This is a genomic window from Pseudogemmobacter sp. W21_MBD1_M6 (assembly GCF_052119585.1).
Taxonomy (GTDB): Bacteria; Pseudomonadota; Alphaproteobacteria; order Rhodobacterales; family Rhodobacteraceae; genus JBGQOJ01.
Window position 1 is genome coordinate 226,636 of record NZ_JBGQOJ010000001.1, and the last position, 113,346, is coordinate 339,981.

Annotated in this window: 109 protein-coding genes and 1 tRNA gene (2 of these 110 cut by a window edge); 67 read left to right on the forward strand and 43 right to left on the reverse strand. The window is 61.5% G+C overall.

Annotation, left to right across the window (positions count from 1 at the left end; genetic code table 11):
* From ACEN2R_RS00920 to ACEN2R_RS00930, 3 genes are all read right to left on the reverse strand, one after another.
* Nucleotides 1-1,248, reverse strand: partial view of a GcvT family protein gene (locus ACEN2R_RS00920; protein ID WP_442038275.1) — the 5' portion only. Its footprint begins 1,245 nt before the window's first position; only the first 1,248 of its 2,493 coding nucleotides appear in the window; its start codon is at nt 1,246-1,248; its stop codon lies beyond the left edge, outside the window.
* Nucleotides 1,249-1,372: 124 nt separating this feature from the next.
* Nucleotides 1,373-2,143 carry an alpha/beta hydrolase gene (locus tag ACEN2R_RS00925; RefSeq protein WP_442038277.1) on the reverse strand — a complete coding sequence of 257 codons (771 nt, stop codon included), beginning with the start codon at nt 2,141-2,143 and terminating at the stop codon, nt 1,373-1,375.
* Between the two features lie 53 nt (nt 2,144-2,196).
* Complete coding sequence (locus ACEN2R_RS00930) at nt 2,197-3,183, reverse strand: 2-hydroxyacid dehydrogenase (protein ID WP_442038279.1); 987 nt, start codon at nt 3,181-3,183, stop codon at nt 2,197-2,199.
* A 148-nt stretch (nt 3,184-3,331) separates the two neighbouring features.
* On the opposite strand from ACEN2R_RS00930, the gene ACEN2R_RS00935 reads away from it, so the two are divergent.
* Together ACEN2R_RS00935 and ACEN2R_RS00940 are read left to right on the forward strand one after the other, a co-directional pair.
* Nucleotides 3,332-3,832, forward strand: coding sequence for an SH3 domain-containing protein (locus ACEN2R_RS00935; RefSeq protein ID WP_442038281.1), 501 nt, complete (start codon nt 3,332-3,334; stop codon nt 3,830-3,832).
* A 61-nt stretch (nt 3,833-3,893) separates the two neighbouring features.
* Nucleotides 3,894-4,772 carry a cation diffusion facilitator family transporter gene (locus tag ACEN2R_RS00940; RefSeq protein WP_442038283.1) on the forward strand — a complete coding sequence of 293 codons (879 nt, stop codon included), beginning with the start codon at nt 3,894-3,896 and terminating at the stop codon, nt 4,770-4,772.
* Between the two features lie 84 nt (nt 4,773-4,856).
* Here the strand turns inward: ACEN2R_RS00940 and ACEN2R_RS00945 are convergent, their stop codons facing one another.
* The 6 genes from ACEN2R_RS00945 to ACEN2R_RS00970 all read right to left on the reverse strand — a co-directional run bounded on the left by ACEN2R_RS00945 (nt 4,857) and on the right by ACEN2R_RS00970 (nt 11,508).
* Nucleotides 4,857-6,884, reverse strand: coding sequence for a M3 family metallopeptidase (locus tag ACEN2R_RS00945; protein ID WP_442038285.1), 2,028 nt, complete (start codon nt 6,882-6,884; stop codon nt 4,857-4,859).
* 96 nt (nt 6,885-6,980) lie between these two features.
* The gene (locus ACEN2R_RS00950) at nt 6,981-8,018 is read right to left on the reverse strand and encodes a HesA/MoeB/ThiF family protein (RefSeq protein WP_442038287.1); all 1,038 of its coding nucleotides are present in this window, start codon (nt 8,016-8,018) and stop codon (nt 6,981-6,983) included.
* Nucleotides 8,018-8,488: a dUTP diphosphatase gene (gene dut, locus ACEN2R_RS00955; protein ID WP_442038289.1), complete on the reverse strand. Its 471-nt coding sequence runs from the start codon at nt 8,486-8,488 to the stop codon at nt 8,018-8,020. The genes ACEN2R_RS00950 and dut overlap by 1 nt, the downstream gene beginning before the upstream one ends.
* A 52-nt stretch (nt 8,489-8,540) precedes the next feature.
* A complete protein-coding gene (gene coaBC, locus ACEN2R_RS00960; protein WP_442038291.1) occupies nt 8,541-9,740 on the reverse strand; it encodes a bifunctional phosphopantothenoylcysteine decarboxylase/phosphopantothenate--cysteine ligase CoaBC in 1,200 nt (399 codons plus the stop codon).
* Nucleotides 9,741-9,814: 74 nt separating this feature from the next.
* Complete coding sequence (locus ACEN2R_RS00965) at nt 9,815-10,633, reverse strand: ChaN family lipoprotein (RefSeq protein WP_442038293.1); 819 nt, start codon at nt 10,631-10,633, stop codon at nt 9,815-9,817.
* Nucleotides 10,630-11,508 (reverse strand): RNA polymerase factor sigma-32, encoded by an 879-nt coding sequence (locus ACEN2R_RS00970; RefSeq protein ID WP_442038295.1) that lies wholly within the window; start codon nt 11,506-11,508, stop codon nt 10,630-10,632. Before ACEN2R_RS00970 ends, ACEN2R_RS00965 begins: the two co-directional genes overlap by 4 nt.
* 99 nt (nt 11,509-11,607) lie before the next feature.
* On the opposite strand from ACEN2R_RS00970, the gene cobU reads away from it, so the two are divergent.
* The 3 genes from cobU (at nt 11,608) to ACEN2R_RS00985 (ending at nt 14,303) form a co-directional block, all read left to right on the forward strand.
* Nucleotides 11,608-12,141, forward strand: a complete 534-nt coding sequence (gene cobU / locus ACEN2R_RS00975; protein ID WP_442038297.1) for a bifunctional adenosylcobinamide kinase/adenosylcobinamide-phosphate guanylyltransferase — start codon at nt 11,608-11,610, stop codon at nt 12,139-12,141.
* A complete protein-coding gene (locus tag ACEN2R_RS00980) occupies nt 12,138-12,713 on the forward strand; it encodes a histidine phosphatase family protein (protein ID WP_442038299.1) in 576 nt (191 codons plus the stop codon). Before cobU ends, ACEN2R_RS00980 begins: the two co-directional genes overlap by 4 nt.
* A gap of 81 nt (nt 12,714-12,794) precedes the next feature.
* Entirely contained in the window at nt 12,795-14,303 is a 1,509-nt protein-coding gene (locus ACEN2R_RS00985) for a YifB family Mg chelatase-like AAA ATPase (RefSeq protein WP_442038301.1), read from the forward strand.
* Here ACEN2R_RS00985 and gshB read toward each other — a convergent pair.
* The 3 genes from gshB to rsmI form a co-directional block, all read right to left on the reverse strand.
* Nucleotides 14,300-15,241, reverse strand: coding sequence for a glutathione synthase (gene gshB / locus ACEN2R_RS00990; RefSeq protein WP_442038303.1), 942 nt, complete (start codon nt 15,239-15,241; stop codon nt 14,300-14,302). The two genes, ACEN2R_RS00985 and gshB, sit on opposite strands and share 4 nt — an antisense overlap.
* A 63-nt stretch (nt 15,242-15,304) precedes the next feature.
* Nucleotides 15,305-15,658, reverse strand: a complete 354-nt coding sequence (locus ACEN2R_RS00995; RefSeq protein WP_442038305.1) for a YraN family protein — start codon at nt 15,656-15,658, stop codon at nt 15,305-15,307.
* Entirely contained in the window at nt 15,655-16,515 is an 861-nt protein-coding gene (gene rsmI, locus ACEN2R_RS01000; RefSeq protein WP_442038307.1) for a 16S rRNA (cytidine(1402)-2'-O)-methyltransferase, read from the reverse strand. Before rsmI ends, ACEN2R_RS00995 begins: the two co-directional genes overlap by 4 nt.
* A gap of 92 nt (nt 16,516-16,607) precedes the next feature.
* On the opposite strand from rsmI, the gene ACEN2R_RS01005 reads away from it, so the two are divergent.
* The 3 genes from ACEN2R_RS01005 to murJ are packed head-to-tail and all read left to right on the forward strand — an operon-like array spanning nt 16,608 to nt 22,169.
* Entirely contained in the window at nt 16,608-17,807 is a 1,200-nt protein-coding gene (locus tag ACEN2R_RS01005) for a penicillin-binding protein activator (RefSeq protein WP_442038309.1), read from the forward strand.
* Nucleotides 17,767-20,586, forward strand: a complete 2,820-nt coding sequence (locus ACEN2R_RS01010; protein ID WP_442038311.1) for a [protein-PII] uridylyltransferase — start codon at nt 17,767-17,769, stop codon at nt 20,584-20,586. The genes ACEN2R_RS01005 and ACEN2R_RS01010 overlap by 41 nt, the downstream gene beginning before the upstream one ends.
* Nucleotides 20,583-22,169, forward strand: a complete 1,587-nt coding sequence (gene murJ / locus ACEN2R_RS01015; protein WP_442038313.1) for a murein biosynthesis integral membrane protein MurJ — start codon at nt 20,583-20,585, stop codon at nt 22,167-22,169. The genes ACEN2R_RS01010 and murJ overlap by 4 nt, the downstream gene beginning before the upstream one ends.
* Nucleotides 22,170-22,307: 138 nt before the next feature.
* Here murJ and ACEN2R_RS01020 read toward each other — a convergent pair whose 3' ends face one another.
* Entirely contained in the window at nt 22,308-22,994 is a 687-nt protein-coding gene (locus ACEN2R_RS01020) for a rhomboid family intramembrane serine protease (protein ID WP_442038315.1), read from the reverse strand.
* Between the two features lie 80 nt (nt 22,995-23,074).
* Between ACEN2R_RS01020 and trpS the strand changes: the two genes are divergently transcribed.
* From trpS to ACEN2R_RS01090, 14 genes are all read left to right on the forward strand, one after another.
* Complete coding sequence (gene trpS, locus ACEN2R_RS01025) at nt 23,075-24,097, forward strand: tryptophan--tRNA ligase (protein ID WP_442038317.1); 1,023 nt, start codon at nt 23,075-23,077, stop codon at nt 24,095-24,097.
* 105 nt (nt 24,098-24,202) lie between these two features.
* A complete protein-coding gene (locus tag ACEN2R_RS01030; protein WP_442038319.1) occupies nt 24,203-24,691 on the forward strand; it encodes a VOC family protein in 489 nt (162 codons plus the stop codon).
* Nucleotides 24,692-24,899: 208 nt separating this feature from the next.
* Nucleotides 24,900-25,763, forward strand: coding sequence for a branched-chain amino acid aminotransferase (locus ACEN2R_RS01035; RefSeq protein ID WP_442038321.1), 864 nt, complete (start codon nt 24,900-24,902; stop codon nt 25,761-25,763).
* 78 nt (nt 25,764-25,841) lie between these two features.
* Nucleotides 25,842-26,297 (forward strand): universal stress protein, encoded by a 456-nt coding sequence (locus tag ACEN2R_RS01040; RefSeq protein WP_442038323.1) that lies wholly within the window; start codon nt 25,842-25,844, stop codon nt 26,295-26,297.
* Nucleotides 26,298-26,501: 204 nt separating this feature from the next.
* Nucleotides 26,502-27,062 carry a NifU family protein gene (locus tag ACEN2R_RS01045; RefSeq protein ID WP_442038324.1) on the forward strand — a complete coding sequence of 187 codons (561 nt, stop codon included), beginning with the start codon at nt 26,502-26,504 and terminating at the stop codon, nt 27,060-27,062.
* Entirely contained in the window at nt 27,052-27,699 is a 648-nt protein-coding gene (gene tsaB / locus ACEN2R_RS01050; protein WP_442038328.1) for a tRNA (adenosine(37)-N6)-threonylcarbamoyltransferase complex dimerization subunit type 1 TsaB, read from the forward strand. Before ACEN2R_RS01045 ends, tsaB begins: the two co-directional genes overlap by 11 nt.
* On the forward strand, nt 27,696-28,127 hold the full coding sequence (locus ACEN2R_RS01055) for a GNAT family N-acetyltransferase (protein ID WP_442038330.1): 432 nt from the start codon (nt 27,696-27,698) through the stop codon (nt 28,125-28,127). Before tsaB ends, ACEN2R_RS01055 begins: the two co-directional genes overlap by 4 nt.
* 182 nt (nt 28,128-28,309) lie before the next feature.
* Complete coding sequence (locus ACEN2R_RS01060) at nt 28,310-29,305, forward strand: BMP family lipoprotein (RefSeq protein WP_442038332.1); 996 nt, start codon at nt 28,310-28,312, stop codon at nt 29,303-29,305.
* Between the two features lie 11 nt (nt 29,306-29,316).
* On the forward strand, nt 29,317-30,882 hold the full coding sequence (locus tag ACEN2R_RS01065) for an ABC transporter ATP-binding protein (RefSeq protein ID WP_442038334.1): 1,566 nt from the start codon (nt 29,317-29,319) through the stop codon (nt 30,880-30,882).
* Nucleotide 30,883: 1 nt separating this feature from the next.
* The gene (locus tag ACEN2R_RS01070) at nt 30,884-31,981 is read left to right on the forward strand and encodes an ABC transporter permease (RefSeq protein WP_442038336.1); all 1,098 of its coding nucleotides are present in this window, start codon (nt 30,884-30,886) and stop codon (nt 31,979-31,981) included.
* The gene (locus ACEN2R_RS01075) at nt 31,981-32,946 is read left to right on the forward strand and encodes an ABC transporter permease (protein ID WP_442038338.1); all 966 of its coding nucleotides are present in this window, start codon (nt 31,981-31,983) and stop codon (nt 32,944-32,946) included. Before ACEN2R_RS01070 ends, ACEN2R_RS01075 begins: the two co-directional genes overlap by 1 nt.
* Nucleotides 32,930-33,736 (forward strand): purine-nucleoside phosphorylase, encoded by an 807-nt coding sequence (locus ACEN2R_RS01080; RefSeq protein WP_442038340.1) that lies wholly within the window; start codon nt 32,930-32,932, stop codon nt 33,734-33,736. Before ACEN2R_RS01075 ends, ACEN2R_RS01080 begins: the two co-directional genes overlap by 17 nt.
* Before the next feature lie 129 nt (nt 33,737-33,865).
* Nucleotides 33,866-34,783 carry a sulfite exporter TauE/SafE family protein gene (locus ACEN2R_RS01085; RefSeq protein WP_442038342.1) on the forward strand — a complete coding sequence of 306 codons (918 nt, stop codon included), beginning with the start codon at nt 33,866-33,868 and terminating at the stop codon, nt 34,781-34,783.
* On the forward strand, nt 34,780-35,535 hold the full coding sequence (locus ACEN2R_RS01090; protein ID WP_442038344.1) for a TIGR02186 family protein: 756 nt from the start codon (nt 34,780-34,782) through the stop codon (nt 35,533-35,535). Before ACEN2R_RS01085 ends, ACEN2R_RS01090 begins: the two co-directional genes overlap by 4 nt.
* Before the next feature lie 46 nt (nt 35,536-35,581).
* Here ACEN2R_RS01090 and ACEN2R_RS01095 read toward each other — a convergent pair whose 3' ends face one another.
* Nucleotides 35,582-37,669, reverse strand: coding sequence for a methylmalonyl-CoA mutase family protein (locus tag ACEN2R_RS01095; RefSeq protein WP_442038346.1), 2,088 nt, complete (start codon nt 37,667-37,669; stop codon nt 35,582-35,584).
* A gap of 82 nt (nt 37,670-37,751) precedes the next feature.
* On the opposite strand from ACEN2R_RS01095, the gene ACEN2R_RS01100 reads away from it, so the two are divergent.
* The 9 genes from ACEN2R_RS01100 to ACEN2R_RS01140 all read left to right on the forward strand — a co-directional run bounded on the left by ACEN2R_RS01100 (nt 37,752) and on the right by ACEN2R_RS01140 (nt 46,537).
* On the forward strand, nt 37,752-39,173 hold the full coding sequence (locus tag ACEN2R_RS01100; protein ID WP_442038348.1) for a 1-acyl-sn-glycerol-3-phosphate acyltransferase: 1,422 nt from the start codon (nt 37,752-37,754) through the stop codon (nt 39,171-39,173).
* 120 nt (nt 39,174-39,293) lie between these two features.
* Nucleotides 39,294-40,577, forward strand: coding sequence for a crotonyl-CoA carboxylase/reductase (ccrA, locus tag ACEN2R_RS01105; protein ID WP_442038350.1), 1,284 nt, complete (start codon nt 39,294-39,296; stop codon nt 40,575-40,577).
* Nucleotides 40,578-40,799: 222 nt separating this feature from the next.
* The gene (locus tag ACEN2R_RS01110) at nt 40,800-41,015 is read left to right on the forward strand and encodes a hypothetical protein (RefSeq protein WP_442038352.1); all 216 of its coding nucleotides are present in this window, start codon (nt 40,800-40,802) and stop codon (nt 41,013-41,015) included.
* Nucleotides 40,993-41,673, forward strand: a complete 681-nt coding sequence (locus tag ACEN2R_RS01115; protein ID WP_442039455.1) for a helix-turn-helix transcriptional regulator — start codon at nt 40,993-40,995, stop codon at nt 41,671-41,673. Before ACEN2R_RS01110 ends, ACEN2R_RS01115 begins: the two co-directional genes overlap by 23 nt.
* A 105-nt stretch (nt 41,674-41,778) precedes the next feature.
* Nucleotides 41,779-42,411, forward strand: a complete 633-nt coding sequence (locus ACEN2R_RS01120; protein WP_442038354.1) for an acyl-homoserine-lactone synthase — start codon at nt 41,779-41,781, stop codon at nt 42,409-42,411.
* Between the two features lie 41 nt (nt 42,412-42,452).
* A complete protein-coding gene (locus ACEN2R_RS01125) occupies nt 42,453-43,985 on the forward strand; it encodes an ATP-dependent DNA helicase (RefSeq protein ID WP_442038356.1) in 1,533 nt (510 codons plus the stop codon).
* On the forward strand, nt 43,982-44,719 hold the full coding sequence (locus ACEN2R_RS01130; RefSeq protein ID WP_442038358.1) for an SDR family oxidoreductase: 738 nt from the start codon (nt 43,982-43,984) through the stop codon (nt 44,717-44,719). Before ACEN2R_RS01125 ends, ACEN2R_RS01130 begins: the two co-directional genes overlap by 4 nt.
* 137 nt (nt 44,720-44,856) lie before the next feature.
* Complete coding sequence (gene deoD, locus ACEN2R_RS01135; protein ID WP_442038360.1) at nt 44,857-45,561, forward strand: purine-nucleoside phosphorylase; 705 nt, start codon at nt 44,857-44,859, stop codon at nt 45,559-45,561.
* Nucleotides 45,554-46,537: an aldo/keto reductase gene (locus ACEN2R_RS01140; protein WP_442038361.1), complete on the forward strand. Its 984-nt coding sequence runs from the start codon at nt 45,554-45,556 to the stop codon at nt 46,535-46,537. The genes deoD and ACEN2R_RS01140 overlap by 8 nt, the downstream gene beginning before the upstream one ends.
* 87 nt (nt 46,538-46,624) lie before the next feature.
* On the opposite strand, the gene ACEN2R_RS01145 is transcribed toward ACEN2R_RS01140, so the two are convergent.
* From ACEN2R_RS01145 to ACEN2R_RS01190, 10 genes are all read right to left on the reverse strand, one after another.
* On the reverse strand, nt 46,625-46,831 hold the full coding sequence (locus ACEN2R_RS01145) for a hypothetical protein (protein WP_442038363.1): 207 nt from the start codon (nt 46,829-46,831) through the stop codon (nt 46,625-46,627).
* Nucleotides 46,832-46,915: 84 nt separating this feature from the next.
* Nucleotides 46,916-47,695, reverse strand: coding sequence for a succinate dehydrogenase iron-sulfur subunit (locus ACEN2R_RS01150; RefSeq protein WP_442038365.1), 780 nt, complete (start codon nt 47,693-47,695; stop codon nt 46,916-46,918).
* A gap of 10 nt (nt 47,696-47,705) precedes the next feature.
* Nucleotides 47,706-48,026, reverse strand: a complete 321-nt coding sequence (locus ACEN2R_RS01155) for a succinate dehydrogenase (protein WP_442038367.1) — start codon at nt 48,024-48,026, stop codon at nt 47,706-47,708.
* The gene (gene sdhA, locus ACEN2R_RS01160) at nt 48,026-49,831 is read right to left on the reverse strand and encodes a succinate dehydrogenase flavoprotein subunit (protein ID WP_442038368.1); all 1,806 of its coding nucleotides are present in this window, start codon (nt 49,829-49,831) and stop codon (nt 48,026-48,028) included. Before sdhA ends, ACEN2R_RS01155 begins: the two co-directional genes overlap by 1 nt.
* 20 nt (nt 49,832-49,851) lie before the next feature.
* Nucleotides 49,852-50,223, reverse strand: a complete 372-nt coding sequence (gene sdhD / locus ACEN2R_RS01165) for a succinate dehydrogenase, hydrophobic membrane anchor protein (RefSeq protein ID WP_442038370.1) — start codon at nt 50,221-50,223, stop codon at nt 49,852-49,854.
* Between the two features lie 11 nt (nt 50,224-50,234).
* Complete coding sequence (gene sdhC, locus ACEN2R_RS01170; protein ID WP_442038372.1) at nt 50,235-50,618, reverse strand: succinate dehydrogenase, cytochrome b556 subunit; 384 nt, start codon at nt 50,616-50,618, stop codon at nt 50,235-50,237.
* A gap of 175 nt (nt 50,619-50,793) precedes the next feature.
* Nucleotides 50,794-51,825, reverse strand: coding sequence for a MaoC family dehydratase (locus ACEN2R_RS01175; RefSeq protein ID WP_442038374.1), 1,032 nt, complete (start codon nt 51,823-51,825; stop codon nt 50,794-50,796).
* On the reverse strand, nt 51,822-52,025 hold the full coding sequence (locus ACEN2R_RS01180; RefSeq protein WP_442038376.1) for a DUF1737 domain-containing protein: 204 nt from the start codon (nt 52,023-52,025) through the stop codon (nt 51,822-51,824). The genes ACEN2R_RS01175 and ACEN2R_RS01180 overlap by 4 nt, the downstream gene beginning before the upstream one ends.
* Before the next feature lies 1 nt (nt 52,026).
* A complete protein-coding gene (locus ACEN2R_RS01185) occupies nt 52,027-52,584 on the reverse strand; it encodes an NnrU family protein (protein WP_442038378.1) in 558 nt (185 codons plus the stop codon).
* Nucleotides 52,581-53,459 (reverse strand): HpcH/HpaI aldolase/citrate lyase family protein, encoded by an 879-nt coding sequence (locus ACEN2R_RS01190; RefSeq protein ID WP_442038380.1) that lies wholly within the window; start codon nt 53,457-53,459, stop codon nt 52,581-52,583. Before ACEN2R_RS01190 ends, ACEN2R_RS01185 begins: the two co-directional genes overlap by 4 nt.
* A gap of 217 nt (nt 53,460-53,676) precedes the next feature.
* Here ACEN2R_RS01190 and ACEN2R_RS01195 point away from each other — a divergent pair, with 217 nt between their 5' ends.
* Entirely contained in the window at nt 53,677-53,997 is a 321-nt protein-coding gene (locus tag ACEN2R_RS01195) for a hypothetical protein (protein ID WP_442038382.1), read from the forward strand.
* Here ACEN2R_RS01195 and ACEN2R_RS01200 read toward each other — a convergent pair.
* Nucleotides 53,994-54,746, reverse strand: a complete 753-nt coding sequence (locus ACEN2R_RS01200) for a sulfite exporter TauE/SafE family protein (protein ID WP_442038384.1) — start codon at nt 54,744-54,746, stop codon at nt 53,994-53,996. The genes ACEN2R_RS01195 and ACEN2R_RS01200 overlap by 4 nt on opposite strands.
* Nucleotides 54,747-54,910: 164 nt before the next feature.
* On the opposite strand from ACEN2R_RS01200, the gene mdh reads away from it, so the two are divergent.
* From mdh to lpdA, 8 genes are all read left to right on the forward strand, one after another.
* On the forward strand, nt 54,911-55,873 hold the full coding sequence (gene mdh / locus ACEN2R_RS01205; protein ID WP_442038386.1) for a malate dehydrogenase: 963 nt from the start codon (nt 54,911-54,913) through the stop codon (nt 55,871-55,873).
* 375 nt (nt 55,874-56,248) lie between these two features.
* Nucleotides 56,249-57,442 (forward strand): ADP-forming succinate--CoA ligase subunit beta, encoded by a 1,194-nt coding sequence (gene sucC, locus ACEN2R_RS01210; protein ID WP_442038388.1) that lies wholly within the window; start codon nt 56,249-56,251, stop codon nt 57,440-57,442.
* Nucleotides 57,443-57,446: 4 nt separating this feature from the next.
* Nucleotides 57,447-58,328 (forward strand): succinate--CoA ligase subunit alpha, encoded by an 882-nt coding sequence (gene sucD, locus ACEN2R_RS01215; RefSeq protein WP_442038390.1) that lies wholly within the window; start codon nt 57,447-57,449, stop codon nt 58,326-58,328.
* Nucleotides 58,329-58,332: 4 nt separating this feature from the next.
* Complete coding sequence (locus ACEN2R_RS01220) at nt 58,333-58,851, forward strand: DUF805 domain-containing protein (RefSeq protein ID WP_442038392.1); 519 nt, start codon at nt 58,333-58,335, stop codon at nt 58,849-58,851.
* Nucleotides 58,848-61,802 carry a 2-oxoglutarate dehydrogenase E1 component gene (locus ACEN2R_RS01225; RefSeq protein WP_442038394.1) on the forward strand — a complete coding sequence of 985 codons (2,955 nt, stop codon included), beginning with the start codon at nt 58,848-58,850 and terminating at the stop codon, nt 61,800-61,802. The genes ACEN2R_RS01220 and ACEN2R_RS01225 overlap by 4 nt, the downstream gene beginning before the upstream one ends.
* Nucleotides 61,803-61,807: 5 nt before the next feature.
* A complete protein-coding gene (gene odhB / locus ACEN2R_RS01230; RefSeq protein WP_442038396.1) occupies nt 61,808-63,298 on the forward strand; it encodes a 2-oxoglutarate dehydrogenase complex dihydrolipoyllysine-residue succinyltransferase in 1,491 nt (496 codons plus the stop codon).
* Between the two features lie 77 nt (nt 63,299-63,375).
* Entirely contained in the window at nt 63,376-63,771 is a 396-nt protein-coding gene (locus ACEN2R_RS01235) for an MAPEG family protein (protein ID WP_442038398.1), read from the forward strand.
* A 73-nt stretch (nt 63,772-63,844) separates the two neighbouring features.
* Nucleotides 63,845-65,233: a dihydrolipoyl dehydrogenase gene (gene lpdA / locus ACEN2R_RS01240; protein WP_442038400.1), complete on the forward strand. Its 1,389-nt coding sequence runs from the start codon at nt 63,845-63,847 to the stop codon at nt 65,231-65,233.
* Between the two features lie 80 nt (nt 65,234-65,313).
* Here the strand turns inward: lpdA and ACEN2R_RS01245 are convergent, their stop codons facing one another.
* A complete protein-coding gene (locus ACEN2R_RS01245) occupies nt 65,314-65,964 on the reverse strand; it encodes a GntR family transcriptional regulator (RefSeq protein ID WP_442038402.1) in 651 nt (216 codons plus the stop codon).
* 33 nt (nt 65,965-65,997) lie between these two features.
* Nucleotides 65,998-66,690: a M48 family metallopeptidase gene (locus ACEN2R_RS01250; protein ID WP_442038404.1), complete on the reverse strand. Its 693-nt coding sequence runs from the start codon at nt 66,688-66,690 to the stop codon at nt 65,998-66,000.
* Between the two features lie 169 nt (nt 66,691-66,859).
* Between ACEN2R_RS01250 and ACEN2R_RS01255 the strand changes: the two genes are divergently transcribed.
* The 3 genes from ACEN2R_RS01255 to ACEN2R_RS01265 all read left to right on the forward strand — a co-directional run bounded on the left by ACEN2R_RS01255 (nt 66,860) and on the right by ACEN2R_RS01265 (nt 68,786).
* Nucleotides 66,860-67,192 (forward strand): FYDLN acid domain-containing protein, encoded by a 333-nt coding sequence (locus ACEN2R_RS01255; RefSeq protein ID WP_442038406.1) that lies wholly within the window; start codon nt 66,860-66,862, stop codon nt 67,190-67,192.
* A gap of 94 nt (nt 67,193-67,286) precedes the next feature.
* Nucleotides 67,287-67,362 (forward strand) — tRNA-Ala (locus ACEN2R_RS01260).
* Nucleotides 67,363-67,454: 92 nt separating this feature from the next.
* Nucleotides 67,455-68,786 carry a cytochrome-c peroxidase gene (locus ACEN2R_RS01265; RefSeq protein WP_442038408.1) on the forward strand — a complete coding sequence of 444 codons (1,332 nt, stop codon included), beginning with the start codon at nt 67,455-67,457 and terminating at the stop codon, nt 68,784-68,786.
* Here the strand turns inward: ACEN2R_RS01265 and ACEN2R_RS01270 are convergent, their stop codons facing one another.
* Both ACEN2R_RS01270 and ACEN2R_RS01275 read right to left on the reverse strand, forming a co-directional pair.
* Nucleotides 68,787-70,319 (reverse strand): CRTAC1 family protein, encoded by a 1,533-nt coding sequence (locus ACEN2R_RS01270; RefSeq protein ID WP_442038410.1) that lies wholly within the window; start codon nt 70,317-70,319, stop codon nt 68,787-68,789.
* The gene (locus tag ACEN2R_RS01275) at nt 70,316-71,590 is read right to left on the reverse strand and encodes an ROK family protein (RefSeq protein WP_442039457.1); all 1,275 of its coding nucleotides are present in this window, start codon (nt 71,588-71,590) and stop codon (nt 70,316-70,318) included. Before ACEN2R_RS01275 ends, ACEN2R_RS01270 begins: the two co-directional genes overlap by 4 nt.
* A 230-nt stretch (nt 71,591-71,820) precedes the next feature.
* On the opposite strand from ACEN2R_RS01275, the gene ACEN2R_RS01280 reads away from it, so the two are divergent.
* From ACEN2R_RS01280 to xylA, 5 genes are all read left to right on the forward strand, one after another.
* Entirely contained in the window at nt 71,821-72,846 is a 1,026-nt protein-coding gene (locus ACEN2R_RS01280; RefSeq protein ID WP_442038412.1) for a substrate-binding domain-containing protein, read from the forward strand.
* Nucleotides 72,847-73,004: 158 nt separating this feature from the next.
* The gene (locus tag ACEN2R_RS01285) at nt 73,005-74,333 is read left to right on the forward strand and encodes a sugar ABC transporter permease (RefSeq protein ID WP_442038414.1); all 1,329 of its coding nucleotides are present in this window, start codon (nt 73,005-73,007) and stop codon (nt 74,331-74,333) included.
* A gap of 11 nt (nt 74,334-74,344) precedes the next feature.
* The gene (locus ACEN2R_RS01290; RefSeq protein ID WP_442038416.1) at nt 74,345-75,103 is read left to right on the forward strand and encodes an ATP-binding cassette domain-containing protein; all 759 of its coding nucleotides are present in this window, start codon (nt 74,345-74,347) and stop codon (nt 75,101-75,103) included.
* Nucleotides 75,103-76,542, forward strand: coding sequence for a xylulokinase (gene xylB, locus ACEN2R_RS01295; RefSeq protein ID WP_442038418.1), 1,440 nt, complete (start codon nt 75,103-75,105; stop codon nt 76,540-76,542). Before ACEN2R_RS01290 ends, xylB begins: the two co-directional genes overlap by 1 nt.
* On the forward strand, nt 76,539-77,837 hold the full coding sequence (gene xylA, locus ACEN2R_RS01300; RefSeq protein WP_442038420.1) for a xylose isomerase: 1,299 nt from the start codon (nt 76,539-76,541) through the stop codon (nt 77,835-77,837). The genes xylB and xylA overlap by 4 nt, the downstream gene beginning before the upstream one ends.
* 81 nt (nt 77,838-77,918) lie before the next feature.
* Here xylA and ACEN2R_RS01305 read toward each other — a convergent pair whose 3' ends face one another.
* Together ACEN2R_RS01305 and ACEN2R_RS01310 are read right to left on the reverse strand one after the other, a co-directional pair.
* Nucleotides 77,919-80,453, reverse strand: a complete 2,535-nt coding sequence (locus ACEN2R_RS01305) for an ABC transporter permease (RefSeq protein ID WP_442038422.1) — start codon at nt 80,451-80,453, stop codon at nt 77,919-77,921.
* Complete coding sequence (locus ACEN2R_RS01310) at nt 80,450-81,145, reverse strand: ABC transporter ATP-binding protein (RefSeq protein ID WP_442038424.1); 696 nt, start codon at nt 81,143-81,145, stop codon at nt 80,450-80,452. Before ACEN2R_RS01310 ends, ACEN2R_RS01305 begins: the two co-directional genes overlap by 4 nt.
* On the opposite strand from ACEN2R_RS01310, the gene ACEN2R_RS01315 reads away from it, so the two are divergent.
* Both ACEN2R_RS01315 and ACEN2R_RS01320 read left to right on the forward strand, forming a co-directional pair.
* On the forward strand, nt 81,144-81,836 hold the full coding sequence (locus ACEN2R_RS01315; RefSeq protein ID WP_442038426.1) for an arylesterase: 693 nt from the start codon (nt 81,144-81,146) through the stop codon (nt 81,834-81,836). The two genes, ACEN2R_RS01310 and ACEN2R_RS01315, sit on opposite strands and share 2 nt — an antisense overlap.
* Before the next feature lie 81 nt (nt 81,837-81,917).
* The gene (locus tag ACEN2R_RS01320; RefSeq protein ID WP_442038428.1) at nt 81,918-82,256 is read left to right on the forward strand and encodes a hypothetical protein; all 339 of its coding nucleotides are present in this window, start codon (nt 81,918-81,920) and stop codon (nt 82,254-82,256) included.
* On the opposite strand, the gene rpe is transcribed toward ACEN2R_RS01320, so the two are convergent.
* On the reverse strand, nt 82,253-82,936 hold the full coding sequence (gene rpe, locus ACEN2R_RS01325) for a ribulose-phosphate 3-epimerase (RefSeq protein ID WP_442038430.1): 684 nt from the start codon (nt 82,934-82,936) through the stop codon (nt 82,253-82,255). The two genes, ACEN2R_RS01320 and rpe, sit on opposite strands and share 4 nt — an antisense overlap.
* A gap of 142 nt (nt 82,937-83,078) precedes the next feature.
* On the opposite strand from rpe, the gene ACEN2R_RS01330 reads away from it, so the two are divergent.
* The 3 genes from ACEN2R_RS01330 to ACEN2R_RS01340 are packed head-to-tail and all read left to right on the forward strand — an operon-like array spanning nt 83,079 to nt 87,353.
* Nucleotides 83,079-83,924 (forward strand): AraC family transcriptional regulator, encoded by an 846-nt coding sequence (locus ACEN2R_RS01330; protein ID WP_442038432.1) that lies wholly within the window; start codon nt 83,079-83,081, stop codon nt 83,922-83,924.
* Nucleotides 83,925-83,969: 45 nt separating this feature from the next.
* Complete coding sequence (gene deoC, locus ACEN2R_RS01335) at nt 83,970-85,001, forward strand: deoxyribose-phosphate aldolase (protein ID WP_442038434.1); 1,032 nt, start codon at nt 83,970-83,972, stop codon at nt 84,999-85,001.
* Between the two features lie 3 nt (nt 85,002-85,004).
* A complete protein-coding gene (locus tag ACEN2R_RS01340) occupies nt 85,005-87,353 on the forward strand; it encodes an aldehyde dehydrogenase family protein (RefSeq protein WP_442038436.1) in 2,349 nt (782 codons plus the stop codon).
* Nucleotides 87,354-87,455: 102 nt separating this feature from the next.
* Here ACEN2R_RS01340 and ACEN2R_RS01345 read toward each other — a convergent pair whose 3' ends face one another.
* From ACEN2R_RS01345 to ACEN2R_RS01370, 6 genes are all read right to left on the reverse strand, one after another.
* Nucleotides 87,456-88,106, reverse strand: coding sequence for a DUF1523 family protein (locus ACEN2R_RS01345; RefSeq protein WP_442038438.1), 651 nt, complete (start codon nt 88,104-88,106; stop codon nt 87,456-87,458).
* Nucleotides 88,107-88,116: 10 nt separating this feature from the next.
* Nucleotides 88,117-88,383: a hypothetical protein gene (locus tag ACEN2R_RS01350; RefSeq protein ID WP_442038440.1), complete on the reverse strand. Its 267-nt coding sequence runs from the start codon at nt 88,381-88,383 to the stop codon at nt 88,117-88,119.
* Nucleotides 88,380-89,717 carry a DUF6638 family protein gene (locus ACEN2R_RS01355; RefSeq protein ID WP_442038442.1) on the reverse strand — a complete coding sequence of 446 codons (1,338 nt, stop codon included), beginning with the start codon at nt 89,715-89,717 and terminating at the stop codon, nt 88,380-88,382. Before ACEN2R_RS01355 ends, ACEN2R_RS01350 begins: the two co-directional genes overlap by 4 nt.
* Complete coding sequence (locus ACEN2R_RS01360; protein WP_442038444.1) at nt 89,714-91,654, reverse strand: ATP-binding protein; 1,941 nt, start codon at nt 91,652-91,654, stop codon at nt 89,714-89,716. The genes ACEN2R_RS01355 and ACEN2R_RS01360 overlap by 4 nt, the downstream gene beginning before the upstream one ends.
* A 75-nt stretch (nt 91,655-91,729) precedes the next feature.
* Complete coding sequence (locus tag ACEN2R_RS01365) at nt 91,730-92,845, reverse strand: hypothetical protein (RefSeq protein WP_442038446.1); 1,116 nt, start codon at nt 92,843-92,845, stop codon at nt 91,730-91,732.
* Complete coding sequence (locus ACEN2R_RS01370; protein ID WP_442038448.1) at nt 92,846-93,922, reverse strand: hypothetical protein; 1,077 nt, start codon at nt 93,920-93,922, stop codon at nt 92,846-92,848. It lies immediately after the preceding gene.
* A 129-nt stretch (nt 93,923-94,051) separates the two neighbouring features.
* Between ACEN2R_RS01370 and ACEN2R_RS01375 the strand changes: the two genes are divergently transcribed.
* On the forward strand, nt 94,052-95,344 hold the full coding sequence (locus ACEN2R_RS01375) for an acetylornithine deacetylase/succinyl-diaminopimelate desuccinylase family protein (RefSeq protein WP_442038450.1): 1,293 nt from the start codon (nt 94,052-94,054) through the stop codon (nt 95,342-95,344).
* Here the strand turns inward: ACEN2R_RS01375 and panC are convergent.
* Both panC and panB read right to left on the reverse strand, forming a co-directional pair.
* Entirely contained in the window at nt 95,341-96,192 is an 852-nt protein-coding gene (gene panC, locus ACEN2R_RS01380) for a pantoate--beta-alanine ligase (RefSeq protein ID WP_442038452.1), read from the reverse strand. The genes ACEN2R_RS01375 and panC overlap by 4 nt on opposite strands.
* Nucleotides 96,189-97,025 carry a 3-methyl-2-oxobutanoate hydroxymethyltransferase gene (gene panB / locus ACEN2R_RS01385; RefSeq protein WP_442038453.1) on the reverse strand — a complete coding sequence of 279 codons (837 nt, stop codon included), beginning with the start codon at nt 97,023-97,025 and terminating at the stop codon, nt 96,189-96,191. The genes panC and panB overlap by 4 nt, the downstream gene beginning before the upstream one ends.
* A 172-nt stretch (nt 97,026-97,197) precedes the next feature.
* Between panB and ACEN2R_RS01390 the strand changes: the two genes are divergently transcribed.
* Together ACEN2R_RS01390 and ACEN2R_RS01395 are read left to right on the forward strand one after the other, a co-directional pair.
* Nucleotides 97,198-98,670 (forward strand): ABC transporter substrate-binding protein, encoded by a 1,473-nt coding sequence (locus tag ACEN2R_RS01390; protein ID WP_442038455.1) that lies wholly within the window; start codon nt 97,198-97,200, stop codon nt 98,668-98,670.
* Nucleotides 98,671-98,766: 96 nt separating this feature from the next.
* Nucleotides 98,767-99,021 (forward strand): GlsB/YeaQ/YmgE family stress response membrane protein, encoded by a 255-nt coding sequence (locus ACEN2R_RS01395; protein WP_442038457.1) that lies wholly within the window; start codon nt 98,767-98,769, stop codon nt 99,019-99,021.
* 77 nt (nt 99,022-99,098) lie between these two features.
* Here the strand turns inward: ACEN2R_RS01395 and ACEN2R_RS01400 are convergent, their stop codons facing one another.
* Nucleotides 99,099-100,313: an aminopeptidase P family protein gene (locus ACEN2R_RS01400; RefSeq protein ID WP_442038459.1), complete on the reverse strand. Its 1,215-nt coding sequence runs from the start codon at nt 100,311-100,313 to the stop codon at nt 99,099-99,101.
* A 208-nt stretch (nt 100,314-100,521) separates the two neighbouring features.
* On the opposite strand from ACEN2R_RS01400, the gene ACEN2R_RS01405 reads away from it, so the two are divergent.
* The 8 genes from ACEN2R_RS01405 to ACEN2R_RS01440 are packed head-to-tail and all read left to right on the forward strand — an operon-like array spanning nt 100,522 to nt 107,967.
* Nucleotides 100,522-101,469 carry an ABC transporter permease gene (locus ACEN2R_RS01405; protein ID WP_442038461.1) on the forward strand — a complete coding sequence of 316 codons (948 nt, stop codon included), beginning with the start codon at nt 100,522-100,524 and terminating at the stop codon, nt 101,467-101,469.
* Nucleotides 101,466-102,287, forward strand: a complete 822-nt coding sequence (locus ACEN2R_RS01410; protein WP_442038463.1) for an ABC transporter permease — start codon at nt 101,466-101,468, stop codon at nt 102,285-102,287. Before ACEN2R_RS01405 ends, ACEN2R_RS01410 begins: the two co-directional genes overlap by 4 nt.
* Nucleotides 102,284-103,849 carry an ABC transporter ATP-binding protein gene (locus ACEN2R_RS01415; RefSeq protein WP_442038465.1) on the forward strand — a complete coding sequence of 522 codons (1,566 nt, stop codon included), beginning with the start codon at nt 102,284-102,286 and terminating at the stop codon, nt 103,847-103,849. The genes ACEN2R_RS01410 and ACEN2R_RS01415 overlap by 4 nt, the downstream gene beginning before the upstream one ends.
* Entirely contained in the window at nt 103,827-105,278 is a 1,452-nt protein-coding gene (locus tag ACEN2R_RS01420) for an aldehyde dehydrogenase family protein (RefSeq protein WP_442038467.1), read from the forward strand. The genes ACEN2R_RS01415 and ACEN2R_RS01420 overlap by 23 nt, the downstream gene beginning before the upstream one ends.
* Nucleotides 105,268-105,807 (forward strand): GNAT family N-acetyltransferase, encoded by a 540-nt coding sequence (locus ACEN2R_RS01425; protein ID WP_442038469.1) that lies wholly within the window; start codon nt 105,268-105,270, stop codon nt 105,805-105,807. The genes ACEN2R_RS01420 and ACEN2R_RS01425 overlap by 11 nt, the downstream gene beginning before the upstream one ends.
* Nucleotides 105,804-106,544: a glucose 1-dehydrogenase gene (locus ACEN2R_RS01430; protein ID WP_442038471.1), complete on the forward strand. Its 741-nt coding sequence runs from the start codon at nt 105,804-105,806 to the stop codon at nt 106,542-106,544. Before ACEN2R_RS01425 ends, ACEN2R_RS01430 begins: the two co-directional genes overlap by 4 nt.
* The gene (locus ACEN2R_RS01435; protein ID WP_442038473.1) at nt 106,541-106,975 is read left to right on the forward strand and encodes a hypothetical protein; all 435 of its coding nucleotides are present in this window, start codon (nt 106,541-106,543) and stop codon (nt 106,973-106,975) included. Before ACEN2R_RS01430 ends, ACEN2R_RS01435 begins: the two co-directional genes overlap by 4 nt.
* Nucleotides 106,975-107,967: a P1 family peptidase gene (locus tag ACEN2R_RS01440; protein WP_442039459.1), complete on the forward strand. Its 993-nt coding sequence runs from the start codon at nt 106,975-106,977 to the stop codon at nt 107,965-107,967. Before ACEN2R_RS01435 ends, ACEN2R_RS01440 begins: the two co-directional genes overlap by 1 nt.
* Here ACEN2R_RS01440 and ACEN2R_RS01445 read toward each other — a convergent pair.
* A complete protein-coding gene (locus ACEN2R_RS01445; protein WP_442038475.1) occupies nt 107,964-108,749 on the reverse strand; it encodes an alpha/beta hydrolase in 786 nt (261 codons plus the stop codon). The genes ACEN2R_RS01440 and ACEN2R_RS01445 overlap by 4 nt on opposite strands.
* An 88-nt stretch (nt 108,750-108,837) precedes the next feature.
* Here ACEN2R_RS01445 and ACEN2R_RS01450 point away from each other — a divergent pair, with 88 nt between their 5' ends.
* The 3 genes from ACEN2R_RS01450 to ACEN2R_RS01460 all read left to right on the forward strand — a co-directional run bounded on the left by ACEN2R_RS01450 (nt 108,838) and on the right by ACEN2R_RS01460 (nt 112,870).
* Nucleotides 108,838-110,316 carry an NAD-dependent succinate-semialdehyde dehydrogenase gene (locus tag ACEN2R_RS01450; protein WP_442038477.1) on the forward strand — a complete coding sequence of 493 codons (1,479 nt, stop codon included), beginning with the start codon at nt 108,838-108,840 and terminating at the stop codon, nt 110,314-110,316.
* 137 nt (nt 110,317-110,453) lie between these two features.
* Nucleotides 110,454-110,993 (forward strand): RNA polymerase sigma factor, encoded by a 540-nt coding sequence (locus tag ACEN2R_RS01455; protein WP_442038479.1) that lies wholly within the window; start codon nt 110,454-110,456, stop codon nt 110,991-110,993.
* Complete coding sequence (locus ACEN2R_RS01460; RefSeq protein WP_442038481.1) at nt 110,990-112,870, forward strand: vWA domain-containing protein; 1,881 nt, start codon at nt 110,990-110,992, stop codon at nt 112,868-112,870. The genes ACEN2R_RS01455 and ACEN2R_RS01460 overlap by 4 nt, the downstream gene beginning before the upstream one ends.
* Before the next feature lie 50 nt (nt 112,871-112,920).
* Here ACEN2R_RS01460 and ACEN2R_RS01465 read toward each other — a convergent pair whose 3' ends face one another.
* Nucleotides 112,921-113,346, reverse strand: the 3' portion of a protein-coding gene (locus ACEN2R_RS01465) for an Hsp20 family protein (protein ID WP_442038483.1). It continues 48 nt past the right edge of the window; 426 of the gene's 474 nt are visible here — the last part of the coding sequence; its start codon lies beyond the right edge, outside the window — the gene reads right to left on this strand; the stop codon is at nt 112,921-112,923.

The following is a 113,346-nucleotide window of genomic DNA, read 5'->3' on the forward strand; positions in this document are numbered from 1 at the left end:
TTCGTAGCATTCTTCGTTCTTGCGGGCCGCAAATTCGGTCGTCATCCAATTGCCGTAGCGCTTGGGGTCAAGCGAGGCCATGTCGATCTCCGCCTCGCCGTTGACCATCATCTGCGCCAGGTAATAGCCCGTGCCGCCCGCCGCTGTGATCCCGAACGAGAACCCCTCGGCCAGCCACATATTGCGCAATCCGGGGGCCGGACCGACCAGCGGGTTGCCATCGGGGGTGTAGCAGATCGGGCCATTGAAATCGTCCTTCAGGCCCGACTCCTCGCACGATGGAATCCGGTGGATCATCGCGGCGTACTGGTCCTCGATCCGGTCCAGATCCAGCTGGAACAGGTCGGCGCGGAAACTGTCGGGCACACCGTATTCGAACCGCGCAGGCGCGTGCTTCTCGTAGACGCCCAAAATCCAGCCGCCCCGCTCCTCGCGCACATAGGATTGCGCATCGGCATCGCGGATCACCGGATGCTCGGGGTGGGTTTTGCGGAACTCGACCAATGCGGGGTCTTGATCCATCACGATGAACTGGTGCTCTACCGGGATCGCGGGAATTTTGATGCCCAGCATTCTGGCGGTGCGCTGCGCATGGTTGCCCGTGGCGGTCACAACATGTTCTGCCTGAACGACGACCTGCTCGTCCGACGGGACAAGGTTGCCGCCCTTTTCGATCATCTTGGTGCAGGTCACATTCCAATGGCTGCCCGTCCACTCGTAGCCATCGACCTGCCATTTTCGTTCGATGATAACCCCGCGCTGCCGTGCGCCCTTGGCCATGGCCTGCGTCACGTCGGCAGGATTTATATAACCGTCAGAGGTGTGATAGATCGCGCCCTTCAGGTCGTCGGTGTTGATCAACGGCCACCGCTCTTTGATCTGCGCGGGCGTCAGCCATTCGAAGGGCACGCCGCAGGTCTCTGCCGTGGTGGCATAGACCATGTATTCATCCATCCGCTCTTTCGTCTGGGCCATCCGCAGGTTGCCGACAACCGCGAATCCGGCGTTCAGACCCGTTTCCGCCTCCAGGCTTTTGTAGAACTCGACCGAGTATTTATGGATATGTGTGGTGGCAAAGGACATGTTGAACAACGGCAGCAGACCTGCCGCATGCCATGTCGACCCCGACGTCAGCTCATCCCGTTCCATCAGCATGACATCGTCCCATCCGGCACGGGCCAGATGATAGGCGATTGATGTGCCAATGGCGCCGCCGCCGACGACCAGAGCTTTGACGTGGGTTTTCATAGGGTATCGTCCTTGACCGAGTGGATATGGCTGCAATTAAGCACAAATCAGTCGAAACAAGCATGTGCCGCCGACTAAAAGCGCGTCAAAACCGACCCGCCGCGCGGTTGTCCATGGCAGCGGTTCACGACTCGGGGAGGGCGTGGTGGGTTTTCAGGAACTCCCAGAAAATCATGCGCCGGGACACGGCATCCGCACCGGGCAATCCCTTTGGCGACCGATAGAGATAGGTGCCATGCGCATGCCTGTCGATAAACAAGAACCGGGTCGGGGCGGATCTGGTCCGGCACGCCTGCTCTGCGGCGATGGCCGACCCTGCATCCACCTTGGTGTCGGTCCGCCCATGGGCCCACAGCAATGCCGGCCCGCGGGTCATGTCGCAGATCGCGAGGTTTGCCAAAGACCCCGACAGAATAACCACGGCAGACAAGGGCGGGCGCGTTATGCCAAGGGCGGGGGCAAGAAAGGCAATGTTCGCGGCAAGTATCCCCCCGGCAGAGACCCCGAATATCATCAGGTTCCGGGTATTGAGGCCATGCGCCGCACCGTGCGATGCGATCCAGTCCAGCGCTGCCAGACCATCCTCTGTCGCGGTATGGGCCGCCCTTCCGATAAACCTGATCGGCAGGTTGTACTCCGCTGGCGTCTCGGCTCTTAGCTTTTTGGTTTTGCCGGCAAAGGGATAGGTCAGATGCCCCAGATGGCGCTTTAGCCGGTATTGCGCGGACACCACCGCAAACCCCTGCGCCAGAAGCTCTGCCGTGTAGGCCTGCGCCATCGACGGATCACCGTTCAGAAAGCCGCCCGGATGCAGATACAGAACCGTCCCGATCGGCGCGTCTGCCTTGGGCAGATAAATGTCCAGCACAAGCGGCATCAGGCCATTGTCGGTCATTGCCTCGCGATAAATTACGCGCTGCCCGTCCGAACCTACCGGTTGCAAACTGGTCATAGCATGGACGGGACCACAAGATCGGGTGGCCTGTGGCCGTCGGCAAAGGTCTTGATATTGATCAACACCTTCTCGCCCATTTCAGCCCGCCCCTCGACTGTGGCCGACCCCATATGCGGCAACAGCACCACATTGCGCAATTCACGCAGGCGCGGATTGATTTCCGCGCCGTGTTCGAACACGTCAAGCCCCGCCCCGGCGATCTCTCCGGCGCGTAGCATCCGTGTCAGCGCGTTCTCGTCGATCACTTCGCCGCGCGAGGTGTTCACGATCACCGCCGAAGGCTTCATCAGCTTCAATCGCCGGGCATTCATCAAATGGAATGTCGAAGGCGTGTGCGGACAATTGATCGAGATCACATCCATCCGACTGACCATCTGGTCAAGGCTTTCCCAATAGGTCGCCTCCAGCGCGTCCTCTATATCTGCGTGCAGCCGCTTTCGGTTGTTGTAGTGAATCTGCATGCCAAAGGCGCGCGCGCGCCGCGCCACGGCCTGACCGATCCGCCCCATGCCAAGAATGCCCAACCGCCGCCCACCGACACGCCCGCCCAACAGCGCCGTGGGGGCCCAGCCGGCCCAATTGCCCGATTGCATCAGCGCCAGACCCTCGGGGATACGCCGCGTGACCGCAAGGATCAGCGCCAGCGTCATGTCAGCCGTGTCTTCGGTCACGACACCGGGTGTGTTGGACACAAGTATGCCCCGCTGACGCGCCGTCTGCACGTCGATGTGGTCAACACCCGCGCCGTAGTTCGCGATCAGCTTCAGCTTGTCGCCCGCCTGTGCGATCATACCCGCATCAATCGTGTCCGTCACCGTCGGCACCAGAACGTCCGATCGCTTCATCGCGGCGACCAGTTCGTCTTTGGACAACGGTGTGTCCTCGTCGCGCAACTCGACGTCGAAAAGTTCTTTCATCCGCGTTTCGACGACCTCGGGCAACCGTCGCGTCACGACAACAGTTAGACGCTTATCTGGCATGTCCCATCTCCCTTTTCTTTCCTTCGCGGCCCTTACATGCCAAAGTGGCGGATAGCGGGACGCGGCACAAGTGGGCGGCGTGAAAAGCATCAAAAAAACAGGGCCTTCGGGTCGGGGCACAGACAGACAAATGTCGGGCGGATCGAACATGACGCGCGTTTCGGATATTTTAGGCGGTGCCATTCTGGCGATTGCGATGGCAAGCGGTGCGATGGCGCAGGACAAAGGACAGGTGACGAACCTGCCCATCCCGCGCTATGTGTCGATGAAGGCCAGCGAAGGCAACGTGCGGCGCGGACCCAGCCTGTCACACCGCATCGACTGGGTGTTCAAACATAAGGATCTGCCGCTGCAAATCACGGCAGAATATGGCCACTGGCGACGCGTCATGGACCGTGACGGTGCCGGGGGCTGGGTGCATTACTCGCTTTTGTCCGGGGTCAGAACGGTCATCGTCGACGAGAATATGCTGGCGCTACGGGCAAAACCAGACAATCAGGCCGGAGTGAATGCCACAGCAGAGGCGGGCGTGATTGCGCGACTTGGCCAATGCCTTGTCGATTGGTGCCGCATCACCGCCGGCGGCGAAAGCGGCTGGGTCCGGAAAACGGCAATCTGGGGCGTCGACCCTGACGAGATCAGGGAATAGACGGCTTGCCCGATCCATTCGAAACGGGCCGAACCTCCATCTTTTGCAAAGGCAGGTCGACATGAGCGTGACAGGGTCCATCAAACTGAACATCTCTGCCGGTCTGGCATCGGTTTTTGTCGCGCTGACACTGGTGTTGCTGAAACTCTGGGCCTTGGGGCAAACCGGATCTCTTTCCGTCGCGGCAAGCCTGACCGATTCCTCGCTGGACCTTATGGTGTCGCTCGTGGCGTTTGTCGCCATCCTGTATGCCGCGCGCCCCGCAGACGAGGACCACGCCTTTGGCCATTCCTCCGTCGAAGATCTGGCAGCCCTGGGCCAATCCGTCTTTATCGCGGCATCCGGCTGCGTGATCGCATGGGCGGCGGTCGCACGGCTTTTGTCACCCACCCCGTCCCGCTTGACGTCCGAAGGCTCTGGCATGGCAATCATGGGGGCCTCTGTCGCGCTGACCATAGCGCTTGTCCTCTGGCAGCGCCACGTCGCGACGCGCACGGGCAGCCGGGTGGTCCGCGCCGACAGCCTGCATTATATGGGCGACCTTCTGCCCAATGTCGGCGCGATCCTGTCGCTTTGGGCCTCCAGCCGTTTTGGCCTGACCCAGATCGACAACATTGTGGCGCTTGGTGCGGCTTCGATCCTGATCTTCGGGTCCGCCCGCATCTTCCTGGCCGCATGGCACGCCCTGATGGACCGCGCCGCCGATCCGGCCCTGATCGAAGGGATCGCCGAGATCACCCGCAACTGGCCCGAAGTGCGGGGCTTTCACGACCTCAAAACCCGCACCGCCGGTGCCGTTGTCTTTGTGAACCTTCACATCGAACTAGATGGCGATCAAACCCTGCAACAGGCCCACGCCATCGGCGCTAGCCTGCGCCGCGCGATCTTGAAGGCCTATCCTCAGACAGATGTGATCATCCACAAGGATGTCGCGCGCTAATTCCGCTTCTTTGTTCTCTAAATATCCTCGCCGAAGGCCAGAAAACTTTTTTGCCTTCGGCGAGGAATTTTTCAGAACAAAGAATTATGCAGCAGTCGGAAACCCGCGGCCTTTCAGCAAGGCCCCGACCCCGGGCAAACGCCCACGAAACCCTGTGTATAGTGCTTCTGCATCCTGCGACCCACCGGCCGACAGGATGAACGTCTCAAGTCTTTTCGCCGTTTCAGGGTCAAAGGGGTCCCCTTTTTCCTCGAACGCGGCGAAAGCGTCGGCATCCATGACCTCGGACCACATGTAGCTGTAATAGCCGCTGGAATAGCCGTCGCCAGAGAAAACATGTGCGAAATGCGGGGTCGCGTGGCGCATGCGGATCGCGTGGGGCATTCCAAGGGCTGCAAGCACCTCTTCCTGCCGCACCATTGGATCGGCAGGGGCCGCCGCCTCGTGGAACGCCAGATCGACCAACGCACTGGCGACATATTCGACCGTGGAAAAGCCCATGTCATAGGTTTGCGCCGCCAGCAAACGATCCAGCATATCCTGCGGCATCGGTGCGCCGGTTGTCGCGTGGGTCGCGTATTTCGCCAGCACCTCTGGCACTTCCAGCCAGTGCTCGAACAACTGGCTGGGCAGTTCGACAAAATCGCGGGCGACGGATGTGCCGGAAATGCTCTCGTATGTCACCTCCGACAGCATCTGGTGCAACGCATGACCAAATTCGTGGAACAAGGTTCGTGCATCATCATAGGACAGCAAGGCAGGCACCCCTTTGCCAGGTTTCGCAAAATTGCACACATTATGCACGATGGGACGCGTATCGCCCCCCAGCGTCTTCTGGCTGCGGATGGTAGAGCACCACGCGCCGGACCGCTTTGATCCACGCGCGAAATAGTCGCCGATGAACACCGCCATATGCCGGTCGCCGCGCATGACCTCCCAGGCGCGGGCGTCCGCATGATACAGGGCAACGTCAAGCGGTTTGAACGTCAGACCGAACAGCCGCCCCGCGCAATCGAAGGCTGCCTCGATCATCCGGTCGAGTTGCAAGTAGGGTTTCAGTGCCGCCTCGTCCAGATCATGTTCGGCCCTGCGGCGCTGTTCCGAATAATACCGCCAGTCCCAGGGTTCCAGCGTGGCGTTCACGCCGTCGCGGTGCATCATTGCCTCCAGCACCAGTGCGTCGGCGTCCGCCTGCGCCTTGGCGGGCGCCCAGACCGCCATCAATAGCGCGCGCACGGCGGCAGGGGTCTTGGCCATTTCCGTTTCCAGCTTGTAATCGGCAAAGCTGGCATACCCTAGCAACCTGGCCCGCTCATCGCGCAGTGCCAGAATTTCGGCGGCGACGGCCCGGTTGTCTGTCTCGCCGCCATTCTCGCCCCGGGCGCACCACGCCTCATAGGCTTTTTCCCGCAGATCGCGGCGGGCCGAGAATTGCAGGAACGGCACGATCAGCGACCGCGACAGCGTCACCACCGGCCCTTTCGCGCCCTTTTCCTCGCCTGCGGCGCGCGCAGAGGCGACAACAAACTCCGGCAACCCGCCCACATCGGCCTCGGTCAGGTCCATGAACCAGTTTCGCTCGTCCGCCAGCAGATTTTGGGTAAACTGCGTTCCCAGCACGGCAAGTCGCTCTTTCACTGCGGACAGTCGGTCGCGGGCGTCGCCTTTCAGTTGCGCTCCCGAACGCACGAAAGACCGGCGCGACAGCGTCAGAACGCGTATCTGCTCCTCTGTCAGGCCCAGCGTGTCGCGGGTCTGCCACAGGGTGTCGATCCGCTGGAACAGCGCCTCGTTCATCGTGATTTCGGACCCGTAGGCGGCAAGGACCGGCGAAAAACTGCGCTGCAATGACTCGCGCACAGGGTTACTATCGCTGCCGGCCAGGGTGTAGAACACCGACAGCACACGGCCCAATGCCTCGTCCGCCAGTTCAAGCGCCTCGATCGTATTCGCGAAAGTCGGGGCCTCGGACGCATTGGCAATTGCCATGACATTCGCGCGCGCCTCGGCCATCGCGGCCTCCATCGCAGGCTTGAAATCGTCGTCTTTGATGGCGGCAAATGGGGGCAGGGCGAACTGGCTGTTCCAGTCGGCAAGCAGCGGGTTGGTCATATGGGGCGCTCCGTTCTTGGGTTGCATCGAACGTAGTGCGCCCGCCCGCCATGCACCAGTGCAGATCACGGCGGTTTATGCATCCAACCCCAGGGATCAGCCCTTGCCGCAGACAGGGCAATCAGCGCGGGGTTTCAGCGCAATTTTACGACTTTCCCCGTAAAGCGCATCGTAAATCAGCATTTGCCCGGTCAAACCGACACCCGCACCGGTAATTTCCTTCACCGCCTCGACCGCCATCATCGCCCCCACCACGCCGGGCAACGGGCCTGCGACCCCCGCCTCGGCACAGCTCGGGGCCAGACCTGCGGCGGGCGCTTTCGGGAAAATGCATTGATAACAGGGGCCGCCGCGCGCGGGATCATAGGTGCTGATCTGCCCCTCCCACTGGGTCAACGCCCCTGCGATCAGCGGCTTGCCCAGCTTGGCCGCCACACGGTTCACCAGATAGCGCGTGTCGAAATTATCGGTGCCGTCAAGAATCAGATCGTAGTCTGCAAACAACGCCTCGATGATGTCCTTTGTCAGACGGCGGTTGTAGGGGCGCACGTGAACATAGGGGTTCAGCGCCTGCATTGCCCGTTCGGCAGAGTGCACCTTGGGCATACCCAAACCCGCGTCCTGATGGATGATCTGGCGTTGCAGGTTCGTCGCCTCGACCACATCGTCATCAATCACGCCGATGGTGCCAACCCCCGCCGCAGCCAGATACATCAACACCGGAGAGCCAAGCCCCCCCGCCCCGATCACCAGAACCCGGGCGTTTTTCAACGCCTTCTGACCAGAGCCGCCGATTTCGCGCAGCATGATGTGGCGGGTGTAACGCTCGATCTCGGTGCTGCCAAAGGTGCCGGTGGCAACCACAGGAGCATCTTTCGCCAGAACCTTGCCCCGCAGCCGAACAAGCCCAAGCCGATAGATATGAACCAGCGCCGCGATCCCGCCCAACATCAACCAAGGGGCCGCAGTTTCACCCGTAGCCATCCGCAGCCCGTTGCCATCCGGCAAAACAACGTGGCCCACCAGAACAGTGACATAAAGCAACGCGATCATCGTCCAACGCGCATTTTTCGGGGTCTTCATGACAACGCCAAGGCCCCAGATGCCACCCGCAAGCAGCAGAACCAACAGCATCAGTTGCGCCCCGTCGACCCGAAACCACCCGCGCCGCGCGCCGTCTCGTCCAGAACCTCGACCACCTGAAACTGTGCCTGAACCACAGGGGCCACGATGATCTGCGCAATCCGGTCACCATGCCGGACCGTATAGGGCTCTGCCCCGAGGTTCACCAACACCACCCCCAACGGCCCGCGATAATCGCTGTCGATCGTCCCCGGAGTATTGGGCAAGGTGATTCCGTGCGTCAACGCCAGCCCGGACCTTGGCCGGATCTGCATCTCGAACCCACGCGGAATTTCCACGCGAAACCCGGTTGGCACAATCTGCCGTTCCATGGGCGCAAGCGTCACGCCTTTGTCCCGCACATCAACAGGCAGGTTCGCACGAATGTCAGCCCCCGCCGCGCCTTCGGTTTCATAGGCGGGCAAGACCACGTCACGGTCGGCGCCCTCTTCCCACAGCACTTTCAACACAGGGGTTGTCATGCGCACTCTTCCTTTCTCAATTCTGAAAATATCCTCGCCGAAGGCATGAAAGTCATCCCGCCAAGGTCCGCGCAATACAGGTGGACAGCTTCTGCGCGACCTGATCCTTCGACATGCGCGGCCAGTCCTCTGCGCCGGCCTTCGAAATCACTGTCACCGCGTTCTCGGTTCCGCCCATGATCCCCGTCGCAGGCGATACGTCGTTCGCTACAATCCAGTCACAACCTTTGCGCAGCCGCTTTGCCGTCGCATGGGCGATGACATCGTCGGTTTCCGCAGCAAACCCCACAACCAACGCCGGCCGGCCCTGCGTCATCTGCGACACTGTCGCCAGAATGTCCGGGTTTTCCGCAAAGTCCAGCCTGGGCAAGGTGCCGGAACCGTCTTTCTTCATTTTGGATGCGGCCTCTGTTGCCACCCGCCAATCCGCCACCGCTGCGGCAAACACCGCCGCATCTGCGGGCAGCGCATTCTGAACGGCCTCCAGCATCTGCCGCGCCGTCTGGACCCTGACCACCTTGACGCCCAAGGGTGGCGGCACATCGGCGGGACCGGTGATAAAAGTCACCGTCGCGCCCAGTGCCGACAAAGCGCGGGCCAGCGCCGTGCCTTGTGCGCCGCTCGACCGATTGGCGATATAGCGCACCGGATCAATCGGCTCATGCGTCGGACCGGATGTCACCAGCACATGCTTGCCCCGCAGCGGCCCGTCCATCAGCGCCGCCTCTGTCGCCGCCACGATCTCCAACGGCTCTGCCATGCGGCCCGGCCCGTATTCACCACAGGCCATATCGCCCTCGTTCGGCCCGACAAACAAAATACAGTCGCCCTTCAGGGTTGCGATGTTGCGCTGTGTCGCGGCGTGTTCCCACATCCGCACATTCATCGCGGGCGCGATCAACACCCGTTTGTCCGTCGCCAAAAGCAGCGTCGACGCCAGATCATTTGCAAGCCCGCCGGCCATTTTCGCCATCAGATCGGCGGTCGCGGGCGCAACCACAACCAGATCGGCAGAGCGGCTCAACTCGATATGCCCCATTTCCGCCTCGTCTGTCAGATCGAACAGGTGGCGATAGACCTTTTGCGCCGAAAGGGCCGCAACCGACAGCGGCGTTACAAATTCTTCGGCCGACTTGGTCAGCACCGGCGTAACCACGGCGCCGTTTTCCCGAAGGCGGCGGATCAGATCCAGCGATTTGAACGCCGAAATACCGCCGCCGATGATCAGAAGAATACGTTTGCCTGCCAGCATGATCTGCATCCCAATAAGTTCGCCCCGACCCTATGGGCATTCAGTCCCGCAGGCAAGATTGGCACGAACCGCGTTCAGGTCTTTGTCGAGAACCCCGCGCAGGGATCCTCGCGCGGGACAGGCGGCGTGACGATCCAGAAATCATAGGCCGCATCCGCATCCGGCGGGCTTTCCATCTGCCCGATCGACAGAACCGTCACATCCGGCGCGGCAAGGGCAAGCACGGCGGGAACACCCCAATCCTTGCGGGCGTGGCCCGACCCGGTGATCACCGCAACCGGCCCGCCGGTATCCTTCATCGCCTGCACAACTGCGCGGGCAAGGGCGGCGTCACGCAGGCGCTGCGCCTCGACCATACCGCCCAGAATATCGGGGGGAAGGGCGTTGCAATGCGCCTCCATCTGCTCGGCTTCGCGGGTGGCTTGCTGGTCTTCGGGCAAGGGCATGTCCAACCCGTAGAGCGGCGCAAGTGGCCCGAAAACCGCCATGGCTCCGCCCCTGACGGCCTGACGCACCGCGTCTCGCGGAAGGTCACCGCCATAAATCACAGCCTTTGGCGCGGCGGCGAAGATCGGGTAGTAGTGTGCGAAATCCGGCCAGCCGCTGTTGTCCCACCCCAACGCCTCGCGCAATGCCGCCTGAGACCGGCGCGCGACAGGCGTTGCCTGCACCGCCTGAGCGGGGTCCAGCATCTCGAACACAAGGGCCTTGGGGGCAACCGCAGCCACCGCGATTGCCTGATTGACGTGGTGCTGCGGGTTGTCGTGAATCTCGCCCAAAATGACCACATCCGCAGGCGGCAGGTTTATCAGGCCATCCGCACCGATCTGTTCTGCCGTGGCTGTCGTGACCCAAGCAATCAGGACAGCCGCAATTGTGAACGCATGTTTCATGCGATGAATGCAAGCACCTCCCGGGACTGGTTTTCAAGGTTTTTCCGCATTTTTCCGAACGCCGCCGCCTCTAGCTGGCGCACGCGCTCTTTCGACAGGCCCAATTCGTCACCAAGACTTTCCAGTGTGCGCGGGTCATCCCGCAGCTTTCGTTCGCGCACGATGAACCGCTCTCGGTCATTCAGACTGTGCAGGGCCGCAAGCAGCCAGTCGCGCAGGGCGGCAGTGTCGTGGCTGTGTTCCACAATCTCGGCTGCCTGCACGCCATCATCCACAAGCGCATCTATCCACTCGCGCCCCTCGTCCTCTGCCGATTGGGTGGCGTTCAGCGAATAGTCCGATCCGGCCAGACGCCCTTCCATCATTTCGACATCGTGCAGGGGAACGCCCACTTCGGTCGCGATCATCTGACGCAACTGGTGCTGATCCAGACGCTCTCCACGGCCATTTGCCTCGCGCTCCAGCCGCGCCTGAACCCGCTTCAAATTGAAAAACAGCGATTTCTGGCTGGATGTCGACCCGGTCCGCACCATCGACCAGTTGCGCATCACGTAGTCCTGGATCGACGCCTTTATCCACCAGACCGCATAAGTCGAAAAGCGCACCCCGCGATCGGGGTCGAATTTGTCAGCCGCCTTCATCAGTCCAAGGCTGGCCTCCTGTATCAGGTCGTTCATCGGCGCGCCGTAACGCCGAAACTTCGAGGCCATGGAAATCGCAAGTCGCATGTAGGCGGTGATCAGACGGTGCAACGCCGCTTCGTCCCGCTGATCGCGCCATGCGTAGGCCAACTTCAGTTCGGTTTCGGCATCCAGCATTTCCGCCTTCATTGCACGGCGGGAAAATGTTTTGTCTGCATATTCGTCGAGCGCCATTTTCGAAACTCCCAGGCGTTATGCCAATTTTGCTTCAATGTCCGTTTTGATATGTTTACGAAGTAGAAACGTGATCGGATCACAGAAAGTTTCGCTGTTATGTTGCCAAAGTTAACTTTTGTTCTAGGGGGCGCCAGCTCCGGCAAGTCCGGTCTGGCAGAGCGGCTTGTCGTCAAAAGCGGTCTGGAAAAGATCTATCTCGCGACCGCGCAGGCCTTTGACGACGAGATGCGGGCAAAGATTGCGGCGCATCTGGTGCAGCGCGGCGCAGGCTGGCGCACCACAGAGGCCCCGCTGGATGTGCAACCCGCACTGGCAGGCGCTGGCGCGCGCGACATCGTTCTTCTGGATTGCGCGACCTTCTGGCTGAGCAACCACATTCTGGCCGAAACCGATCTGGACGCGGAACAAGACCGCCTTTTGCACGCGATCGCCGCCTGCCCCGCCCGTGTCGTTGTGGTGTCGAACGAGGTCGGCGCGGGTATCGTGCCCGAGAACAAACTGGCGCGGCGGTTCCGCGTCGCACAAGGCGGGCTGAACCAGCGCATCGCCCAAAGGGCCGATCTGGTCGTGACCGTCATGGCGGGGCTGCCGCTGGTCTTGAAAGGCACCCTGCCCGGCGGAGCCATATGACCACGATCTGGTGGGTGCGCCACGGCCCGACCCACGCAAGGACGATGGTTGGATGGACGGATCTGCCCGCCGATCTATCCGATACCGGTCGCCTGTCAAGACTGGAGGCATTCTTGCCCGACGCGGCGGTTGTCGTGTCATCCGACCTGCGCCGCGCGGTCGCAACCGCCGATGCCATTCAGGGGGACCGCCTGCGCCTTCCCCATCTGGCGAGCCTTCGGGAAATCCATTTTGGGGCTTGGGAAAACAAGACCTTCGCCGAGGTGGAGGCGCAGGATGCCGCCCTGATCCGCGCCTATTGGGACAGCCCCGGTGACATCCGCCCGCCACAGGGCGAAAGCTGGAACGACATCGCCCTGCGGGTAAAGGCGGCAGTCGATGACCTGATCGCACAAGGCCATGACCACATTATCGCGGTTGCCCACTTCGGGGTCATCCTGACACAGGTGCAGCGCGCGCTGGGGCTGACCGCCTATAAAACCTTGTCCCACAAGATCGACAACCTGTCTGTGACCGAAATTCGGTTTTCCACAGGTCGCTGGGACGCGGGCCCGATCAACCGGCTTGTGTAAGACGCCGTCCCGCCCGAGATTTACCATTCGTAAACCACTTTTGCGTTAACTCTTTACAATAGAGGCAATGCGGGGACGATCATGGTAGCGCGCGCCTATACGGTCGCCTTCGAAGGGGTAGAAGCGCGCCTTGTCGAGGTGCAATGCGCCATCAGCCCGGGTTTGCCCGCCTTCGCCATTGTCGGCCTGCCCGACAAGGCCGTGTCAGAGGCGCGCGACCGTGTCAGGGCCGCAATGACCGCCATGAGCATCGCCCTGCCGTCCAAGCGGATCACGATCAACCTGTCGCCTGCCGACCTTCCGAAAGAGGGCTCGCATTTCGATCTGCCTATCGCCCTTGCGCTATTGGCCGCGCTTGAGATAGTGCCGCGCGACGCCGCCGAAAACACTGTGGCGCTCGGGGAGCTGTCGCTTGACGGCACGCTTGTTCCGGTTATCGGCGCCCTGCCCGCCGCCATGGCCGCAGCTGCGGAAAACCGGACACTGCTGTGCCCGAAAGCCTGCGGAGCAGAGGCCGCCTGGGTCGGTGCAACGCAGGTCATCGCCCCCGCCACGCTGGCCGAGGTCGTGCGGCATTTCACCGGGCAGCATGTTTTGCCCCCTGCCGAACCGGGCGAAGTATCGAGCCCCCCGTTTGCCCGCGATCTGCGCGATGTGAAGGGACAGGAACGCGCGAAGCGGGCGCTGGAAATCGCTGCGGCGGGTCGGCATCACGTGCTGATGATCGGCTCTCCCGGCTCTGGAAAGTCCATGCTGGCCGCGCGCCTGCCCGGCATCATGCCCCCCCTTTCCGCGATCGAGGCGTTGGAAACCTCGATGATCCACTCGTTGTCGGGGCTGCTGAACGAAGGCGGCATTTCCCGCAACCGCCCCTTTCGCGAACCGCATCACACCGCCTCGATGGCGGCGATTGTGGGCGGAGGGCGCGGGGCCAAACCGGGTGAGATTTCGCTGGCGCACAATGGGGTTTTGTTTATGGACGAATTTCCCGAATTCCCCCGCGCCGTTCTGGAAACCCTGCGCCAACCGATAGAGACAGGAACCGTCGTCGTCGCACGGGCAAACGCCCATATCCGTTATCCCTGCCGGTTTATGCTGGTGGCGGCCGCGAACCCCTGCAAATGCGGATATATGACCGATCCCGCCCGCGCCTGCGCCCGTGTCCCGCTGTGCGGAGAGGATTATCTGGGCCGGATATCCGGCCCCTTGATGGATCGCTTCGACCTGCGGATAGAGGTTCCACCCGTCGCCTACACCGATCTGGACCTGCCCGAATCCGGCGATAGTTCCGGTGTGGTGGCTGCCCGCGTGGCAGACGCGCGCGCGGTGCAGACGCTCCGATTTGCGGACCGGCCCGATATGCGGGTCAATGCGGATGCCGAAGGCGCGGTGCTTGACCAGATCGCAACGCCGGATGCAGAAGGTCGGGCGCTGCTGTTGAAAGTCGCCGAACGGTTCGGCCTTTCGGCGCGCGGCTATCACAGGGTGTTGCGGGTCGCGCGAACAATTGCTGACCTCGACGGCAGCGCTTCGGTGCGGCACCCGCATGTGGCAGAGGCGGTGGGTTACCGCCTCGCCACAAGCGATTAGGCGCGCTTTGCTTCGATCACATGCCAGATTTTTTCGGCGATATTGACGCCATCAAACCGCTCGAGTTCCTGAATGCCGGTGGGCGAGGTCACATTGATCTCTGTCAGATAGTCGCCGATCACGTCGATCCCGACAAAGATCTGCCCCTTTTCACGCAGCGTGGGCCCGATTGCCTCGCAAATCTCCAGATCCCGCGCCGTCAGGCCAACCTTTTCCGGGCGTCCGCCAACATGCATGTTCGACCGCGTTTCTCCGGTGGCAGGCACCCTGTTGATTGCGCCTACAGGCTCGCCATTTACAAGGATGACGCGCTTGTCACCATTTGACACATCGGGCAGGAACTTTTGCACAATCAACGGTTCTTGACTTAACCCGGTAAACATCTCGTGCAACGACGCAAGATTGCGGTCGCTCGGGTCAAGCCTGAACACACCCGCGCCACCATTCCCGTAAAGCGGCTTCAGGATTATGTCGCCGTGTTCCGCCTTGAAGTTGCGGATCGTCTGAAGGTCGCGCGCGATTGTCGTTGGCGGAATAAGGTCGGGAAACTGAAGCACCAAAAGCTTTTCAGGATAGTTCCGCACCCAAAAGGGATCATTCACCACAAGGGTCTTCGGATGGATCATGTCCAGAAGATGCGTCGTCGTAATATACCCCATGTCGAACGGTGGGTCTTGCCGGAGCCAGACCACATCCCAGTCGCCAAGGTCGACTTCCTGTTCCGTCCCAAGCGTAAAATGGTCGCCCTTGACGCGCCGCACCTCCAATGGCCATCCCCGTGCGGTAATCCGCCCGTTCTGGAAGGCAAGTTTGTCCGGAGTGTAATAGAACAACGTGTGCCCGCGCTGCTGCGCTTCCTCGGCGATGCGGAACGTGCTGTCCGCGTCAATATTGATCGGACCAATCGGGTCCATCTGGAATGCAACTTTAAGCGACATCTGGCGGCCTCCGTTTCAGACGTCCCTTACATGACCCAGAGACGGCAGCGGTGCAATGCCTGCCTATTGTCCGAACGCGTTTTCCAGTATTTCGATCTTGCCGATAGCATCGACAAGAGCCACGTCAAACCGCAAATCGGTGTCTTGTCCCATAGGCTCTCCTGCGATGAACTCGGAGGCGGATGCATAGATCCTGTCCATTTGACGACGCGACACTCTTTCGGCGGCCCGGGCAATGCTTTTGCTTTTCTTTACCTCGATGAACACAACGGTATTCCCGTCGCGCGCGATCAGGTCGATTTCTCCGCCCGATCCACGCCAGCGACGCCCGGCAATCGGACATCCGCGCCGCGCATAGTGGTCAGCGACAGAAATTTCTGCATTCAAACCGGCATGGTAGCCGACAGATCCGCTCATTTGTTCTTCTCCATATCAAGTGCTGCCTGATAAACTTTGCGCCTTGGTATATCTAACGCCTCTGACACCGCTGCCACAGCATCTTTGAGGGACAGGGTTAACAGAGCATCACGAAGTGCTGTTTCCAGACTTTCGCCGGTGTCCGCCACGATACGCAACCGATCAACCAGCACAACCACTTCGCCTTTCACCGTGCGATCCGAAAAGGCATCAACCAGTTCCGACAAAGTTCCGCGAACAACCTCCTCGAACTTCTTTGTCAGTTCCCTGCACACCGCCGCCTCTCGTCCACCTCCGAACACTTGCACACTATCGCCTAATAATTTCTGAACGCGTTTAGGAGATTCATAAAACACAAGCGTGCCGGGAATATCTGCCAGTTCCCTCAAAAAAGTTTTCCGCGCTCCGCTTGCTGGCGGCGCAAAACCCGCAAAGAAGAACCGGTCTGTCGGCAAACCCGCAATCGTCAGCGCAGCAATCATCGCAGATGGCCCGGGCGCCGATGTCACCGGATATCCTGCGTCGATGGCCGCCCGCGCCAGCGCGTACCCCGGGTCCGCGACAAGCGGCGTTCCGGCCTCGGACGCATAGGCAACCGATTTTCCCTCTGCCAGATAGTGCAGCAATCGCGGACGAACCGCCGCGCCATTGTGGTCGTGGTAGGCAATCACCGGTCGCGTCCCAAGGGGAATGCCATGGATTTCCATCAAATGTTTGGCGGTACGGGTGTCCTCCGCCGCGATCACATCCGCCGATGCCAGCGTATCCAGCGCCCGCAGCGTGATGTCTCTTGCGGTCCCGATCGGGGTCGCGACAAAGTACAGACCGGCGGGCAATTGCTTGGTTTCATGATTCATGACTCGACCCGCCCTTTTTGACGTTTATTATGAAGATTGAAGCGCTCAGGCCTTTTAGCCACATATCAGCGCACGAGGGAGTTAAATTTGTCATGTTTTCCTATTTGAATACGACCCGCGTTCCGCGCATCCGACAGGTGGCCAGCCGGTTGACTGTTGTTTTATCAATGGTCTGGCTCGCCGCATGCGAGCCTGTGGCCATAGGCACAGGCAATAACGGCGGCCCGACCATCAACACCAGAGACGCCGTTCCGGTCGCCCTGCTTATACCTGGCGGGTCAAGCGACGCCGGCGATGCGATTCTGGCGAAAAGCCTGGAGAACGCGGCGCGGCTGGCCATATCGGATCTGGACGGAGTTCGAATAGATCTGCGCGTCTACAACACCGGATCGTCTGCGGCTGAGGCGGCTCAGGTCGCGACCCTTGCCGTGAATGATGGGGCCAAAATCCTGCTTGGGCCGGTTTTTGCCGAAGCCGCGAATGCGGTCGCTGTCGCTGTTGCGAACCGCAATGTGAACGTTCTGTCGTTTTCGAACAACACCTCGATCGCCGGGGGCAACCTGTTCGTTCTGGGAAATACCTTCGCGAACACGGCCAATCGTCTGGTCCAGTATTCGGCCAGACAGGGACGCGATAATATCCTCGTCGTTCAGGGAAGTAATGCCGCAGAACAGATCGGCGGACAGGCGATCCAACAAGCCATCGCCAATAGCAATGCAACGCTTGCCGGTGTCGAAAGCTATGAATTCTCGCAGGAAGGTGTGGTCAATGCCGTTCCCCGCATCGCCGCCCGCGTCAAGTCCAGCGGTGCCAATGCGCTGTTTTTCACCGCAGACAGTGCCGGGGCCCTGCCTTTGTTTGCACAGCTCCTTCCGGAAAATCGGGTTGATCCGAGCGTCATAAAATATATCGGCCTGACCCGTTGGGATATTCCCGCCGCCACCTTGGCCTTGCCCGGGGTTCAGGGCGGTTGGTTCGCCCTGCCCGACCCCAATATGACCACACAATTCAACGCGCGTTATAGCGCCACCTACGGGTCGTCTCCGCACCCGATCGCGGGCCTTGCCTATGATGGCATCGCCGCGATTGGCGCATTGGTCAAGGCGGGCAAGGCCAATGCGTTGACAACAGCCGCCCTGACCCAAGGGTCCGGCTTTGTCGGTGTGAATGGTATCTTCCGTTTGCGTCCCGACGGGTCTAATGAGCGGGGAATGGCGGTCGCCCAGATCCGCAATAATCAGGTTGTAGTCATTGACCCTGCCCCAAGAAGTTTCGGTGGCGCCGGTTTCTAGTCCGGTCCAATCCCTGAACACCCGCCGCACGCCGGACAACATGATTTGTCCGGCGTGCGATTTGTTCGACCATGCCGCAGTGTCTGCCCGCATCGAGGCGGATATTGCGAAAACCTCGGATGCGCGGGAAATTCGTGCGGTCGCGGTACAGCACCTCGGGCTTGCCCGCAGCGCCGGAACCGAGGCCATCGAGGCGGCCTTTGCCAAAGACCCCGCAAACGCGCGTCCGACGGTGCGCGCCTATGCCTACCTGACTGACTGCATTGTCGAAATGGCGCTGGATGTCGCGTTGCGTCACCTGCACCCCCTGCCCAGCCCGACCAGCGGTGAAAAGATCGCGCTGATTGCCGTGGGTGGCTATGGGCGGGCGGAAATGGCGCCTTATTCCGATGTCGATCTGCTGTTTCTGACTCCCTACAAGATCACCCCCTGGGCCGAGAGCGTGATCGAATCCATGCTCTACATCCTGTGGGATCTGCGCCTGAAAGTCGGGCATGCAAGCCGGACGATCAAGGACTCGATCCGGCTGGCAAAAGAGGATTACACAATCCGCACAGCCCTGCTGGAGCACCGCTATCTGGGCGGCGACCGCACATTGGCTGTGGAACTGCATGACCGGCTTTGGTCCGAGCTGTTCAACACCACCGGCGCTGAATTCATCGAGGCAAAACTGGCCGAACGCGCGACGCGGCACAAAAAACAGGGCGGCCAGCGTTACGTCGTTGAACCGAACGTCAAAGAAGGCAAGGGCGGCCTGCGCGACCTTCAATCGCTGTTCTGGATCGCCAAGTATCTGCACCGCGTCGAAACCGTTGCCGAACTGGTGCGCCTGGGGGTGTTCACGCAGGACGAATTCAACAGCTTCGACAAGGCCGAGACCTTCCTTTGGGCCGTCCGCTGTCATCTGCACCTGATCTCCAACCGGGCGATGGACCAGCTGAACTTTGACCTTCAGGTCGAAGTGGCAGAGCGGATGGGATACAAGGACCACAGCGGCAGGCGGGCGGTCGAGCATTTCATGCAGGACTATTTCCGTCACGCCACCCGAGTGGGCGAGTTGACCCGCATCTTCCTGACCTCACTCGAAGCGATCCACGCCAAGAAAGAGCCGATGCTGATCGGCCTGTTCCGCAGGCGCCGCAAGGTCAAGGACGGGTATATCGTCGAACAAGGTCGCCTGAACGTGGCAGACCCGAAAAGCTGGCTGTCGGACAACCTGAACCAACTGCGGATTTTTGAGGAAGCCCTGCGCACCGGTCTGCTGCTGCACCCCGATGCCATGCGCCTTCTGGCGGCGAACCAGCACCTGATCGACGACGAAATGCGGTCCAACAAAGAGGCCGTGCGGATTTTCACCGATCTGCTGTTGAAAAAGGGCAACCCCGAACGCGCCCTTCGCCGGATGAACGAGCTGGGCATTCTGGGCGCGTTCCTGCCCGAATTCGAGCCGATCGTCGCGATGATGCAGTTCAATATGTATCACCATTACACCGTCGACGAACACATCATCCAGTGCATCTCGACCCTTGCGCAGATCGAGCGCGAAGAGCTGATCGAGGAACTGCCCATTGCCTCGCGTATTCTGCATGACGGCGTGAACCGCAAAGTCCTGTATGTCGCGCTACTGCTGCACGACATCGGCAAGGGCCGCCCCGAGGACCACTCTGTTCTGGGGGCACAGATCGCGCGCAAGGTCTGCCCGCGGCTTGGCCTTAAGCCAGAGGAATGCGACACAGTGGAATGGCTGGTGCGCTATCACTTGCTGATGTCCGATATGGCGCAAAAACGCGACATCGCCGACCCCCGCACCGTGCGCGATTTCGCCAAGGCGGTGAAAACCCGCAAGCGGCTGGACCTTTTGACGGTTCTGACCGTCTGCGATATTCGCGGCGTCGGCCCCGGTACATGGAACAACTGGAAGGCCATGTTGCTGCGCAGTCTTTATAACGAGACCGCATCGGCGCTGGAAACCGGGTTGGAAGACCTGAACCGCAGCGCCCGCGAGACCGAGGCAAAGCGTGATCTGCGCGAGGCGCTGGCCGATTGGGACAAGAAGGATCTGCGGGTCGAAACGGCGCGGCATTATGGCCCCTACTGGCAAGGCCTGCCGACCAGTTCCCATGTGATTTTCGCCAAGCTGCTGCGCGACATCAAGGACAATGAAATCCGCGTCGATCTGAAACCCGACATAGACCGCGATGCCACCCGCGCGTGCTTTGCGCTGGCTGATCACCCCGGAATATTTTCGCGGCTGGCAGGGGCGCTTGCGCTTGTCGGTGCCAACGTTGTCGACGCACGGACCTACACCTCGAAGGACGGGTATGCCACGGCGGTGTTCTGGATTCAGGATGCCGACGGATCGCCCTATGAAACCGCGCGCCTACCCCGCCTTCGGTCGATGATCGACAAGACGCTGAAGGGCGAAGTGGTGCCCCGCGAGGCCCTGAAAGACCGCGACAAGCTGAAGAAACGTGAGCGCGCCTTTCGTGTGCCCACCTCGATCACCTTCGACAATGAAGGATCTGAAATCTACACCATCATCGAGGTGGACACCCGCGACCGCCCCGGCCTGCTGTTCGATCTGACACGCACGCTGGCCAATGCGAACGTCTACATCGCAAGCGCCGTCATCGCGACATTCGGCGCGCAGGCCGTCGATACCTTCTATGTCAAAGACATGTTCGGGCTGAAATTTCACAGCGAGAGCAAACAGAAAGCCTTGGAAAAACGCCTGCGCGACGCGATCGAGCAGGCCGCCGAAAGGGCACAAGAGGAATGAAACCGATACGGCTCGTCTCCGGCTTCTTGACCGTCGGGGCATGGACCCTTGCCAGCCGCCTGCTTGGCTTTGTCCGCGACATCCTGATTGCCAGCTACCTTGGCTCGGGCCCGATCGCCGAGGCGTTTCTGGTGGCATTTTCACTGCCCAACATGTTCCGCCGCTTCTTTGCCGAAGGCGCGTTCAACATGGCCTTCATCCCGATGTTCTCGAAAAAGCTCGAGGGCGGCGAGGATGCCAAAGGGTTTGCGCAGGATGCCTTTGCGGGGATGCTGCTGATCCTGACGGTCTTTACCGTGATCGGCATCATCTTCATGCCCTATCTGGTGTGGATGATGGCCAGCGGTTTTGCCGGGGACGAACGGTTCGATCTGGCGGTGGAATACGGGCGCATCGCCTTTCCCTATATCCTGTTCATCTCGCTTGGCGCGCTGGTCTCGGGTATCCTGAACGCCAATGGCCGGTTTCTTGCCGCAGCGGCGGCCCCGGTCCTGCTGAACGTCGTGTTTATAATCGGTGTGCTGGTCGGGGCCGCCTTGGGGCGCCCGTCGTCCGACATGCTGGGCGTCGCGATGGATCACGCGCTTGGGCTGAAGATCGGCGATACACTGGCATTTTCAGTCCCCATAGGCGGCATCGCGCAGCTTGCGCTGGTCTGGTGGGCGGCATCGCGTGCCGGGTTCCGCATGACACTGCGCCGTCCACGCATGACGCCCGAACTGAGGCGTCTGGCGATGATCGCAGCCCCCGCCGCGCTGGCGGGCGGCGTTGTCCAGGTCAACCTGTTGATCGGGCGTCAGGTCGCCAGCTTTTTCGACGGCGCAATTGCATGGCTCAACTATGCCGACCGCCTGTACCAGCTGCCACTGGGCGTCGTCGGCATTGCAATCGGCGTGGTCTTGTTGCCGGATCTGTCCCGCCGGCTGCGCGCGGGCGATACCGAGGGGGGGCGCGACGCATTCAACCGTGCGTCGGAACTGTCGCTGGCATTGACCATTCCCGCCGCCGTCGCGTTGATGGTGATCCCTGTTCCGCTGATCTCTGTCCTGTTCGAGCGCGGACGCTTCGGCCCCGACGATACGGCGGCCACCGCAGCCGCGCTTGCGATCTATGGCTTCGGCCTGCCCGCCTTCGTCTTACAAAAAGCACTGCAGCCGTTGTTTTTTGCACGCGAAAACACCAAGGCACCGTTCTATTTCGCGCTTGTGTCTCTGGCGGTAAACGCAGGGCTCGCCATCGGTCTGGCCCCGGTTATCGGCTACCTTGCCGCCGCCCTTGGCACGACACTGGCCTCTTGGGCGATGGTGGGTCTGCTCTGGCGCGGATCGCGGGATATGGGAGAGGCTGCGACGCTGGACGACCGCTTCAAGCGCCGGATCATGCGGATTATAGTATCGTCGGCCCTGATGGGCGCGTGCCTGTTCGCGGCAACACTTGCGCTTGGGCCGCTTCTGGCGGGCAGTGGGTGGCGCTATTTTGCACTTTTTGCGCTGATCCTGGTCGGCATGATCAGCTACGGTCTTTTCGGTCAGTTGACCGGGGCGTTCCGCCTGTCGGAATTCCGCCGCGCCTTCAAACGGTAAGGCATCCAAAGGGCGCACGCGCCGCGTGCGATTGTTTTGTCTCACGCCCTTCGGGCGCTCTGGGTGCGCTTCGCGCGAGGATATTTGAACCAAGAAGAACCTGTATGTTCTTCTCGGTCCAAATACTCAATCCCTGTCTTAGTTGCCCCGCACTTTCGCCAGAACATGGGTCCACCCCCCCGGACTGACCACAAAAGACAGAACAAATCCGGTGGCAAAGCCCGCCAGATCGGCGACCCATGTGTGGTCTCCGCCGAACAACAACGCAAAGATCAGCTGTATCCCCAGAAGGAACCCGATCAGCACGAAGGCACGGTTGCGGTTTTCGCCCAGCGCACCAAGCTTCATCCACATCAGGAAGGTGAAGGCCCCGATCAGGCCGTAGACTGCCGGATATCCGCCGACGAGCGGTCGCGGGTCGCCGGTCAGCAGGCCATACGCCAGCGCACCGCCAATCGCCGCGCCAAAGAAGACGGTCAGCACCGCCCAGGCGCGGAACACCTCGCCCACCATCTTGCCAAGCGCCAGAAGGAACACGACCACCATGATGGCGTGGGTCGCGTTATAGTGGACAAAGGGATAGGTTATGAGCCGCATCAGATGCTCCGGCGGAAATCGCCCGTTTTGCATCATCCAGTCAAATACGGTGTTCAGAAAGGCGTAATCCTGCATTGCCGTCAGGCGCCAGCCCACGGCCCCCGGACCGCCGATCAGTCCATTCGCACCAAGGCTGAGAACCGCTTCGATCCCGCCCATCACCATCACAAGGGCGACGATAACCGGAGGCAGCGGATTCAGCGGGGATTCGATCTTTGGCTCTTGCATGCAGGGTGTTCCCTTGGTTGACGGCATTGTCCCCCAGCGATAACCCTGCGGGACATATAAATCCAGACGGAGTAGGCATTATGACCGAGGTGGTCCACACACCCCGCGTTTTTTCAGGCATCCAGCCATCGGGAGGTTTGACCCTTGGCAATTATCTGGGCGCGATCAAGCGCTTCGTGACGATGCAGGAAACCGGCATCGAGACGATCTATTGCATGGTTGATTTGCACGCCATCACCGTCTGGCAAGACCCCGCCAACCTTGCCCGCGCCACCCGCGAGCTGTGCGCCGGGTTCATCGCAAGCGGTATCGACCCCGAGAAATCCATTTTGTTCAACCAAAGTCAGGTGCCCGAACATGCGCAGCTGGGCTGGATTTTCAACTGTGTCGCCCGCATGGGGTGGATGAACCGGATGACACAGTTCAAGGACAAGGCTGGCAAGAACGCAGAGGCGGTGTCGGTTGGGCTGTTCAGCTATCCGACGCTGATGGCGGCCGACATCCTGATCTATCATTCGACCCATGTTCCGGTCGGCGAAGACCAGAAGCAGCACATCGAGCTGACACGTGACATTGCCACCAAGTTCAACAATGACTACGGCGTCGACTTTTTCCCGATCACAGAGCCGGTGATCGAGGGGGCGGCGACGCGTGTCATGTCCCTGCGCGACGGGTCCAGGAAGATGTCGAAATCCGATCCGTCGGATGCCAGCCGCATCAATATGACCGATGACGCCGACACCATTGCCAAGAAGATCCGCAAGGCCAAAACCGACCCAGACGCCCTGCCGTCCGAGGCGGCAGGTCTGGCGGACCGGCCAGAGGCGCGGAACCTTGTGAACATCTATGCGGCCCTGGCCGATATGACAGTGGATCAGGTTCTGGCCGAGGCCGGCGGCAAACAATTCGGCGCATTCAAGCCGATGCTTGCCGATCTGGCGGTGGCGAAACTTTCGCCGATTTCGACGGAAATGGCCCGCCTGATGCAGGACACGGCCGAGATAGACCGCATCCTTGGTCGCGGAGCCGACCGGGCACAGGCCATCGCGGCCCCAATTCTGGCCAAGACCTATGACATCGTCGGAATGGTGCGATCGCGCTGATTCACGGCCAGAATTGTTCAAAAACACACATAAGGCCTGCGAAAGCGGGCCTTTTGTTTGTCGGGAACGGGCGTATCTTGGTTGCACTCATCTGGAGAACGCACAATGTCCTATATCGCTCCTGCCGGCACGCGTGTCGGCCACATCCACCTCAGGGTTTCCGATCTAGCACGCGCCATCGCCTTTTATGAAGGCGTGCTGGGGTTTGAGGTTCAAATGCACTACGGTCAGGGCGCCGCGTTCCTTGGGGCGGGCGGCTATCACCACCATATCGGGCTGAACACCTGGGAAAGCCTAGGGGCGACACCTCCGCCTCCGGGGCACACCGGCCTTTACCATTCGGCATTCCTGTATCCTGATCGCCCGGCTTTGGCGCGCGTTCTGCAATCAGTTCTGGATGCCGGGATTCAGTTGGACGGGGCCGCCGACCATGGTGTGTCAGAGGCCGTCTATTTGCGCGACCCTGACAACAACGGGGTAGAGCTTTATTGCGACCGGCCAAAGGCATTGTGGCCATTGGATGCGGCGGGCGCGTTGAGGATGGTAAATGAGCCGCTTGATATTCCGGGATTACTGGCCGAACTGAACGCCTGACGACATAAAACCGTCATCCGACAGGCTTAGCCTGCTGACCGAAGGGTTTGGCACGGATAGGCCGGAACCCCTGGCGGATGCCCTCGGGGTCACCCCTCCCCTTTCCCGCCATCGCCCCCGGCAACCCCATGCCGGGGGCGACATTTGGGTCTGGACGCCTGACCTTTATTCCCGATAGGGTTGCCCGAAAGACCAAAGGGAGGACGACATGGCAACCGGAACCAACATTCGCACCTATTTCGAAGGCGCCTGGCACAACGCAGATCTTCCGGTGATGCGCGCCGCCGATCACGGATCATGGCTGGGGACGACCGTGTTCGATGGCGCACGCTATTTCGAGGGCATCGCACCCGACCTGATGGCCCATTGCGAGCGGGTCAACCGCTCTGCCAGCGCCCTTATGATCACGCCGACGGTCAGCGCCGCGGATATGTTCGCCATCGTCTGGGAGGGTTTGCGCGCCTACCCCAAGACATCCGCCGTCTACATCCGGCCGATGTACTGGGCGCTGGAGGGTGACGAACTGGGCATCGTACCCCGCCCCGGGCAGACCGGATTCGCCATATGTCTGGAGGAAATCCCGATGGCCCCCGCAACCAGCGCCACGACGCTGACCACCACGCGGTTCCGGCGTCCGGTCATGGAAGATGCGGTGGTCAACGCCAAGGCCGGCTGTCTTTATCCCAACAACGCCCGCATGTTGACAGAGGCGCGATCCAAAGGCTTCGGCAATGCGCTGGTCGCGGATGCGCTGGGGAATGTCGCGGAAACAGCGACAGCCAATGCGTTCATGATCAAGGATGGAGAGGTCTTTACCCCGGTTCCGAACGGAACCTTTCTGGCCGGGATCACCCGCGCCCGACATATTGCCAATCTGGCGGCAGATGGCATCAAGGTGTATGAGACGGTCCTGAGCTTTGACGATTTCAGGGCAGCGGACGAGGTATTCCTGTCCGGGAACATGATGAAGGTAACAGCCGTCAAGGAATTCGACGGCACGATCTATCAACAAGGCCCGATGACCCGCCGCATTCGAGAGCTGTACTGGGATTGGGCCCATAGCGCAGCCTGACCTTTTGGCCTGCGCGGGAGCAGTTGCGCGAACCTTCCGCCTGCGCCATGATGAGCGCCGGATAACCGGAGATCCCCGATGCGTAAGTTCCTAGTGGTTCTGGATGACAGCCGCGAATGCCTGAATGCGATGCGCTTTGCTGCTATGCGCGCCTCGAACACCGGGGGCGGCGTTGCAATTCTGGCCGTGATCCCGCCGGACGAGTTCAACCACTGGATCGGCGTCGGCGACATCATGCGCGAAGAGGCCCGTGAACGGATCGAGGCCCATTTCGAGGTCTTCGCGAAATGGATGCGCGACAAGCAGGGCGTCGATCCGGAACTGGTGATCCGCGAAGGCGATGCGGTACCCGAGATCATCGCGCAGATCACGGACGATCAGGAGATCGGCGTTCTGGTTCTGGGGGCGGGGATCGGCAACAAGGGCCCCGGCCCGCTGGTGACACAACTGACCAAGAACGCCGGTACGTTGCCAATTCCGATTACAATTGTGCCTGGAGAGATGTCAAAAGAACGCCTGGAGGCGATCACCTGAGCCAAAGGACACGCCTGTGGCGCGATTCCTTTTTCTCCGGCGCTGACGCGCCGTCGGGTTTTGCGCTACGCGCGTGAGTATTTATCACCGAGAAGAATGATACATGAGTGTGCGGGATAAGGCCAACGGCCCGTTTAGAACCGTTCCAAACCTTGACACGCGGGGCTGTCAGGACCATATCGGAACGGCAAACGGAGGCGCGTCATGTTTATCCAAACTGAATCCACACCAAACCCAGCGACCCTGAAATTTTTGCCCGGACAGACCGTTCTGGATGCTGGCACAGCCGACTTTCCAAGTGCGGATGCAGCAGTATCATCGCCTTTGGCGGCGCGGATTTTCAAGGTGGACGGCGTTGCGGCTGTGTTCTTCGGCAATGACTTTGTTACCGTCACCAAGGACGAAGCGACAGAGTGGGACCATATCAAACCCGCACTGCTTGGCGCGATCATGGAACATTACCAGTCGGGCAACCCTGTAATCGAAGGCGAGGCGAAAGCCTCTGGTCATGCGGATCATGACGGGCCCGACAGTGCAATTGTCAGCCAGATCAAGGAACTTCTGGATACGCGCGTCCGCCCTGCCGTGGCGCAGGACGGCGGCGACATCACGTTCCACGGCTTTGACCGCGGCATCGTCTATCTGCATATGCAGGGAGCATGCGCGGGCTGTCCTTCGTCCACTCTGACGCTGAAAATGGGAATCGAGAACCTGCTGCGGCATTACATCCCCGAGGTGATCGAGGTGCGGCCCGTTGCCGCCTGAAACCTATGTTCTGGGCTTTGACACATCGGCCGCGCATTGCGCGGCCGCTTTGTTGAAGGACGGCAGTCTGGTTGCGTCCTGCGTCGAAGAGATGTCCAAGGGGCAGGCCGAACGTCTTATGCCCCTGCTTGAGGACGTGTTGGCCGACGCAGGTATCGGCTGGGCGGATCTTGCCGCGATTGGCGTTGGGACGGGCCCCGGCAATTTCACCGGCATCCGCATTTCGGTGTCTGCCGCGCGCGGGCTTGCGCTTTCGCTTGGGGTGCCTGCGGTCGGCGTCTCTGTGTTCGACGCGCTTGCCCTGGATTTGCCGCAGCCGGTCATGGCGTCCGTCGATGCGCGCCGTGGGCAGGTCTATGCCCAACGGATCGGCGGGGCCGGGGTATCTGCCCCCGAAACCGCTCTGACCAGCGCGTTTCAGGGCCAGCCCCCTGCCACCTGCGTCGGCCATGACAGTGCGGCCCTTGCGACCGCGATCGGCGGGACCGGTGTGCCGCCCTTGTTTCCACTGGCCGAGGCGATTGCGCGCCTTGCCCACCTTCGGTTTGCCACGGAAACGAAACGCCCCGCGCCGTTGTATATCCGCGACGCGGATGCGGCACCGCCCCGAGACCCAGCCCCCGTTCTTCTGCCATGACAGAGGCGCTTTGCGCCGCGCGCATGGCCGCGCTTCATGCGCTTTGTTTTGAGACCCCGCGCCCATGGTCAAAGACGGAATTCGCGTCGCTTTTGACGGGGCCGGGTGTTTTCACCGTCGGGGACGAGCACGCGCTTGCAATGGGGCGCGAAGTGGCGGGCGAAGTGGAGCTTTTGACACTGGCGGTTCACCCTGCGGCCCGCGGCAAAGGGTTGGGTCGCATCACCCTTGACGCCTTTGAAAGGGTTGCGATGACACTGGGTGCCGACACTGCCTTTCTGGAAGTTGCGGCGAACAACCCTGTGGCCATTTCGCTTTATACCAGCGCCGGTTACCGCGAATCCGGTCGGCGGCGGGGCTATTACCTTCCGGCGTCCGGCGTGGCGATTGATGCACTGGTGCTGAAGAAGCTTTTGAAAGCAACCTGACTTTACGTCATTCTGCCATTCCTTGGGCAGAACCGCCAAGTTCGAACATAAGGCGACAAATTCCTATTGACCCTGTTGGGGTGCTGCGGCCTTATTTGGCGATGATCGTTTCATGATCTGCTTGCTTACGGGATGATGTGCGCAAAAGGCGGACGCCCCTAACACCGAACGGGAGAAACTTTATGACCCTGATGCAGAAACTACTGGGCGCTGCCGCAACCCTTGCGCTGTCCGCAACATGTGCCATGGCAGAGCCTGGCCTGATCATTGATCTGGGTGGAAAATTCGACAAATCCTTTAACGAGGCCGCGTTCAACGGCGCAAAGCGTTGGGTCGAAGAGACCGGCGGCACCTATAAGGAGACCGAGCTTCAGTCAGAAGCGCAGCGCGAGCAGTCGATGCGCCGGATGGCCGAAAGCGGCGCGAACCCCGTTGTTGTTCTGGGCTTCATGAACGCCTCGACGCTAGAGCAGGTCGCCCCGGATTACCCCGACACAAAGTTCACCATCGTTGATATGGTCGTTGACCAGCCGAACGTGCAGTCGGTCGTATTCTCTGAACACGAGGGGTCTTTCCTAGTCGGCATGATCGCCGGCATGGCGTCGAAGACTGGCACGGTCGGCTTTATCGGCGGCATGGATGTTCCGCTGATCCGTAAGTTCGCTTGCGGCTATGTGCAGGGCGTCAAGGCTGCCAACCCCGATGCCAAGGTCATCCAGAACATGACGGGCACAACGCCCGAGGCCTGGAATGACCCTGTGAAGGGCGGCGAGTTGACCAAAGCGCAGATCAGCCAGGGCGCCGATGTGGTTTATGCAGCAGCCGGCGGCACCGGCGTGGGTGTTTTGCAGGCGGCGGCCGATGCGGGCATCTATTCGGTCGGCGTGGATAGCAACCAGAACTTCATGCACCCCGGTTCGGTTCTGACCTCGATGATGAAACGTGTGGACAATGCCGTTTACACCGCCTTCAAGACCGGCCTCGACGGGTCGTTCCAGACCGGCATCCAGGTCATGGACCTGAAATCCGAAGGCGTCGGCTATGCGGTTGACGAGTTCAACAAGGATCTGATCACCCCGGAAATCACAACCGCTGTCGAAGCTGCAAAAGCCAGCATCATTTCGGGCGAGACGGTTGTTCACGACTATATGTCGGACGATTCCTGCCCGGTCATGTAAGGGCACAGGAAATGGGGACCAACCCTGAAACGGGGCGGCAGGCAACTGCCGCCCCAGCCATAGAGCTTCGCGGTATTTCGAAGGCCTTCGGGGCCGTGCAGGCGAACAAGGACATCTCGATGTCGGTCGCCCGCGGAACCATCCATGGCATCGTTGGTGAAAACGGCGCCGGAAAATCGACGTTGATGTCGATCCTTTACGGGTTTTACAAAGCCGACGCAGGCGAGATTTACATCAGCGGCCAGAAGACCGCGATCCCCGACAGTCAGGCGGCGATCCGCGCGGGCATCGGGATGGTGCACCAGCACTTCAAACTGGTCGAGAATTTTACGGTTCTGGAAAACGTCGTTCTGGGGGCCGAAGACGGGGCGTTTCTGCGCCCGTCCCTTGCCAAGGCGCGAAAGTTGCTGGCGCAATTGGCCGAGGAATACGAACTGGAAGTCGATCCAGATGCGCTGATCGAGGATCTGGGCGTTGGGCACCAGCAGCGCGTTGAAATCCTGAAGGCGCTGTACCGTCAGGCCGACATATTGATTCTGGACGAACCCACCGGCGTTCTGACCCCCGCCGAGGCGGACCACCTGTTCCGCATCCTGCGCAACCTGCGGGCCGAGGGGAAAACCATCGTCCTGATCACCCATAAACTGCGCGAGATCATGGATGTGACGGATACCGTCAGCGTCATGCGGCGCGGAGAGATGACCGCGACGGTGAAAACCGCCGATACCTCTCCCGCCAATCTGGCAGAACTGATGGTGGGGCGCAAAGTCTTGCTGCGTGTTGAAAAAACCACAGCCACGCCCGGCGCTGTGGTGCTGGACGTCGAGAACCTGCGCGTCATCGACGACAAGAAGGTCGAGCGCCTGAAGGGCATATCGCTTCGGGTGCGGGCCGGTGAAATCCTTGGCATCGCAGGGGTTGCGGGCAATGGTCAGTCCGACCTGCTGGAGGTTCTGGGCGGCATTTCCGACGGCACCGGCATCGTGCGGATCAACGGTCAGGAAATCGACATCTCGGGCAAGCATTCGGACGCCCGAACGCGCCGCGCCCGTGGCATCGCCCATGTGCCGGAGGACCGTCAGCACCTTGGTCTGATCATGGATTTCAGCGCCTGGGAAAACGTCGCCTTCGGCTATCACGATGATCCCGCCTATCAGAAGAACGCGCTGGTCATGGACAATACCGCAATCCGCGCGGATACGGTCGGCAAGATGGAACGCTTCGATGTGCGACCGCCTGACCCGCGTCTTGCGGCCAAGAATTTCTCGGGGGGAAACCAGCAAAAGATCGTTCTGGCACGCGAGATAGAGCGCAACCCGGACCTGTTGCTGATCGGCCAGCCGACGCGCGGCGTCGACATCGGCGCGATCGAATTCATCCACCAACAAATTGTCGCGCTGCGCGATCAGGGCAAGGCGATCCTTTTGGTCAGTGTCGAGCTGGAAGAGATCCTGTCGCTGTCAGACCGCATCGCCGTGATGTTCGACGGGCACCTGATGGGCGAACGCCTACCGTCGGAAACGGACGAAAAAGAACTGGGCCTGATGATGGCCGGCATGAGCGGAAAGGCCACCTGACATGGATAAAATGCCGAAGTGGGCCGATATCCTGCTGATCCCGCTGATCAACCTGTTTCTGGCGCTTGCGGTCTCGGGGCTTGTGGTTCTGTATATCGGGGAAAATCCGATCACGGCCATGGGCATCATGCTGAAGGGGGCCATGGGGTCCAGCTATGGCTGGGGCTATACACTGTATTACGCCACCAACTTTATCTTCACCGGGCTTGCGGTTTCGGTCGCCTTTCACGCGCGGCTTTTCAACATCGGCGGCGAGGGGCAGGCTTATATCGGCGGCCTTGGCGTGGCGCTGGTTTGCTTGTCGGTCGATTGGCCGCATTGGACCCTGGCGCTGCCTGCCGCCATCGCGGGCGGAGCGCTGTTCGGCGCGGCGTGGGCCGCGATCCCCGCCTATCTACAGGCGCGGCGCGGCAGCCATATCGTGATCACCACGATCATGTTCAACTTTATCGCGTCGGCAATCATGGTCTATCTGCTGGTCGAGGTGCTGAAGGTGCGCGGCAGCATGTCACCTGAAACCGCACGGTTTCCCAGCGGGGCCTTTTTGCCATCGGCCTATGATATGTTCGGCTGGATCGGCATTCCCTTCGCCAAATCCGCGCCCCTGAACATCGCATTCTTTCTGGCGATCCTGTGTTGCTACCTTGTGTGGGTGCTGATCTGGCGCACGCGCCTTGGCTATGCCATCCGCGCCTATGGCCATTCCGAGGATGCCGCGGTTTACGCCGGCATCTCGCCGTTCAAAATCACCATGATCGCGATGCTGATTTCTGGTGCGCTGTCCGGCCTGATGGGCATCAATGCAGTGATGGGAGAAGCAGAGCGCCTGGTCCTGAACAACGTGCAGGGGGCGGGGTTTGTCGGCATCGCCGTGGCGCTGATGGGCCGCTCGCATCCCTTCGGGGTGTTCCTTGCCGCGCTGTTGTTCGGCGTTCTGTATCAGGGCGGCGCAGAGCTGGAATTCGAGATGCCAGCCGTCAGCCGCGAGATGATCCTGGTCATTCAGGCGCTGGTGATCCTGTTCACGGGCGCATTGGACAATATGGTGCGGTTGCCGGTTGAAAAGATGTTCCTGAAACTGCGAAAAGGGGCCGCGTGATGGATTTTCTGACGCTGATCCAGATCCTTGACGCCACCTTGCGCGCCTCGACCCCGATCCTGCTGGCCTGTCTTGCCGGGCTTTTTTCCGAACGCGCCGGTATTTTCGACATCGGGCTAGAGGGCAAGATGCTGGCTGCGGCGTTCTTTTCTGCCGCCTTTGCCGCGCTCTACGGCAATGTCTGGATCGGCCTTCTGGCGGGCATCGCCGCGTCCATGGCGCTGGCGCTGATCCACGGCATCGCGTCGATCACATTCCGGGGCAATCAGCTGATTTCCGGCGTGGCGATCAATTTTCTGGCGGCGGGTCTGACCGTTTTGATCGGGGACACATGGTTCAATCTGGGGGGGCGCACGCCACAGCTTGACGGGCCCGCGCGGTTCCAAAGCGTCACCCTGCCCTTTGCCGATGCGTTGCAGGGCGTGCCGGTTTTCGGGCCGTTCTATGCCGATGTCCTGTCGGGCCACACGGTCCTTGTCTATGTCGGTCTTATGGCGGTGCCAGTCACCTGGTATGTCTTGTTTCGCACCCGGTTCGGCCTGCGCCTGCGCGCTGTGGGTGAAAACCCGGCGGCGGTTGATACGGCAGGAATTTCCGTTATCCGCCTGCGCTACTCTGCCGTGATCATCGCGGGGCTTTTATGCGGGATCGCAGGCGCTTATCTGTCCACCGGACTTGCCGCCGGTTTCGTAAAAGAGATGACCGCAGGCCGCGGGTTCATCGCGCTTGCCGCGTTGATCTTTGCCAAATGGCGGCCGTGGTATGCGCTGTCCGCCTGTCTTTTGTTCGGCCTGCTGGATGCCCTTGGCAACCGGTTCCAGACCCTTTCGATTGGCGGCTTCATCATCCCAAACCAGTTCATGCAGGCGCTGCCCTATATCCTGACTGTCGTTATCCTTGCCGGATTTGTCGGCAAGGCCATCCCCCCCCGCGCCGGAGGCCAACCCTATGTCAAAGAACGCTAAGACCCTTGGCGACCGGATTCGTGCTAAGGCGGGCGATGCACCTGTGCGGCTTGGCCTGATCCTTGGTTCCGGTCTGAGTCATCTGACAGAGGCGGTTGACGGCGTGTCCATCGACTATGCCGACCTTGACGGGTTTCCGCATTCCGGCGTGTCGGGCCACAACCCCAAACTGGTGATCGGTATGCTGGAAGGGGTGCGCGTTGCCGTATTCGGCGGGCGGGCGCATTACTACGAAAGCGGGCGCGGCGACGCGATGCGCCTTCCGCTGGAGGTGCTGAAAGAGCTTGGCGCCGACAGCCTGATCGTGACCAATGCCGCCGGCTCCATGCGCAGCGACATTCCACCGGGCGAACTGATGCTTTTGTCAGACCATATCAACTTTTCCGGGCTTAACCCGCTGATCGGCGAACCCACCGATGCGCGGTTTGTGCCCATGACCGCGGCCCACGACCCGATGATCCGCGCCGCACTGAAAAAGGCCGCAAGGGCGGTTGGCGTCACGTTGAATGACGGCGTATATGCGTGGTATTCCGGCCCCTCGTTCGAAACCCCTGCGGAAATTCGCGCCATACGCATTCTGGGTGCCGATGCGGTCGGCATGTCCACCGTACCCGAGATCATTCTGGCACGGTTCCTTGGGCTGAGGGTCGCGGCCATATCCGCGATCACCAATATGGCGGCGGGAATGAGCGATGAAAACATCAGCCACGAACACACAAAGGCCATGGCCCCGATCGGCGCGGAAAAGCTTGAAAAGACGCTGAGGCAGTATTTACGTGATCTAGACTAGTTATTTGCGCCAATCGGTCTGGACGTTTCCCTGCGAAGTATCGCACTGTTGGTCCATGAGACCCCCCGCAGAGTCTCCCGCAGAGTCTTCTGTAAAGGTGACAAAACCCATTCGTGCCGTAGGCCAGCAATGCAAATTTATCTGCCCATAGCCGAAGTCTCTGTAAACGCATTCCTTTTGTTGGGATTGGGCGGAATAGTTGGCGTGCTGTCGGGTATGTTCGGCGTCGGCGGCGGGTTTCTGATGACGCCGCTGTTGTTCTTTATCGGCATCCCGCCGGCCGTGGCTGTGGCCACCGGGGCGACGCAGATCGTTGCCTCGTCGTTTTCCGGCGTGCTGGCCCATTTCAAACGCAGAACGGTCGATCTTCGGATGGGGCTGGTGCTTTTGGGGGGTGGTCTGGTCGGGGCGGCCCTGGGGGTGCAACTGTTCAACGCGCTTCGCAAAATCGGGCAGGTCGACCTGTTGGTTACGCTGTTCTACGTCGTGTTTCTGGGGGGCATCGGCGCGCTGATGCTCGTCGAAAGCGTGAATGCCCTGCGCAAGGCGAAACGCGGCGGCCCGACAAAACCGCGCCGATCTCGCAACCTTGTGCATACGATGCCGCTCAAGATGCGGTTCCGGATTTCGGGCCTTTATATCTCTGTCATCCCGCCGCTGCTGATCGGCCTTCTGGTCGGTGTGCTGGCCGCAATCATGGGCGTGGGCGGCGGGTTCATCATGGTGCCCGCGATGATCTACCTTCTGGGGATGCCCACCAAGGTGGTTATTGGCACCTCGTTGTTCCAGATCATCTTTGTCACGGCCTTCACAACGCTGCTGCATGCCACAACCAACTTTACCGTCGATCTGCCGCTGGCACTGTTCCTGCTGATCGGCGGGGTGGTAGGTGCGCAAATCGGGACGCGGCTTGCCAGCAAGATGAAAGCCGAACAACTGCGCATCCTTCTGGCCCTGCTTGTGCTTGCGGTCTGTTTCAAGCTGGCGCTGGATCTGCTGATCGAACCCGCAGAACTTTATTCCATCGGGAAGGTCGCGACCCTATGATCCGGCTTGTCGTCTTTCTATTGCTAGCCGCCCTGCCCCTCCGGGCGGAACAGGTCGTGGCAAGCCTTAGCCAGGATCGCGTGTCGATCAACGCGAATTTCGATGGTTCGGAAATTCTGGTCTTTGGGGCCGTAAAACGGGAAATGCCGATCCCCGCAGGCTCTCCGCTAGAGGTGATCATCACCCTGTCCGGCCCGCATCAGGCCGTGACAATGCGCCGTAAATCGCGGGTGGCCGGGATCTGGGTGAATACCGATTCAGTCGAGATCGACGCAGCCCCCGGCTTTTACTCTGTGTCAACCACCGCGCCCCTTGCGCAGGTCCTTAGCAACACCGAGGATTTGCGCTATAAGATCAGCATCCCCCGTGCGATCAGATCCGTGGGCGCGCCCGAAACAATTGCCAATGCGGAAACCTTCACAGATGCGCTGATCCGGGTGCGCAAGGCGTCCAGCCTGTATCAGCTGAATGAAAGCGCTGTTCTGCTGAAGGACGAGACCCTGTTTCAGACAAGCGTGATCCTACCTGCGAACCTGATCGAGGGCGATTATACCACCCGTATCTACCTGACGCGCGACGGTGCCGTCGTGAATGCCTATTCGACAGTGATCGGCGTGCACAAGGTCGGGCTGGAACGCTGGCTCTACCGACTTGCCCATGATCACGCGCTGCCTTACGGGCTTTTGTCGCTTGCAATCGCCATAGGCGCGGGCTGGGGGGCCTCTGCGATTTTCCGCTATATCAAAGGATAATCCCGCGACACTCCATGAACGGCGGGGGGCAGGTGCGGTGGGCGTCCTATTCCGCCGCGATCCCGGCACTGTCTACCAGCGCCACAATGTCATGCATGATACGGTTAAGCTCGAAATCCTTCGGCGTATAGACACGGGCAACGCCCATCGCGCGCAGCCGGGTGGCATCGTCTTCGGGGATGATCCCGCCGACAACCACGGGAATCTCGCCCATGCCCGCATCGCGCATCCGCTCCATCAATTCGGCGATCAGCGGGATGTGGCTGCCTGACAGGATCGACAGGCCGACCACATGGGCACGGTCCTTCTTCGCGGCGTTCACGATTTCCTCGGGCGTCAGGCGGATGCCATCATAGGTGATATCCATGCCGCAATCCCGCGCACGCGCCGCGATTTGTTCCGCACCGTTGGAATGGCCATCAAGCCCCGGTTTGCCGACAAGAAATTTTAACGGGCGGCCCAATCTGGCGGCCAGCGCCGAGACCTCGGCCCGGATCTCGTCCAGCCCTTCGGTGCGGTTCGACGGGTTCTTGGACACGCCCGTGGGGGCACGGTATTGACCAAAGACCTCGCGCACGACATTGCCCCATTCGCCCGTGGTGGCCCCCGCCTTTGCCGCAGCGATAGAGGCGGGCATGATATTCGCGCCCGATTTCGCCGCCGCCCTCAAGCTGTGAAGCGCGGATGCCACGGCGGCGTTATCGCGCGCGGCGCGCCATGCGGTCAGCCGGTCGATCTGGTCTTGTTCCGCGTCCTTGTCGGCGACCATGATTGATCCGTCACCAGAGGTCAGCGGGCTTTCTGCCGCCTCCATCCAGCGGTTCACGCCGACAACTGTGGTTTCGCGGGTTTCGATCTTGCCGATGCGGCGTGCGTTGCTTTCGACCAGACGAGATTTCATGTATTCGATCGCGGCCACGGCGCCGCCCATCCCGTCAATCGTCGCCAGTTCCTCTCTTGCGCCTTTCTTCAGCGCCTCGACCTTGCGGTCGATCGCGGGGTTCCCGTCGAACAGGTCGTCGTATTCCAGAAGGTCGGTTTCATAGGCAAGGATCTGTTGCATCCTCAGCGACCATTGCTGGTCCCATGGGCGCGGCAGGCCAAGCGCCTCGTTCCAGGCGGGCAGTTGCACGGCGCGGGCGCGGGCGTTTTTCGACAGGGTGACGGCCAGCATCTCGATCAGGATACGGTAGACGTTGTTCTCCGGTTGCTGTTCGGTCAGACCAAGGCTGTTGACCTGCACACCATAGCGGAACCGGCGGTATTTGGCGTCCTCGACCCCGTAACGGTCGCGGCAGATTTCATCCCAAAGATCGACAAAAGCGCGCATTTTGCACAGCTCTGTCACAAAGCGGATGCCGGCGTTCACAAAGAACGAGATCCGCCCGACCATCTCGGGGAAGTTTTTGGCGGGCACTTTGCCCTTCAGGTCGTCCAGAACGGCGGTGGCCGTCGCAAGCGCAAAGGCCAACTCTTCCTCGGGCGTCGCGCCGGCCTCTTGCAGGTGGTAGGAACAGATGTTCATCGGGTTCCATTTGGGCAGGTGTTCGCGGGTATAAGCGGCAACGTCGGTGATCATCCGCAGACTGGGCGCGGGCGGGCAGACGTAGGTGCCGCGCGACAGATACTCTTTGATGATGTCGTTCTGAACGGTGCCGTTCAGGGCGCCGATGTCTGCCCCCTGTTCCTCTGCTGCGGCGATATAAAGCGACAAAAGCCAAGGTGCCGTTGCGTTGATCGTCATCGAGGTGTTCATCTTTTCCAACGGGATATCGTCGAACAGCGCCCGCATATCGCCCAGATGTGCGACCGGCACACCGACCTTGCCAACCTCGCCCCGCGCCAGAATATGGTCGCTGTCATACCCCGTTTGCGTCGGCAGATCGAAGGCAACAGACAGGCCGGTCTGTCCCTTGGACAGGTTGTTGCGATAGAGCGCGTTTGACGCTTTGGCGGTGGAATGGCCCGCATAGGTCCGGAACAACCAGGGTTTGTCTTTGTGTGTCTCGGTCATAGCGGGCTCCGTCGGCGGGTAAGAATGTTTCGTTGAGTGATTTATTTGCGCAAGAAGATAATAGACAGAGTTTCTGCACTGCGGCAAGATCCTGCGATGGGCTTTGCTATATTTTAGCATCGCTCGCCCCCGAAATTCATCCCGGAACCCGCCCCGGCCTTTGCCGGATTTACCGCAGGGATTTTTCCTGCAAAGGTCCGGTATGTTCAGAACGGTCGAACTTCCTTTGTGGCTTCTGGTTGTGGTGCTTGGCTTTGCCGCCGTCACAGCGATGAGCCATTTTCTGTTCCCTTCGGTCCGCTGGTTCTTTCGCCGTCGGATGCAACGGGCCGTTGACCGGCTGAACCACAGGCTTCAGCTTCAGATCAAACCATTCAACCTTGCCCGCCGGTCCGACACGATCAACCGTCTGGTCTATGACCCCAAGGTGATGGAGGCCGTGGTAGAGCACGCCAGAACCGAAGGTGTGCCGGAAAATGTGGCCTTTGAAATGGCCGAACGCTATGCCCGCGAAATCGTGCCCTCGTTCAGTGCCTCGGTATATTTCGGCTTTGCCATTCGCGCCGCAAAGGTCCTAAGCCGGTCCTTGTATCGCGTCCGATTGGGGCAATACGACGAGGCCGCGCTAGAGGCGATCGACCGGGATGCGACCGTGATCTTTGTGATGAACCACCGCAGCAATATGGATTACATTCTGGTCACCTATCTGGTGGCCGAACGGTCTGCCCTGTCCTTTGCCGTTGGGGAATGGGCGCGCATCTGGCCCTTGCAACAATTGATCCGCGCCATGGGCGGCTATTTCATCCGCCGCAAATCGCGCAGCGTTCTGTATCGGCGCGTCCTGGCGCGATATGTGCAGATGGCGACCGACGCAGGCGTGACGCAGGCGATCTTTCCCGAAGGTGGCCTTAGCCTTGATGGCCGCGTCGGCGCGCCTAAGCTGGGATTGCTCAGCTATATCCTGACGGGGTTTCGCATGGACGGGCCGCGTGACGTGGTCTTTGTGCCCGTGGCCCTGAACTATGACAAAGTGTTCGAAGATCAGGTGCTGACCGATGCCGCGACCAAGGGCTACCGCCAGTTCCGGTTCCGTCCGGTCAACGCGCTGCTGGTTCTGGCCAAGCAGATATGGCTGCGGCTGCGCGGGCGTTTTGTGCGGTTCGGCTATGCCTCGGTCAGTTTCGGAACACCTTTGTCGCTGCGCGACTATCTCGGCTCAGCGGGCGAAGACGCGACAGAGGCATTGGGCGAAACCCTGATGTCCCGCGTGCGCGACGTGGTGCCGGTTCTTCCGGTTCCGCTGGTCGCCTTCACCTTGCTTCAGGAACAAACGCCAATCACCCATAGCGCGCTTGTCGCGGCCTGCGACAGCGTGGTTCAGCGGGCAAAAGCGCGCGACGCCCATGTGTATCTGCCGCGCGACAACATCGACGATGCGGCCCGGTTCGGGCTTCAGGCGCTGCTGCGGCGCAATCTGGTGACGGCAGAGGGCGACCTTTATGCGCCGACCGGAACAGGGCTGCACCTTTTGCGGTATTACGCCAATTCGGTAGAGCATCTATTGGTTGCGGATGCAGCAATTTCCACCGCGAAGCCCCAATTATCGAAATCCTTAACGCAATAAAATTTCAAAAATAAGATGTCTGGGGTTGCAATGTTACTTTCACACCTCTAAATCTCCGGTAAATGCGCTGAAAACTTTGATTCTGCGCTGCGGCATGGTTTGATTTGAAGGACACTGAAAATGGCTCTGGATACCAAAGCGGAGAGTGCGATGTATGAGGCACCGATGAAAGACCTGTACGAAGTCGGCGAGATCCCTCCGCTGGGCCATGTGCCCAAGCAGATGTATGCCTGGACCATTCGCCGTGAACGGCATGGCGAGCCTGACAAGGCGTTTCAGGTCGAGGTGGTCGATGTTCCGTCGCTGGACAGCACCGAAGTGCTGGTCATGGTGATGGCGGCGGGCGTGAATTATAACGGCGTCTGGGCCGGGCTGGGCGTGCCGATCAGCCCGTTCGACAGCCATGGTGCCCCTTACCACATCGCAGGATCCGACGCGTCCGGTATCGTTTGGGCCGTTGGCGACAAGGTCAAGCGCTGGAAGGTGGGCGACGAGGTCGTGATCCATTGCAATCAGGATGACGGCGACGACGAAGAATGCAACGGCGGCGACCCGATGTTCTCTCCGTCGCAGCGGATCTGGGGCTATGAGACGCCCGATGGATCATTCGCGCAGTTCACCAACGTCCAGTCACAGCAGTTGATGAAGCGCCCGCCACATCTGACATGGGAGGAAAGCGCCTGCTACACGCTGACGCTTGCCACGGCCTACCGGATGTTGTTCGGTCACCGCCCCCATGTGTTGAAACCCGGCGATAACGTGCTGGTCTGGGGCGCGTCCGGCGGTCTTGGCTCCTATGCGATCCAGCTGATCAACACGGCCGGGGCCAATGCGATCGGCGTCATATCCGAAGAGGACAAGCGCGAGTTTGTTATGTCTTTGGGAGCCAAGGGCGTCATCAACCGCAAGGATTTCAATTGCTGGGGTCAGATGCCTACGGTGAACACGCCCGAATACAAGGACTGGTTCAACGAAACCCGCAAGTTCGGCAAGGCGATCTGGGACATCACCGGCAAGGGCAATAACGTGGATATGGTGTTCGAACACCCCGGCGAGGCAACGTTCCCGGTGTCGGTCTTTGTGGTCAAACGCGGCGGCATGGTGGTGATCTGCGCAGGGACGACCGGCTACAACCTGACGTTCGACGTGCGTTACCTTTGGATGCACCAAAAGCGCGTGCAGGGCAGCCATTTTGCCAACCTGAAACAGGCGAGCGCGGCGAACAATCTGATGCTGGAACGGCGTCTTGATCCCTGTATGTCCGAGGTGTTTCCGTGGTCCGACATTCCCGGCGCACACATGAAAATGCTGCGGAACGAGCATAAGCCGGGCAATATGGCCGTGCTGGTGCAATCGCCGCGCACAGGGCTGCGGACCTTCGAGGATGCCGTCGAGGGGCTTTGATCTCTTCCTAAATTGTTTACGAAATTGAAACGGCCGCTTGCGATATTGATACAATATCGCGGCGGCCGTTTTCTATTTGCGCCAATTCGTTTAATAACAATAGGTTAGATTGCCATCTATCCGCTATTTTTGGGGAATTGTTATTCGCGAGTATTTTGGAGGAAGTTAATCGTGCTAAGGTTGTATTAACACTTCATTAACCAATCTGAACGAGATTTAGAGATGAGAAATGACTGGATTATCGACGTTCTTGCCGACTTGAAATGTTTTGCCCACGCCAACGGACTTCCGGCGCTGGCGGAACAACTCGACGATGCCATTTTGGTGGCGGCATCGGAACTGGCGTTGATAGATGGGGGGACGCGTGACGGGAAGTTCTACCTCGAACAAAGAACTGGCGACATTCATAGAGCGTATGCAGCAGGCAAAAACGCTTGATAATCTCCAGACTGAGATTGTCGCACTGCGCGACATGTTCGAGGTCGAACATCTTGTCTACCACTCGGTCAACAGCACGGGCCAGCAATACGCCGCCTTGACCTATAGCGCCGATTGGGTCGATCGTTACATGGATCAGGATTATGCCCGCGTCGACCCCGTGGTTCTGGGCTGCTACCAGCGGTTTCACCCCGTCGACTGGAAGCGGCTTGACTGGTCGTCGAAACCGGCCAAGGCATTTCTGGGCGAGGCGATTGATGCCGGTGTCGGCAATCAGGGCTACTCGGTTCCGATCCGGGGGCCAAACGGCCAGTTTGCCCTGTTTTCCGTCAGTCACCGCTGCGGCGACGATGAATGGGCGCGGTATGCGGAACACCGCGTGCGCGATCTGATCCTTGTTGCGCATTTCGTGAACCAGAAGGCGCTAGAGATCGAGCGCGGCACCGACACCACCCGCCACCGAAGCCTGTCGCCCCGCGAAACAGATGCGCTGACGCTTCTGGCGATGGGCTATAGCCGGGCACAGGCCGCCGAAAGCCTGTCGATCTCGGAACATACGTTGCGGGTCTATATCGAAAGCGCACGGTTCAAACTTGGCGCACTGAACACGACCCACGCCGTGGCGCAGGCGCTTGCAGGCGGGCTGCTTGTTCTGTGACGTGCCCGCCCAAACCGTTGCCGGAACTTTATGTAAGCGCCCGCTAGAGGCCCCTTAACCCCGATCCGCTAGTCCGGCTGCCAGATGTCTGGCAGGGGAACAGTTATGATCCGGTATCTTTACGGGTGCGATTTGCACCAATTTCCGCAGTTGCGCGACACCATGTTCCGGGACCGCGCTGACCAGTTTCACACCCGCCTTGGCTGGCAGGTGCAGGTCGATGCCGCCGGGTTCGAGCAGGATGAATACGACGCGCTGAACCCGCTTTATGTGATCTGGCAGCGGCCCGACGGGCGGCACGGCGGGTCAATGCGGTTCTTGCCGACAACGGGGCCCTGCATGGTCAATGACCATTTCGGGCATCTGACCGGCGGCACACCGATAACCGATGCCCGCATCTGGGAAACCACCCGCTTTTGCCTGTCGCGCGACGCCGGCCCGCGCACGGCGGCGGCATTGATGCTGGGCGGGGCAGAGCTGGGCCAATGGTTCGGGCTGCGCCAATCGGTCGGTGTGTTCGACGCGCGGATGGTGCGGATTTACGGACGCCTGAGATGGCAGCCGACGGTGATCGGCCAGACGGGCAATGGCCGCGCACAGATCAGCGCGGGATTGTGGGGCCACTCTGCCAACCTGCGCGACCGGATGGCGCGGCAGGCGGGAATTTCGCCCGAGGTCTCGGCCCTTTGGTGCCTTCGGGCCTTTGGCGCACACAGGCAGGTGAAAAGAAGCGCCTGAACGCTCTGGCCCCCGCATTCCGCCCGCTGTAGTGTCGCCGCATGACCGTTCCCGCCCTACAGTTCTCCGAAGATCAGGCCGATGCCTTTGACCGCGTAACCGAAGCGTTGCGGGCTGCGGGCATTGATCTGGACGATAGTGTCCTGACCCCGATGGGCGACGGCAACCAAAGCACGCTGGCGGTGATCGGCAAGGCCGGGTCCGGCAAAACCATGCTGCTTGCCCGCCTGTATCAGGCGCTTGAACAGGCCGGCGTCGAGGTGGTGTCCGGCGACTATGAGGGGAAAAAGCGCAAGGACAAGCGCACGCTGGCCATTCTTGCCCCGACGAACAAGGCCGCAAGCGTTCTGCGCAACCAAAAGGTGCCCGCTACGACGATTCACCGCATACTGTATACCCCCGTCTACGACCCTGAATTCGAGAAGATAGCCGAATGGCTGGCCGGCAACGGCGACCGCCCCGTGATCGAGGGGCTGACCGACGTGGCGCTGGACCGCGCATTTGCCTTTTTCCAGTTGAACAAATCAATGCCCGGCGCGATGGCCGCCGCAGGTCTTAAGGGTTCCGATTTTATTCTGGGTTGGAAACGGCGCGACGATCCGCTGGATATCGGCTTCGTCGACGAGGCCTCGATGCTGGATGAAAAGCAGTTCGAGGATCTGAAGGAGATCTTCCCGACGCTGGTGATTTTCGGCGATCCCGCACAGCTTGCCCCGGTGGGTCTGGCGGGCGAGATGGTGTTTGAACGCTTGCCCAAGGCGCGCAAGCTGATCCTGTCGCGCATCCACCGTCAGGCGCAGGACAACCCCATTCTGGACCTCGCGCATGCGCTGGCCGATCCCGACCTCGGATTCGAAGATTTCGAGCGGATGATCGAAGACGCCGCGCGCCGCGATGACCGGGTGATTGTGGCGCAACAGGTCAAGGCTGACCTGATGGCGCGATCCCCGGTGCTGGTCTGGCGCAATGCGACGCGCATCCGCCTGATACAGGCGTTCCGCGCGGCCTATGGCGCCCCCGCGGATGCCTTGCTGGAGGGCGAGCCGCTGATTTGCGACGGCATCGAATTGCCCGCGAAACACCGCAAGAAACGTATTGATCTAGAGGCGCGCGGCCTGATCAAGGGCGCGCAGGTCGTCTACCTCGGGCCCGGTCGCAAGCCGGGATTTTCGCGCCTGCACGTCATGGGCGCCGAAGACCCGCAGGTCAGCGCCGCCTCGATCGTGAAAATCGAAATGCCCGACGAGGAAGAGCCGTTCATTCCCTTCGCCGCCCGCATGGGCGCCGCCTTTCTGCACGGCGCGGCCGTGACCATCCACAAGGCGCAGGGCAGCCAATGGCCCGATGTGCAGGTCTTTGCCCCCGATCTGTTCGCCGCCGCGCGCATGGGCCGGTCAGAGGCGGGCCAGCCGCTGTGGAAACGCCTTGCCTATGTGGCGATCACGCGGGCCGAAACGCGGCTGCACTGGGTGGTGCGCAACCGTCTGGCACGTCCCACGGGGCCGCTTGTGGTCGATGATCTCAAGGGCGCACCGGCACGGTTGGAACTGACATCAGAGGGTATGTTCGAATGAGCAAAAGCATAATTGTCACCGGCGCAAGCTCGGGTATCGGCGCGGCGACGGCGCGACTGTTTCTGGACGCGGGCTGGACCGTCGGCCTGATTGCACGCCGCAAAGACCCCCTGAACGCAATCGCCGAAGGCTATCCCCGCGCCGTGGTCCTACCCGCCGATGTCACCGACGAGGCGGCAGTGGATGCCGCGTTTCAAATGTTCGCCGCGCGGGCCGGACGGCTGGACGTCCTGTTCAACAACGCGGGAATGTTCGGCCCCGCCGGAACAATCGACACAATCTCCGTCGATGATTTCCGCCGGGTCGTCGACGTCAACCTGACCGGCATGTTCATCGCCGCGCGCGCCGCGTTCAGGGCGATGCGCACCCAGTCGCCGCAGGGAGGCCGCATTATAAACAACGGCTCCATTTCCGCCCACACCCCGCGCGAAGGCTCGGTTTGTTACACCGCCACCAAACACGCGGTAACGGGCCTGACCAAAACCATCGCCCTAGACGGACGCCCCTTTGACATCGCCTGTGGCCAGATCGACATCGGCAACGCGCGCACAGACCTGCTCGACGGGCTGATCACCCGCGCCATGGCCGAAAATCCCGGCGCCCCCCTGCCCGATACAATGGACGTGTCGCAGGCGGCAGAGGCGGTGCTGCATATGGCAAACCTGCCGCTCGGCACCAATATCCTGAACATGACGATCATGGCGACAAAAATGCCGTTCGTCGGGCGCGGCTGATCACCGCCCCTGGCCCTCTCTCTGCCCCTAGTCATTCTTCTCGGTCAAAATACTCCCGCGCGAAGCGCGTCCGCCCTGTGCACGGGAAATTCCCTTGATATACTTCGCCACGGACGCAGCAGACAGGGACCATCCATATGACCATCCACATCGGCGCAGCCCCCGGCGACATTGCCGAAACGGTTTTGTTACCGGGCGATCCATACCGGGCGAAATGGGCGGCAGAAACATTCCTCGATACCCCGAAACTGGTCAACAACGTGCGCGGCATGCTGGGGTTTACCGGCACATGGCGCGGGCATCCGGTCACGTTTCAGGGCTCTGGCATGGGCATGCCCAGCCTGTCGATCTACGTCAACGAATTGATCCGTGACTATGGCGCCCAAACCCTGATCCGTATCGGTTCGGCCGGCGCCATGCAGCCCCATGTAAACCTGCGCGATGTGATCCTCGCGATCAGCGCCTCGACGGTTTCAACGCCCTCCGCCAGCATATTCAAGGACCTGAACTACGCCCCGACAGCCGACTGGTCGCTGCTGCATGCGGCCTTTACCGCAGCGACGGCATTGGGCACGACAACCCATGTCGGACAGATTTTCTCCTCTGACACATTCTACGATGAACGCCCGGATCTGACCGAACAATTGACGCGCCACGGGGTTCTGGCCGTCGAGATGGAAGCGGCCGAACTTTACACCCTCGCGGCGCGCTATGGCCGGCGGGCGCTTGCGGTTCTCACCATCAGCGATCACCTGATCACTCACGAGGCCCTACCCTCCAGCCAGCGCGAGCAAAGCTTTGGCGAGATGGTCGAAATCGCACTGGAGGCAGCCTTTGCTTGAACGTCCCCTCGGCCAGTCCGGCCCCCGAACCTCCGCCCTCGGCCTTGGCTGCATGAGCTTCGCCGGGGTTTACGGCGCCACGACCCAGACCCAGTCCCATCGCTGTCTGGATGCCGCCCTTGATCTCGGAATCACCTTCCTCGACACGGCAGACCGCTACGGACAGGGCCTGTCCGAGGAGGTCATCGGCAACTACATCAAGACCCGCAAGACCGCGTTCACAATCGCCACCAAAGGCGGGCTGGTGTCGCAGCCAACGCGGCACATCAGCAATCACCCCGCCTACCTGCAAGACGCATTGGACGCGTCATTGAAACGGCTGGGGGTGGATCACGTCGCGCTCTACTATGTTCATCGTCGCGACCATTCCATCCCCATCGAAGAAGTCGCAGGGGCCATGGGCCGGTTCGTCGAGCAAGGCAAAATCGGCGGGATCGGCTTTTCCGAAATTTCACCGGCCTCACTGCGCCGCGCCCACACGGTGCACCGGGTCGCTGCCGTGCAAAGCGAATACTCGCTCTGGACCCGCCAACCGGATCTTGGCCTGATCGACGCCTGCGCCGAAATCGGGGCCGCCTTTGTCGCGTTCTCGCCACTCGGGCGCGGCGTCTTCGGCAAAATCTTCCCCGATCGCGCCGACTTTCCCGCAGGTGACATCCGAACCAATCAACCGCGGTTTCTTGACCCGAACTATCAAGCCAACAAACAGATGATCGCGCCTTTCAAAACATTTGCGCAGGATCGCGGCTGGTCGCCCGCCGCCACTGCAATTGCATGGACGCTGGACCGCGCGCCGCATGTCTTCAGCATTCCGGGCACCCGGTCAGCCACCCATCTGGCAGAACTGGCCGAAGCCGCGACCATCCTGTTCACAGAGGCCGATTGCGCTGCGATCAATCGCATTCTGCCTGCCGGTTTTGCCGATGGCGACCGATATGCTGATACCCAGTACGAAGGCGTCGAGCGCTATTGCTAACGCCACACCGCGCAATGGGCACAGGCGGGAGACGCCGATGACCGTGAAGTGAGAAGACGCGCCAGTCCCGTTCAGGGGCTGGCGTTCTTATTGTGACTTGCGCAGACAGACGCGCGGCGTCTTTCCCTTTGGCAGCGTCACTCTTGCCCCGCAAAAGGCGCAGGAAAAGCGGCCCTCGTCGCCCGTGCTGCGATCCTGGCGCCAGCGACAGTCGCGGGTCAGCGTGCTGCCGCGGCGGTTGATCCACAGATAGGCCAGAACACCGGCCAGCAACAGCAACAGAAGTACCGGCATGGCTGTGACCTCTCCTTTGGGTCGGAACAAAAAAGACCCCGAAACCGATCGGGGCCTTTCAAAGATCTTACGGGCGACCGGCGCTTAGACCCTACGCTCGACCATCATTTGTTTGATCGACGAAATTGCCTTGGCGGGGTTCAGCCCTTTGGGGCAGGTTTTCGCGCAGTTCATGATGGTGTGGCAGCGATACAGCTTGAACGGGTCTTCCAGTTCGTCCAGACGCTCTCCCGTTGCTTCGTCGCGGCTGTCGATGATCCAGCGGTAGGCGTGAAGCAGCGCGGCGGGACCAAGATAGCGGTCGCCGTTCCACCAGTAACTTGGGCAGGACGTCGAGCAGCAGGCGCACATGACGCATTCGTACAAGCCATCCAGCTTTTCACGATCCTCGACCGACTGGCGCCACTCTTTTGCGGGACGGTTGGTCTTTGTTTCCAGCCACGGCATGATCGACGCGTGCTGGGCATAGAAATGCGTCAGATCGGGGATCAGATCCTTGATCACCGGCATATGCGGCAGCGGGTAGATTTTGACGTCGCCCTTGACCTCGTCCATGCCATAGATACAGGCCAGCGTGTTGATCCCGTCGATGTTCATCGCGCAAGAGCCACAGATGCCCTCGCGGCAGGAGCGGCGGAAGGTCAGCGTCGGATCAATTTCGTTCTTGATCTTGATCAACGCGTCCAGAACCATCGGGCCGCATTTATCCATATCGACGAAATAGCTATCGACCTGCGGAGTCTTTCCATCATCCGGGTTCCAGCGGTAAATCTGGAACTTGCGCACATTGGTCGCGCCTTCGGGTTTGGGCCAGGTCTTGCCCGTGGTGATCTTGGAATTCTTAGGCAGCGTAAACTGAACCATTTCGCCTCTCCTACAACGTCAGGAACGGGGCAAGCCCGTTTGTTGCGATACATTGGATGGTTTCGGGGCGCTTCGCGATGCCCAGAACCGTGTCATAAGTGTCAGGCTGAACCCCGATCGCAGCCGCGCGGGCCAGCGTCAGGATCTCACCCGAGGTGGCATTGTCGATGACGCAATCGGTCATCGGCTCTGTCGGAACCCCGGGCAACCTTTGTGCCAGTATCGGGTTCACCACCGATTTCGCAGCCCTGCGCGACACGTCATCCACCAGATCGGTCTGCATGCAGGCCGACAAGGACAAGACGGCCGTCACAGCAAGGACGATGCGCATCAGTAAACCCGCTTTTTCGGGGCGATCTTTTTCATGTCGATGCCGCCAAGCTCTTCTGTGCTGAGCGGATCAAGATGAACGGGACGCGACCCCAGCCGGACCTTCGTGTCGTCCACATAAGCCAGCGAGTGTTTGCGCCAGACCTTGTCGTCGCGATCGGGGTAGTCCTCGTGCGCATGGGCGCCGCGGCTTTCCTTGCGGGCCTCTGCGGCAACGATGGTGGCCAAGGCGTTGGGCATCAGGTTGGTCAGTTCCAGCGTTTCCATCAGGTCGCTGTTCCAGACAAGGCTACGGTCCGTGACCTTGATGTCATGCATCTTGGCGGCGACGTTTTCCATTTTGGCAACGCCTTCGGCCAGCGTCTTGTCGGTGCGGAACACGGCGGCGTCGGCCTGCATCGTCTTTTGCATTTCCATCCGCAGCTCTGCGGTCGGGATGCCGCCCTTGGCATGGCGCAGGGTGTCAAAGCGGTCGAACGCCTTGTCGACAGAGGCCTTGTTCAGCACGGGGTTGGGGGCGTCGGGGTCAACGACCTTACCCGCCTTGATCGCGGCCGCACGGCCAAACACCACAAGGTCGATCAACGAGTTGGACCCAAGACGGTTCGCGCCGTGCACCGATGCACAGCCCGCCTCGCCCACGGCCATCAGGCCCTCGACGACCCGATCCGGCGCGCCCTCGGTCGGGTTCAGCACCTCGCCCCAATAGTTCGTCGGAATGCCGCCCATGTTATAGTGCACGGTCGGGATCACGGGGATCGGCTCTTTGGTCAGGTCCACGCCGGCAAAGATCCGCGCGCTTTCGGAAATACCGGGCAGGCGCAGGTTCAGCGTTTCGGGCGGCAGATGCGACAGGTTCAGGTGGATATGGTCGCCATCCGGCCCCACACCACGGCCTTCGCGGATTTCCATCGTCATGCAGCGCGACACCACATCGCGGCTGGCAAGGTCTTTGTAGGTCGGCGCATAGCGCTCCATGAAACGCTCGCCCTGCGAGTTGGTCAGATAACCGCCCTCGCCCCGCGCGCCTTCGGTGATCAGACAGCCCGCGCCGTAAATGCCGGTCGGGTGGAACTGCACGAATTCCATATCCTGAAGCGGCAGACCCTGACGCGCAACCATGCCGCCACCGTCGCCCGTGCAGGTGTGGGCAGAGGTCGCGCTGAAATAGGCGCGGCCATAACCGCCCGTGGCCAGCACGACCATCTTGGCGTTGAACACATGCATGGTGCCATCGTCCAGCTTCCACGCCACAACGCCCTGACACTTGCCGTCTTCGGACATGATCAGATCGGTTGCGAAATACTCGATGTAGAACTCGGCGTTGTTTTTCAACGACTGGCCATACAACGTGTGCAAAATGGCGTGACCCGTCCGGTCAGCCGCCGCGCAGGTGCGTTGCACGGGCGGGCCTTCGCCGAATTCGGTCGTGTGGCCGCCAAAGGGACGCTGGTAGATCTTGCCATCTTCGGTGCGGGAAAACGGCACGCCGTAATGCTCCAGCTCGTAGACGGCCTTGGGGGCCTCGCGCGCCAGATATTCCATCGCGTCGGTGTCGCCCAACCAGTCAGAGCCCTTGACGGTGTCATACATATGCCACTGCCAATGGTCCGGCCCCATATTCCCCAGCGAGGCGGCAATGCCGCCCTGTGCGGCAACCGTATGGCTGCGCGTCGGAAAAACCTTGGTCACGCAGGCGGTGCGCAGGCCCTGTTCGGCCATACCCAGTGTCGCCCGCAGGCCGGCGCCACCGGCACCGACAACAACAACGTCGTATTCATGTGTTTCGTATTCGTAGGCAGCCATCAGGGGTGCTCCGGTCTAGATTAAAGCGCGATGCGGGCGAGCGCGAAAAGGCCCGTCGCCGCGGCGGCATAACTGATACAGATCATCGTGATGATCAGGATTTCGCGGGCCAGACCATGAACGTAGTCCTCAAGCATGGTTTGGACACCGTTTTTGAAATGCATAAAGGCCACGGCGATCGTCAGCCCGGCCACGATCGCGGGGAAGGGTTGCGCGTAATAGGCGATCACCTCGTCATGGCTCGCCCCAAGGATCGACCCGAACGTAAAGATAAAGGCAGGTACCAGAAACAACAGCGCAACAGAGCTGATGGTCATCGACCAATGGCGGGCGGTTCCGGTTTTCGCGGACCCCATGCCATTGGCGCGTTTGCGGTCGGTCATATAACCCATATCCGCGCTCCTTAAATGATAAAGACGGTCAGCAGGGTCAGAATGAACGACCCCGCAATGACGATCAGACCAAGGCGTTCGGCCTTTGCAATTTCCAGCCCGCGGCCCGTGTCCCAATAGAGGTGACGCAACCCCGCCAGCAGGTGATACCAGATCGCCCAAAGCGACCCCAGCATCACAAGGTCGCCGAACCAGCTTGTGATCACGCCATTGGCGATGGCGAAATATTCGGGGCTGTAGGATGCGGCCAGAAACCACCAGACGATCAGCAAGGCGCCAACCAACAGGGCATTGCCCGTGATCCGCGTGAATATCGACGTTATCGACGTCAATTGCGGACGATATATCTGCAAATGCGGTGAAAGCGGCCGGTTTCCCCGGTTCACGTCAGCCATGGTAAAATCCCTTCGTCAGCGGCGCAGCTGGCCTGCGCGTTTTTACAGACCATAGTGTAAATTTCCCGCGAGTCACGATGCCAGAGCCCCGCACAGAGCAATTTGTTCGCACATGCAGCAAAAAAAATCCGTTTGTGATCACGGAATTTCAATCAGTGATCACAAAAATCCCTGTCTAAGTCGGCATCAACGCCCAATAGTCGAGATCCAGCAGCACCTGCGGCAGGTATTTTCCGTCGTCGCCGCGCAAGGCGAACGGTGCGCCGCCCTTGGTTGCCACCAGCCGCAAGCGAAGGGCGCCGACACCGGGCGCCGCAGTTTCCGCCTTGTCCAGCACCTGCGACCACGCACGCACCGTATCGCCCGCGAAACAGGGGTTGGCATGTGCGCCCGCGTTGATACCCGCGATCATCTGCGCATTGGCCAAGCCGTTGAACGACAACGCCCGCGCCATCGAAATGATATGCCCGCCATAGATCAGCCGCTTGCCATCCTCGCGGTTTGTCGCGTCGAAATGCACCTTGGCCGTGTTCTGCCAAAGCCGCGTCGCGATCATGTGCTCGGCCTCTTCAATGGTCACGCCATCCACATGGTCGATCTGTTCGCCCACGGCATAGTCGCCCCAACGGTGCGCCTCGCCCGCAAGCGTGAAATCGTATTTCGTAAAATCAAGGCCTGCCGGAATCGCCAGCCGCTCTGCCGCGACGACCTGCGCCAGATCGGGCACCACCGTTTCGGGCGCGGGCGCATCCACGTCCCGTTTGCGCACCATCACCCAGCGCACAAAGTCCAGCACCGGCGCGTCGTGCTGGTTCAGCCCTGTGGTCCGCACATAAACAACGCCGGTTTTCCCGTTCGAGTTCTGCTTCAACCCGATCACCTCGGACACCGAACGCAGGGTATCGCCCGCATGGACCGGCTTCAGAAACCGGCACTCGGCGTAGCCCAGATTGGCCACCGCATTCAAAGACACATCCGGCACCGTCTTGCCGAACACCACATGAAACGCGAGCAAATCATCGACAGGAGAGGCCCCAAGGCCGGACATCCGCGCGAATTCGTCCGATGAATACAGCGCGTGACGCGCCGGATACAGCGCGTGATACAACGCCCGCTCGCCGCCCGACACCGTGCGCGGCACCGCGTGGCGGATCACCTGCCCGACGGCGTAATCCTCGAAAAACCGCCCCGCGTTCGTCTTCATCACTGCTCTCCCAGCTTCATGCCGGGGGAATAGGGGATGTCGATGTCCTTGGTCACCGCCTGCCCGCAGCGCATCACGCCGTTGGCATGGTCATAGGCATAGGTCGGATCGCCATACAGTTCCCAACCCTTGCTCAACGCAAGGCTGACCTTGTGGCAAAACGCCGATGTGTCGTCCGCTGTCAGCAACCGGTAAATCTTCATCTCACGCTCCAAACGGGTTCACGCCCAGCCAGATATGAATCGCCGCGACGATCCCGAACATCACCAATGAAATCGTAACCAGCACGACCTCTTTCTTTGCCGGGGCCTGTGCAGGACGCACCCAGGGGCCTTCGGCGCGGTTGATCATGATGACCGATCCCACAGCCCATGCCAGCAGACCCCCGAACAGAACGATCGACGCCAGATCGCCGTTCACCAGCAAATGCGCGACCGCCCAGATCTTGACCGCAGTCAGTTGCGGATGCCTGATTTTCGTGCCCAACCAGACCTTTGCACCCTTCGCGGCACTTGCCCCGTACACGTAAAACGCCAGCAACATCAAAAGGTTGTTGATGTGCCGCATCATCGCCGGCGGCTGCCAGACGTCAACAGTATCAGCGCCGCGATAGCCCACAACCATCAGAACCACCGACGCCAGTATCGCCAGCGCGATCAGGCCCTTGCCCTTGTCGCCCAGCGTTGTGCGCTGCGCGGGAAACAGCCGCTTGAAATAATGCGCCACCGCCCAAAGCGCGACACCAAGGATCAGCCAGATCATATCATAGTCTCCATTGTGGCAATCGCTTCGGCCCGTGCCAGTGTCTGGCGCGCCGTCACGATATGCAGATTTTCGACGATCTTCCCGTCGACCACAGCCACACCCTGCCCGTTTTTCTCGGCTTCTGCAAAGGCCTCGATCTGGCGACGCGCCAGATCCAGTTCCGCCGCACTCGGGGCGAAGGCGGCATTGGCGATGTCCACCTGTGCGGGGTGGATCAGCGTCTTGCCGTCAAAGCCCATATCGCGGCCCTGTTCGCATTCCGCGCGCAAGCCCTCGTCGTCCTTAAAGGCGTTATAAACCCCGTCCACAGCCACAATTCCCGCCGACCGCGCCGCCAAAAGGCACAGTTGCAAGCTCATCATCAACGGCAGACGATCCGCACGGAACCGCGTATTCAGATCCTTCGCCAGATCATTGGTGCCCATCACAAACCCCGCCATGCGCGGTGCCGCGGCAATCCCGGCTGCGTTCAGGATGCCCCGCGGAGTCTCCATCATCGCCCAGATGCTTGTGTCCGCCAATTGCGGCCGCAGGTCCAGTTTCGCGGCAAGCCCTTCGATATCCGAGGCCGAATTGACCTTGGGCAACAGGATTGCATCCGGCGCCGCCTCGGCAATCACGTCCAGATCGTCGGCGCCCCATTCGGTGTCGAACCCGTTGATCCGCACGATCCGCGCCCGTGCACCATATCCACCGGCCATCAGCGACTGCGCCAGAAGATGTCGCGCCGATGTCTTTTCCTCGGGCGACACCGCATCCTCCAGATCGAAGATGATCGCGTCCACCGCCAATGTCTTTGCCTTCTCCAATGCCCGCTCTTTCGAGCCCGGAATATACAAGACCGACCGATAAGGCCGTGCGCCGATGTTCATGATTCTCTTCCCTTCTTTTGTTGCGCGTATCATTGCCGAGAGGAAATTTTACGCAAGGTCCGTTATGCCGCAATGCAGAAATTCTGCCTAAACCGCGATTTCGCGGCACTTCTGCGGCCAGTCTGCGACCGCCCCGTTAACTATATTTTTCCACTCCGTCGCGCAGTCTTTGCGCATCGGGGACAGTCAGGTGGCGCCCGGAAAAAGGACATCGGCAATGAAACAGCAGTTCATCCTACTCTCGTTCGGCTTCGGCGCCCTGATACTGGCGACGGGGCACGCCTTTGCGCAACCTCTGGACCGCTGCGCCGACCGCGCCCACGTCCTGTCCCGACTGGCCGACGCTTACGGCGAAACACGGCAAAGCATCGGGCTTGCCTCGAACAACTCTGTGCTGGAGACATTCGCCTCCGCAACCACCGGAACCTGGACAATCACCGTCACCTCGCCCGACGGCACCACCTGCCTCGTCGCCTCGGGGCGCGCCTTCGAAACCCTCGCGGGCAACCCCGCTCCCTCCTCCGCACCGAACCTTTAGCTTAACGCGTCCACAATCAGCTTGGTGCCGGTGCAGACCAGAAACACATAGGTCACGCCAAAAAAGATCCGCTCCGGCAGCAAGCGATGGGCATAGACCCCAAGATAGACGCCGGCAAAGGCAACAGGTGCCAGAAACACATTGGCCAGCGCGGTCTCTTTCGAAAAGATACCAAGCGCGAAATAGGGTATGAATTTCATCAGGTTGATCGCCCAGAACACCAGCACCGTGGTGCCCTGATAGGCCGTCTTGCTGAGCGGCTTGGACAGCAGGTAAACTGCGGCGGGCGGCCCGCCGGCATGACTGATAAAACTGGTAAAACCCGCCGCCATACCGGCCAGCATCCCCGCCGCGCGCCCCATCGGTTGCCTCGCGGGCCTGATCCATCCCCGTTTCCGTCCGATCTGGAAGGCCACAAATCCAACCGCCAAAGCCCCGATCATCAGCTTGAACACATCCGGATTGGCGATCCCGTAGAGCGCCGCGCCCAGCGCCACGCCCGGCACGCTTCCGATCATCAGATTTCTGGCCGACGTCCAGTCCCACTTCTTCCAGTAGGGCCGCAGCGCCGTCACATCCATCAGCATCAAAAGTGGCAGCATCAAACCAACTGCCTGCCCCGGCGTCAGAATCAGCGCAAGGAACGGCGTGGCGGCAAACGCCGCCCCCGACCCGAACCCGCCCTTGGAAATCCCCGCAAACAGCACCGCCGGAACCGCAAACAGAAAAAACGTCACATCCAGCGTCATGGCCACTCCAAATCCGCAATTTCCGCAGTATCCCACTGCCTTAGCCGATATAACGCACCCTGTGCATCCCCTTTTCAACCGGATGCCGCGGCGCGGCACTCTTGCGCGATCCGTTCTAAAGGACTACGCAAACGGCGAAATTAAACCCACCGGAGATCATACTCATGGCCAGACCAAAGATCGCCCTCATCGGCGCCGGACAAATCGGGGGCACCCTCGCCCACCTCGCTGCGATGAAAGAACTCGGCGACGTCATCCTCTTTGACATCGCCGAAGGCATTCCCCAGGGCAAAGCGCTCGACATCGCAGAATCCGGTCCCTCCGAGGGTTTCGATGCCGTGATGAAGGGCACCAATGACTACGCCGACATCGCAGGCGCCGACGTCTGCATCGTCACCGCCGGTGTCGCCCGCAAGCCCGGCATGAGCCGCGATGACCTGCTGGGCATCAACCTTAAAGTAATGAAATCCGTGGGCGAGGGCATCGCAGCCCATGCGCCGAACGCCTTTGTCATCTGCATCACCAACCCGCTCGACGCGATGGTCTGGGCGCTGCAACAGTTCTCGGGCCTGCCGTCGAACAAAGTCTGCGGCATGGCCGGGGTTCTCGACTCCGCCCGCTTCCGCCACTTCCTGTCGGTAGAATTCAACGTCTCGATGCGCGATGTCACGGCCTTCGTTCTGGGCGGCCACGGCGACACGATGGTGCCGCTGGCCCGCTACTCCACCGTTGGCGGCATCCCGCTCCCCGACCTTGTGTCGATGGGTTGGACCACACAGGACAAGCTGGATGCGATCATCCAGCGCACCCGCGACGGCGGTGCAGAAATCGTCGGCCTGCTGAAAACCGGCTCTGCGTTCTATGCCCCCGCCACCTCGGCCATCGAAATGGCAGAGGCCTACCTGAAAGACCAAAAGCGCGTGCTGCCTTGCGCGGCCTATGTTGACGGTGCCTTCGGCCTGAACGGGTTCTACGTCGGCGTGCCCACCGTGATCGGTGCCGGCGGCATCGAACGTGTGGTCGACATCAAGATGACAAAAGACGAGCAGACCATGTTCGACAAATCCGTCGACGCCGTCAAAGGTCTGGTTGCCGCCTGCAAGGAAATCGATCCCTCGCTGGCCTGATTGCTGCCACCTCAAGTTCAAAAGAGCGCCCTTGCGGCGCTCTTTTTTTATCCACTCCCCTCTTGTTGGTCCAAATATCCTCGCCGAAGGCCACCCGAGCCACCGCACAGCGGGGGCGAGACAAAAGTAATCGCGCGGCACGTGCGCCCGCCACCTTGATCAATCCCCCGCATTTCATGCTAATTTTACGCATCGCGCCCCCGAATCACTTCAACTCCTTTTGGAATCCGCAATTTGTGATCACACATTTTCGACCTGTGATCACAAATGCACGAATTATCACCCCAAACCCCCGCCCAGCGTCGAAATGCGTTTATCCACACCCCCGTCCTGTGGCATGACGACCGCGAATTGCACTAAGAACGGGACAGTTTCGTGAACATTCATGAATACCAGGCGAAGGCACTCCTTCGCAGCTACGGCGCCCCTGTCAGCGATGGCCGCGTCGTCCTCAAAGCCGAAGACGCGAAAACCGCAGCGGGCGAAATGGACGGACCGCTCTGGGTCGTCAAGGCGCAGATCCACGCAGGTGGCCGCGGCAAGGGCCACTTCCTCGAAGCCGACGCTGGCGAAAAGGGCGGCGTCCGCCTGACCAAATCGGTCGAGGAAGCCGCGACAGAGGCGAAAAAGATGCTGGGCCGCACGCTGGTCACGCATCAGACCGGCCCTGCCGGCAAACAAGTGAACCGCGTCTACATCGAAGACGGCTCGGGCATCACAACCGAACTTTACCTCGCGCTGCTGGTCGACCGGCAGACCTCGTCTGTTTCCTTTGTCTGCTCGACAGAGGGCGGCATGGACATCGAGGAAGTGGCCGCCTCCACCCCCGAGAAAATCCTGACGTTCTCGGTTGACCCCGCCGCCGGTTACCAGGCCTTCCACGGCCGCCGCATCGCCTTCGCCCTCGGTCTTGAGGGCGCGCAGGTCAAACAGTGCGTCGGGCTGATGGCCCTGCTCTACAAAGCCTTCGTCGAGAAGGATATGGAGATGCTGGAAATCAACCCGCTGATCGTCACCGACAAGGGTGACCTCAAGGTGCTTGACGCCAAGGTCAGCTTTGACGGCAACGCGCTTTACCGCCACTCCGACATCATGGCGCTGCGCGACGAAACCGAAGAAGACGCCAAAGAACTGGCCGCATCCAAGTTCGACCTGAACTATATCGCGCTTGACGGTGAAATCGGCTGCATGGTCAACGGTGCCGGCCTTGCCATGGCGACGATGGACATCATCAAACTCTACGGTGCCGAACCCGCCAACTTCCTCGACGTGGGCGGCGGCGCGACCAAGGAAAAAGTCACCGAGGCGTTCAAGATCATCACCTCCGACCCGCAGGTCAAAGGTATCCTTGTGAACATCTTCGGCGGAATCATGCGCTGCGACGTGATCGCAGAGGGCGTGATCGCTGCGGTGAAAGAGGTCGGCCTCAAGGTTCCGCTCGTCGTGCGCCTTGAAGGCACGAATGTCGAAAAGGGCAAGGACATCATCCGCAACTCTGGCCTCGACGTGATCGCGGCAGACGACCTGAAAGACGGCGCAGAGAAAATCGTGAAAGCGGTGAAAGGTTAATCCAATGGCAATTCTCGTAAACGAAAACACCAAAGTGATCTGTCAGGGCTTCACCGGCAGCCAGGGTACGTTCCATTCGGAACAGGCGATCGCCTATGGCACCAAAATGGTTGGCGGCGTGACCCCAGGCAAGGGTGGTCAGACCCACCTGAACCTGCCCGTCTTCAACTCGGTCCACGAGGCCCGCGAGATCACCGGCGCCAATGCCTCTGTGATCTATGTTCCGCCGCCCTTCGCCGCGGATAGTATCCTCGAGGCCATCGACGCCGAGATGGAACTGATCATCTGCATCACCGAAGGTATTCCCGTGCTGGACATGATGAAGGTCAAGCGCGTTCTGGCAGGTTCCAAATCGCGGCTGATCGGCCCGAACTGCCCCGGTGTGATCACGCCCGACGCCTGCAAAATTGGCATCATGCCCGGTCACATCCACAAGCGTGGCTCGGTCGGCGTTGTGTCCCGCTCCGGCACCCTGACCTACGAGGCGGTCAAGCAGACCTCCGACTCCGGTCTGGGCCAGTCCACCGCTGTGGGCATCGGCGGCGACCCGATCAAAGGCACCGAGCATATCGACATCCTCGAAATGTTCCTGGCCGACCCCGAAACCCACTCGATCATCATGATCGGTGAAATCGGCGGCTCTGCCGAAGAGGAAGCGGCGCAGTTCCTGGCGGACGAACGGAAAAAAGGCCGCTGGAAGCCGACCGCAGGCTTTATCGCGGGCCGCACAGCCCCCAAAGGCCGTCGCATGGGCCATGCGGGCGCAATCGTCGCCGGTGGCAAGGGCGACGCGGAATCCAAGATCGAAGCGATGAAATCCGCAGGGATCATCGTGGCCGACAGCCCGGCTACTCTGGGCGAGGCTGTCCTGAAGGCCATCGGCTAAGCCCTTGTCCTTCACCGACGCCATAAAGACGTGTTTTCGAAAATACGTCACCTTCTCGGGGCGCGCCACGCGTCCCGAGTATTGGTATTTTATCCTTTTCGTCTTTCTGGGCTCGATCTTGGCAAACATTCTGGACGCGTTGGTTTTCGGCAGCGCCACCATTGAAACCGCGCCCGGATCGTTCGAATACCGCTCGAACGGGCCGCTTGCCGCAATCTTTGGCCTTGGCACCTTCCTGCCCTCGATCTCTGCCGGATGGCGACGCATGCATGACACAGGTAAATCCGGCCTGTTCCTGCTCTACCCGATGATAGTCATGATCGGCATGGGCAGCTTTGCCGGCCTGATGGGTCTCGGGGCCGATATCGGCTCTGCCCCGCTGTCCGGGATCACTGCCATTGTCCTTGGCCTGTGTGTCATTGTCTTCATCCTCTCTCCCTTTCTGGTGCTTTGGTGGCTGACGCGCCCCTCGCAACCCGTTTCCAACTCCTACGGTCCCAACCCTCACGAGGTCCCCCAATGACCGACCATCCCGCGAACGACCAGTTTCACGCCTCGTCCTTCCTGCAAGGGCATAACGCGGAATACATCGAACAGCTTTACGCCCGCTACGCGAACGACCCCGATGCGGTCGACGAGGCGTGGCAGCAGTTCTTCAGCGCCCTTGGCGATGCGGATATGGATGTCAAACGCGAGGCCGCAGGCCCAAGCTGGGCGCGCGCCGACTGGCCCCCCGCGCCGAACGACGACCTGACAGCCGCGCTGGATGGCCAATGGGCCGCAGAGCCGGCCAAAGCCGCCGAAAAGATCACCGCCAAAGCAGAATCCGCCGGTGTCAAAGTGTCTGACGATCAGATCAAACGCGCCGTCCTGGACAGCATCCGCGCGCTGATGATCATCCGCGCCTACCGGATTCGCGGCCACCTCGCCGCCGACCTTGACCCGCTGAAACTGGCCGACACCGCGCCGCACCCCGAACTTGACCCGAAATCCTATGGCTTCACCGAAGCCGACATGGATCGCCCGATCTTCATCGACAACGTGCTTGGCCTGCAACTCGCCTCGATGCGCCAGATCATCGACATCGTAAAGCGCACCTATTGCGGCACCTTCGCCCTGCAATACATGCATATTTCCGATCCCGAACAATCCAGCTGGCTGAAAGAGCGGATCGAAGGCTACGGCAAGGAAATCTCGTTCACCCGCGAAGGTCGCCGCGCGATCCTGAACAAACTGGTCGAGGCCGAGGGATTCGAGAAGTTCCTGCACGTCAAATACATGGGCACAAAGCGCTTTGGCCTTGATGGCGGTGAATCGCTGATCCCCGCGATGGAGCAGGTGATCAAACGGGGCGGCGCATTGGGCGTCAAGGAAATCGTCATCGGCATGCCACACCGGGGCCGCCTGTCGGTTCTGGCCAACGTCATGGCGAAACCCTACCGCGCGATTTTCAACGAATTTCAGGGCGGCAGCTACAAACCCGAAGACGTCGACGGCTCTGGCGATGTGAAATACCACCTTGGCGCCTCGTCCGACCGGGTGTTCGACGACAACACCGTCCACCTGTCGCTGACCGCAAACCCCAGCCACCTCGAGGCCGTGAACCCCGTGGTTCTGGGCAAGGCCCGCGCGAAACAGTTTCAGGCCCATGACGCCGACCGCACCACCGTTCTGCCCGTGCTGTTGCACGGCGATGCGGCCTTTGCCGGTCAGGGCGTTGTTGCCGAATGTTTCGGTCTGTCCGGTCTTGTCGGCCATAAAACCGGCGGCACGATGCACATCGTGGTGAACAACCAGATCGGTTTCACCACCGCGCCGCATTTCTCGCGCTCGTCGCCCTACCCCACGGACATCGCGCTGATGGTCGAGGCGCCGATCTTCCACGTCAACGGCGACGACCCCGAGGCCGTGGTGCATGCCGCCCGCGTTGCCACCGAATTCCGCCAGAAGTTCCACAAGGACGTGGTTCTGGACATCATCTGCTACCGCCGCTTCGGACACAACGAAGGCGACGAACCGATGTTCACCAACCCGTTGATGTACACAACGATCAAAAAGCAGAAAACCACGCTTCAGCTTTACACCGACCGTTTGGTCAAGGACGGCCTGATCCCCGAGGGCGAGATCGAGGATATGAAAGCCGCGTTTCAGGCCCGCCTGAACGAGGAATTCGAGGCTGGCAAAGACTACAAGCCGAACAAGGCCGACTGGCTCGATGGCCGCTGGTCGCACCTGAACAAGCAGGGCGAGAAATATCAGCGCGGCAAGACTGCGGTCAAAGAGGCGGCGCTGCGCGAAGTCGGCACCGCGCTGACCCGCGCCCCCGACGGGTTCGACCTGCACAAAACCGTCGCCCGCCAATTGGAAACCAAAGCCGAAATGTTCAACTCTGGCAAGGGCTTCGATTGGGCAACAGCCGAGGCACTGGCCTTTGGCTCTCTCGAACTCGAAGGCTATCCAATACGCCTGTCCGGTCAGGATTCCACCCGCGGCACGTTCAGCCACCGCCACTCTGCCTTCATCGACCAGTCGACCGAAGAACGCTACTACCCCCTGAACAACATCCGCGAGGGGCAGGCCCGTTACGAGGTCATCGACTCGATGTTGTCGGAATATGCCGTGCTCGGTTTTGAATACGGCTACTCGCTGTCAGAGCCAAACACCCTGGTTCTGTGGGAGGCGCAGTTCGGCGACTTCGCCAACGGCGCGCAGATCATGTTCGATCAGTTCATCTCATCGGGCGAGGCGAAATGGCTGCGCATGTCGGGTCTCGTGATGCTGCTGCCGCACGGCTACGAAGGTCAGGGGCCGGAACACTCCTCCGCCCGTCTGGAACGCTTTCTGACGATGTGCGGCGGCGACAACTGGATCGTTGCCAACTGCACCACGCCCGCCAACTACTTCCACATCCTGCGCCGCCAGTTGCATCGCAGCTACCGCAAGCCGCTGGTCCTGATGACCCCGAAATCGCTGCTGCGCCACAAGATGGCCGTCTCTAACTTCGAGGATTTCACCACCGGCAGCTCGTTCCACCGCATCCTTTGGGACGACGCGGAAAAGGGCAATTCGGACACCACACTGGCCTCCGATGACAAGATCAGGCGCGTCGTCATGTGCTCTGGCAAGGTCTACTATGACCTGCTGGAAGAACGAGACGCCCGTGGCATCACCGATGTCTATCTGCTGCGGGTGGAACAGTTCTATCCGTTCCCGGCCATGTCGCTGATCAAGGAACTGAACCGCTTCACCGACGCCGATGTCGTCTGGTGTCAGGAAGAACCCAAAAATCAGGGCGGCTGGACCTTCATGGAACCCAATATCGAATGGGTTCTCAGCCGCATCAAAGGCGGCAAAGCCAAACGCGCATCCTATGCGGGCCGCGCCGCTGCCGCCTCTCCGGCCACAGGTCTGGCCAGCCAACACAAAGCACAACAAGCCGCGCTGATTAACGACGCGCTGACAATCGAAGGGTAAGTACCATGGCAACCGAAGTCCGCGTCCCCACCTTGGGCGAAAGCGTCACCGAAGCCACCATCGCAACGTGGTTCAAAAAGCCCGGCGATACCGTCGCGGTCGATGAAATGCTCTGCGAGCTGGAAACCGACAAGGTCACGGTAGAGGTCCCCTCTCCCGTTGCCGGTGTCCTGTCCGAAATCGTCGCCGCCGAAGGCGAAACCGTCGGCGTTGACGCGCTGCTGGCCCAGATCTCCGAAGGTGCGGCAGAGGCACCGGCCAAGCCCGCCCCAAAGGCGGCGGCACCGGCAAAAGGCGGCAAAACCACCGATGTCATGGTCCCCACCCTTGGCGAATCCGTGTCCGAGGCGACCGTCTCGACCTGGTTCAAAAAGGTCGGCGACACCGTTGCGCAGGATGAAATGCTGTGTGAACTGGAAACCGACAAGGTCAGCGTAGAGGTTCCCTCGCCCGCTGCGGGGGTGATCGTCGAAATCCTTGCGCCCGAAGGCACCACCGTCGCCGCCTCGGCGCGGCTTGCCGTGCTGTCGTCGGATGGCGCTGCCGTCACGGCGCCCGCCGCAACCGAGGCCCCCAAGGCCGCAGCCGCATCGGGCAAAAACGTTGAAGACGCACCATCCGCCAAGAAACTGATGGCCGAGAACAACCTTGGCCGTGACGACGTCACCGCCACCGGTCGCGATGGCCGCGTGATGAAGGACGACGTGCAAAAGGCGCTGGCCGCCGGCACCAAAGCCGCCACGGCCCCCGCACCTCTGGCCGCAGCGCCCCGTGGTCCGGTCTCGGCCGATGATGCCAGCCGCGAAGAGCGGGTGAAGATGACGCGCCTGCGCCAGACCATCGCCCGCCGCCTCAAGGACAGCCAGAACACCGCCGCCATGCTGACCACCTATAACGAGGTCGACATGACCGCCGTTATGGAACTGCGCGACGAATACAAAGACCTGTTCCTGAAAAAACACGGCGTCAAACTGGGCTTTATGTCCTTCTTCACAAAAGCTTGCGTGCATGCCCTGAAAGAAGTGCCAGAGGTCAACGCAGAAATCGACGGCACCGATGTGGTCTATAAAAACTACGTCCACATGGGCATCGCCGCCGGCACGCCCACCGGTCTGGTCGTTCCCGTTGTCCGCAACGCCGACCAGATGGGCTTTGCCCAGATCGAGAAAGCCATCGCCGTGCTGGGCGCCCGCGCCCGCGATGGCAAGCTGTCGATGGCCGACATGCAGGGCGGCTCGTTCACCATCTCGAACGGCGGCGTCTACGGCTCGCTGATGTCCTCGCCCATCCTGAACCCCCCGCAGTCCGGCATTCTGGGCATGCACAAGATCCAGGACCGCCCGATGGCGATCAACGGTCAGGTCGTGATCCGCCCGATGATGTATCTGGCGCTGTCCTATGACCACCGCGTTGTCGACGGCAAAGGCGCCGTGACCTTCCTCGTCCGCGTCAAAGAGGCGCTCGAGGATCCGCGCCGGCTGTTGATGGATCTGTAAAAACAGGTTGGCGGCCACCCCCTTGCGCCATTGCGGCAGGGGGGTGGCCGCGGTTACTCTTCGTCCAAAGGCGCGCCATGACCCCCGAACTCACCGTCCTCACCCTCGCCGGTCTGCTTCAATCCATCCAGTTCGTGCTGATGGCCGTGCCCGCCAATATCGACCTTGGCACCGGCTACACGTCCTCCGCCCGCGACAGAGAGCCGACACGCGACATGCGCCCGGTCACCGGGCGACTGCACCGCGCCTTCGCCAACCACTTCGAGGGGCTGATCCTGTTCACCCTCGCCGTCCTTGTCGTCACTCTTGGCGGTCAGGCCACCCCCTTTACCGCCGTCTGCGCATGGGTCTACCTTGCCGCCCGCGTGGCCTATATTCCGGCCTATGCCTTTGGCTGGCGGCCCTGGCGGTCGGTCATCTGGTTCGCCGGTTTTCTGGCCACCGTTTCCATGCTGATCGCCGCTTTGCTATAAGTATCCCGTCTGCATCCTTTGTGCATGCTGTGTGCATCGGTTCTGCATCGCCCAATTCAATCAGGAGACCCCAATGTCCAGCTATGACGTCATCATCATCGGTTCCGGCCCCGGCGGCTATGTCTCGGCCATCCGCTGTGCGCAACTGGGCCTGAAAACCGCCTGCGTCGAGGGGCGCGACACGCTGGGCGGCACCTGCCTGAACGTGGGCTGCATCCCGTCCAAGGCGCTGCTGCATGCCACCCACATGCTGCACGAGGCAGAACATAACTTCAGCGCCATGGGCCTGAAGGGCAAGTCGCCGTCGGTCGACTGGACCGCGATGAAGGCCTATAAGGACGATGTCATCGGCCAGAACACCAAAGGCATCGAATTCCTGTTCAAAAAGAACAAGGTAGACTGGATCAAAGGCTGGGCCACCATCCCCGAAGCGGGCAAGGTCAAGGTCGGCGATACGGTCTATGACGCCAAGCATATCATCATCGCCACCGGCTCTGAATCCGCCACGCTGAAGGGCGTCGAGGTCGACGAGAAAACCGTTGTCACCTCTACCGGCGCGCTGGAGCTGGGCAAGATCCCGAAGAAGTTGGTCGTCATCGGCGCCGGCGTAATCGGGCTTGAAATGGGGTCTGTCTATGCCCGTCTGGGGGCCGAGGTCACGGTGGTCGAATTCCTTGACCACATCACCCCCGGCCTTGACAAGGATCTTGCCAAGACGTTCCAAAGAACACTTACAAAACAGGGACTTAACTTTATCCTTGGCGCGGCGGTGCAATCGGTTGACGCCTCGAAATCCAAGGCAAAAGTCCACTACAAACTGCGCAAGGACGACAGCGAGCACGAGCTGGACTGCGACACCGTTCTGGTCGCCACGGGCCGCAAACCCTTCACCGACGGTCTGGGCCTCGATGCACTGGGCGTCGAGATGTCCCCGCGGGGTCAGGTCAAGACCGACGGCCATTACGCCACCAATATCAAGGGCATCTATGCCATCGGCGACGCGATCGACGGCCCGATGCTGGCCCACAAAGCCGAAGATGAAGGCATGGCCATTGCCGAAATCCTTGCAGGGCAAGCGGGCCATGTGAACTACGGCATCATCCCCGGCGTGATCTACACCCACCCCGAATGCGCCTCTGTCGGCCAGACCGAAGAGCAGCTGAAGGAGCAGGGCATCGCCTATAAGGTCGGCAAGTTTTCCTTTATGGGCAACGGGCGCGCCAAGGCCAATTTCGCCGGTGACGGCTTTGTCAAGATTCTGGCGGACAAGGCCACGGACCGCATTCTTGGGGCGCATATCATCGGCCCGATGGCGGGCGATCTGATCCACGAGGTCTGTGTCGCCATGGAATTCGGTGCGGCCGCCGAGGATCTGGCCCGTACCTGCCACGCCCACCCGACCTATTCGGAAGCCGTGCGCGAGGCCGCGCTGGCCTGCGGTGACGGTGCGATCCACGCCTGACGGGGTGACATGAGTATTTAGAGAACAAAGTGGCCCATACGGCGTTCGTGTGGGCCACTTCCGTCTTTGGTTCCAGCCTCTTAGCTGGCCAGCATCCGCAAGCCCTGCGTCACATCCGTGCGCACGGCCAATCGCAATCCCGGCTCATCGCCCGCCTTTAGCGCGGCGATGATCAGGCGGTGATTGTGCGGCGGATCGGTGCGCCGCAACCGCCCGTAAAGCGCGCACATCGTCGGCCCCATCTGCAACCAGACCGTTTCCGCCATGGCCAGCATCGCAGGCGCTTGCGCCCGCAGATACAGGGTGCGGTGGAATTCCAGATTGGTGCGGATGTATCCTGCGGCGTCCTGTTTCGCGACCATTTCGGCGATGCCTGCGTTGATCGTCTGCAACCGCTCGATCAGCGCCATATGCGCACGCGGCAGCGCCCGGGATGCCAGTTCCGGCTCCAGCAGGGCGCGCAGGGCGGCCAGTTCCTCGATGCGCTCGTTCGAGAGTTCCGGCGTCGAGACCCGACCCGATGAGGACAGTGTCAGCGCCCCTTCGGCCACCAGCCGCCGCACCGCCTCGCGCGCGGGGGTCATCGACAGGTCGAACTGCTTGCCGATGCCGCGCAGCGTCAATGACACACCGGGGGACAGTTCCCCGTGCATGATCTGGGCCCGCAGGGTGCGGTAGATCCGCTCGTGGGCGGCGCTTGTCTGGTCGATGGGGCGGGGTTGTATCAACATGGTCCCACTGTGATCACAAAACCGGGGCCAAGGTCAATCGCCGAACTGGTAACGGTGCAGGGACGCGCCATGTGTCCGCAACCAGCCACGATGCCGTTGATAGTCGGGCATCAACCGCGTCACCACGGCCCAGAAAGCCGGCGAATGGTTCATTTCGGCCAGATGCGCGACCTCGTGCGCGGCGACATAATCCAGCACGGCAGGCGGTGCCATCACCAGACGCCATGAATACATCAGGTTGCCTTCGGACGAACACGACCCCCAGCGCGACCGCGTGTCGCGGATTGTCAGGGTGCCATAGGGCCGCCCCAACAGCCCCGCATAATGGTCAGATGCCGCGCGCAGCCGATTGCGCGCCGTAAGTTTCAAAAAGGCACCCACTCGCGCTTGCACGAGATGCGCGGCCTCGGGCACGATCAGGCTGTCCTGCTCAAGCCGCGCGGCCCGCACGCGGCCCGGCACAATCGGCAGCTCACGCCCCTCGAACAGCACGCTGCCCCCGATCTCGGCACGCGCCTCTTGCGGTTGCACTGCCAAATTGCGCCTGATCCACGCCTCTTTCTCGCGGACGAACGCCATCGCCTCTGCCTCGGCCGTCCAACTGGGCAAGGACAGCGTCACGCGCCCGTCAAGCCGCGACACCCGCAGCGACAGGCGGCGGGTGCTTGCCGAACGCCGCAAGGTAATTTCGATCGGCGGGATGCCGGGAAGGATAGCGTGCCCCATGTGTGTTCTGTCCTTGACTGCCTGCGCGCAATATAGTCTGGACGGTCACATGTTTCACGGCCAAATCGTAACAGGTGTGCCAAAGGGTCCAAAAGCCTTTGACACCCTTCGCCCTATGTGGCAGTTGGCTGCGACTCTCGAACAGAACCGAAATTTAAAGGGGAAATTCATGCCCAAAGAAGAATGGGGCGTTAAACGCGTTTGCCCGAGCTGCGCCACTCGTTTCTACGACTTGCGCAATGATCCGATGACCTGCCCGTCGTGTGCGAACACGTTCTCGGTCGAAAGCCTGACATCCAGCAAAAGCCGGACCATGGTTGCCGACAAGGCCGATCCGAAAACCGTTGTGGTCAAGGATGACGACGACACCGATGATGTCGTCGTGTTGGATGACGACGACGATGCAGACGTGGATCTGGACGACGACATCCTGGAAGATGACGACGACGAGGATGTGTCGCTGGACGAAATCGCCGACGTTGTAACCAACGACGACGACTAAGTTACAAGATAAGACGAACGCGGGGATTTTTCGCTTGAACTGATCCCCGCGCTTCCCTAGATAGCACGCACGCCAGACCTTCGGGTCAGTGATTGGGGCCTTAGCTCAGCTGGGAGAGCGCTTGCATGGCATGCAAGAGGTCAGGGGTTCGATCCCCCTAGGCTCCACCAATTCCTTATATCAATGAACGATCCTTGGCGCGAAACCGGCCTTGGTTTGTTTTTCTTCTTGCCGCATGCGTTGCACTAAGCAAGAAATGGGTATGAAACACGCGCTCCAGCTTATGCTCTTCGCCATTGCGATCCCGTCCTTTCCGGTGCTGGCGGATACCGCCGTGCCCGCTCCGGTCACCGACGCGCTTTACAGGGCCGTCGACCTGAACGAGGCGCGGTTGGGGCAGCTGTTGTTCTGGGATCCGGTCCTTTCGGGAAACCGCAATATTTCCTGCGCGACATGCCATCACCCCCGGTTCGGCACCGGGGACGGTGTATCGCTGTCATTGGGCGAAGGCGGCATCGGCCTTGGGCCGGAACGCCGCCCCGACCCTGCGAACCTGCCAGAGCAGCGCATCCCGCGCAACGCACCCGCCCTGTTCAACCTTGGCGCCCAGCAATTCACCACGATGTTCCACGATGGCCGACTAGGCGCCGACGCAACACGCCCCTCTGGCATCCGCACACCGCTTGACGACGAGATGACGCAGGGATTTGCCAATGTCCTGTCGGCGCAAACGATGTTTCCCGTCCTGTCGCCCGATGAAATGGCCGGCCACTACAGCGAAAACGATGTGGCAAAGGCGGTGCGTCAGGGGCGAATCACCGGCGCCGGTGGCGGGTGGGATATCATCGCGAGGCGCGTGGCCGCCCTGCCCGCCTACCAGTCCCGGTTCAATGCAATCAATCCAGAGATCGCAGCAGGGCGCGCAATTGCCTTCACCGACATATCCAACGCCATCGCGGCCTTTATCGGCTTTGAATGGCGGTCCGACAGCAGCCCGTTCGACGCCGCGCTGCGCGGTGTGGCGCCGCTGACAGGCGACGCCGCCAAAGGGCAGGCGCTGTTCTTTGGGGAGGCGGGGTGCAGCACCTGCCACAGCGGCCCGTTCCAGACCGATCACGGCTTTCACGCCATGGGCCAGCCGCAAATCGGGCCCGGCAAGGCAGAGCGGTTCGAGAACCACCACCGCGATGTCGGGCGGATGCGGGTCACCGGACAGGACCGGGACGCCTATGCCTTCCGCACACCCAGCCTGCGCAATGTCGTGAAAACCGGGCCTTGGGGGCATGCGGGCGCCTATTCAGACCTGCGCGCGTTTCTGCGCCAGCACATTGATCCGGTGGCAGGGCTGACCGCCTATACCACCGCCAATGCGACACTGCCGGAACTGGGCAGCGCCGTGGACACATGGGTGCAGGATACCACCGGCGAACCCGAGGCGATCGCCGCTGCGGTCACCTTGGCCCCCGTGGCGCTGGACGATGCAGACATTGACCGGATCATCGCGTTTCTGGACGCCCTGACAGACCCCGTCGCGCTGGCAGGCCGGTATGGCATCCCCGAAACCGTTCCAAGCGGCCTGCCGCTGGACCGATAGTCAGTGCGCAATCTCGGCGTTGCCGGTGCGCGCGATATTCGAAACCTTGCCCGCCGGAACAGCACCCCAATCCCCCGTGATGCCGTCGGGCCAGATGACCCGCACCTCTGCGCTGTCCGCCTGGCCCAGACCAAAGTGCAGCGGCACAGTCTTGCCCCCCGCATGGCCACCGCCGACCGTCACCTCGCGCGCGCGGATTTTGCCGTCCTGCCCGCGCAGTTCTACCCATGCGCCAACGGCCCGCCGGTTCCCGCCATCCTGCTGCACATCCACGCCAAGCCAACGCCCCGTGTTTGTGCTGACGTTCTGGTAAACCTCTGCTGCGGCCCGACGGTTGGTAACAATCAGGTCCAACAGGCCATCGCCGTTGAAATCCACAAGACTGGCACCACGGCTTCGCTCCATCGTCGCGACACCGGCCTTGTCTGCCGTTTCGACAAAGGTGCCGTCCGCCCCCTGCATCAACAGGTTGTTGGGGTCGTGAATCGCATTTGACGGCATTTGATCGACATTGCCCTTGGCGATGAACAAATCCTCTCGCCCGTCATTGTCAACATCGCCGAATTCGGCGTGCCACCCGGTGGACGGCCTTCCATCATCGCCGATGAACGGACGCTGCGCATAGGTGCCGACAGAAAACGGCGCGGCCTCGAATGTGCCGCCCGCGACACTGTATTGCAGCAACTGATCGCCCATAGAGGTCAGCACAACGTCGGGGCGCCCATCGCCGCTGATGTCTTCCGAGGCAATCCCCATGCCCCAGATCGAAATCCGGTTCCAGCCGTCGGCTTCGCCCAGAAAGCGGTTCTGTGTCGTGCGCCACATTTGTTCCGACCCGCCCCGCAAGTAGTAGTGGCGGTCATTGGAAATGCGCAAATCTCGCTGGCCGCTGCGGGACCAGTCGGAAAACAGCATCGACAGGGCGCAATAACCGGGGGACAGGTCCAGCTTCCGACCGAATGCGCGGCCTACGGGACGGTGGATTTCATTCACGTCACAGGTGCCGAATGGCCCGTCGGGGTTGGTCCGGTCGACATAGTTGCCGATCGCAATTGTCGGCCATTTTTCAGAGCGTTCCCATGTGGCGGACAGGGATGTGCTCCATCGGTCACTGTTCTGGAAACCCCATTCCGCCCCCGCGTCGCTGAACGAACAATCCGGCCCGCCTTTGAATACCCGGTTTTCCCCGACCCGCAGCACCACCAGATCAAGCCAGCCATCGCCGTCGATATCCAGCGGATAGGCCCCCGTCACGCCCGTCAGGTCTGTTGACGAGGCCGCAGCGGCAAAAGACACCGCGCCCCCCCGCGCCGACGTATTGACCCAAAGCGCCGCAGGCGACGCCCCACCCGCAAGATAGGCATCGGGCAGGCCGTCGGCGTTGCAGTCCATCACAGCAACGCCGCCACCAACGAAATGCTCCCAAGCGCCCGAATACATGTGGTCCGGCACGGCCATGGCCCGACTTTCAAATTTCACATCCGCAGCAGCCTGCCCTGCGGTCAACGCGAAACACACGGCCAGCCGGATCATTTCACAGCCCCCTCGGTCGCCGCGCCCGCCCCCAGAACACTATCCGTCAGTTCAGACAACGCCAGCGCCGCCGCCCCCTGCGCCCAGACCAGATCGCCCCAGGCGTTGATTTCGATACGGGGACGCGGGCGGTCGATGTTCAGTGTCATGCGGTTCATTTCCTCCAGCACCTCTTCTGCGTAAAGATAATCGAATCGCATACGCTCGCCAGACAGAATAATCAGATTCGGGTCGAACAGGTTGATGATATTGGCCAGCCCCACGGCAAGGTATCGCCCCGCGCGGTGAAAAATCGACCGCGCCGCCTGATTGCCTGCCTTGGCATGGTCGAACAGGCTTTCCAGCATGACCTGCGCCGATTGCCCCTCGCCACTGGTCCAGTTCAACGCGGTCGATGCCTCGCGGACCAGCGCATAATCCGACACATAGGCCTCCAGGCAGCCGCGCTGCCCGCAGCGGCACAATGCCCCGTCCATCTGCACCTTGATATGGCCCAGTTCCGTGCCAAGCCCCTGACCGCCACGAAACAGACGGTGGTTCAGCACCAGCCCCATACCAATGCCGTGTTCGATGGTCACAACGGCGAAATCGGACAGATGCCTGCCGCCGCCAAACCACAATTCAGCCAGTGTTACCAGATTGGCGTCGTTGTCGATATACACCGGCAGTCCAAGCCGTTTGGCGGCCTCGTCCCGCAAGGCGACATCGCGTTCCAGAAAAACCGGCGACCACAACACACGTCCCGAAGCGCTCTCGACGAAACCGGGCACACCCAACCCGACCGCAGACAGGTCCGACAGCGCCAGTCCCGCCTTCCCCAAAACCGCCGCGATCAATCGTTCTGTGTCGTCAAGAATATCCCCCAGTGACACCGGGCCAAGACGATGCGGAAAGCTGGCGTCGGCCACGCGGTTGCCCGCGAAATCAAGAATAACGGCGGTGTGCGAATGATCGCTCAGCTTTGCGCCAAGAACATAGTGCGCCGCGCCGCGCACCCCCAATGCGACCGGAGGACGCCCCCGCCCCGCATCGCCGTCGCGCGGCTGTCCTGCCACTTCCTCCAGCAGGCCGGCATCAATCAACGAAGAGGTCAGCGTCGTCACCGTGCCCGCGCTGACGCGCAGGTCGCGCGCCACGTCGACACGGGGGATCAGACCAGCTGCGCGAACATGTTCGAAAATTTGCTGGCGAATCGGGCGTTGTGCGTCGGATGATGTGGTTATCAGCGGGCCACAGCCCTTGCCAGCGTCTGATTCGCCGGGATCGGCCATCGGGCGGCCCGAAACAATTGCTTCAGCTTCCAAACTTAAACCCTCCCAGGCGATCCTTGATCTGCCAATTAGTTGCGCAAAGATTGGCATGGGCGCATGATATGCGATAATTAACAGCTTTTTCCATAAAAATAATTTTGACAACTAAATTAATTAAGGACATTCTCTTCTGCATGGCGAAAATCGCCGTTTCGGTCTGAGGAGCCCGAAAAACACTGGGAGGATACTTTATGCGTAATGCATTCATGCTGGCCGCAGCCATTGCTGCCGCCACATCTTTTTCCGCACATGCTGAAGGCAAGAAAATCGGCGTAAGCTGGGCCAGTTTCCAGGAAGAGCGCTGGAAAATCGACGAGGCCGCAATGAAGGCCGCAATCGAAGCCGCAGGCGACACCTATATTTCCGCTGACGCGCAGTCGTCCTCGGCCAAGCAGCTGACCGACATCGAGGCGCTGATCACACAGGGTGCCGACGCGCTGATTATCAACGCATGGGACAAAGATGCGATCGGGCCTGCTATCGACAAAGCTGCGGCCGAAGGCATTCCAATGGTCGGCTATGACCGTCTGATCGAAGACGCGCGCACCTTCTATCTGACCTTCGACAACAAGGGCGTGGGCCGCATCATCGCGGAAACCGTGTCTGCCGTTCAGCCAGAAGGCAACTATGCGATCATCAAGGGCGATCCGGGCGATCCGAACGCCGCGTTCCTGCTGGAAGGCATGATGGAAGTGATCGGCGATGATGTTGCCGCAGGCAAGATCAAGATCGTCGGCGAGGCATTCTCGGACGGCTGGAAGCCAGAGAACGCCCAGAAGAACATGGAGCAGATCCTGACCGCCAACAACAACGCCGTTGACGCCGTTCTGGCCGAAAACGACGGTATGGCCGGTGGTGTTGTGGCAGCGCTTGCCGCTCAGGGTCTGGTGATTCCGGTCGGTGGCCAGGATGGTGACCTTGCCGCGATCAACCGTGTTGCACGCGGATCGCAGACCGTTTCGGTCTGGAAGGACAGCCGTCAACTGGGCAAAGCTGCGGGCGAGATCGCCTCTGCGCTGGCCGGCGGTGCTGCTCTGGATAGCGTTCCCGGTGCCACGATGTTCAACGGCGGCGAAAAGGGCGTTGAAATGAGCGCAATCCTGCTGTCCCCGACTCCGATCACCAAAGAGACACTCGGCACCGCAATCGACGCTGGCCACATCTCCAAAGAGATGGCCTGCGAAGGTGCGATGCCCGACGTTGCTGCTTGCCAGTAACGGCTTAGCGTCCTCCGGCGTCGGCCAATCGGTCGGCGCCGGTTCTTCCCCTTCCATGAACCGGCTGATGAATTGCATGTGCCCGCGTGGCCCTTTGGCCTGATACCGGCCTTGGCCCCGCCCGCAACTCATTCCCCTGTAAAGCGCTGGACCCGGATATGACCGATACACCCATCCCGACCCCGAAACCCGCCTCGAGCGAGCAGAGCCTAAGCCCCGTCACCCGTTTTTTGCGTGCGACCGAGATTGACACCCGCCTTGTGGGCATGATCGGCGCTCTGGCGCTCATCTGGATCGGGTTTCACTTCTATGGCGCCATCGTCAATGGCTACGGCGCGTTTCTGACACCGCGCAACCTGTGGAACCTGTCGGTTCAGACCTCCTCGATCGGGATCATGGCCACCGGAATGGTGCTGGTCATCATCACCCGCAACATCGATCTGTCGGTCGGCGCCGTGCTGGGCCTGACCGCGATGATCATGGGGCTGGTGCAGGTGCAACTGCTGCCGCAAGTCCTGGGGCTTGGCAGTCCGGTCATCTGGATGATCACCATTGTCGTCGGCATCGTCTGTGGCGGGATCATCGGGTCGTTCCATGGCTGGCTGATCGCCTATCGCGGCATCCCTGCCTTCATCGTTACGCTGGGCGGCCTTCTGGTCTGGCGCGGCTGTGCGTTTCTGGCCGCCGGGGGCCGCACGATTTCCCCTGTCGATCCGACCTTTGCGCTGCTGGGCGGCGGGCCTTACGGGGCTGTCGGCTCGACCGGCAGCTGGATCGTAGGCATCCTTGCCTGCATCGGTGTGCTGTGGATGCTGCGATCCGGGCGCAAGCAGCGCCAATTGCATGATTTCAGACTTCGCCCCCTGTGGGCCGAGGCGTTTCTGGGCATCCTTGGATGCGGCATGATTATCGGCGCGGTGCTGCTGGTCAACGCCTATCCCTGGCCCAAGGGGATCGTGAATGCCTATGCCAAAGCCAACAACCTGACCGTCCCCCCCGAGGGCCTGTTCATCAGCCACGGCTTTGCAATTCCCGTCCTGATCCTGATCGTTGTCGGCATTCTGATGACCATCCTGATGACCCGCACCCGCTTTGGCCGCTATGTGTTCGCCATCGGTGGCAACCCCGAGGCCGCCGCCCTTGCCGGTATCAACACCCGCTGGATGACGATGAAGATCTTCACCCTTATGGGTATGCTTGCCGGGCTTTCGGGCGCGGTCGCCTCGGCCCGCCTGAACTCTGCAACCAATGCGCTGGGGGTGTTCGACGAGCTTTACGTGATCGCCGCAGCGGTGATCGGCGGCACCTCTCTGGGTGGCGGGCTTGGCACCATCTACGGCGCGATCCTTGGGGCGCTGGTGATGCAGTCGTTGCAAACCGGAATGGTGCTGATCGGATTTGACACCGCCATCCAGCAAATCGTCGTCGGTTCGGTCCTTGTCATGGCCGTCTATCTCGACAACCTCTACCGCCGGACATCGAAATGAAGGAGACCACCATGGCCAACAAAGGAACTCCTCTGGTCGAGTTGCGCAATATCTCGATCTCGTTCGGCGGTATCAAGGCTGTCGATCATGTCACCGTCGATCTTTACCCCGGCGAAGTGGTTGGTCTTCTGGGCCACAACGGCGCCGGAAAATCGACCCTGATCAAATGCCTGTCGGGTGCCTATCAGGCAGATCACGGTGACATTCTGATCAATGGCCAGAAGGTCGAGATCAACAACCCCCGCGACGCCCGCGGGCACAACATCGAAACGATCTACCAGACACTGGCGCTGGCCGATAACCTGGATGCCGCGTCCAACCTGTTTCTCGGGCGCGAACTGGTGAATTCGCTTGGCTTTGTCGACGATTCCAAGATGGAGGCGGAGACGCGCAAGATCATGGCGCGGCTCAACCCGAACTTCAAAAAGTTCAATGTGCCGGTGTCGGCGCTATCGGGTGGTCAGCGGCAGTCGGTGGCCATCGCAAGGGCGGTGTATTTCAACGCGCAGATCCTGATCATGGACGAGCCGACAGCGGCCCTTGGTCCGCATGAAACCCAGATGGTCGCGGAACTGATCCAGGAACTGAAGGCACAGGGCCTTGGCATTTTCCTGATCGAACATGACATTCACAACGTCATGAACCTTTGTGACCGGGCCTCGGTGATGAAAAACGGACAGCTTGTCGGGACAGTGAATGTGGACGAGGTGACGGACGAGGAAATCCTCGGGATGATCATTCTGGGCAAAAGCCCCGAAAGGGCCGCGTAATGTTCATCGGCCTCGATTTGGGCACATCAGGGCTGAAGGCGGTCCTGATGACACCGGACCAGCGGGTGGTCGCGGAAGCAAATGCACCGCTCAAGGTCAGCCGCCCGCATGCGGGGTGGTCCGAACAGGCACCAAGCGACTGGATCGCGGCTGCGGAACACGCGCTGGACACTCTGGCGGCCCGACATTCGTTGAAAGACGTATCGGGCATCGGGCTGTCGGGCCAGATGCATGGTGCCGTCTTGCTGGATTCCTCGGATCAGGTTCTTCGCCCCTGCATCCTGTGGAACGACACCCGCAGTCACGCCGAAGCCGCCGCAATGGACGCAGACCCGCAGTTCCGGCGGATCACCGGCAACATCGTTTTCCCCGGTTTCACCGCGCCGAAACTGGCATGGGTCGCATTGAACGAACCGCAGGTCTTCGACCGTGTCGCAAAAGTCCTGTTGCCCAAAGACTACCTGCGGCTGTGGCTGACCGGCGAACATGTGGCAGAGATGTCGGATGCCGCCGGAACCAGCTGGCTGGACACCGGCGCGCGCGATTGGTCCGATGCGCTTTTGTCCGCCACGGGTCTGACCCGCGCCCAGATGCCCCGCCTTGTCGAAGGCTCTGCCGTGTCCGGCACCCTGCGGCCCGCCCTTGCCAGCCGCTGGTCTATGCCCGGCCGAACCGTTGTTGCGGGTGGGGGCGGCGACAATGCCGCCTCTGCCATTGGCGTTGGCGTGGTCAAGGCCGGTGACGCCTTTATCTCGTTGGGGACCTCCGGCGTTCTGCTGGCCGCCAATGACGGCTATCAACCCGATCCGGCCACCGCCGTGCATACGTTTTGCCACTGCCTGCCTGCCCGTTGGCACCAGATGGGGGTGATCCTTGCCGCTGCCGATGCGCTGGAATGGTTCGCCCGGCTGACCGGGCAATCCGCCGCCGCACTCACCGGAAATCTTGGCCCGCTTGCCGCCCCCAACCGCCCGCTGTTCCTGCCCTATCTTGGTGGCGAACGCACCCCGCACAACGACGCCACCGTGCGCGGCGCGTTTCTGGGGCTGGAACACGCGACCGATACCGCCGCAGGCGCCCGCGCCATCCTTGAAGGCGTGACCTACGCCATCCGCGACAGCCGCGACGCGCTGGCCGCGACCGGCACCCGGATCACCGATCTGATCGCGATCGGCGGCGGCAGCAAATCCGACTATTGGCTGTCGGCCCTTGCAACCGCGCTGGATACCCCGATCAACGTCCCCGTCGCGGGCGACTTCGGCGGCGCCTTCGGGGCCGCACGTCTGGGTATGATGGCGGCCACCGGCGCGGGCGAGGAAATTGCCCACAAGCCCGCCATTGCCCGCATTATCCAGCCCGATCAATCCCTTGTTCTGGCCTTCGACGCGGGCCATGCCCGTTATAAATCAGCCTATACCGCCATCAGGAGCCTGTCATGAGCGTCTACTTCCATAATATCGATCCCGTGCGCTTTGACCCCGATGCAGACGGGCTGGCCTATCGCCACTACAATCCCGAAGAGGTCGTGATGGGCAAGCGGATGGAGGACCATCTGCGCTTTGCGATCTGCTGGTGGCACAATTTCGCGTGGCAGGGCGGCGACCCCTTCGGCGGCCAGACGTTTGATCGCCCGTGGTTCGGTGACACGATGGACCATGCCAAGCTGAAGGCCGACGCCGCCTTTGAAATGTTCAATATCCTTGGCGCGCCCTACTACTGTTTCCACGACGCCGATATGCGCCCCGAAGGTGCCGATTTCGCGGAAAACACCCGCAATCTGGAAGAGATGGTTGATTATCTTGGCCAGAAAATGGCCGACGGCGGGCCGAAACTTTTGTGGGGCACGGCCAATCTGTTCTCGCATCGCCGCTTTATGTCCGGGGCCGCCAGCAACCCCGACCCCGATGTTTTTGCCTTTAGCGCCGCCACCGTGAAAACCTGCATGGACGCCACCCAAAAGCTGGGCGGAGAGAACTATGTTCTTTGGGGCGGGCGCGAAGGCTATGAGACGCTGCTGAACACCGATCTGAGGCGTGAAAGCGAACAGATGGGGCAATTCCTGTCGAAGGTTGTCGATTACAAGCACAAGATCGGTTTCAAAGGGGCGATCCTGATCGAGCCTAAACCGCAGGAGCCGACAAAGCACCAATATGACTATGATGTCGCGACAGTTTACGGATTCCTCAAGAAATACGGGCTGGAGGAGGAAGTGAAGCTGAACCTCGAACAGGGCCATGCGATCCTTGCGGGCCACAGTTTCGAGCATGAGATCGCCATGGCCACCTCGCTGGGGTTGCTTGGCTCGATCGACATGAACCGCAATGACTATCAGTCGGGCTGGGACACAGACCAGTTCCCGAACAACGTGCCCGAAGTGGCGCTGGCCTACTACGAGATCCTGAAATCAGGCGGCTTTACCACTGGCGGCACCAACTTCGACGCGAAACTGCGGCGCCAATCGCTGGATCCGGTGGATCTGATCGCGGCGCATGTCGGGGGTATGGATGTCTGCGCGCGGGGGTTGAAGGCGGCGGCCGCGATGCTGATGGACGGCGGATTGGAAAACGCCCGCGCCGCCCGCTATGCGGGATGGGACACAGCCGAGGCACAAGCAATGCTGCACAACGGCACGCTCGACAGCATCACCGCCGATGTGCTGGCCAAAGGTATCAATCCGCAGCCACGGTCGGGACAACAGGAAGTCCTGGAGAACCTCGTCAACCGCTTCGTTTGAACGGCACTGTCCCCGCCGAAGATCAATCTTTTTTGAAAAGATTGTCCGCCTCCGGCGGGGATTTTCAAAGAACAAAGAAACCTATTCGCGCGCCCTTAGAACCTGCGCGGGCCGCGCGGCCAACGGACGCCAGGCAAAGGCCAGCCCCGCCAGCAATGTCGCGGCAATTCCCCCCGCCACGATGGCAAGCGCGGGGCGCCATGCGATGTGGAAATCTGCCTCCATCACAAAGCGCATCACCGCCCAGGCCGCCGTGGTTCCTGCCGCCAGTGCCACCAATCCGGCAGCCGCCCCCAGCAGGGCCGACCGAAGCGCAAAGCTGGTCAGGATGGTGGCGCGGCTGGCGCCAAGGGTTTTCAGGATCGCCGCCTCGTAGACGCGCGCCTTTTCGCTGGTTGCCGCAGCCCCGATCAGCACGATGAAGCCCGTCAACAACGTGGCAGCCGCACCGTAAGACACCGCCGCCGCCAGACTGCCAAGGGCCACAGTCACCCGGTCGATGGCATCCTTTACCCGGATCGCGGTGATATTGGGATAAGCCCCCGCCAGATCGCGCAGGATCTTTCCCTCGGACCCGGCTGTCGCATAGACCGTTGCGATATGGGTATGCGGCGCACCTTGCAGGGCCTGCGGGTTCAGGGTCATGACGAAACCGATCCCCGCGGTCGAGAAATCCACCTGGCGCAAGCTGGTGATCGTCGCGGTAATGTCGCGCCCAAGAATGTTGGTGGTGATGGTATCGCCCAGCGTCAGCCCCATCTCTTCGGCCTCTTCGGCGGCAAAGCTGATGACAGGGGGGCCCTCGTAATTCTCGGGCCACCATTCGCCGGCTATGACCCTGGTTTCAGGGGATGGACGATCGGCATAGGTGACCCCGCGATCACCCCGCACGACCCAGTGGTCGCCTGCCACCTCGCGGGCGGGGCGACCGTTGATCTGGGTGATCACGCCGCGCAGCATCGGCGCGCTTTGCACCTTGCTGACCCCCGGATCGGACGCCAGCCGCGCGTTGAAACCGTCCAGTTGGTCGGTCTGGATATCCACAAAGAAATAGGTCGGCGCGACCTTGGGCAGATCGCGGTCGATCGCGCTGCGCAGGTTGGTGTCGATCTGCCCGATCGCGGCCAGCACGGTCAGGCCAAGACCAAGCGACAGGATCACCGATGTGGCCTCTTCGCGCGGGCCACCGATCGCGCCAAGCGCCAGCCGAAGGGCGGTGTGTCCGCGCAGACCCTTCAGCCCCGCCAGCCGCTTTGCCAGTGTCCGCACGCCAAGCGCGACAATCCAGAGGGCAAGGAGAGATCCGACGATGCCCAGCGCCGTCCAGAGCGCCAGTGCCGGCGTGCCCGACAAGACCGCCGCAGCCCCCACAAGGACGGCGAACAACAGCGCGGTTGTGACGACGTAACGGGGGCGCGGCCAGCCGCTGACGGTGCCAAAGGCATCCCGGAACAGGGCCGCCGCCCGGATTTCCTCGGTTTGGGCCAAGGGCCACAGCGCAAACAAAAACGCGGTCAGCCCGCCGTACAGCGCGGCCTCTGCCAAGGCGCCCCATTGCACGCCAAACTCTGCCGGAACCGGCAGCGCCGCCTCGATCAGCGGCGCAAACGCCAGCGGCAATGCGGCCCCCAGAAACAGCCCGATGCCGACCCCGATGACGGTCAGAACCGCGATCTGCATCAGATAGGACAGGAAAATGGTCTGCCGGTCGGCGCCCAGCGTTTTCAGCGTTGCGATCACGCCGGTCTTGCCCGCGATATAGGCGCGCACAACGGCGGACACACCAACACCGCCAACAGCCAACCCCGCCAACCCGACCAGAACCAGAAACGCCGCGATCCGGTCCACAAACCGTTGGATGCCGGGGGCGCCGTTGCGGCTGTCGCGCCAGCGCATTCCGGTGTCCCGAAATGTGGCCTCGGCAGAGGTTTCCAGCGCGTCCAGATCGGCGCCGGACGGAAGATCCAGCCGGTATTTCGTCTCGAACAGGGACCCCGCCGACAAAAGCCCCGCGTCGGCCAATGCCGCACTTCGGACAATCACCCGCGGTCCAAGAGAGAACCCACCCGCCGAACTGTCGGGTTCGCGCGTCAGGATTGCCGACAAACGGAACGCCTGTGTGCCAAGTTGAAATGTCTCGCCTGTCTTCAGGCCCAGACGGTCGGCCAGAACGCGCTCCATCACGCCGCCGGGCAGCCCGTCCTGCACCGCCAAGGCCTGTGCAAGGGGCATCGCAGGGTCCAGCCCGACCGTGCCGATCAGCGGATAGGCGTCATCGACCGCCTTGACCTGTGTCAACCCGCGCTCTGCGCTGTCGCCCTCGCCCTTGACCGCCATCGACCGGAAATCGATCACCTCTGACACGGCATCGGCTGTCCGGGACATCCATGCGCGCTCTGCCTCATTGGCATAGCGGTAGGTGAATTCCATTTCGGCGTCGCCCCCCAAAAGGGCGGCGCCTTCGCGGGCAAGGCCTGCCTCTATGCCGGACCTTACGGTGCCGACGGCGGCAATGGCAGCAACCCCCAGCGCAAGGCAGGCAAGAAAAATCTTGAACCCGCCAAGGCCCCCGCGCAATTCACGCCGCGCTATTCGGGCGGCGGCGGTCACGCTCATTCCGCAACCTGCCGGATCGCGTCGACCTCTATCCGGCCATCGCGCAGATGCACCACGCGATCACACCGCGCGGCAAGTTCGGGGGCATGTGTCACCATCACCAGAGTCGCGCCGTGACGGTCGCGCAGATCGAACAGCAGGTCGATAATTGTATCACCCGTGGCCCCGTCAAGGTTCCCGGTCGGTTCGTCCGCCAGAAAGATTCTGGGCCGGGGGGCGGCGGCACGGGCAAGGGCCACGCGCTGTTGTTCGCCACCGGACATCTGCGCGGGATAGTGATCCATGCGGGCACCAAGACCAACGGATCGCAACTCGTCCGCCGCGCGGTCGAACGCATCGCGGACACCAGCCAGTTCCAGCGGCGTCGCCACATTTTCAAGCGCGGTCATCGTCGGGATCAGATGGAACGACTGGAACACGACCCCCATGCTGTCCCGGCGAAACCGCGCCAGCGCGTCTTCGTTCATCAGCGTCAGATCGTGCCCAAGCGCCATCACCTGACCGCCTGTCGCGCGTTCCAAACCGCCCATCAGCATCAACAGCGAGGATTTGCCAGAGCCGGACGGCCCGACCAGCCCCAATGTTTCCCCCTCTTCAACATCCAGTGAGATCCCCTTGAGTATCTCGACCGGACCTGCATTTCCGTCCAGTGTCAGGCACGTGTTTGTAAGAGAGAGAATTGGGGTTGTCATGAATACCGTCCTTCGAGTCCTGCGTCGCCTTCGATATGGGTCGCGCAGCCCGTTGCGCAAGCTGATTGCGGCACTTGTGCTGCTGATCGGGCTTCAAACCCCTGTATTTGCCGGAACTGTGACCATTGCGGCCCTTGGCGATAGCCTGACGCAGGGCTACGGCCTGCCGTCCAGCGACGGGTTCGTGCCGCAGTTGCAGGGCTGGCTTGACGCGAAAGGCGCCGATGCCAAAGTGCTGAACGCGGGCGTGTCGGGCGACACAACCGCAGGCGGGCTGGCCCGGCTGGGCTGGACCCTGACCCCTGACGTGGACGCGCTGATCGTCAATCTTGGCGGCAATGACATGCTGCGCGGCATCGATCCGGCAACCGCCCGCGCCAATCTTGACGCAATCCTTGCTACAGCGGCTCAGGACCGCCTGCCCGTGCTTCTGGTCGGGCTTGCGGCCCCCGGAAACTATGGCCCCGACTACAAACAGGCGTTCGATGCGATCTATCCCGATCTGGCAAAAACCTATGACGCGCTATTGTTTCCGAACTTCTTTCGGCCCCTCTCGGACGGGGATAATCCCCCAATGGTGGACCGGACCCTGATGCAACCCGATGGCATTCATCCGGCAAAGGACGGCGTCACGCGCATAGTGGAAACCCTTGGCCCAAGCGTTCTGGCGCTAATCGCAAAGGCAAAGTGACAGCCCGGAGCCGGAATCTTGTCCTTTGCCACCGGACGATTCGCGTGCAATGTCCGTCCTCGTATTATCGGGCAATGTGATATGGCCACCGAAACAATTGAACAGATGACGCATTTCGCAATCGAACATGTGTTGGCCAATGCCAATGGATGGCGCAGCGTTGTGCGTGAGCTTGTTCGTCTGTGGCCCACCGTCGACATAGAGGACATCCCCTTTGCCGTCGTCAGCGCCGCCGCCGCGATAGAGGGGATGTTCGACCAATCCAGCCCCTCGCGGAAAGTTTCTGCGCGGGCCTATCAGATGGCAGCGCTATTGGGGACCGACATGTATGCGATGCGGCACCTTGGCCTTCGCATGGAAACAGCGCAGGATCTGGCCAGTTACTGGGCCGACCATGATCCCTATTTCCTGACGCTTTAAACCTTTGACGCAGCGCGGATCGCGCGGATATTCTCGCCGTAGGGGGATGGGTTGCCGACCGACCCGCCCTTGAACACGGCCGATCCCGCAACCAGAACATCCGCGCCCGCCGCAACCACCAAAGGTGCGGTTTCAGGGGTTACACCGCCGTCAATCTCGATGTGGATCTCGCGGTCGCCGATCATCGCGCGCAACTTGCGCACCTTTTCGACCTGACTGTGAATGAACTTCTGCCCGCCAAAACCGGGGTTCACCGTCATCACGCAGACCAGATCGACCATATCCAGAAGATACTCGATATGCTCGGCAGGGGTGCCGGGGTTCAATGCCACGCCGGCCTTTGCCCCAGCGCCGCGAATGGCCTGCAAGGTGCGGTGAATATGCGGGCCGGCCTCGACATGGGCGGTGATCACATCGGCCCCCGCCTGCGCGAACGCCTCGATATAGGGGTCAACCGGCGCAATCATCAGATGCACGTCCATCACGCCCTTGATGTGCGGGCGGATCGCGGCGCAGGTGGCAGGGCCGAAGGTGATATTGGGCACAAAATGCCCGTCCATCACATCGACATGGACCCAATCGGCGCCCTGCGCCTCGATCGCCTCGCATTCCAACCCGAAGTTGGCAAAATCGGCGGATAGGATCGACGGCGCGATCTTGATCGAACGGGAAAAGGTCATGGGGCAGCTCCATCCACGGAATTTGTCGCTTGATACCGCAGATGCGGGGCCAGAGTCACGCCCCCGTTGCATCATCAGACCTGCGACAATTGAGGCCCTATCGCCCCTGCCACTTGCCGGTTTCCTATGGTAATTTGATCCCATGACCACACGCACCCTGCACCATTCCGACATCCTTCGCCTTGGCGATGTTTTCCACATGACGCGGGCGGTTTTGCCGCGATCCGCCCCCAAGGGCCCGCATAACCACGATTATTTCGAGGTTTTCTGGATTCAGAACGGTCGCGCCCGCCATAGAATCAACGGCGAGAAACACGAGCTGTCAGAAGGCCAGATCGTCTTCATCCGCCCCGACGACACCCACAGCCTGCAAGGGCTGGAGGACGAAACCCGTCTGGTGAACCTGATTCTGGCCCCGGATCTTGTTGTCGGCCTGATCATCCGCTTTCCTGAACTGGCGAACAGGTTCTTCTGGCAGGACGGCACCCTTCCCGCCCGGCATCACCGCGACATGCGCCAACTTGCCAGCCTTAGCCATGACGCGCTGCTGCTGGAACGTGGACCGCGCAGCCGCCTGCGGGCAGAGGCCTTTGTCCTGTCGCTGTGCACCGCGATCATCGGCGACGCGCCGCGCCTGCCCGACGGTCTGCCGACATGGCTGCGCGACGCCTGCCTTGCCGCGCAATCCCCCGAAGTGTTCAGCGACGGTGCAGCGGGTCTGGTGCGCGTTGCGGGTCGCGCGCACGCCCACGTCAGCCGCATGGTGCAAAAATATATGCACACCACCCCGACCGACTATATCAACACTGTCCGCATGGATCACGCCGCGCGGCGTCTGACCGGCACAGGCGATGCCTTGTCCGAAATCGCAACCGACATCGGCATCCCCAACATGAGCCATTTTCACCGCCTGTTCCGCGAGGCCCATGGCATGACGCCGAAACAGTTCCGCACCAAATACCAGCGCGACGTCATTTCACCGCTTTGACCGCTTGGTCAAACTTGCGCTGCGCAGGGAACCGGTGCATCGTTCATGCCGAATGAATGGGAGCGTGCAACCGTGCAAACCGATCTGAAGGCGACAGCGCCGACCACCACGCGCGGGCATCTGCCGCAGGTGCATGAGCCGCGCAATCCCGGCATGGAACTGGATCTGGACCGGGTCGCCCGCGTGCAGGCCAATACCTCTGCGATCGAGCGCCGCTGCGCATCGCTGCCCGGTCGCAGGTCGGTGAAAAAAGACTATCAGGCGGCCTGGCTGCTAAAGGCCATCACGTTGATCGACCTGACCACACTGTCCGGTGACGATACCGCTGGCCGCGTGCGCCGCCTGTGCGCCAAGGCGGCGCAGCCGGTGCGCGCCGATATCCTTGCCGCCTTGGGGATGCCGGAAATCACAACCGGTGCCGTCTGCGTCTATCACGACATGGTCGAAACCGCCGTGGATGCCTTGACGGGCACGGGCATTCCCGTCGCCGCCGTTTCCACGGGCTTTCCTGCGGGTCTGTCGCCGTTCCACCTGCGGGTGGAAGAGATCCGCAGTTCGGTGAAAGCTGGCGCAAAAGAGATCGACATCGTCATTTCCCGCCGCCACGCGCTGACCGGAAACTGGCAGGCGCTGTATGATGAAATGCGCGCCTTTCGTGCGGCCTGCGGCGAGGCTCACGTCAAGGCGATCCTTGCGACCGGCGAACTTGGCACCCTGCGGAATGTCGCCAGGGCCAGCCTTGTCTGTATGATGGCCGGTGCCGATTTCATCAAGACCTCGACCGGCAAGGAACCCGTCAACGCGACCCTGCCCGTGTCCCTGACCATGATCCGCGCCCTGCGCGACTACCATGACATCACCGGCTACCGTATCGGATACAAACCCGCAGGCGGCATTTCCAAGGCCAAGGACGCGCTTGTCTATCTTTCACTGATCAAGGACGAGCTTGGCACGCGCTGGCTGCAACCCGACTTGTTCCGCTTCGGTGCCTCGTCGCTTCTGGGGGATATTGAGCGTCAGCTGGAGCACCATATCACCGGCCGCTATTCCGCCGCCCACCGCCACCCGATTGGATAACCCATGACCGTTAAACAGATTTTCGACAGCATGGACTACGGCCCCGCCCCCGAAGACGCCACAGGGGCACTGGCCTGGCTGGTCGACCGCGGGGACCGGTTCGGTCATTTCATCGACGGCCGGTTCACCGCACCCACCGATGGCTTCGACAGCCGCAACCCCGCCACGGGCGACGTGCTGGCAACCCTGTCGCAGGCCACAGCGGATGACGTGAACGCCGCCGTTCGCGCCGCCCGCAAGGCGCAACCGAAATGGGCAAAGCTGGGCGGCCATGGCCGGGCGCGCATCCTTTATGCCATCGCCCGCCTGATGCAAAAACACAGCCGCCTGTTGGCTGTGCTGGAAACGCTCGACAACGGCAAACCGATCCGCGAAAGCCGCGACATCGACATCCCCCTTGCCCAGCGTCACTTTTATTACCACGCGGGCATGGCGCAACTGATGGACACAGAACTGCCCGACGCCGCCCCCTTGGGCGTTTGCGGCCAGATCATCCCGTGGAACTTTCCCCTGCTGATGCTGGCGTGGAAAATCGCGCCCGCGCTGGCGATGGGAAACACCGTGGTCCTGAAACCTGCGGAATACACCTCTCTGACCGCGCTGCTTTTTGCCGAAATCTGCACGCAGGCGGGCCTGCCAAAGGGCGTGGTCAACATCGTCACCGGCGATGGCGCCGTGGGCGAGATGATCGTCAATCACGACGACATCGACAAGATCGCCTTTACCGGATCGACCGCTGTCGGGCGACGTATCCGCGAGGCGACCGCAGGATCGGGCAAGGCGCTGTCGTTGGAACTGGGCGGAAAATCACCCTACATCGTCTTTGACGACGCCGATATCGACAGTGCGATCGAGGGTCTGGTCGATGCGATCTGGTTCAATCAGGGGCAGGTCTGCTGCGCCGGATCGCGCCTGATCGTGCAAGAAGGCATCGCCGATGCCTTCTACGCCAAGCTGAGAACCCGCATGGACGGGCTGCGCCTTGGCAACCCGATGGACAAATGCATCGACGTCGGCGCCATCGTGGACCCCGTGCAGTTGCAAACCATCACCGACATGGTGGCCGGAAATTCCGAAGGCGAAACCTACCACGCCAAAACGGCCCTGCCCGCCCAAGGCTGCTATTACCTGCCGACGCTGATCACTGGACTGCATCCCTCGTCTAGCCTGATGCAGGAGGAAATCTTTGGTCCCGTCCTTGTCGCCACCACCTTCCGCACCCCCGAAGAGGCAGTGCAGATCGCTAATAACACCCGCTACGGGCTGGCCGCCACCGTCTGGACAGAGAACGTCAACCTCGCGCTCGACATCGCACCAAAACTGGTCGCGGGCGTTGTCTGGGTCAATGCCACCAACCTGTTCGACGCCGCCGCAGGGTTTGGCGGGGTCCGCGAAAGCGGCTTTGGCCGCGAGGGCGGATGGGAAGGTCTAAGCGCCTACACCAAGCCAAAGGGACGGACCAAACCACTTACCCCGATCCCCCCAGCGCCAGAACCGCGCGTGCCCGAAACACGCGGCCTGGACCGCACGGCAAAGCTCTATATCGGCGGCAAACAGGCGCGCCCCGATGGCGGCTACAGTCAGGCAATATGGTCGCCCAAGGGCGTTCTTCTGGGGCATGTCGGTCTTGGCGGCCGCAAAGACATCCGGGGCGCGGTAGAGGCCGCACAAGCCGCAAAAGGCTGGTCAAGGACAACCGGCCACCTGCGGGCGCAGATCCTGTATTACATCGCCGAAAACCTCTCGGCCCGCGCGACAGAATTCGCAGAGCGGATCGATGATATGACCGGCAAAAAATCCGGCAAGACCGAAGTAGAGGCCACAATCGACCGCCTGTTCACCTATGCCGCATGGGCCGACAAATACGACGGTCAGGTGCATGGCGTTCCGATCCGTGGCATCGCAATCGCCGTGAATGAACCCCTCGGGGTGATCGGCGCGATCTGCGCGGATGACGCCCCCCTGCTGGGCCTTGTGTCCGCCATGGCACCGGCAATTGCGATGGGAAACCGCACGGTTCTGGTGCCATCACAGGCCTATCCGCTGGCCGCCACCGATTTCTATCAGGTGCTTGACACGTCCGACGTGCCTGCCGGTGTCGTGAATATCGTCACGGGCACCCATGCCGATCTGGCCAGACCGCTTGCCGGTCATCTGGACGTGGACGCCGTCTGGTGCTTTTCCTCGACCGACCTGTCAAAATCCATTGAACTGGAAAGCGCCGGAAACCTGAAGCGCACATGGGTCAACAACCGCCTTGCGCGTGACTGGACCGGCCCCGCAGGCGCAGGCCGCGCCTTTCTGGCGCAGGCGACCGAGGTCAAGACAATCTGGGTGCCTTACGGCGAATAACAAAACCCATGCCCCGTGTTCAGACGCGGCAGGGTGTCTTCTTCGTTCACGGTCATCGGCTTCGCCTAGGATATTTAGAAGAACAAAGAATAACCCCGCATTCTATTTTCTGGGCGACCCGCGCCACGACCCCAACCAGCGTGTGAACCGCCCCCGCGCCGCATCGGCGCGGTCGTCAACGGTATCCCATGCCTCTTCCGCGTCTTCGATCATCGGGTCGATGCTGCGCTCGCGGAACTGCATCCACATCCGGCGCAACATGAACAGAAGAACGGCGAGAAGCGTCAGAATCACGATATTGACCCAAGGGATGATCCGCACATCGGGGCCAGCCACCTGTTTGACCGCGACAGCGTTGGGGAAAATCGTGAAGAATTCATTCCGCCAGCCATAATGGGTGATCGAAACCCATTTCGGCGCTGCATCGGACGACACCATACTTTGTGCTTCGGTCTGGAGGTTGCTGCTGTCCAGCTTGAAATAGGGTGGCCACCCCCAGCCGGTATCCTCGTTGCGGTAGACCATCGGCTTGCCGTTCTTCCCGATCGTCTGGATGAAAAACACATCCCGGTTCGCGCCCGGGGCCGTGCCGACATCGGGCGAGGCCCAAAAGATAGAGTTCTCGCCAAAGTCGATCCGCCGGTTTTCGGTTCCGACGATCCTGCCGATATCATGCTGTGGCAAGGTGTAGTGGAAGAACCCGAAGACAACCGACACAAGCAGTGTCCAGAAGGTCCATTTTACATAGCGCATAGCAGCCGCCTCACATGAAGTTCAGAATATAGATCAGACCAGTAACAACGATGATCGGCACAATATAAACCGCAACGATCAACTTGCGGCGCATAGAGCTTTCGTATCGCTTCAGCCCCTCGTTGACAAACGCGTCCCTGTCCCCGATCCCGCCGTTTTCAGCCCATTCATTTTCCAGCTTTTCGCGCCGGACCGAGCGTGAGTAGATCACCACCACAAAATACAGGACCGTCAGGGCAATAAACCCGAAAACAGCCAACCTGATAAACCCGATCATGCCTGCCCCTTTCTGACGGAACCCCACGGCCCGACGCGTTCGATCAATGCCTTGGCCGGTGCGTCAGGTGCGACCAACCCGAACAGGGCGTCCCGCGCTCCCGCCTTGTCTACCTGATAGGCGTGCTCAAGGAAATCCGCGACATAGGATTTCTTGGCCTCGGGCCATTGCGCATAGGCGGCGTAGAATGCCTCTTTGTGGCAAATGAACAGGTTCCGCGCGTCCAGCGGCGTAAGTTCCGCCAGCACCATATTCACCAGATCGCGGTCCGCATGGGGCCGGCTGCGCAGGGTGTAGAAATACGCGGGGTGGTCGCTGGTGATGCGCGGCCAGTCCCCGCCGCTGGTGGCCCAGCGATACAGCGCCGCCAAACCGTTGAACGCCTCGGGCAATTGCGCCCCGTAACGCCGCGCCAACGCGCGCATGTCGCGCGGGGTGCTGCGGCTCAGGTCCTCGCCCTGGCGTGCGGCCACATCGGCCACGATGAAATCCATCTTTTGCTGAAGGATCTGTGCCGCATCCACTCCGCGCGCGCGGACGATGGGTTCGACCAGCCCGTTCAGCTCCAGAAACTTGGCGATCTGGTGCCGGTCGTCAAGGCCGAAGGTGAACGCGATCGGCAAAGGGCCAACCGCGGCCTTGTCCCCGGCCACGATCGCCGAGGGGTGATCCACCGCGCGGAAAATGTAGATCCCGCCAAAATGCGAGGTATAGAAATTGTCCTGCCGGAACACCGCCTCGTCCAGCTCGATCGGGTTACGGGTCACGTCCCCGGTTTTCTTGGCCAGACCGATCATATTGGCGATCAGCACGTCATCCCACCAGGCATCGTCCTGCGTGCGGAACGTCTTGATCATCGCGGACAGCTTCCGCGCCTCGGCCACATGGCCGCCGGTCGTATCCGCCTCTACCGTCACTTGGCGGATATCGAACAGCCGCGCGGGGCGGGACACGTCATAGACAGAGTTCAGCAACTCTCCCGCCACCGCATCCCTGGCGGTCAGCGCGAACAACTGCCCCTCGTTGCGGTCAATGAACTGCCGCAATATCCCGCGCGAGGTCGAGAATTTCGCGTTCAAAAGCGGCGCTGTCTTTTGCTGCGTGCTCAGCAAGATGAACTGCCGGTTGCAGCCGCCCTGATTGAGGTAAAGCGGGTCGTCCAGCTCATCGCCGACCTCGGGCGAATAACCCGAGATGTCGATGTGGAAATCGGTCAAAGCCGTCGATTTACCCGTCAGATGCATCAATGCACGGTTATAGCGCTCGACCAACGCCGGGCTGCTGACCTCGATCAGATTACCGAACATCAGGCCTTTCTCGATCAGGCGTTTCACGTTGCCCGCTCCTCCAGATAGCGCCGTCTGGCCTCTTCCATCCGGCCCATCTCGCGCACGGCGGTCTCGATCGCAACCTCGTCGGATTTGTCGGCATAGCGGAATTCGCTGTCGGCATAGCGGTTGATCTCCTGCACCACCATATCCACCGTAATCGGCTTTGACATATCGCGGATCAGCGTCAGCTTTTCATCATAGGGTCTGAACAGGAACAACTCGGGGTTTTCCATCCATTCATCGGGCAGTTCAAAATCCATGGCGCGAACCTTGACCGCGTCGGTGATGTTCTTGATCGCGCGGCCGGTAAACCGTGGGTCGGCCTCTTGGATGGCCTTCAGGTAGGTGCCAAGTTTGGCAATGGTATCCAGCGCGCCGATCTCTTTTGACACGCTATCGAACACGCGGATCAGCCCGTCTTCCTGCGGCCGCCCGTGCTGGTTGAAACTGGCCGCCACGGCCTTCTTGATCTCCTGCGCGGCGAACAAGTCATGGTCGCCCACAGGGATCGCGTGGGTCTTGCCCAGCAACAGGTGCAGGATGTCGATGTAATCGTCCCGCGTCTGCGGCCCGTCCACCAGAAACCGCGCGCCGGCCCGTTGCCGCAACGCATCATCGACGTTCTCGGGATAGTTCGAGAACATGCCGAAGGTGCAGTTGCCGCGCACCACCGTGTTCGCACCCGCGAAACTTTCCATCAGAACCGATGTGATTTCCAGCTGACCGGCGCTGGACTGCCGGTCGCCACGCTTGCCGGCGATCTGGTCAATGTCGTCGATGGTGCCGAACCCGATGACATTCGGGTCCATCACCCCGTTGACAAAGGCTTTGGCGTTCTGCCCGGACTTGCCCTGATAACTGTCGATATTGTCGGTGGACAGGTTGGCATACCGGAACGGATAGCCCGCCACCTGACAGTAATCGTTGATCAATCCCGCCATCATCTGGATCAGGGTCGTCTTGCCGGTTCCGGGCTTGCCGTCGCCCATAAACGTGAATATGAAACCGCCCATTTCGGCAAAAGGGTTCAGCTTGCGGTCGAAATCATAGGCCATCAGCATCTTCGCCAACCGCAACGCCTGATATTTGGCAATATGGTTACCGACAACCTCGTGCGGTTTCTTGAACGCCATGACCAAAGGCTTGCCGCGTCCCCGCCGTGCCGGCGTAAACCCCGCGATGGTGAAATCATCGGCCTCGACACGGTAACTGACCCCGGTAAAGGCCCCAAGCCGCGCCGCCCCCTGCGCCCGAAGCGCGACCTTCTCCATCACCTGCTCGGCATAGGCCATGACCACAGCGACCAGCTTGCCCTCGTCGGTCGCCAAAAGCGCCAGATCCTGATCCAGTTCCCAGATCGCGCCGTGCAAGGCCAACTGGCCGTTGTCGGTCAAAACCTCTTCGACCTCGCCGATCTCGACCACCGCCTCGCTTGCATGCGCCGACAACAGGAACGCCGTCGCATTGCCGAAGACATGCAGCGTCAGCAATGCCTCTGCGGTCAGCAGGTCCGCAAATTCGCCCCGCTTGTCCGTCCCCAGCGCGCCGTCCAGATTCGCCCGTTTCAACGCCGCCAGCCCCGTCGCCTGACCAAAGGCATCCGAAACCGCCAGCGCCACGGCAATCGCGCGGCGCAACGCCTGCATCACAGTCGCCTGCAACGCCGACGGCAGCGGGTCGTCGCCGCCCGTCGCCGCGACCCGCTCTGTCAGACGCACGCCTTCGGGCCGCGCGGTGGACCGCGTCACCAGACCGGGCGTGGTCGAGCGGAACCGTCGCGCCGACCCGATGCCCGGCGAACGCTCCTCCGGCGCTGACACCTCTTTTGCCGCAGCGACACGCGGCGTGTGATCCAGCCCCTGCAACATGGCCGCCGCCGCCGCATAATGCCCGCGGATCGCGTCCTCGCGCAGTTCCATCTGGTCGCTCGACATGCTCATTCTACTCTCCGCCACTCATCTTTTTGGCAAAAATATCCTCGCCGAAGGCATCCCGCCCCCGCCACAAGACCCGGTTCACCGATAACTCACAACACTGCCCTGCGGGCTGACGACGAACTTTCGCACGTCGTGAAACCCGGCGGGCTGCTTTTCCTCCAGCACCTGATAGGGGCGCAGCGGCATGATGATGCTGCGCGTGGTCCGTGTGGCCCCCGTATCGGCCCCGCGCCCCGCGAACGGGTCCAGCGCGAAAATCTCGCGCTCGACAGACCCGAACCAGCCCTTTGCCGTGTCTTCCACCCGCTCCGAGGTCAGCTCCTCCATCGTCCAGGCCAAGGCCCAATCCTCGCCCGGGGCCGCCTTTGCCTCTTCAAGAACCTCGCGGATCGGGCCGGATTGCAGGGTAAAGGCATGGGAATACATCGGGCCGATGTGAAACCGCCGCAGCCGCTTGGGGTGCAGATCGTCAAAGCTTTCGTCAAAGCCCCTGGCGATGGTCAACAGCTTCAGCCCCGCCACCGATTGCGCCATCAGATGCGCCTGCACCTCGGGCCAGCGGCGCTGGTCCTTGGGCAAGGCGGCGCGGCCCGTGTCCTCGACCTCCATCAGGTAGATCGTCGGCAAATTAACATAGCCGTCATAGACCGCCCAATACACCAGATACCGGCGCCGGTCGTCCAGCCCCGGCAGCAACAGAACCTCCGGATCATTCCGTGCCCAGAACAGATCGCCCTTCAGCAACGCCTCGTAATACAGGCGCTGGGACATGGCGAATTGCAGTTCCGTCGGGATCGTCTGCTCTGCCACGATCTGGCGGATCATTTCGTCCTTCAGAACAGCCGCATCCGGCAGCCCCGCCAGATGCCGCTTTGCCTGTTGCGCGTCATTGGCCATCGACAGCAGTTCCTGAAACACCGGAAATCCGCTTTCGTGGCGATCGAACGTCATCTTTTGCCCAAGCCGCCCGGACAGAAAATACTTGTTGCCCAACGCGCGTAACGTTGCCGCCACCCCTTGCACATAGCGCCCGATGATGGCGACATCGCCTTTGCTCAGCGACCGTTCCGCCTCCATCGCGGCGGCCACGCGGGTCAGATGCCCGGTGATCCGCCCGAATTTGGCAAAGTAGCGCCGCGCGATTGCGATGTCGTGCAGTTCCGCGTGGTCGCGGGCCAGATCGGTTTCCACCATTTACGCGCCGTACAGATTCTTGTCGTGTTTCTCGACGATCTTTTGAAACCGCCGGGCAAAGCGTTCGTCGGCCTTTGCCTTTTCCTCCAGAACCTTCCGCGCAAAGACCATGTGATCCTCGTGCTGCTCCAGCATCTCGGCCATGCGCGCATTGGTGGCAGACCCGATCGCGGCCATCGCCGACTGCGCCTCCTGGTCGGTCTTCACGCCGATCTCGTTGATCCGGTGCGCCACATCCTGTTGCTGCGCCGTCTTCAGCGATTTCGACAGCGCGTCATACAGCACGACCCGCTGCTTTGTGTCGGTCTGCAATTTGTTGATCAGCACCATCTGCGTCGCCGCCTGATTCTGAAGCGAGTCGATCCAGGTCTTTCCCTTCTCGATGTACCGTTCAAGCGTCTGGCTTTTCGCAAGCTGGACCTGCTCGTTCTGCACCATCTCGTTGTAACGGGTGTTCAGTTCGGCCAGTTGCGTTTCCAGTTTGGTTCGCGCGGCGGCATCCTGTTCGACACCGATCCTGTTTTCCAACTCGATGATCTTCGGGTCCAGCGCCATAATCCCGGTGCGCAGCCCTTCCAGATCGCCCACCGTGATCTCGCGTTCGTCCAGCGTGCCGACTAGGTTCGCCTCGACCTTGACCTTCTGGTCGTTCAGCATGGCAAGCTGGCCCTCCAGCAGTTTCACAATCACATCCGACTTGCCGATCAGGTCCTGCAACTTGTCATCGACCGACGCGGTGCGCATCCGGTCCTGACGCATCGCGTCCGACTTGGCCTTGGAAAAGAACCCGATCAGGCTTTCCATGCCGGTCTTGTTGCGCATCTCGTTGAACTCTTGGCTGAAACCGGATGTCACATCATCCAGTCCCATGATCAGTTCCGCGATATTGGCGTTCATCGCCTCGGTGTGGGCGTGCACATCGGCCAGCGTGGCGTTCTCGATATCGACCGAGATATCGCTGCCCGCCGCCATTTTCGCCCGCGCGGCTTCGATCTTGCCGGTCATTTCGGCAATCTTTCCCTGCGCTTCTGCGACCTGCGCCTGAGATTCTTTGATCTGGGTGTCAAAATTAGACATGCGTTTCCCTCTTATACCAAACACTTAGCCAATATATAGGCAATGTTAATTCGAATTACATCTGTCCGCATTCCGATTTTTCAAATTTCGCGGATGGACGCAACCCGTTGCTCTGATTACGGTCATTATATGACGAGGGTGACAGAAAAACAGCTATTGGATGAAATCGATGCGCGGCGGGATGACCTGATCGCCCTGACGCAGGATTTGATCCGCATTCCAACGCTTAATCCCCCCGGTCGGAACTATCGCGAAATATGCGAATTTCTGGCCGAACGGCTTGGCGCGTCGGGCTTCACCATCGAACTGATCCGCGCGACAGGGGCGATCGCGGACAGCGCGAAATACCCCCGCTGGAATATCGTCGCCCGCCACAATGGCGCCAGAACCGGTGAATGCGTGCATTTCAACAGCCACCACGATGTCGTCGAGGTCGGCCATGGCTGGACCCGCGATCCCTTTGGCGCAGAGCTGGACAATGGCAGGATCTACGGCCGTGGCGCCTGCGACATGAAGGGCGGTCTGGCCACATCCATCATCGCGGCAGAGGCCTTTATCGCCACGCACCCCGACTATCACGGCGCAATCGAGATCAGCGCCACGGCGGACGAGGAATCCGGCGGGTATGGCGGCGTCGCCTATCTGGCCGAACAGGGGTATTTCGATCCCGCCCGCGTGCAGCACGTCATCATCCCCGAACCGCTGAACAAGGACCGCATCTGCCTTGGCCATCGCGGGGTCTGGTGGGCCGAAATCGAAACGCAGGGCCGCATCGCACATGGCTCTATGCCGTTTCTGGGGGATTGCGCCGTGCGACACATGGGGGCGGTGATCGACCAGATGGAACAGTATCTGTTCCCGCTGCTGGCCGGCAAACACACCGCGATGCCTGTCGTGCCGGACGGCGCGAAACAATCCACCCTGAACATCAATTCGATCCACGGGGGCGCGGTGGAACAGGACGCCGACTATACCGGCCTGCCAGTGCCTTGCGTTCCGGATTGCTGCCGCATCGTGATCGACCGCCGTTTTCTGATCGAGGAAGACATCGCAGAGGTCAAGCGAGAGGTCACAGCCATGCTGGACCAGATCAAGGCCCAACGCCCGAATTTCAAATACGAAATCCGCGACCTGTTCGAGGTCCAGCCGACAATGACCGACAGAAACGCGCCGGTGGTGCGCACCGTCGCAGAGGCGATCCAAAAGGTGCTGTCCCGCGCGCCCGAATATGTCGTGTCACCCGGCACCTATGACCAGAAACACATCGACCGCATCGGCAAGCTGAAAAACTGCATCGCCTACGGCCCCGGCATCCTTGACCTTGCGCACCAGCCCGACGAATGGATCGGTGTGCAGGACATGGTGGACAGCGCCAAGGTCATGGCACTGACACTGGCGGAATTGCTGTTACCAAAGCCCTAGGCGGGGCGCACGTCCATATTGTCGATCAGGCGCACGTCGCCCAGCCATGCGGCGGCAAAGATATGCGCGGGCCGGTCGGCATGGTCCATCATCACCAGATCCTGCGCGCCACGCAGTTCCAGATACTCGACCTCGCGGAACCCCGCCGACAGGATCGCGGTGCGCGCCGCAGCCAGCGCGACGCTGGCGGTCTGGCCGGCGCAAATTCTGGCCGCGGCATCGCGCATCGCCCGCGGCAAGGCGGGGGCAAGGGCCCGCTCCTCGCCCGTCAGGCGCTGGTTGCGGGACGAAAGCGCAAGCCCGTCCGCCTCGCGCACCGTCGGGCATCCGACAACTGTGACCGGAACATTCAGATCGGCCACCAGACGGCGCACCACCTGCAACTGTTGCCAGTCCTTTTCCCCGAAATACGCGCTGTCGGCCAGTGTTTGCAGGAACAGCTTTGTCACCACCGTGGCCACGCCGTCGAAATGACCGGGCCGGTGCGCGCCGCACAACGCGTCACTGATACCCGCGACCGAAACCGTGCTCGCAAAGCCCTGCGGGTAAACCTCGTCCGGCATCGGCGCAAAGATCAGATCGACGCCAAAGGGTGCCAGCAGCGCCGCATCGGTTTCCTCGGTGCGGGGGTATTTTTCCAGATCGGCCGGGTTGTTGAACTGCTTGGGGTTCACGAAAATCGTCACGATCACCCGGTCCGCGCCACGCTTGGCCGCCTGCACAAGACTCAGATGCCCCTCGTGCAACGCGCCCATGGTCGGCACCACTCCCACGCGCTCGCCCGCCGCTTTCCAGCCGGCCACAACAGCCCGCAGGTCGGCAACGGTTCTGACGACAAGCGGGCTCATTTCGACGGACTTTTCTTCAGGGTATCGGGGAACACATGCTCTGCCGCCGGAAATACCCGCGCCCGCACATCGGCCGCATAAGCCGCGATCGCCTCGTCCGCCGTATGGCCCAGTTCGGCATAACGCTTGACGAATTTGGGCCGGAAATCCGTGAACAGACCCAGCATGTCATCGACCACCAGAATTTGCCCGTCGCACGCGACAGAGGCCCCGATCCCGATCGTCGGGATAGGCAGCGCGCCCGCAATATCGCGGGCCAATCCATCCGGCACCTTTTCCAGAACAACCGCAAACGCGCCCGCACCCGACACGGCCTGCGCATCGGCGATCACCCGCGCGCGGTCCGCATCGCGCCCCTGCACCTTATATCCGCCCAGCGTGTTCACCGACTGCGGCGTCAGCCCGATATGGGCCATCACCGGCACACCCCGCGCCGTGAGAAAGGCAATCGTTTCCGCCATATGCTGCCCGCCTTCCAGCTTGACCGAAGGGGCACCCGTCTCGGCCATCAGCCGCACGGCATTGCGGAACGCCTGCTGTGGGCTTTCCTCGTAGCTGCCGAACGGCATGTCGATCACGCACATCGCGCTGGTGTTTCCGCGCATCACCGCCTGCCCGTGCAGGATCATCATCTCCATCGTGACGCCCAGCGTCGAGGGCAACCCGTGCAGCACCATCCCCAGACTATCGCCCACCAGAACAACATCACAATGCGGGTCCACCAGACGCGACACCGGTGTCGTATAGGCGGTCAGACACACCAGCGGCACGCCGCCCTTTCGCGCCAGAATATCGGTCGGCAGGGTCGGGCGGACGGGGGGGGGTGCGCTCATCAGTCGGGGCCTCGCATGGAAATTACAGGTGGCCGCCTTATATTAACCCCGCCCCTGTCGCACCAGTCTTTCCTTGATCGCGGCGGCCTGCCCGCCACCGGAACGCTTGATTGACACGCGTCGGCAGTGAATACTCGCGCCAAGGCCCCTCTTGACATAAGGACCAACGCCCATGCTGTCCCACCTCAAACTTACCCTGGCCGCCCTTGCCCTGTCTGCGGGCACCGCCATGGCCGCGCAGGATACAATCACCATCGGCATGGTGCTGGAACCGCCGAACCTTGACCCCACAGGGGGCGCCGCCGCCGCAATCGACGAGGTGGTCTATGCCAATATATTCGAGGGCCTGACCCGCTTTGGCGCCGACGGCGCCGTCAAACCCGCACTGGCAAAAACATGGGAGGTCTCTACAGACGGCCTTGTCTATACCTTCCACCTGCAATCCGGCGTCACGTTCCACGACGGCAGCGCGATGGACGCCGAGGATGTCAAATTCAGCCTTGACCGCGCCCGCGCCGAGGACAGCACAAATGCGCAAAAGGCGCTGTTCAAAGACATCGCAGAGGTCGCGATCATTGACCCTCTGACCGTCACTGTCACGCTGTCCGCACCCAACGGCAGCTTTCCGTTCAACATGGCATGGGGCGACGCGGTGATCGTGGCACCCGAATCCGTGGCCACGGACGCTACAGACCCGATCGGCACCGGCCCGTTCAAATTCACCCGCTGGGTGCAGGGCGACCGCGTGGAAATGGAAAGCTATCCCGCCTATTGGGGGCCAAAGCCCGCGCTGACCAAGGCAACGTTCAAGTTCATTTCCGACCCCAACGCCGCCTTCGCCGCGATGATGGCAGGCGACGTCGATGCCTTCCCGAACTACCCCGCGCCAGAGACGCTGGACCTGTTCCGCACTGACCCGCGCTTTGCGGTCAGCGTCGGCTCGACCGAGGGCGAGACGATCCTTGCGATGAACAACAAACAACCGCCTCTGGACAACGTGAAGGTCCGCCAGGCGATCAGCCACGCCATCAACCGGTCCGACATCATCGACGGCGCCATGTTCGGCAACGGCACCCCCATCGGCACCCACTTTGCGCCGCATAATCCCGACTATGTCGATCTGACCGCGCAATCCGCCTATGACCCCGAACTGTCGATCAAGCTGTTGGCGGAGGCGGGCGTGTCCGGCCTGAAACTGCGCCTTTCCCTGCCCCCGCCCACCTACGCGCGGCGCGGAGGAGAGATCATCGCCAGCCAGTTGCGCGACGTCGGGATCGAAACAGAGATCAGCAATCTGGAATGGGCCCAGTGGCTGGAACAGGTGTTCAAGGGCAAGGATTTCGACCTGACAATCGTCAGCCATACCGAACCGATGGACATCAACATCTACGCGCGGCCCGACTACTACTTTCAATACGGAAAACCGGAATTCGTGGCACTGATGGACCAGCTGACCCTGACCAGCGATCCGGCGGCGCGGTCCGAATTGCTGAAAGGCGCGCAACAGATGATCGCTGACGATTACGTCAACGCCTATTTGTTCCAGCTCGCCTATACCAGCGTCCGCAACGCCAAAATCAAAGGCATGTGGGAAAACGCGCCGACACAGGCCAACGACCTGACCGGCGTCAGCTGGGCGGACTAGGGCGCGGTCGGCAATTGACCCCTCGCAGAATTGTTGCATCTTTTTGGTCAAGCATCGGCTACACTGTTAAGGTGCAACAATAAAACGGGGTCAATCATGGGTCTATCGGCACTTATCGTCACTCTGATCATCGGGGGCATCGCCGGCTGGTTGGCGGGTCTGATCGTCAAGGGCTTCGGCTTTGGCCTTTTGGGGAATATCATCGTGGGGATCGTTGGCGCATTTGTCGCCAGCTTTCTGTTCCCGCGCATCGGCCTCAACATCGCAAGCGGCATGATCGGCGCGATCATTCACGCCACTATCGGCGCGGTTATTCTGCTGTTCCTGATCAAGGTCATCAAACGGGCTTAGGCCCGACCTGTCTTACTTTGTTCCTTAAATACTCCTGCCGGAGGCGGCCACTTGCGCCACCGGCAGGGATCGCTTGGCTAGCCAACCACGTTGAACTCAGGCCCGTAAGGATATTTAGTAATGTCCTCGGCGCCGTCCTCTGTCACAATCAGAATATCGTGCTCGCGGTAACCGCCCGCACCGGGCTGTCCGGCAGGAATCGTCAGCATCGGCTCCATCGAGATCACCATGCCGGGTTCCAGCACGGTGTCGATGTCCTCGCGCAGTTCCAGACCGGCCTCGCGACCGTAGTAATGCGACAGCACCCCGAACGAATGGCCATAGCCAAAGCTGCGATATTGCAGCAACTGCCGCTCCTCAAAGAACGCGTTCACACCGGCGGTGATTTCGGCACAGCTGACGCCGGGCTTGATCAGGGACATCCCCAGTTCGTGCGCGCCGATGTTCGCCTGCCAGATCGCAAGCGAGGCAGGATCAACGGTTTCCACAAACATCGTGCGTTCCAGCGCGGTGTAATACCCCGAGATCATCGGAAAGGTGTTCAGCGACGCGATATCGCCCCGCTCCAGCATCCGCCCCGTCACAGGGTTATGCGCGCCGTCGGTGTTCAGGCCCGACTGGAACCAGACCCAGGTGTCGCGATATTCGGCATCGGGAAAGGCGCGGGCAATCTCGGCCTCCATCGCGTCGCGCCCCGCCATCGCCACGTCGATCTCGCGCACACCGGCCCGGACCGCATCACGGATCGCAAAGCCCCCCACGTCCGCCACCCGCGCGCCTTCGCGGATCAACGCGATCTCGGCGGGTGATTTACGCATCCGCTGGCGCATCGTGGCAGGGGCCAGATCAACCACCCGCGACGGCTGCAAGACCGCCATCAGCTTTTGGCTGTGCGCCAGCGTCAGGTGATCCTCTTCGATCCCCAGAACGCGGCCCGCACCGGTCACCGACAGGATTGCCCGCCAGTAATTATCGCGCTTCCAGTCGGTATAGGTGATGTTGTCGCCATGACAGCGCCGCCAGGGCTGGCCCGCGTCGATGCCTGCGGAAATCGTCACGCTTTCGGTGGGGGTGACGACCAGCGCATAGGGCCGCCCGAACGCGCAATACAAAAAACCCGAATAATAGGCGATGTTGTGCATCGAGGTGAACACTGCCGCCTCGACACCCTGCGCCGCCATAATTTTGCGCAAGCCTGCAAGGCGCGCATCGAATTCCGCGCCGCTGAATTGCAGCGGGGCCTTGTCGCCGTTGTGCAGGCGGTAGAATTCAGGTCTGTTCGAATGGTCCATAATGGGCCTCCAACTGTCCCCGCGGGGACCGATAAAAGATCCGGGCGTTCAGGACGTTGGGCCATATCGGCCGAGCGCAGGGGCGGACCCCGTCGGCGACGCCATCGCCAGTGCTCGGTGCCATCCATGCCGCAAGTTCCGGATTCCCGCAAGTGGGCAAATTGCAAAGCCCCTTGGCCCCCGCGCCAACCATGGCTAACGTCATCTTATGCTTCGCTATGCCCTCACGCGGCTTTTGTCGCTTTCCCTTAGCCTGATCGCCGCAAGCCTTGTGATCTTTGCGGTGATCGAGGTCATTCCGGGCGATCCCGCCGCCTATATGCTGGGTATGAACGCCAGCCCCGAGTCCGTCGCGGCACTGCGCGATCAGCTTGGCCTGAACGGGTCGCTGGCCAGCCGCTATCTTGACTGGACCTTTGGCATGGTGGCCGGCGATTTCGGCCAGTCCTATACCTACAAGGTCCCGGTCATCGACCTTGTGGCACAGCGCATCTGGGTGTCCCTGCCGCTGGCCTGCATGGCGCTGGTCCTGTCGACGCTGATCGCCTTTCCCATCGGGATCATCGCGGCCGCGCGGCGCGGCAGGCCCACCGATTATGGCATCATGGGGGCCACGCAACTGGGCATTGCGGTGCCGAATTTCTGGTTCGCCATGCTGCTGGTGCTGGTCTTTGCCATCAATCTGCGCTGGTTTTCCGCAGGTGGGTTTGCAGGATGGGACAAGGGGATGCTGGCGGGGATGAAATCGCTGCTGCTGCCCGCCATCGCGTTGGCCCTGCCGCAGGCCTCGATCCTGGCGCGGGTCATGCGCTCTGCCCTGATCGAGACGCTGGATCAGGACTATATCCGCACCGCCCGCGCCAAGGGTCTGACCCGCCGTCAGGCCATCACCCGCCACGCCCTGCGCAACGCGATGATCCCCGTGCTGACGATCATCGGCCTGCAATTCAGTTTCCTGATCGCAGGCGGCATCATCATAGAGCAGGTGTTCTTTTTGCCCGGCCTCGGGCGCCTGATCTTTCAGGCGATCACCCAGCGCGACCTGATCGTGGTGGAAAGCGTCGTGATGCTGATGGTCTTTGCGGTGATCCTTGTCACCTTCATTGTCGATCTGGCCTATGCGGCCATTGACCCGCGTCTGCGGCGCCGCGCATGAGGTGGCCGGTGCAACTGATCCTTGGGGCGGGCTTTGCGGGGCTGTTCCTTGTCGCCGCGATGGCCTCGCTGGTCTGGACGCCGCATGACGTGACGGTCCTTAGCATCGCGGCCAAGCTAAGGCCGGTCGGGGGCGACTATCTGCTGGGCACCGACCATTTCGGGCGCGACGTGCTGTCGATGCTGATGGTCGGCGCGCGCACCTCGATTGCGGTGGCGATTGTCGCCGTCGGCATCGGCATGGCGCTTGGCGTGCCCCTGGGCCTGACCGCCGCCGCCAACAAGGGCAGCCTGCTGGACGAGGTCATCATGCGCGGCAACGACCTGATCTTTGCCTTTCCCAGCCTTGTCATCGCCATTCTGATTACCGCCGTTTTCGGCCCCTCGGCGCTGAACGCGATCATCGCCATCGGCATCTTCAACATCCCCGTTTTCGCCCGCGTCACGCGCGGCGCGGCGCTGTCGCTCTGGACGCTGGACTATGTTCTGGCGGCCCGCGTTTCGGGCAAGGGAAAACCCCGCATCAGCGTCGAACACATCCTGCCGAACATCGCGAACCTGTTGATTGTTCAGGGCACGATCCAGTTCAGTCTGGGCATTCTGGCCGAGGCGGGCCTGAGCTATGTCGGCCTTGGCGTGCAGCCCCCGACCCCCAGTTGGGGCCGTATGCTGGCCGATGCGCAAACCATGATCTACACCGATCCGCGCCTTGCCCTGCTGCCCGGTCTTTGCATCGTCATCACCGTTCTGGGGCTGAACCTGATGGGCGACGGCCTGCGCGATCTGCTGGACCCGCGCCTGCGACGGGGCCGCCAATGATCCGCGTGTCCGACCTGTCCCTGACGATCCACGGCACGCCGGTCCTGTCCGGCGTATCGTTTCAGGTGGACCCCGGCCAGATCGTCGGTCTGGTTGGCGAAAGCGGGTCGGGCAAGTCGATGACCGCCCTTGCCCTGATGCAGTTGTTGCCCGCCGGATCCGTTACCGGCGGCACCGCGCTTCTGGACGGCCAGAACCTGTTGACCACGAACGAAGCCCGTATGTGCGGCCTGCGCGGCAACAAGATCGGGATGATATTCCAGGAACCGATGACCGCGCTGAACCCGGTCCAGACCATCGGCGATCAGGTATCCGAGACGCTGATGATCCACGGGAAGGCCCGCCGCGCCGAGGCGCGCAGGGCCGCGCGGGACAAGCTGCTGCGCGTCGGGCTGGACCTGCCGCTGGACCGGTATCCGCATGAATTGTCCGGTGGCCAGCGTCAGCGGGTCTGCATCGCCATGGCCATCGCGCTCCGCCCTCAACTGCTGATCGCGGACGAGCCGACAACCGCGCTGGACGTGACGACACAGGCGCAGATCCTGTCCTTGCTGAAGGGGCTGGTGGACGAGGAACAGATGTCGCTGTTGCTGATTACCCACGACCTTGCCGTCGTGGCCGGCATGGCCGACCATGTGGCGGTGATGCAGCAGGGCCGGATCGTGGAACAAGGCCCGACAGAGACGCTGTTCCGCACCATGCGCCACCCCTACACCCGTCAACTGTTCGCCGCGTCCGGTCACCAGCCAAAGCGTAGCCCGCAGGTCGAAAACACCCCGCTTCTGGTGGTCGAAAACGCGCAGCGCACCTATGCGCAACCCCGCACCGGCCTGATCCGCCGGCCCGCGCCGTTTCGCGCGGTGAACGGTATCAGCTTTACGCTGCACAAGGGCGAAAGCCTTGGACTGGTGGGGGAATCGGGGTGCGGCAAATCCACCCTGACCCGCGCGATCCTCGGGCTTGATCCGTTGCAGGGCGGCAGCATCACCCTTGGCGGTCTGCCCGTGCGGGCCGGTGATCCTCGGATGCAGGTGGTATTTCAGGACCCCTACGGCAGCTTTAACCCGCGCCACCGCGTCGCCCGCCTGATTGCCGAACCGTTCCACACCACGGGGCGTCCGCATGATGCCGAGCCCCGCATCGCAGAGGCGCTGACCGCAGTCGGCCTGTCCCAAGGCGATGCGCATAAATACATCCACGAATTTTCGGGGGGCCAGCGCCAGCGCATCGCCATCGCCCGCGCCCTGATCACCAAACCGCAGCTTATCGTGCTGGACGAGGCGGTGTCGGCCCTTGATGTCAGCATCCGTGCGCAAATCCTTGATCTGCTTGCCGGGCTTCAGGTGCGGTTCCACCTTGCCTATCTGTTCATCAGCCATGACCTGACCGTCGCGCGTGCCATCACCGACCGCGTGATGGTCATGAAAGCGGGGCAAATCGTCGAGCACGGCCCGACATCCCGCGTCTTTGACGCGCCCGCCCACCCCTATACCCTGCAACTGATCAACGCGGCACCGATGCTGCCAAAGGACTGGACCCATGACACTGCCACTTTGGTTTGATCCCGAACTCGTCTTTATCAACGGCGTCTGGCGTGCACCCGATGCGGGCGGGGTGCTGCCGGTCGAAGACCCCTCTGACGGCGGGCAGATCGCGCAAATCGCACGCGGAACATCCGCCGACATCGACGCCGCCGTCGAGGCGGCCGAGGCCGCGTTGCACAGCGACTGGGGCCGGATGACCGCGACAGAACGGGGCCGCGTTCTGACCCGTATCGGCCAACTTGTCCTGACCCGCATCGACGATCTGGCGATGATAGAGGCGCGCGATGTCGGCAAGCCGCTGACGCAGGCCCGCAACGACGCCATCGCCCTTGCCCGCTATATGGAGTTCTACGGCGGGGCGGCGGACAAGATCATGGGCGAAACCATCCCCTATCTGGACGGCTACACTGTTTACACCCTGCGCGAACCGCACGGGGTGACGGGCCATATCGTGCCATGGAACTACCCGATGCAGATCATCGGTCGGTCCGTTGGCGCGGCGCTGGCGATGGGAAATGCCTGCGTGCTGAAACCGGCAGAGGAGGCCTGCCTGACCGCCCTGGCCTTTGCCGCCCTCGCACAGGAGGCGGGCCTGCCGGACGGCGCGTTGAACGTGGTGACGGGGTTGGGCGAAGAGGCGGGCGCCGCGCTGGCCGCCCATAAGGGCGTCAGGCACATCAGCTTTACCGGATCGGTCGGCGTCGGCACCCTGATCCAGACCGCCGCCGCCCGCAATGTGGTGCCGGTGACGCTGGAACTGGGCGGTAAATCCCCGCAGGTGGTGTTCGACGACGCCGATCTTGACGCCGCCCTGCCGTTTCTGGTCAACGCGGGCATCCAGAACGCGGGCCAGACCTGTTCCGCCTCCTCGCGCATTCTGGTGCAGCGCGAGGTGCACGACACCCTTCTGGCCCGCATGGCAGAGCGTTATAAAACCCTGACCGTGGGCCGCGCGGTGGACGACCCAAGCGTCGGACCGCTGATTTCAGCCCGCCAGAAAGACATCGTATCGGGATTTCTGGCAAAGGCACAAGACCTGACAATCGCGGCGCAGGGGCGGATGCAGGATGCGCCGCGCGGCGGGCATTACGTCCTGCCCACGCTGTTGTCCGGCGTCAGCCCCGACCATCCGCTGGCGCAGGATGAAATCTTTGGTCCTGTGCAGGTGGTCATTCCCTTCGACGACGAGGATGACGCAATCCGCATCGCCAATGGCACCGACTTCGGCCTTGTCGCGTCGATCTGGACCCGCGACGGTGCGCGACAAATGCGGATGGCCAAACGCCTGCACGCGGGTCAGGTTTTCATCAACAACTACGGCGCGGGCGGCGGGGTCGAACTGCCCTTTGGCGGGGTCGGAAAATCCGGCCACGGGCGCGAAAAAGGGCTCGAGGCGCTCTATGGCTTCAGCACCCTAAAAACCGTGGCGGCGTATCATGGCGGATAGCAAAACGATCCTGTCCGACGGATGGATACTTGAACCGCTGACCTATGCTTGCGACGCAGACAGGGTTCTGTCGCTGGCGTTGCGGGCAAGCGACTATATCCAGCTTGAAACAGGGGCGTTGCCCGATGCAGAGTGGGTAAAGGCGGAATTCGCCAGCACGCCGCCCGCGCTGGGGCCAAAAGGCCTGCTGCATCTCGGGATCAGCCGCCCGAACGGGCATCTGGGCGGCATCGTCTTTGTTGCCCGCGGGTATGAGACGGCGCAGGAATGGTATCTTGGCCTTGTCATGCTTGACCCCGCCGACCGCGGAAAAGGGTTGGGACGCAACGCGCTGGATGCGATTGTGCAGATGGCAACCGATGCGGGGGCAACGTCGCTTAAGGTGGCCGCCCTAAAGGACAACCCGAAAGGCCGAAAGTTCTGGGAAAGAGAGGGTTTTTCCCTTGTGCGGCAGGTTCCGCCAAAGCCCGGCGGTGACGGGCATATGCGTCATGTCATGCAACGAATTATCAAAGGAAACGCCACATGAGACTCTTGGGTAAAACGGCAATCATCACCGGAGGCGGCTCTGGCTTCGGCGCGGGCATCGCGCGGAAATTCGCCGCCGAAGGCGCGCGTGTCATGGTGGCCGACATCAACAGGGATGCCGCGCAAAGCGTCGCAGCCGAGGTCGGCGGCATCGCCCACACTGTGGACGTCGCAAGCAACGACAGCGTGCAGGCGATGGCGCTGGCCGCACTTGCCACCTTTGGCACGCTGGATGTTCTGGTGAACAACGCAGGCATCACCCATCTGCCGATGATGATGGAGGAGGTGCCAGAGGAGGCGTTCGACCGCGTCCTGTCGGTCAATGCCAAGTCCGTCTATCTGACAGCCCGCCACCTTGTGCCGCATATGAAGACCAACGGCAAAGGCGCGATCCTGAACATCGCGTCAACGGCAGGTGTATCGCCGCGCCCGCGCCTGAACTGGTACAACGCCTCGAAGGGCTGGGTGATCACCGCGACAAAGGCGATGGCGGTCGAACTGGCGCCGTTCGGCGTCCGCGTCAACGCGCTGAACCCTGTGGCGGGGGAAACGCCCTTGCTGAAATCATTCATGGGCGAGGACACGCCGGAAATGCGTGCCAAATTCCTGTCCACCATTCCGCTGGGCCGCTTTTCCACCCCCGAGGATATGGGCAATGCCGCCTGTTTCCTGTGCTCTGACGAGGCCAGCATGATCACTGGCGTCGCCATGGAAGTGGACGGCGGGCGCTGCATATGACCCTGGGCTTTGTGAAACGCCTGCTGGGGATCTCTCCGCAGCCACAGGCCGAACCGGCCGAACCGCTGCCCCCCGGCACGTTGCGGCTGCATTTGTTCCACGGCGCATTCGAGACCGAAGAGGATGCGCTTGCCTATTGCTTCGATGCGCCCGACCCGGACCTGCCGGAACCCTTCACAAATGACCTGCCGGAGGCCTTCGTCGATACTGATTTTGTCGAGGTTAGTTATGGCGATGCCCGCCATTCGGCCCTCAGCGACTATTTCCATTCCGATCTGGCCGAGGATCTGCTGGACCGGCAGGGCGACGCAAACACATTGGTTATCGTTGTCGAAGAGGCGTTCGGCGGCTTTCCCTTCCGGGTGCACGACACGCCCCGCCTGACCTACATGGGCCCGTTCGAGGCCGACCTGACAAAGCGAGGCACATGATGCGACCCGGACCGCTGAACCTGATCACCGATGTCGCGGGCCTGCGGGTCGGCAACGCCTGTGACCACCACATCAAAACCGGCGCGACCGTGCTGGTCGGCGATGCCCCCTTTGTTGCGGCGGTGCATGTCATGGGTGGCGCACCGGGCACGCGCGAAACCGATCTGCTGGCCCCCGACAAGCTGGTGCAACAGGTGGATGCGCTGGTTCTGTCCGGCGGATCGGCCTTTGGCCTTGATGCGGCGTCTGGCGTTGCCGACGACCTGCGGGCGATGGGGCGCGGGTTTGCCGTCGGCGACCAGCGGGTGCCGATCGTGCCGGGGGCCATCCTGTTCGACCTGCTGAACGGCGGCGACAAGGCATGGGGAAACAACCCCTACAAGGCGCTGGGGCGCAGGGCGCTGGCCGCCGCCGGGCAGCAGTTCGCCCTTGGCACGACGGGCGCGGGCACGGGCGCTGTGACCGCCAGCATCAAGGGCGGGCTTGGGTCTGCCTCTGTCATTCTGGACAACGGCATCACCATAGGCGCATTGGTTGCGGTCAACGCACTGGGTCGTGTGACCATGGGCGACGGGCCGGAATTCTGGGCGGCTCCGTTCGAATACGGCGCGGAATTCGGCGGACTGGGTCTGTCCGGCACCTATGACCCGATGCACGAACCCACCCCGGAAAAGCACCACGGGGAAAACACGACCATCGCGATTATCGCCACCGACGCCATCCTGACCCAAGCGCAGGCAACCCGCCTTGCCACCGCCGCCCATGACGGCATGGCCCGCGCGATTGTTCCCAGCCACACGCCCTTTGACGGCGATCTGGTTTTTGCCGCCGCGACCTGCGCCAAACCGCTGGCCGATCCGGTCTGGGACCCGCTGCGCCTTGGCCATGCCGCCGCCACCTGCCTGTCCCGCGCCATTGCCCGCGCGATATTCGAGGCCACAGCCGCGCAGGGCGACCCGCAACCGACATGGCGAGACCGCTTCGGGCGTTAGCCCAGCAGGGCGGTCATCAGGGGGCCGTTCTTGTTCTCCAGCCCCTCGATGACATTGAAATGATGCAGGTCGGGCGCAATGTGAAGCGTCGCGTTTGACCAGTTGTCCGCCAACCACCGCGCCTGATCCAGAAATACAGGCCGTTCCGCGCCACCAACCCAAACCGTGACCGGCACATCGCGCACATCCCTGTGCAAGGCGGGGCTTTCGTCTGTCGCCTCTGCCATATCCATCCGCAAATCGTCGTTGATCGCGGTCTGCAACAGCGGGCGCAAATCGGTGACCGGCGAAATCGGCACAACCCGCAGCAGCCGCGCGGCAACATCGTCGGGCAACGCCACATCACCGCACAACATGCGCGACACCAGATGCCCGCCCGCCGAATGCCCCGCCAGAACAACCGGCCCCGCAACGCGCCCCGCCGCAGCTGTCACCGCACGCGCAATCTGGCGGGTTATGGCGGCCACGCGTGCCTCTGGCGCAAGCGTATACCCCGGCATTGCAACGGCCCAGCCCCGCGCCAACGCGCCCGCCGCCAGATGCGACCACATGGATTTCTCGAACGCCCGCCAATACCCGCCATGGACGAACACCATCAGGCCCTGTGGCGTCCCTTCGGGCAGAAACAGATCGAACCTTTCGCGCGGCTGGTCGCCGTAGGCGATATCCGTCTCTGATCCCGCCCGCTCGCGGAAGGCCGCAGCGGCCTGCGTCCAGCGCGGCACATAGGTCTCCGCCTGCGGAATGTATTTCGCGTTTGCATAAGCATCATCCATATCCATCGTCCGCTCCCTGAACTTGCGTGTTCGGCTGGACAACAGGCTGCCAGCGTGATCTGCAATTGCCCAAAGAACACCAAAGGAGACCGTTATGCTAGATGCCGTGACAAACCTGCGCGACCTTTTGAAAGACCCGGGCCTATTTGAAACCCGCGCCTTTCTTGGCGGCGAATGGGCCGATGCCGACGATGGCAAGACATTTGACGTCTCGAATCCCGCCCGTGGCGACGTCATCGCCAAAGTGGCGGACGTCACCCGCGCCGAAACCGCCCGCGCCATCGAAGTCGCCCGTATCGCGCAAAAGGACTGGGCGAAACGCACCGGCAAGGACCGCGCCCAGATCCTGCGCAAATGGTTCGACCTGATGGTCGCCAACGCGGATGATCTGGCCACCATCATGACCGCCGAACAGGGCAAACCGCTGGCCGAGGCCAAGGGCGAAGTCCTATATGGCGCATCCTTCATCGAGTGGTTCGGCGAAGAGGCCAAACGGGTCTACGGCGAAACCATCCCCGGCCACCAGCCCGACAAGCGCATCACCGTTCTGCGCCAGCCGATCGGCGTCGCCGCAGGGATCACGCCGTGGAACTTTCCCAATGCCATGATCGCCCGAAAGGCCGCCCCGGCCCTTGCCGCCGGGTGCAGCTTTGTCGTGCGCCCCGCCGCCCTGACGCCCCTGTCGGCGCTGGCCATGGCGGTGCTGGCGGAACGCGCGGGCCTGCCCAAAGGCGTGCTGAGCGTGATCACCTCGTCGCGGTCATCCGACATCGGCAAGGAGTTCTGCGAGAACCCGACCGTCCGCAAGCTGACATTCACCGGCTCGACCGAAGTGGGCCGTATCTTGCTGAAACAATCAGCGGATCAGGTGATGAAATGCTCGATGGAACTGGGTGGCAATGCCCCCTTCATCGTGTTCGACGACGCCGATCTGGATGCCGCCGTCGAAGGGGCCATCCTGTGCAAGTTTCGCAACAACGGCCAGACCTGCGTCTGCGCCAACCGGATCTACGTGCAGGCCGGGGTCTATGATGCCTTCGCCGCCAAGCTGGTGGCGCGCGTGAACCAGTTGAAGGTCGGCGACGGCCTGACCGGCGGTGTCGATCTTGGCCCGCTGATCGAACCTGCCGCCATCACCAAAGTCGAAGAGCACCTGAAAGACGCCCTGTCCAAAGGCGGCAGCTTGCTGACCGGCGGCAAGCGCCATGCTCTGGGCGGCATGTTCTTTGAACCGACCATCGTGTCGGGCGCGACGATGGATATGCAGGTCGCACAGGACGAAACCTTTGGCCCCTTTGCGCCATTGTTCAGGTTCGACACCGTGGACGAGGTCATCGAAATGGCCAACGACACGATCTTCGGCCTTGCGTCCTACTTCTACGCCAAAGACCTCAGCCGCGTGTACAAGGTTGCCGAGGCGCTGGAATACGGGATCGTCGGCATCAACACCGGGATCATCTCGACCGAGGTCGCGCCCTTTGGCGGCGTCAAGCAGTCGGGCCTTGGCCGCGAGGGCAGCCACCACGGCATCGAGGACTATCAGGAACTGAAATATCTGTGCATGTCGGTCTGATCAGGAAAACCGGCCGCACCCGCGTCTTTCGCAGGTGCGGCCACCTTCCTTGCACGCCCTTGATACTTTGTTCCTTAAATACTCAAAAAAATTCCAAGGATTGACCATTCCCCTGCGTCCAATCAAATGTCATGCGCATGGAAACTTCAGACGAGGCTTTGGCCGAAACAGCAGCCACCGGAGACCGCGATGCCTTTGCGGTGCTTCTGGCACGGCATTACGACCGTCTGTTCCGGTTGTGCTTTCGCCTGACGGGAACCGGTGCCGATGCCGAGGATCTGACGCAGGACATCTGTGCCGCCTTGCCCGCCAAGCTGCGCGGCTACCGCGCAGAGGCGCGGTTCGGCACCTGGCTGTACCGCGTCGCCGTCAACGCCGCCCATGATCGCCGCCGCCGCGCCGCAAGCCACGCCCGCGCGGCGGATGGCTGGGGCGATTGGGAACTGGCAAGGCAGGCCACAATGGCCGAGGCCCGAACCGGCCTTGACTGGCTCGGCACCGCGATGAACGCCCTGCCGGTGGATCTGCGCGACACCGTCGCCTGCACTCTGGATGCCGACATGACCCATGCCGAGGCCGCCCTTGTTCTGGGCATCAGCGAAGGCACGGTGTCCTGGCGCATGTCAGAGGTCAAAAGGCGCCTGCGGGCGATGAAGGAACAGGAGGCGCAGGTATGAATGACGAACTGGACGATCTGAAATCCGCGCTGGACCGCGCGACCCCCACCCCCGATGCCGCGACACGGGCCGCACATCTGCGCGTGGCTCAGGAAAATTTCGACGCTCTCCAAGGATCGCGGCCCGCGCCGCGTCCCATCTTTGACCGCCAGACCAAATGGGCGGGGTTCAAAACCGGAGCGAAAGCAATGTTCGACATCCTGACCACACGCGGCGCCCTGACCGCCAGCACAGCCCTTGTCGCCCTTGGCCTGATCTATCTGATCCCGACGGGGGGCGATCCGGTCCCGCCGCCTTCCCTTGTCACCGCGTCTGACAAGGTCCGCATTGAGACGCAGGTGACCCCGAAACCCGCAGTCCGGCTCGCACCTAACGCCCCCGCCGAGGCAGCCCGCCAACGCAGCCCCGACGCCGACGCCGAATTCACCGTCGGCGCAATGGCCCCCGCCCCGTCGCTTGCCGACAACAGCATCCTTATCGCGCCCGATACCGAAGCTTTCGCGAACGGCCCCGCCAACCCGTTAAGGATCACCGCGACCGATCCCGTTTCGACCTTTTCCATCGACGTTGATACGGCGTCCTATTCCGTCATCCGGTCGTCGCTGATGCAGGGTCGTATGCCCCCCCAAGGGGCGGTGCGGATCGAGGAAATGGTGAACTATTTCCCCTATGCCTATCCCGCGCCCGAGGGCGACGCCCCGTTCCGCCCCACGGTTCAGGTTATGGCGACCCCGTGGAACGCGGGCACGGAACTGGTGCATGTCGCCATTCAGGGAAGGCGCCCCGCGATCGACACCCGCCCGCCGCTGAACCTTGTGTTTCTGATCGACACGTCGGGGTCGATGGATTCGCCCGACAGGTTGCCATTGCTAAAGCAATCGTTCCGCCTGATGCTGGCCAAACTAAGGCCTGCGGATCAGGTCGCAATTGTGACCTACGCAGGCAGCGCGGGGCAGGTTCTGGCGCCCACCTCTGCCACCGAGGCAGCAACGATCCTTGCCGCACTTGACCGGCTGGATGCAGGCGGTGGCACGGCAGGGCAGGCCGGTTTGCAACAGGCCTATTCGGTCGCCGAAAGCATGGCGCAGGACAACAAGGTGACCCGCGTGATCCTTGCCACCGATGGCGATTTCAACATCGGAATTTCAGACCCAGAGGCCCTGAAAACCTACATCGCCGGCAAGCGAGACACAGGAACCTACCTTAGCGTTCTGGGCTTCGGGCGCGGCAATCTGGACGATGCCACGATGCAGGCACTGGCGCAGAACGGCAACGGTCAGGCCGCCTATATCGACACCCTGGCAGAGGCGCAAAAGGTGCTGGTGGACCAGTTGACCGGCGCCCTGTTCCCGATTGCGAACGATGTGAAGGTGCAGGTTGAATTCAATCCCGCACGCGTCGCGGAATACCGCCTGATCGGCTATGAAACCCGCGCCCTGAACCGCGAGGATTTCAACAATGACCATGTGGACGCAGGCGAGATCGGCGCGGGCCATTCGGTCACGGCGATCTACGAGGTGACGCCGACAGGGTCGCCCGCCATCCTGAACGATGCGCTGCGCTATGGCGCACCGGCGGCAACCGGCGACAGTGACGAACTGGGCTTCCTGAAACTGCGGTATAAATCCCCCGGTGCGGCCAGCAGCCAGTTGATCGAGGTTCCGATTGTGCGGGGCGGCCCGCTGTTGCCCGACACAGGGTTCGCAACTGCCATCGCGGGGTTCGGACAACTTCTGACGGGCAGCGCCTATATCGACGGCTGGACCTATCAGGACGCCATCGCCCTTGCCAACACCGCGAAAGGCGACGACCCGTTCGGCTACCGCGCCGGGGCAATCACGCTGATGCGTCTGGCGGAATCGCTGTCGGCACAATAGCAAAAAGGGCGCGCACCCGTTACAGATGCGCGCCCTTCATCCGGTGCGGATCAGGCTTGGGCGTCGACCTTGGATTCGACCGCTTTGACCTGAATGTCGTCGGCGCGGGCAATCTCGATCCGGCGGGGTTTCAGCGCCTCGGGCACTTCGCGCACCAGATCAATATTCAGCATCCCGTCCGCATGGGTCGCCCCGGTCACGCGCACGTGGTCGGCCAACTGGAACCGACGCTCGAACGCCCGCGTGGCGATGCCGCGATGCAGATAGGCGCGCGGTGTGTCGTCCCTGGCTTTAGCCCCCGAAACGATCAGTGAACTCTCGCGCACTTCGATCGACAGATCATCGTCCGAGAACCCCGCGACGGCCAGAGAAATGCGATACGCATCATCGGCTGTCTTTTCGATATTATAGGGCGGATAGGTGTTCTGGCTGACATCATTGGTCAGAACACGGTCCATAAGATCGGCGATCTGATC

Bases quoted from the DNA above. Each gene is read 5' to 3' on its own strand.
- ACEN2R_RS01270 (WP_442038410.1), bottom strand. From the start codon at position 70,319: ATGATCCGGCTGGCCGTGTGTTTCGCGTTGACCGCAGGGCAGGCTGCT.
- ACEN2R_RS01290 (WP_442038416.1), top strand. From the start codon at position 74,345: ATGGCCAACAAAGGAACTCCTCTGGTCGAGTTGCGCAATATCTCGATC.
- ACEN2R_RS01095 (WP_442038346.1), bottom strand. From the start codon at position 37,669: ATGCTAAAATATAGCAAAGCCCATCGCAGGATCTTGCCGCAGTGCAGA.
- ACEN2R_RS01120 (WP_442038354.1), top strand. From the start codon at position 41,779: ATGATCCGGTATCTTTACGGGTGCGATTTGCACCAATTTCCGCAGTTG.
- ACEN2R_RS01060 (WP_442038332.1), top strand. From the start codon at position 28,310: ATGACCCTGATGCAGAAACTACTGGGCGCTGCCGCAACCCTTGCGCTG.
- ACEN2R_RS01145 (WP_442038363.1), bottom strand. From the start codon at position 46,831: ATGCCGGTACTTCTGTTGCTGTTGCTGGCCGGTGTTCTGGCCTATCTG.
- ACEN2R_RS01370 (WP_442038448.1), bottom strand. From the start codon at position 93,922: ATGTCTAATTTTGACACCCAGATCAAAGAATCTCAGGCGCAGGTCGCA.
- ACEN2R_RS01255 (WP_442038406.1), top strand. From the start codon at position 66,860: ATGCCCAAAGAAGAATGGGGCGTTAAACGCGTTTGCCCGAGCTGCGCC.
- ACEN2R_RS01030 (WP_442038319.1), top strand. From the start codon at position 24,203: ATGTCCTATATCGCTCCTGCCGGCACGCGTGTCGGCCACATCCACCTC.
- panB (WP_442038453.1), bottom strand. From the start codon at position 97,025: ATGAGCGCACCCCCCCCCGTCCGCCCGACCCTGCCGACCGATATTCTG.
- ACEN2R_RS01065 (WP_442038334.1), top strand. From the start codon at position 29,317: ATGGGGACCAACCCTGAAACGGGGCGGCAGGCAACTGCCGCCCCAGCC.
- ACEN2R_RS00980 (WP_442038299.1), top strand. From the start codon at position 12,138: ATGACCACGATCTGGTGGGTGCGCCACGGCCCGACCCACGCAAGGACG.
- ACEN2R_RS01090 (WP_442038344.1), top strand. From the start codon at position 34,780: ATGATCCGGCTTGTCGTCTTTCTATTGCTAGCCGCCCTGCCCCTCCGG.
- xylB (WP_442038418.1), top strand. From the start codon at position 75,103: ATGTTCATCGGCCTCGATTTGGGCACATCAGGGCTGAAGGCGGTCCTG.
- ACEN2R_RS01410 (WP_442038463.1), top strand. From the start codon at position 101,466: ATGAGGTGGCCGGTGCAACTGATCCTTGGGGCGGGCTTTGCGGGGCTG.
- ACEN2R_RS00940 (WP_442038283.1), top strand. From the start codon at position 3,894: ATGAGCGTGACAGGGTCCATCAAACTGAACATCTCTGCCGGTCTGGCA.
- ACEN2R_RS00945 (WP_442038285.1), bottom strand. From the start codon at position 6,884: ATGACCAACCCGCTGCTTGCCGACTGGAACAGCCAGTTCGCCCTGCCC.
- ACEN2R_RS01305 (WP_442038422.1), bottom strand. From the start codon at position 80,453: ATGAGCGTGACCGCCGCCGCCCGAATAGCGCGGCGTGAATTGCGCGGG.
- ACEN2R_RS01235 (WP_442038398.1), top strand. From the start codon at position 63,376: ATGACCCCCGAACTCACCGTCCTCACCCTCGCCGGTCTGCTTCAATCC.
- ACEN2R_RS01280 (WP_442038412.1), top strand. From the start codon at position 71,821: ATGCGTAATGCATTCATGCTGGCCGCAGCCATTGCTGCCGCCACATCT.
- ACEN2R_RS01430 (WP_442038471.1), top strand. From the start codon at position 105,804: ATGAGACTCTTGGGTAAAACGGCAATCATCACCGGAGGCGGCTCTGGC.
- ACEN2R_RS01040 (WP_442038323.1), top strand. From the start codon at position 25,842: ATGCGTAAGTTCCTAGTGGTTCTGGATGACAGCCGCGAATGCCTGAAT.
- coaBC (WP_442038291.1), bottom strand. From the start codon at position 9,740: ATGCTGGCAGGCAAACGTATTCTTCTGATCATCGGCGGCGGTATTTCG.
- ACEN2R_RS01180 (WP_442038376.1), bottom strand. From the start codon at position 52,025: ATGAAGATTTACCGGTTGCTGACAGCGGACGACACATCGGCGTTTTGC.
- ACEN2R_RS01195 (WP_442038382.1), top strand. From the start codon at position 53,677: ATGAAACAGCAGTTCATCCTACTCTCGTTCGGCTTCGGCGCCCTGATA.
- ACEN2R_RS00995 (WP_442038305.1), bottom strand. From the start codon at position 15,658: ATGAGCGGATCTGTCGGCTACCATGCCGGTTTGAATGCAGAAATTTCT.
- ACEN2R_RS01345 (WP_442038438.1), bottom strand. From the start codon at position 88,106: ATGCGCTATGTAAAATGGACCTTCTGGACACTGCTTGTGTCGGTTGTC.
- lpdA (WP_442038400.1), top strand. From the start codon at position 63,845: ATGTCCAGCTATGACGTCATCATCATCGGTTCCGGCCCCGGCGGCTAT.
- ACEN2R_RS00965 (WP_442038293.1), bottom strand. From the start codon at position 10,633: ATGAAACATGCGTTCACAATTGCGGCTGTCCTGATTGCTTGGGTCACG.
- ACEN2R_RS01250 (WP_442038404.1), bottom strand. From the start codon at position 66,690: ATGGGGCACGCTATCCTTCCCGGCATCCCGCCGATCGAAATTACCTTG.
- ACEN2R_RS01155 (WP_442038367.1), bottom strand. From the start codon at position 48,026: ATGCGCATCGTCCTTGCTGTGACGGCCGTCTTGTCCTTGTCGGCCTGC.
- ACEN2R_RS01420 (WP_442038467.1), top strand. From the start codon at position 103,827: ATGACACTGCCACTTTGGTTTGATCCCGAACTCGTCTTTATCAACGGC.
- ACEN2R_RS01035 (WP_442038321.1), top strand. From the start codon at position 24,900: ATGGCAACCGGAACCAACATTCGCACCTATTTCGAAGGCGCCTGGCAC.
- ACEN2R_RS01075 (WP_442038338.1), top strand. From the start codon at position 31,981: ATGGATTTTCTGACGCTGATCCAGATCCTTGACGCCACCTTGCGCGCC.
- rpe (WP_442038430.1), bottom strand. From the start codon at position 82,936: ATGACCTTTTCCCGTTCGATCAAGATCGCGCCGTCGATCCTATCCGCC.
- ACEN2R_RS01425 (WP_442038469.1), top strand. From the start codon at position 105,268: ATGGCGGATAGCAAAACGATCCTGTCCGACGGATGGATACTTGAACCG.
- gshB (WP_442038303.1), bottom strand. From the start codon at position 15,241: ATGTCGCTTAAAGTTGCATTCCAGATGGACCCGATTGGTCCGATCAAT.
- ACEN2R_RS00950 (WP_442038287.1), bottom strand. From the start codon at position 8,018: ATGCTGTTGGTTCTGCTGCTTGCGGGTGGCATCTGGGGCCTTGGCGTT.
- ccrA (WP_442038350.1), top strand. From the start codon at position 39,294: ATGGCTCTGGATACCAAAGCGGAGAGTGCGATGTATGAGGCACCGATG.
- ACEN2R_RS00970 (WP_442038295.1), bottom strand. From the start codon at position 11,508: ATGGCGCTCGACGAATATGCAGACAAAACATTTTCCCGCCGTGCAATG.
- ACEN2R_RS01150 (WP_442038365.1), bottom strand. From the start codon at position 47,695: ATGGTTCAGTTTACGCTGCCTAAGAATTCCAAGATCACCACGGGCAAG.
- ACEN2R_RS01085 (WP_442038342.1), top strand. From the start codon at position 33,866: ATGCAAATTTATCTGCCCATAGCCGAAGTCTCTGTAAACGCATTCCTT.
- ACEN2R_RS00930 (WP_442038279.1), bottom strand. From the start codon at position 3,183: ATGCCAGATAAGCGTCTAACTGTTGTCGTGACGCGACGGTTGCCCGAG.
- ACEN2R_RS01100 (WP_442038348.1), top strand. From the start codon at position 37,752: ATGTTCAGAACGGTCGAACTTCCTTTGTGGCTTCTGGTTGTGGTGCTT.
- ACEN2R_RS01245 (WP_442038402.1), bottom strand. From the start codon at position 65,964: ATGTTGATACAACCCCGCCCCATCGACCAGACAAGCGCCGCCCACGAG.
- ACEN2R_RS01360 (WP_442038444.1), bottom strand. From the start codon at position 91,654: ATGAGCATGTCGAGCGACCAGATGGAACTGCGCGAGGACGCGATCCGC.
- trpS (WP_442038317.1), top strand. From the start codon at position 23,075: ATGACCGAGGTGGTCCACACACCCCGCGTTTTTTCAGGCATCCAGCCA.
- ACEN2R_RS01020 (WP_442038315.1), bottom strand. From the start codon at position 22,994: ATGCAAGAGCCAAAGATCGAATCCCCGCTGAATCCGCTGCCTCCGGTT.
- mdh (WP_442038386.1), top strand. From the start codon at position 54,911: ATGGCCAGACCAAAGATCGCCCTCATCGGCGCCGGACAAATCGGGGGC.
- sdhD (WP_442038370.1), bottom strand. From the start codon at position 50,223: ATGGGTTATATGACCGACCGCAAACGCGCCAATGGCATGGGGTCCGCG.
- ACEN2R_RS01340 (WP_442038436.1), top strand. From the start codon at position 85,005: ATGACCGTTAAACAGATTTTCGACAGCATGGACTACGGCCCCGCCCCC.
- ACEN2R_RS01005 (WP_442038309.1), top strand. From the start codon at position 16,608: ATGTTTTCCTATTTGAATACGACCCGCGTTCCGCGCATCCGACAGGTG.
- ACEN2R_RS01445 (WP_442038475.1), bottom strand. From the start codon at position 108,749: ATGGATATGGATGATGCTTATGCAAACGCGAAATACATTCCGCAGGCG.
- sucD (WP_442038390.1), top strand. From the start codon at position 57,447: ATGGCAATTCTCGTAAACGAAAACACCAAAGTGATCTGTCAGGGCTTC.
- ACEN2R_RS01415 (WP_442038465.1), top strand. From the start codon at position 102,284: ATGATCCGCGTGTCCGACCTGTCCCTGACGATCCACGGCACGCCGGTC.
- ACEN2R_RS01320 (WP_442038428.1), top strand. From the start codon at position 81,918: ATGGCCACCGAAACAATTGAACAGATGACGCATTTCGCAATCGAACAT.
- ACEN2R_RS01110 (WP_442038352.1), top strand. From the start codon at position 40,800: ATGAGAAATGACTGGATTATCGACGTTCTTGCCGACTTGAAATGTTTT.
- ACEN2R_RS01460 (WP_442038481.1), top strand. From the start codon at position 110,990: ATGAATGACGAACTGGACGATCTGAAATCCGCGCTGGACCGCGCGACC.
- ACEN2R_RS01265 (WP_442038408.1), top strand. From the start codon at position 67,455: ATGAAACACGCGCTCCAGCTTATGCTCTTCGCCATTGCGATCCCGTCC.
- ACEN2R_RS01045 (WP_442038324.1), top strand. From the start codon at position 26,502: ATGTTTATCCAAACTGAATCCACACCAAACCCAGCGACCCTGAAATTT.
- ACEN2R_RS00935 (WP_442038281.1), top strand. From the start codon at position 3,332: ATGACGCGCGTTTCGGATATTTTAGGCGGTGCCATTCTGGCGATTGCG.
- ACEN2R_RS01390 (WP_442038455.1), top strand. From the start codon at position 97,198: ATGCTGTCCCACCTCAAACTTACCCTGGCCGCCCTTGCCCTGTCTGCG.
- ACEN2R_RS01130 (WP_442038358.1), top strand. From the start codon at position 43,982: ATGAGCAAAAGCATAATTGTCACCGGCGCAAGCTCGGGTATCGGCGCG.
- ACEN2R_RS01450 (WP_442038477.1), top strand. From the start codon at position 108,838: ATGCTAGATGCCGTGACAAACCTGCGCGACCTTTTGAAAGACCCGGGC.
- rsmI (WP_442038307.1), bottom strand. From the start codon at position 16,515: ATGAATCATGAAACCAAGCAATTGCCCGCCGGTCTGTACTTTGTCGCG.
- odhB (WP_442038396.1), top strand. From the start codon at position 61,808: ATGGCAACCGAAGTCCGCGTCCCCACCTTGGGCGAAAGCGTCACCGAA.
- dut (WP_442038289.1), bottom strand. From the start codon at position 8,488: ATGACAACCCCTGTGTTGAAAGTGCTGTGGGAAGAGGGCGCCGACCGT.
- ACEN2R_RS01115 (WP_442039455.1), top strand. From the start codon at position 40,993: ATGCAGCAGGCAAAAACGCTTGATAATCTCCAGACTGAGATTGTCGCA.
- ACEN2R_RS01315 (WP_442038426.1), top strand. From the start codon at position 81,144: ATGAATACCGTCCTTCGAGTCCTGCGTCGCCTTCGATATGGGTCGCGC.
- deoD (WP_442038360.1), top strand. From the start codon at position 44,857: ATGACCATCCACATCGGCGCAGCCCCCGGCGACATTGCCGAAACGGTT.
- ACEN2R_RS01375 (WP_442038450.1), top strand. From the start codon at position 94,052: ATGACGAGGGTGACAGAAAAACAGCTATTGGATGAAATCGATGCGCGG.
- ACEN2R_RS01310 (WP_442038424.1), bottom strand. From the start codon at position 81,145: ATGACAACCCCAATTCTCTCTCTTACAAACACGTGCCTGACACTGGAC.
- sdhC (WP_442038372.1), bottom strand. From the start codon at position 50,618: ATGGCTGACGTGAACCGGGGAAACCGGCCGCTTTCACCGCATTTGCAG.
- ACEN2R_RS01350 (WP_442038440.1), bottom strand. From the start codon at position 88,383: ATGATCGGGTTTATCAGGTTGGCTGTTTTCGGGTTTATTGCCCTGACG.
- deoC (WP_442038434.1), top strand. From the start codon at position 83,970: ATGCCGAATGAATGGGAGCGTGCAACCGTGCAAACCGATCTGAAGGCG.
- ACEN2R_RS01070 (WP_442038336.1), top strand. From the start codon at position 30,884: ATGGATAAAATGCCGAAGTGGGCCGATATCCTGCTGATCCCGCTGATC.
- panC (WP_442038452.1), bottom strand. From the start codon at position 96,192: ATGAGCCCGCTTGTCGTCAGAACCGTTGCCGACCTGCGGGCTGTTGTG.
- xylA (WP_442038420.1), top strand. From the start codon at position 76,539: ATGAGCGTCTACTTCCATAATATCGATCCCGTGCGCTTTGACCCCGAT.
- ACEN2R_RS00925 (WP_442038277.1), bottom strand. From the start codon at position 2,143: ATGACCGACAATGGCCTGATGCCGCTTGTGCTGGACATTTATCTGCCC.
- ACEN2R_RS01330 (WP_442038432.1), top strand. From the start codon at position 83,079: ATGACCACACGCACCCTGCACCATTCCGACATCCTTCGCCTTGGCGAT.
- ACEN2R_RS01440 (WP_442039459.1), top strand. From the start codon at position 106,975: ATGCGACCCGGACCGCTGAACCTGATCACCGATGTCGCGGGCCTGCGG.
- ACEN2R_RS01405 (WP_442038461.1), top strand. From the start codon at position 100,522: ATGCTTCGCTATGCCCTCACGCGGCTTTTGTCGCTTTCCCTTAGCCTG.
- ACEN2R_RS01275 (WP_442039457.1), bottom strand. From the start codon at position 71,590: ATGGCCGATCCCGGCGAATCAGACGCTGGCAAGGGCTGTGGCCCGCTG.
- ACEN2R_RS01185 (WP_442038378.1), bottom strand. From the start codon at position 52,584: ATGATCTGGCTGATCCTTGGTGTCGCGCTTTGGGCGGTGGCGCATTAT.
- ACEN2R_RS01125 (WP_442038356.1), top strand. From the start codon at position 42,453: ATGACCGTTCCCGCCCTACAGTTCTCCGAAGATCAGGCCGATGCCTTT.
- ACEN2R_RS01200 (WP_442038384.1), bottom strand. From the start codon at position 54,746: ATGACGCTGGATGTGACGTTTTTTCTGTTTGCGGTTCCGGCGGTGCTG.
- ACEN2R_RS01190 (WP_442038380.1), bottom strand. From the start codon at position 53,459: ATGAACATCGGCGCACGGCCTTATCGGTCGGTCTTGTATATTCCGGGC.
- ACEN2R_RS01365 (WP_442038446.1), bottom strand. From the start codon at position 92,845: ATGGTGGAAACCGATCTGGCCCGCGACCACGCGGAACTGCACGACATC.
- ACEN2R_RS01400 (WP_442038459.1), bottom strand. From the start codon at position 100,313: ATGGACCATTCGAACAGACCTGAATTCTACCGCCTGCACAACGGCGAC.
- ACEN2R_RS01455 (WP_442038479.1), top strand. From the start codon at position 110,454: ATGGAAACTTCAGACGAGGCTTTGGCCGAAACAGCAGCCACCGGAGAC.
- ACEN2R_RS00985 (WP_442038301.1), top strand. From the start codon at position 12,795: ATGGTAGCGCGCGCCTATACGGTCGCCTTCGAAGGGGTAGAAGCGCGC.
- sdhA (WP_442038368.1), bottom strand. From the start codon at position 49,831: ATGGCTGCCTACGAATACGAAACACATGAATACGACGTTGTTGTTGTC.
- ACEN2R_RS01435 (WP_442038473.1), top strand. From the start codon at position 106,541: ATGACCCTGGGCTTTGTGAAACGCCTGCTGGGGATCTCTCCGCAGCCA.
- ACEN2R_RS01395 (WP_442038457.1), top strand. From the start codon at position 98,767: ATGGGTCTATCGGCACTTATCGTCACTCTGATCATCGGGGGCATCGCC.
- ACEN2R_RS01080 (WP_442038340.1), top strand. From the start codon at position 32,930: ATGTCAAAGAACGCTAAGACCCTTGGCGACCGGATTCGTGCTAAGGCG.
- cobU (WP_442038297.1), top strand. From the start codon at position 11,608: ATGTTGCCAAAGTTAACTTTTGTTCTAGGGGGCGCCAGCTCCGGCAAG.
- ACEN2R_RS01285 (WP_442038414.1), top strand. From the start codon at position 73,005: ATGACCGATACACCCATCCCGACCCCGAAACCCGCCTCGAGCGAGCAG.
- ACEN2R_RS01225 (WP_442038394.1), top strand. From the start codon at position 58,848: ATGACCGACCATCCCGCGAACGACCAGTTTCACGCCTCGTCCTTCCTG.
- ACEN2R_RS01055 (WP_442038330.1), top strand. From the start codon at position 27,696: ATGACAGAGGCGCTTTGCGCCGCGCGCATGGCCGCGCTTCATGCGCTT.
- murJ (WP_442038313.1), top strand. From the start codon at position 20,583: ATGAAACCGATACGGCTCGTCTCCGGCTTCTTGACCGTCGGGGCATGG.